The organism is Streptomyces sp. NPDC014733 (assembly GCF_043083385.1).
Taxonomy (GTDB): domain Bacteria; phylum Actinomycetota; class Actinomycetes; order Streptomycetales; family Streptomycetaceae; genus Streptomyces.
In genome coordinates, this window is the sequence record NZ_JBIBYO010000013.1 from 1 (window position 1) to 112,524 (window position 112,524).

108 protein-coding genes, 1 tRNA gene and 2 pseudogenes (1 of these 111 only partly in view) are annotated in these 112,524 nt (G+C 73.2%); 35 read left to right on the forward strand and 76 right to left on the reverse strand.

From position 1 onward, the window contains the following. A pseudogene (locus tag ACF1BH_RS24810) lies at positions 1-548 on the forward strand (ABC transporter ATP-binding protein); the annotation flags it as partial. A gap of 145 nt (positions 549-693) precedes the next feature. Here the strand turns inward: ACF1BH_RS24810 and ACF1BH_RS24815 are convergent. The 6 genes from ACF1BH_RS24815 to ACF1BH_RS24840 form a co-directional block, all read right to left on the reverse strand. Then, positions 694-1,188, reverse strand: coding sequence for a DUF3180 domain-containing protein (locus ACF1BH_RS24815; RefSeq protein ID WP_391645724.1), 495 nt, complete (start codon positions 1,186-1,188; stop codon positions 694-696). A gap of 171 nt (positions 1,189-1,359) precedes the next feature. Beyond that, complete coding sequence (gene folK / locus ACF1BH_RS24820) at positions 1,360-1,956, reverse strand: 2-amino-4-hydroxy-6-hydroxymethyldihydropteridine diphosphokinase (RefSeq protein WP_391645726.1); 597 nt, start codon at positions 1,954-1,956, stop codon at positions 1,360-1,362. After that, positions 1,953-2,312 carry a dihydroneopterin aldolase gene (gene folB / locus ACF1BH_RS24825; RefSeq protein WP_391645728.1) on the reverse strand — a complete coding sequence of 120 codons (360 nt, stop codon included), beginning with the start codon at positions 2,310-2,312 and terminating at the stop codon, positions 1,953-1,955. Before folB ends, folK begins: the two co-directional genes overlap by 4 nt. A 377-nt stretch (positions 2,313-2,689) precedes the next feature. Next, a complete protein-coding gene (locus ACF1BH_RS24830) occupies positions 2,690-3,166 on the reverse strand; it encodes a nuclear transport factor 2 family protein (RefSeq protein ID WP_391646052.1) in 477 nt (158 codons plus the stop codon). A gap of 5 nt (positions 3,167-3,171) precedes the next feature. After that, positions 3,172-4,074 (reverse strand): dihydropteroate synthase, encoded by a 903-nt coding sequence (gene folP / locus ACF1BH_RS24835; RefSeq protein ID WP_391645730.1) that lies wholly within the window; start codon positions 4,072-4,074, stop codon positions 3,172-3,174. 98 nt (positions 4,075-4,172) lie between these two features. Beyond that, complete coding sequence (locus ACF1BH_RS24840) at positions 4,173-6,020, reverse strand: phosphatidylglycerol lysyltransferase domain-containing protein (RefSeq protein ID WP_391645732.1); 1,848 nt, start codon at positions 6,018-6,020, stop codon at positions 4,173-4,175. A 139-nt stretch (positions 6,021-6,159) separates the two neighbouring features. Here ACF1BH_RS24840 and ACF1BH_RS24845 point away from each other — a divergent pair, with 139 nt between their 5' ends. Continuing rightward, on the forward strand, positions 6,160-7,275 hold the full coding sequence (locus ACF1BH_RS24845; protein ID WP_391645734.1) for an alpha/beta hydrolase: 1,116 nt from the start codon (positions 6,160-6,162) through the stop codon (positions 7,273-7,275). A 72-nt stretch (positions 7,276-7,347) separates the two neighbouring features. On the opposite strand, the gene folE is transcribed toward ACF1BH_RS24845, so the two are convergent. The 6 genes from folE to dacB form a co-directional block, all read right to left on the reverse strand. Then, positions 7,348-7,953 carry a GTP cyclohydrolase I FolE gene (gene folE, locus ACF1BH_RS24850; RefSeq protein ID WP_391645736.1) on the reverse strand — a complete coding sequence of 202 codons (606 nt, stop codon included), beginning with the start codon at positions 7,951-7,953 and terminating at the stop codon, positions 7,348-7,350. 105 nt (positions 7,954-8,058) lie between these two features. Further along, positions 8,059-10,080, reverse strand: coding sequence for an ATP-dependent zinc metalloprotease FtsH (gene ftsH / locus ACF1BH_RS24855; protein WP_391645738.1), 2,022 nt, complete (start codon positions 10,078-10,080; stop codon positions 8,059-8,061). A 291-nt stretch (positions 10,081-10,371) separates the two neighbouring features. Further along, positions 10,372-10,911, reverse strand: coding sequence for a hypoxanthine phosphoribosyltransferase (hpt, locus tag ACF1BH_RS24860; protein ID WP_030288495.1), 540 nt, complete (start codon positions 10,909-10,911; stop codon positions 10,372-10,374). Between the two features lie 87 nt (positions 10,912-10,998). Further along, entirely contained in the window at positions 10,999-12,006 is a 1,008-nt protein-coding gene (gene tilS / locus ACF1BH_RS24865; RefSeq protein ID WP_391645740.1) for a tRNA lysidine(34) synthetase TilS, read from the reverse strand. A 192-nt stretch (positions 12,007-12,198) separates the two neighbouring features. Further along, on the reverse strand, positions 12,199-13,368 hold the full coding sequence (locus ACF1BH_RS24870; RefSeq protein ID WP_391645742.1) for a zinc-dependent metalloprotease: 1,170 nt from the start codon (positions 13,366-13,368) through the stop codon (positions 12,199-12,201). 96 nt (positions 13,369-13,464) lie between these two features. After that, positions 13,465-15,186: a D-alanyl-D-alanine carboxypeptidase/D-alanyl-D-alanine-endopeptidase gene (dacB, locus tag ACF1BH_RS24875; protein WP_391645744.1), complete on the reverse strand. Its 1,722-nt coding sequence runs from the start codon at positions 15,184-15,186 to the stop codon at positions 13,465-13,467. Positions 15,187-15,272: 86 nt separating this feature from the next. Between dacB and ACF1BH_RS24880 the strand changes: the two genes are divergently transcribed. Next, positions 15,273-15,767, forward strand: coding sequence for an inorganic diphosphatase (locus ACF1BH_RS24880; RefSeq protein WP_003968257.1), 495 nt, complete (start codon positions 15,273-15,275; stop codon positions 15,765-15,767). Positions 15,768-15,894: 127 nt separating this feature from the next. On the opposite strand, the gene ACF1BH_RS24885 is transcribed toward ACF1BH_RS24880, so the two are convergent. After that, positions 15,895-17,649 carry a threonine/serine exporter family protein gene (locus ACF1BH_RS24885; protein WP_391645746.1) on the reverse strand — a complete coding sequence of 585 codons (1,755 nt, stop codon included), beginning with the start codon at positions 17,647-17,649 and terminating at the stop codon, positions 15,895-15,897. A gap of 355 nt (positions 17,650-18,004) precedes the next feature. Continuing rightward, positions 18,005-18,709, reverse strand: a complete 705-nt coding sequence (locus ACF1BH_RS24890) for a DedA family protein (protein WP_391645748.1) — start codon at positions 18,707-18,709, stop codon at positions 18,005-18,007. 312 nt (positions 18,710-19,021) lie between these two features. Between ACF1BH_RS24890 and ACF1BH_RS24895 the strand changes: the two genes are divergently transcribed. The 3 genes from ACF1BH_RS24895 to ACF1BH_RS24905 all read left to right on the forward strand — a co-directional run bounded on the left by ACF1BH_RS24895 (position 19,022) and on the right by ACF1BH_RS24905 (position 21,909). Beyond that, positions 19,022-19,390, forward strand: a complete 369-nt coding sequence (locus ACF1BH_RS24895) for a YbjQ family protein (protein WP_030288486.1) — start codon at positions 19,022-19,024, stop codon at positions 19,388-19,390. A gap of 259 nt (positions 19,391-19,649) precedes the next feature. Beyond that, positions 19,650-20,369: a leucine efflux protein LeuE gene (leuE, locus tag ACF1BH_RS24900; RefSeq protein WP_391645750.1), complete on the forward strand. Its 720-nt coding sequence runs from the start codon at positions 19,650-19,652 to the stop codon at positions 20,367-20,369. A 145-nt stretch (positions 20,370-20,514) separates the two neighbouring features. Then, positions 20,515-21,909 carry a glutamate decarboxylase gene (locus ACF1BH_RS24905; protein WP_391645752.1) on the forward strand — a complete coding sequence of 465 codons (1,395 nt, stop codon included), beginning with the start codon at positions 20,515-20,517 and terminating at the stop codon, positions 21,907-21,909. A gap of 32 nt (positions 21,910-21,941) precedes the next feature. Here the strand turns inward: ACF1BH_RS24905 and ACF1BH_RS24910 are convergent, their stop codons facing one another. From ACF1BH_RS24910 to ACF1BH_RS24920, 3 genes are all read right to left on the reverse strand, one after another. Further along, entirely contained in the window at positions 21,942-22,580 is a 639-nt protein-coding gene (locus ACF1BH_RS24910) for a PadR family transcriptional regulator (RefSeq protein WP_391645754.1), read from the reverse strand. 104 nt (positions 22,581-22,684) lie between these two features. Beyond that, the gene (locus tag ACF1BH_RS24915) at positions 22,685-24,142 is read right to left on the reverse strand and encodes an aldehyde dehydrogenase family protein (protein ID WP_391645756.1); all 1,458 of its coding nucleotides are present in this window, start codon (positions 24,140-24,142) and stop codon (positions 22,685-22,687) included. Positions 24,143-24,226: 84 nt separating this feature from the next. After that, positions 24,227-25,090 carry a helix-turn-helix domain-containing protein gene (locus ACF1BH_RS24920; protein ID WP_391645758.1) on the reverse strand — a complete coding sequence of 288 codons (864 nt, stop codon included), beginning with the start codon at positions 25,088-25,090 and terminating at the stop codon, positions 24,227-24,229. A gap of 314 nt (positions 25,091-25,404) precedes the next feature. On the opposite strand from ACF1BH_RS24920, the gene ACF1BH_RS24925 reads away from it, so the two are divergent. Beyond that, the gene (locus tag ACF1BH_RS24925; RefSeq protein WP_391645760.1) at positions 25,405-25,887 is read left to right on the forward strand and encodes an ATP-binding protein; all 483 of its coding nucleotides are present in this window, start codon (positions 25,405-25,407) and stop codon (positions 25,885-25,887) included. A 259-nt stretch (positions 25,888-26,146) separates the two neighbouring features. Here ACF1BH_RS24925 and ACF1BH_RS24930 read toward each other — a convergent pair whose 3' ends face one another. Next, positions 26,147-26,386 (reverse strand): DUF397 domain-containing protein, encoded by a 240-nt coding sequence (locus ACF1BH_RS24930; protein WP_030288466.1) that lies wholly within the window; start codon positions 26,384-26,386, stop codon positions 26,147-26,149. A gap of 316 nt (positions 26,387-26,702) precedes the next feature. On the opposite strand from ACF1BH_RS24930, the gene ACF1BH_RS24935 reads away from it, so the two are divergent. Both ACF1BH_RS24935 and tatA read left to right on the forward strand, forming a co-directional pair. After that, positions 26,703-26,846 (forward strand): hypothetical protein, encoded by a 144-nt coding sequence (locus ACF1BH_RS24935; protein WP_391645762.1) that lies wholly within the window; start codon positions 26,703-26,705, stop codon positions 26,844-26,846. A 126-nt stretch (positions 26,847-26,972) separates the two neighbouring features. Continuing rightward, on the forward strand, positions 26,973-27,179 hold the full coding sequence (gene tatA / locus ACF1BH_RS24940) for a Sec-independent protein translocase subunit TatA (protein ID WP_391645764.1): 207 nt from the start codon (positions 26,973-26,975) through the stop codon (positions 27,177-27,179). 57 nt (positions 27,180-27,236) lie between these two features. On the opposite strand, the gene ACF1BH_RS24945 is transcribed toward tatA, so the two are convergent. From ACF1BH_RS24945 to ACF1BH_RS24975, 7 genes are all read right to left on the reverse strand, one after another. Next, a complete protein-coding gene (locus ACF1BH_RS24945) occupies positions 27,237-28,082 on the reverse strand; it encodes a nitrilase-related carbon-nitrogen hydrolase (RefSeq protein WP_391645766.1) in 846 nt (281 codons plus the stop codon). 579 nt (positions 28,083-28,661) lie between these two features. Continuing rightward, positions 28,662-29,072, reverse strand: a complete 411-nt coding sequence (locus tag ACF1BH_RS24950) for a rodlin (protein WP_391645768.1) — start codon at positions 29,070-29,072, stop codon at positions 28,662-28,664. 868 nt (positions 29,073-29,940) lie between these two features. Beyond that, positions 29,941-30,351, reverse strand: coding sequence for a rodlin (locus ACF1BH_RS24955; RefSeq protein ID WP_391645770.1), 411 nt, complete (start codon positions 30,349-30,351; stop codon positions 29,941-29,943). Positions 30,352-30,582: 231 nt separating this feature from the next. Continuing rightward, positions 30,583-30,873 carry a hypothetical protein gene (locus ACF1BH_RS24960; protein ID WP_391645772.1) on the reverse strand — a complete coding sequence of 97 codons (291 nt, stop codon included), beginning with the start codon at positions 30,871-30,873 and terminating at the stop codon, positions 30,583-30,585. Positions 30,874-31,145: 272 nt separating this feature from the next. Next, positions 31,146-31,379, reverse strand: coding sequence for a chaplin (locus ACF1BH_RS24965; protein ID WP_391645774.1), 234 nt, complete (start codon positions 31,377-31,379; stop codon positions 31,146-31,148). A gap of 363 nt (positions 31,380-31,742) precedes the next feature. After that, the gene (locus ACF1BH_RS24970; RefSeq protein ID WP_391646054.1) at positions 31,743-32,150 is read right to left on the reverse strand and encodes a rodlin; all 408 of its coding nucleotides are present in this window, start codon (positions 32,148-32,150) and stop codon (positions 31,743-31,745) included. 243 nt (positions 32,151-32,393) lie between these two features. Then, entirely contained in the window at positions 32,394-32,636 is a 243-nt protein-coding gene (locus ACF1BH_RS24975; protein ID WP_391645776.1) for a chaplin, read from the reverse strand. Positions 32,637-32,984: 348 nt separating this feature from the next. Between ACF1BH_RS24975 and ACF1BH_RS24980 the strand changes: the two genes are divergently transcribed. Further along, a complete protein-coding gene (locus ACF1BH_RS24980; protein ID WP_391645778.1) occupies positions 32,985-34,664 on the forward strand; it encodes a bifunctional 3'-5' exonuclease/DNA polymerase in 1,680 nt (559 codons plus the stop codon). A gap of 180 nt (positions 34,665-34,844) precedes the next feature. Next, the gene (locus tag ACF1BH_RS24985) at positions 34,845-35,906 is read left to right on the forward strand and encodes a DeoR family transcriptional regulator (protein WP_391645780.1); all 1,062 of its coding nucleotides are present in this window, start codon (positions 34,845-34,847) and stop codon (positions 35,904-35,906) included. A gap of 82 nt (positions 35,907-35,988) precedes the next feature. Here ACF1BH_RS24985 and ACF1BH_RS24990 read toward each other — a convergent pair whose 3' ends face one another. The 9 genes from ACF1BH_RS24990 to ACF1BH_RS25030 all read right to left on the reverse strand — a co-directional run bounded on the left by ACF1BH_RS24990 (position 35,989) and on the right by ACF1BH_RS25030 (position 45,422). Next, positions 35,989-37,167, reverse strand: a complete 1,179-nt coding sequence (locus ACF1BH_RS24990) for an acyltransferase family protein (protein WP_391645782.1) — start codon at positions 37,165-37,167, stop codon at positions 35,989-35,991. A gap of 212 nt (positions 37,168-37,379) precedes the next feature. Next, a complete protein-coding gene (locus tag ACF1BH_RS24995; protein ID WP_391645784.1) occupies positions 37,380-38,291 on the reverse strand; it encodes a glycerophosphodiester phosphodiesterase in 912 nt (303 codons plus the stop codon). Between the two features lie 393 nt (positions 38,292-38,684). Further along, positions 38,685-39,959: a carboxylesterase family protein gene (locus ACF1BH_RS25000; RefSeq protein ID WP_391645786.1), complete on the reverse strand. Its 1,275-nt coding sequence runs from the start codon at positions 39,957-39,959 to the stop codon at positions 38,685-38,687. Between the two features lie 205 nt (positions 39,960-40,164). Continuing rightward, positions 40,165-41,202 (reverse strand): amidohydrolase family protein, encoded by a 1,038-nt coding sequence (locus tag ACF1BH_RS25005; protein ID WP_391645788.1) that lies wholly within the window; start codon positions 41,200-41,202, stop codon positions 40,165-40,167. Beyond that, positions 41,199-41,732 (reverse strand): 3-hydroxyanthranilate 3,4-dioxygenase, encoded by a 534-nt coding sequence (locus ACF1BH_RS25010; RefSeq protein WP_391645790.1) that lies wholly within the window; start codon positions 41,730-41,732, stop codon positions 41,199-41,201. The genes ACF1BH_RS25005 and ACF1BH_RS25010 overlap by 4 nt, the downstream gene beginning before the upstream one ends. Before the next feature lie 43 nt (positions 41,733-41,775). After that, complete coding sequence (locus ACF1BH_RS25015) at positions 41,776-42,195, reverse strand: RidA family protein (RefSeq protein WP_391645792.1); 420 nt, start codon at positions 42,193-42,195, stop codon at positions 41,776-41,778. Beyond that, positions 42,192-43,037: a 2-keto-4-pentenoate hydratase gene (locus ACF1BH_RS25020; RefSeq protein ID WP_391645794.1), complete on the reverse strand. Its 846-nt coding sequence runs from the start codon at positions 43,035-43,037 to the stop codon at positions 42,192-42,194. Before ACF1BH_RS25020 ends, ACF1BH_RS25015 begins: the two co-directional genes overlap by 4 nt. Positions 43,038-43,071: 34 nt before the next feature. After that, positions 43,072-43,902, reverse strand: a complete 831-nt coding sequence (locus tag ACF1BH_RS25025) for a 2-keto-4-pentenoate hydratase (RefSeq protein ID WP_391645796.1) — start codon at positions 43,900-43,902, stop codon at positions 43,072-43,074. 41 nt (positions 43,903-43,943) lie between these two features. Continuing rightward, positions 43,944-45,422 (reverse strand): 2-hydroxymuconic semialdehyde dehydrogenase, encoded by a 1,479-nt coding sequence (locus ACF1BH_RS25030; RefSeq protein ID WP_391645798.1) that lies wholly within the window; start codon positions 45,420-45,422, stop codon positions 43,944-43,946. Between the two features lie 85 nt (positions 45,423-45,507). Here ACF1BH_RS25030 and ACF1BH_RS25035 point away from each other — a divergent pair, with 85 nt between their 5' ends. After that, on the forward strand, positions 45,508-46,440 hold the full coding sequence (locus ACF1BH_RS25035; protein WP_391645800.1) for a LysR substrate-binding domain-containing protein: 933 nt from the start codon (positions 45,508-45,510) through the stop codon (positions 46,438-46,440). Between the two features lie 144 nt (positions 46,441-46,584). Continuing rightward, entirely contained in the window at positions 46,585-47,025 is a 441-nt protein-coding gene (locus ACF1BH_RS25040; RefSeq protein ID WP_391645802.1) for a VOC family protein, read from the forward strand. Positions 47,026-47,089: 64 nt separating this feature from the next. On the opposite strand, the gene ACF1BH_RS25045 is transcribed toward ACF1BH_RS25040, so the two are convergent. The 7 genes from ACF1BH_RS25045 to ACF1BH_RS25075 all read right to left on the reverse strand — a co-directional run bounded on the left by ACF1BH_RS25045 (position 47,090) and on the right by ACF1BH_RS25075 (position 50,790). Continuing rightward, the gene (locus ACF1BH_RS25045; RefSeq protein WP_391645804.1) at positions 47,090-47,344 is read right to left on the reverse strand and encodes a hypothetical protein; all 255 of its coding nucleotides are present in this window, start codon (positions 47,342-47,344) and stop codon (positions 47,090-47,092) included. 275 nt (positions 47,345-47,619) lie between these two features. Next, a complete protein-coding gene (locus ACF1BH_RS25050; RefSeq protein WP_391645806.1) occupies positions 47,620-48,306 on the reverse strand; it encodes an MOSC domain-containing protein in 687 nt (228 codons plus the stop codon). An 84-nt stretch (positions 48,307-48,390) separates the two neighbouring features. Continuing rightward, positions 48,391-49,161 (reverse strand): DUF899 family protein, encoded by a 771-nt coding sequence (locus ACF1BH_RS25055; protein WP_391645808.1) that lies wholly within the window; start codon positions 49,159-49,161, stop codon positions 48,391-48,393. A gap of 40 nt (positions 49,162-49,201) precedes the next feature. After that, complete coding sequence (locus tag ACF1BH_RS25060; RefSeq protein WP_391645810.1) at positions 49,202-49,543, reverse strand: ArsR/SmtB family transcription factor; 342 nt, start codon at positions 49,541-49,543, stop codon at positions 49,202-49,204. After that, positions 49,540-50,049, reverse strand: coding sequence for an ATPase (locus ACF1BH_RS25065; RefSeq protein WP_391645812.1), 510 nt, complete (start codon positions 50,047-50,049; stop codon positions 49,540-49,542). Before ACF1BH_RS25065 ends, ACF1BH_RS25060 begins: the two co-directional genes overlap by 4 nt. A gap of 121 nt (positions 50,050-50,170) precedes the next feature. Next, the gene (locus ACF1BH_RS25070) at positions 50,171-50,446 is read right to left on the reverse strand and encodes a hypothetical protein (protein ID WP_391645814.1); all 276 of its coding nucleotides are present in this window, start codon (positions 50,444-50,446) and stop codon (positions 50,171-50,173) included. Next, positions 50,443-50,790 (reverse strand): hypothetical protein, encoded by a 348-nt coding sequence (locus ACF1BH_RS25075; RefSeq protein WP_391645816.1) that lies wholly within the window; start codon positions 50,788-50,790, stop codon positions 50,443-50,445. Before ACF1BH_RS25075 ends, ACF1BH_RS25070 begins: the two co-directional genes overlap by 4 nt. A 178-nt stretch (positions 50,791-50,968) precedes the next feature. Here ACF1BH_RS25075 and ACF1BH_RS25080 point away from each other — a divergent pair, with 178 nt between their 5' ends. Both ACF1BH_RS25080 and ACF1BH_RS25085 read left to right on the forward strand, forming a co-directional pair. Then, positions 50,969-51,763, forward strand: a complete 795-nt coding sequence (locus tag ACF1BH_RS25080; RefSeq protein ID WP_391645818.1) for a Scr1 family TA system antitoxin-like transcriptional regulator — start codon at positions 50,969-50,971, stop codon at positions 51,761-51,763. Next, positions 51,756-51,977: a DUF397 domain-containing protein gene (locus tag ACF1BH_RS25085; RefSeq protein WP_391645820.1), complete on the forward strand. Its 222-nt coding sequence runs from the start codon at positions 51,756-51,758 to the stop codon at positions 51,975-51,977. Before ACF1BH_RS25080 ends, ACF1BH_RS25085 begins: the two co-directional genes overlap by 8 nt. A 148-nt stretch (positions 51,978-52,125) precedes the next feature. Here ACF1BH_RS25085 and ACF1BH_RS25090 read toward each other — a convergent pair whose 3' ends face one another. The 5 genes from ACF1BH_RS25090 to ACF1BH_RS25110 form a co-directional block, all read right to left on the reverse strand. Beyond that, positions 52,126-53,127 (reverse strand): D-alanyl-D-alanine carboxypeptidase family protein, encoded by a 1,002-nt coding sequence (locus ACF1BH_RS25090; protein ID WP_391645822.1) that lies wholly within the window; start codon positions 53,125-53,127, stop codon positions 52,126-52,128. An 845-nt stretch (positions 53,128-53,972) separates the two neighbouring features. Then, positions 53,973-54,704 carry a hypothetical protein gene (locus ACF1BH_RS25095; RefSeq protein ID WP_391645824.1) on the reverse strand — a complete coding sequence of 244 codons (732 nt, stop codon included), beginning with the start codon at positions 54,702-54,704 and terminating at the stop codon, positions 53,973-53,975. A gap of 118 nt (positions 54,705-54,822) precedes the next feature. After that, complete coding sequence (locus ACF1BH_RS25100) at positions 54,823-55,833, reverse strand: LysR family transcriptional regulator (protein ID WP_391645826.1); 1,011 nt, start codon at positions 55,831-55,833, stop codon at positions 54,823-54,825. A 136-nt stretch (positions 55,834-55,969) separates the two neighbouring features. After that, entirely contained in the window at positions 55,970-57,247 is a 1,278-nt protein-coding gene (locus tag ACF1BH_RS25105; protein WP_391645828.1) for a multidrug effflux MFS transporter, read from the reverse strand. Positions 57,248-57,438: 191 nt separating this feature from the next. Then, positions 57,439-57,792, reverse strand: a complete 354-nt coding sequence (locus ACF1BH_RS25110) for a 4-oxalocrotonate tautomerase family protein (protein WP_391645830.1) — start codon at positions 57,790-57,792, stop codon at positions 57,439-57,441. A 153-nt stretch (positions 57,793-57,945) separates the two neighbouring features. On the opposite strand from ACF1BH_RS25110, the gene ACF1BH_RS25115 reads away from it, so the two are divergent. Further along, positions 57,946-58,992, forward strand: coding sequence for a S66 peptidase family protein (locus tag ACF1BH_RS25115; protein WP_391645832.1), 1,047 nt, complete (start codon positions 57,946-57,948; stop codon positions 58,990-58,992). Positions 58,993-59,059: 67 nt separating this feature from the next. Here ACF1BH_RS25115 and ACF1BH_RS25120 read toward each other — a convergent pair whose 3' ends face one another. Next, the gene (locus ACF1BH_RS25120) at positions 59,060-59,830 is read right to left on the reverse strand and encodes an rRNA methyltransferase (protein WP_391645834.1); all 771 of its coding nucleotides are present in this window, start codon (positions 59,828-59,830) and stop codon (positions 59,060-59,062) included. Positions 59,831-60,027: 197 nt separating this feature from the next. Here ACF1BH_RS25120 and ACF1BH_RS25125 point away from each other — a divergent pair, with 197 nt between their 5' ends. After that, positions 60,028-61,107 (forward strand): methyltransferase domain-containing protein, encoded by a 1,080-nt coding sequence (locus ACF1BH_RS25125; RefSeq protein WP_391645836.1) that lies wholly within the window; start codon positions 60,028-60,030, stop codon positions 61,105-61,107. A gap of 65 nt (positions 61,108-61,172) precedes the next feature. Further along, positions 61,173-62,480: an HNH endonuclease signature motif containing protein gene (locus tag ACF1BH_RS25130; protein ID WP_391645838.1), complete on the forward strand. Its 1,308-nt coding sequence runs from the start codon at positions 61,173-61,175 to the stop codon at positions 62,478-62,480. Between the two features lie 7 nt (positions 62,481-62,487). On the opposite strand, the gene ACF1BH_RS25135 is transcribed toward ACF1BH_RS25130, so the two are convergent. The 8 genes from ACF1BH_RS25135 to ACF1BH_RS25170 all read right to left on the reverse strand — a co-directional run bounded on the left by ACF1BH_RS25135 (position 62,488) and on the right by ACF1BH_RS25170 (position 69,731). Then, the gene (locus tag ACF1BH_RS25135; protein WP_391645840.1) at positions 62,488-63,351 is read right to left on the reverse strand and encodes an STM4011 family radical SAM protein; all 864 of its coding nucleotides are present in this window, start codon (positions 63,349-63,351) and stop codon (positions 62,488-62,490) included. Between the two features lie 10 nt (positions 63,352-63,361). Then, the gene (locus ACF1BH_RS25140) at positions 63,362-64,858 is read right to left on the reverse strand and encodes an STM4012 family radical SAM protein (RefSeq protein ID WP_391645842.1); all 1,497 of its coding nucleotides are present in this window, start codon (positions 64,856-64,858) and stop codon (positions 63,362-63,364) included. Then, complete coding sequence (locus tag ACF1BH_RS25145) at positions 64,855-65,664, reverse strand: STM4013/SEN3800 family hydrolase (RefSeq protein ID WP_391646056.1); 810 nt, start codon at positions 65,662-65,664, stop codon at positions 64,855-64,857. The genes ACF1BH_RS25140 and ACF1BH_RS25145 overlap by 4 nt, the downstream gene beginning before the upstream one ends. Positions 65,665-65,761: 97 nt before the next feature. Then, complete coding sequence (locus tag ACF1BH_RS25150; RefSeq protein WP_391645844.1) at positions 65,762-66,919, reverse strand: STM4014 family protein; 1,158 nt, start codon at positions 66,917-66,919, stop codon at positions 65,762-65,764. A gap of 35 nt (positions 66,920-66,954) precedes the next feature. Beyond that, a complete protein-coding gene (locus tag ACF1BH_RS25155) occupies positions 66,955-67,896 on the reverse strand; it encodes an STM4015 family protein (RefSeq protein ID WP_391645846.1) in 942 nt (313 codons plus the stop codon). Positions 67,897-68,102: 206 nt separating this feature from the next. Next, positions 68,103-68,336 carry a hypothetical protein gene (locus ACF1BH_RS25160; RefSeq protein WP_391645848.1) on the reverse strand — a complete coding sequence of 78 codons (234 nt, stop codon included), beginning with the start codon at positions 68,334-68,336 and terminating at the stop codon, positions 68,103-68,105. A gap of 21 nt (positions 68,337-68,357) precedes the next feature. Next, the gene (locus ACF1BH_RS25165; protein ID WP_391645850.1) at positions 68,358-68,717 is read right to left on the reverse strand and encodes an ArsR/SmtB family transcription factor; all 360 of its coding nucleotides are present in this window, start codon (positions 68,715-68,717) and stop codon (positions 68,358-68,360) included. 339 nt (positions 68,718-69,056) lie between these two features. Next, positions 69,057-69,731: a histone deacetylase gene (locus ACF1BH_RS25170; RefSeq protein WP_391645852.1), complete on the reverse strand. Its 675-nt coding sequence runs from the start codon at positions 69,729-69,731 to the stop codon at positions 69,057-69,059. Between the two features lie 99 nt (positions 69,732-69,830). On the opposite strand from ACF1BH_RS25170, the gene ACF1BH_RS25175 reads away from it, so the two are divergent. The 3 genes from ACF1BH_RS25175 (at position 69,831) to ACF1BH_RS25185 (ending at position 72,245) form a co-directional block, all read left to right on the forward strand. After that, positions 69,831-70,499, forward strand: coding sequence for a response regulator (locus tag ACF1BH_RS25175; protein WP_391645854.1), 669 nt, complete (start codon positions 69,831-69,833; stop codon positions 70,497-70,499). Positions 70,500-70,557: 58 nt separating this feature from the next. Next, complete coding sequence (locus ACF1BH_RS25180; RefSeq protein WP_391645856.1) at positions 70,558-71,733, forward strand: sensor histidine kinase; 1,176 nt, start codon at positions 70,558-70,560, stop codon at positions 71,731-71,733. A gap of 113 nt (positions 71,734-71,846) precedes the next feature. Then, on the forward strand, positions 71,847-72,245 hold the full coding sequence (locus ACF1BH_RS25185; protein WP_391645858.1) for a hypothetical protein: 399 nt from the start codon (positions 71,847-71,849) through the stop codon (positions 72,243-72,245). A 15-nt stretch (positions 72,246-72,260) separates the two neighbouring features. Here the strand turns inward: ACF1BH_RS25185 and ACF1BH_RS25190 are convergent, their stop codons facing one another. After that, positions 72,261-73,247 (reverse strand): LuxR C-terminal-related transcriptional regulator, encoded by a 987-nt coding sequence (locus ACF1BH_RS25190; protein ID WP_391645860.1) that lies wholly within the window; start codon positions 73,245-73,247, stop codon positions 72,261-72,263. A 415-nt stretch (positions 73,248-73,662) separates the two neighbouring features. Here ACF1BH_RS25190 and ACF1BH_RS25195 point away from each other — a divergent pair, with 415 nt between their 5' ends. From ACF1BH_RS25195 to ACF1BH_RS25225, 7 genes are all read left to right on the forward strand, one after another. Next, positions 73,663-73,818, forward strand: a complete 156-nt coding sequence (locus ACF1BH_RS25195) for a hypothetical protein (RefSeq protein WP_391645862.1) — start codon at positions 73,663-73,665, stop codon at positions 73,816-73,818. Between the two features lie 7 nt (positions 73,819-73,825). After that, on the forward strand, positions 73,826-74,104 hold the full coding sequence (locus ACF1BH_RS25200) for a hypothetical protein (protein ID WP_391645864.1): 279 nt from the start codon (positions 73,826-73,828) through the stop codon (positions 74,102-74,104). A 31-nt stretch (positions 74,105-74,135) separates the two neighbouring features. Further along, a complete protein-coding gene (locus ACF1BH_RS25205; protein WP_391645866.1) occupies positions 74,136-74,405 on the forward strand; it encodes a response regulator transcription factor in 270 nt (89 codons plus the stop codon). Positions 74,406-74,551: 146 nt separating this feature from the next. After that, on the forward strand, positions 74,552-74,674 hold the full coding sequence (locus tag ACF1BH_RS25210) for a hypothetical protein (RefSeq protein WP_391645868.1): 123 nt from the start codon (positions 74,552-74,554) through the stop codon (positions 74,672-74,674). 85 nt (positions 74,675-74,759) lie between these two features. Beyond that, positions 74,760-76,064 carry a cytochrome P450 gene (locus ACF1BH_RS25215; protein WP_391645870.1) on the forward strand — a complete coding sequence of 435 codons (1,305 nt, stop codon included), beginning with the start codon at positions 74,760-74,762 and terminating at the stop codon, positions 76,062-76,064. Positions 76,065-76,151: 87 nt separating this feature from the next. Then, entirely contained in the window at positions 76,152-76,943 is a 792-nt protein-coding gene (locus ACF1BH_RS25220; RefSeq protein ID WP_391645872.1) for a class I SAM-dependent methyltransferase, read from the forward strand. After that, positions 76,943-78,268, forward strand: a complete 1,326-nt coding sequence (locus ACF1BH_RS25225; protein ID WP_391645874.1) for an MFS transporter — start codon at positions 76,943-76,945, stop codon at positions 78,266-78,268. Before ACF1BH_RS25220 ends, ACF1BH_RS25225 begins: the two co-directional genes overlap by 1 nt. On the opposite strand, the gene ACF1BH_RS25230 is transcribed toward ACF1BH_RS25225, so the two are convergent. After that, positions 78,175-78,624 carry a MerR family transcriptional regulator gene (locus ACF1BH_RS25230; RefSeq protein ID WP_391645876.1) on the reverse strand — a complete coding sequence of 150 codons (450 nt, stop codon included), beginning with the start codon at positions 78,622-78,624 and terminating at the stop codon, positions 78,175-78,177. The two genes, ACF1BH_RS25225 and ACF1BH_RS25230, sit on opposite strands and share 94 nt — an antisense overlap. Positions 78,625-78,679: 55 nt before the next feature. On the opposite strand from ACF1BH_RS25230, the gene ACF1BH_RS25235 reads away from it, so the two are divergent. After that, positions 78,680-79,645 carry an SDR family NAD(P)-dependent oxidoreductase gene (locus ACF1BH_RS25235; protein ID WP_391645878.1) on the forward strand — a complete coding sequence of 322 codons (966 nt, stop codon included), beginning with the start codon at positions 78,680-78,682 and terminating at the stop codon, positions 79,643-79,645. A 70-nt stretch (positions 79,646-79,715) separates the two neighbouring features. On the opposite strand, the gene ACF1BH_RS25240 is transcribed toward ACF1BH_RS25235, so the two are convergent. The 5 genes from ACF1BH_RS25240 to topA form a co-directional block, all read right to left on the reverse strand. Then, a tRNA-Thr gene (locus ACF1BH_RS25240) sits at positions 79,716-79,789 on the reverse strand. A gap of 81 nt (positions 79,790-79,870) precedes the next feature. After that, positions 79,871-81,466, reverse strand: coding sequence for an alpha/beta hydrolase (locus ACF1BH_RS25245; protein WP_391645880.1), 1,596 nt, complete (start codon positions 81,464-81,466; stop codon positions 79,871-79,873). Positions 81,467-81,898: 432 nt separating this feature from the next. Beyond that, positions 81,899-83,140 carry a DNA polymerase III subunit delta' gene (locus ACF1BH_RS25250; protein WP_391645882.1) on the reverse strand — a complete coding sequence of 414 codons (1,242 nt, stop codon included), beginning with the start codon at positions 83,138-83,140 and terminating at the stop codon, positions 81,899-81,901. A 245-nt stretch (positions 83,141-83,385) separates the two neighbouring features. After that, a complete protein-coding gene (gene tmk / locus ACF1BH_RS25255; RefSeq protein WP_391645884.1) occupies positions 83,386-86,643 on the reverse strand; it encodes a dTMP kinase in 3,258 nt (1,085 codons plus the stop codon). 187 nt (positions 86,644-86,830) lie between these two features. Next, the gene (gene topA / locus ACF1BH_RS25260) at positions 86,831-89,695 is read right to left on the reverse strand and encodes a type I DNA topoisomerase (RefSeq protein WP_391645886.1); all 2,865 of its coding nucleotides are present in this window, start codon (positions 89,693-89,695) and stop codon (positions 86,831-86,833) included. A gap of 472 nt (positions 89,696-90,167) precedes the next feature. Between topA and ACF1BH_RS25265 the strand changes: the two genes are divergently transcribed. Both ACF1BH_RS25265 and ACF1BH_RS25270 read left to right on the forward strand, forming a co-directional pair. Then, a complete protein-coding gene (locus tag ACF1BH_RS25265; protein ID WP_391646058.1) occupies positions 90,168-90,836 on the forward strand; it encodes a hypothetical protein in 669 nt (222 codons plus the stop codon). A gap of 61 nt (positions 90,837-90,897) precedes the next feature. After that, complete coding sequence (locus tag ACF1BH_RS25270; RefSeq protein WP_391645888.1) at positions 90,898-91,344, forward strand: DUF2752 domain-containing protein; 447 nt, start codon at positions 90,898-90,900, stop codon at positions 91,342-91,344. Positions 91,345-91,496: 152 nt separating this feature from the next. Here ACF1BH_RS25270 and ACF1BH_RS25275 read toward each other — a convergent pair whose 3' ends face one another. From ACF1BH_RS25275 to bldG, 6 genes are all read right to left on the reverse strand, one after another. Continuing rightward, on the reverse strand, positions 91,497-91,901 hold the full coding sequence (locus ACF1BH_RS25275; RefSeq protein ID WP_391645890.1) for a hypothetical protein: 405 nt from the start codon (positions 91,899-91,901) through the stop codon (positions 91,497-91,499). 388 nt (positions 91,902-92,289) lie between these two features. After that, the gene (locus ACF1BH_RS25280) at positions 92,290-93,828 is read right to left on the reverse strand and encodes a methyltransferase (RefSeq protein WP_391645892.1); all 1,539 of its coding nucleotides are present in this window, start codon (positions 93,826-93,828) and stop codon (positions 92,290-92,292) included. A 106-nt stretch (positions 93,829-93,934) separates the two neighbouring features. Continuing rightward, complete coding sequence (locus ACF1BH_RS25285; RefSeq protein WP_391645894.1) at positions 93,935-94,519, reverse strand: small secreted protein; 585 nt, start codon at positions 94,517-94,519, stop codon at positions 93,935-93,937. 208 nt (positions 94,520-94,727) lie between these two features. Next, positions 94,728-97,142 (reverse strand): sodium-translocating pyrophosphatase, encoded by a 2,415-nt coding sequence (locus ACF1BH_RS25290; RefSeq protein ID WP_391645896.1) that lies wholly within the window; start codon positions 97,140-97,142, stop codon positions 94,728-94,730. Between the two features lie 622 nt (positions 97,143-97,764). Then, positions 97,765-98,184: an ATP-binding protein gene (locus tag ACF1BH_RS25295; protein ID WP_391645898.1), complete on the reverse strand. Its 420-nt coding sequence runs from the start codon at positions 98,182-98,184 to the stop codon at positions 97,765-97,767. 109 nt (positions 98,185-98,293) lie between these two features. Then, positions 98,294-98,635, reverse strand: a complete 342-nt coding sequence (gene bldG / locus ACF1BH_RS25300) for an anti-sigma factor antagonist BldG (RefSeq protein WP_004571875.1) — start codon at positions 98,633-98,635, stop codon at positions 98,294-98,296. Between the two features lie 81 nt (positions 98,636-98,716). Between bldG and ACF1BH_RS25305 the strand changes: the two genes are divergently transcribed. Continuing rightward, positions 98,717-101,233 (forward strand): DEAD/DEAH box helicase, encoded by a 2,517-nt coding sequence (locus ACF1BH_RS25305; RefSeq protein ID WP_391645901.1) that lies wholly within the window; start codon positions 98,717-98,719, stop codon positions 101,231-101,233. A 278-nt stretch (positions 101,234-101,511) separates the two neighbouring features. Here ACF1BH_RS25305 and ACF1BH_RS25310 read toward each other — a convergent pair. The 7 genes and pseudogenes from ACF1BH_RS25310 to ssd form a co-directional block, all read right to left on the reverse strand. Continuing rightward, a pseudogene (locus ACF1BH_RS25310) lies at positions 101,512-101,802 on the reverse strand (Rv3654c family TadE-like protein); the annotation flags it as partial. Next, a complete protein-coding gene (locus tag ACF1BH_RS25315; RefSeq protein ID WP_391646060.1) occupies positions 101,762-102,136 on the reverse strand; it encodes a TadE family type IV pilus minor pilin in 375 nt (124 codons plus the stop codon). The pseudogene ACF1BH_RS25310 and the gene ACF1BH_RS25315, both read right to left, overlap by 41 nt. Positions 102,137-102,683: 547 nt before the next feature. After that, positions 102,684-102,869, reverse strand: coding sequence for a DUF4244 domain-containing protein (locus tag ACF1BH_RS25320; protein WP_391645903.1), 186 nt, complete (start codon positions 102,867-102,869; stop codon positions 102,684-102,686). Positions 102,870-103,051: 182 nt separating this feature from the next. Further along, positions 103,052-103,636 (reverse strand): type II secretion system F family protein, encoded by a 585-nt coding sequence (locus ACF1BH_RS25325; protein WP_391645905.1) that lies wholly within the window; start codon positions 103,634-103,636, stop codon positions 103,052-103,054. 215 nt (positions 103,637-103,851) lie between these two features. Next, positions 103,852-104,943, reverse strand: coding sequence for a type II secretion system F family protein (locus ACF1BH_RS25330; protein ID WP_391645907.1), 1,092 nt, complete (start codon positions 104,941-104,943; stop codon positions 103,852-103,854). Further along, complete coding sequence (locus tag ACF1BH_RS25335) at positions 104,940-106,163, reverse strand: TadA family conjugal transfer-associated ATPase (RefSeq protein WP_391645909.1); 1,224 nt, start codon at positions 106,161-106,163, stop codon at positions 104,940-104,942. The genes ACF1BH_RS25330 and ACF1BH_RS25335 overlap by 4 nt, the downstream gene beginning before the upstream one ends. Continuing rightward, positions 106,156-107,301 carry a septum site-determining protein Ssd gene (gene ssd, locus ACF1BH_RS25340; RefSeq protein ID WP_391645911.1) on the reverse strand — a complete coding sequence of 382 codons (1,146 nt, stop codon included), beginning with the start codon at positions 107,299-107,301 and terminating at the stop codon, positions 106,156-106,158. The genes ACF1BH_RS25335 and ssd overlap by 8 nt, the downstream gene beginning before the upstream one ends. A 471-nt stretch (positions 107,302-107,772) precedes the next feature. Between ssd and ACF1BH_RS25345 the strand changes: the two genes are divergently transcribed. After that, entirely contained in the window at positions 107,773-108,627 is an 855-nt protein-coding gene (locus ACF1BH_RS25345) for an HAD family hydrolase (RefSeq protein WP_391645913.1), read from the forward strand. 542 nt (positions 108,628-109,169) lie between these two features. Here ACF1BH_RS25345 and ACF1BH_RS25350 read toward each other — a convergent pair. Further along, positions 109,170-110,027: an oxidoreductase gene (locus ACF1BH_RS25350; protein WP_391645915.1), complete on the reverse strand. Its 858-nt coding sequence runs from the start codon at positions 110,025-110,027 to the stop codon at positions 109,170-109,172. A 101-nt stretch (positions 110,028-110,128) separates the two neighbouring features. Here ACF1BH_RS25350 and ACF1BH_RS25355 point away from each other — a divergent pair, with 101 nt between their 5' ends. After that, positions 110,129-111,115, forward strand: coding sequence for an ATP-binding protein (locus tag ACF1BH_RS25355; protein WP_391645917.1), 987 nt, complete (start codon positions 110,129-110,131; stop codon positions 111,113-111,115). 611 nt (positions 111,116-111,726) lie between these two features. After that, a protein-coding gene (acs, locus tag ACF1BH_RS25360) for an acetate--CoA ligase (RefSeq protein WP_391645919.1) crosses the window boundary here: on the forward strand, positions 111,727-112,524 show its start. The gene runs 1,170 nt beyond the window's last position; the window shows 798 of its 1,968 coding nt (coding positions 1-798); it begins with the start codon at positions 111,727-111,729; the stop codon falls past the right edge of the window.

Genomic DNA, 112,524 nt, shown 5'->3' on the forward strand with positions numbered 1-112,524 from the left:
TCGCCGTCTACGGACAGGGCCGCATCGAGCAGTTCGACACCCCCGCAGCCGTCCTCGGCACACCCGCCACCCCCTACGTCGCCGAATTCGTCGGCGCGGACCGCGGCATCAAGCGCCTCTCGGTCACCCCCGTCGAACCCGGTGACCTGGAGGAACGCCCGGTCGTCCGGCTCGACGACCCGGCCGGTCGCGCCGCCGAGGCGCTCGCCGCCGACGACGCGTCCTGGGCGGTCGTCCTGGACGGCGAGGCGGCGCCGTACGGCTGGGTGCCCGCCGACGCGCTCACCGGCGACGGCCCGGACGGCGCCACCGTCCGCGACCACGCCCGCCCGATGGACGCCACACTGCCGGTGGGCGCGCCGCTGCGGGAGGCGTTCGGGGCGCTGCTGGGCCACGACGCCGGGTGGATAGCCGTCCTCGACGAGGGGCGCTACGCGGGCGTCCTCACCCCCGGCGGCCTGCACGCCGCCCTGCGCCGTGCCACCACCGCCGACGCCTCCCGGACCACCCGCGAGGCGGTCACCCTGGACACCGTCCCGGGCGCCTGATCAGCGGCGCCGGGTCGTACGGCCCGGTCGTCCCGCTCGGTCATCCGGGCCGGGCCGTACGGGCCCGACATGCGGAAGGCCCGCGCGCCGGACGGCCGCGGGCCCGGGGCACCGACGGAAGCCGCGCGAGCGGCCGCCCCCGTGCTCACACCGATGTGGAGCCCGGCCCCGGCCCGTCCAGGTCGTCGTCCTCCGGCAGCTTGCAGACCCGCTCCAGGAAGAGGGCCGCAGCGACCACGGCGGCGCCCGCCAGGACGGAGAGTCCGGCGTAGATCGTCTGGTCGCGGCGCGGTCCGGAGTCGAGGCCGGTGGTCAGCAGGAAGACGCCGACGCCGCCGTAGAGCCCGGCGACCAGCGCCGCGACCAGGGCGCTGGCCTGCCCGAAGATCAGCACGCGGGCGGCGAGCAGCGGCTCCACGCCCTTGGCGTCGGGGCGCCGCTCACGCTGGGCACGCAGCCGCGCGCGGAACGAGAAGGCCGCCGAGCCCAGCAGCGCGGCGATCAGCGCCAGCACGATCGGCGCGGCCACCGGGACGCTCGGCAGGCTCCCGAAGCTGTCCCACAGCCGGGCGCCGGCCCACGCCAGCACGCCGGCCACCACGAACAGCCCGACCAGCACCTTGATACGTAGCTGCTTCACCGGGCATTCGCTCCTTGCACCGTCATGGCCGTACCGCTCGATCCGTCCCGCCGCGCCGCGGCGCTCACGTCCTACGCAACCACGACGGCGGCGGAATCGCCGTCCACGACGTACGCGACCGGCCGGAGCGTCGGCGTCCGCGCGGGCCGCGCGGACCCGCAAGCCTAACGATTACTCGGGCAGCCGCAGTTCCAGGTCGGTGCGGAGCGTGACGCCCTCGCTGCCGATGCCGGCCAGCAGCTCGGCGACCGGGCCGCGCCCGGGGACCTCGGCGGACGGATCGACGTCGTGCCACGGCACCAGCACGAAGGCCCGCTCATGGGCGCGCGGGTGCGGCAGGGTCAGCCGCGGGTCGTCGGAGACGACGTCCTGGTAGGCGAGGATGTCGACGTCGATGGTGCGCGGGGCCCAGCGCTCGTCCCGCACCCGCTCGAAGGCCTCCTCGATGGCGTGGCCGCGCTCCAGCAGGGACTCCGGGGGCAGCGTCGTCTTGATCAGCACGACGGCGTTGAAGTACGAGGGCTGCGAGCCGGGCTCGACGCCCCACGGCTCGGTCTCGTAGACCGGCGAGACGGCCTTGACCCGCAGGCCGGGCGTGTCCTCCAGCGCGTCGATCGCGCCCTGGAGGGTCTCCAGGCGGTTGCCGAGATTGCTGCCGAGGGAGATGACGGCGCGTTTGGGGTTGGAGAGCGTCACATCGGCCGCGTCCACCTGCTCGACGACGGAGGTGGGCACCGGCTGGACGGTCGGGTCGCTGCTGGTCTTCATACTCGGCTCCGGGTGATGGTGATGGTCACGTCGTCGAAGGGGACGGTGATCGGGGCGTCCGGCTTGTGCACCACGACCTCCACCTCCTGCACCCCCTCGTGCTTCAGGCACTGGGTGGCGATCCGCTCCGCGAGGGTCTCGATGAGGTCGACCGGATCGCCCTCGACGATCGCCACCACCTCCTCGGCCACCACGCCGTAATGGACGGTCTTGGCGAGATCGTCGGCCGCCGCCGCCGGACGGGTGTCCAGACCCAGCACCAGATCCACGAGGAAGGTCTGGCCCTCCTCGCGTTCGCGGGGGAACACCCCGTGGTGCCCACGGGCCTTCAGCCCACGCAGCGCGACACGATCCACGCGAATCACTCCCACCGGTCCGGCACCTGGCGGCGCCCCTGCTCGTCGGATTCCGGACCCGCGCCGAACGCCTCCGGCACATCGCCCGTTGTCGAATCTACCTGCGAGCACCGACAACGCTTGCCCATGGGGGCTATGGACAAGGGCCGTCGCTGCTGCTAAGAACCGGCCCTGCGAAGCGGGCCCGGGGCGGCCGTGCAACCGCCCGCGCGGCCTCTTACCCCTGACCGCACACCCCACCCCTACCCGCCCCGCACTTGGCTCGAACGGGTGCCCGCCGTCTGCCCTGCTGACCCCGGCCGCTGACGCCGTCCCCCGGATGCCGTAACCCGGCCGCCCCCTCCGGGCCTCTCCCCCGCGCCGGGCAACCGCCCTGGTCAGACGCCGCCCGCGACCTCGCCGGGACCGGCCGGGCCGTCGCCGTCCTCGTCGTCCTCGCCGTCCGTCAGCACCGGCGACCCGTGGTGCGACCACACCCGCCAGCCCTCCTCCGTACGCCGGAAGACATTGGTCGCCACGACCAGCTGGCCGATCAGCGGCCCCACCGAGCCGTCGTCCTCCGCCGGGCCGCCGCTGAGGATGTTCTCGGTGCAGGTGACCAGCGCGGTGTCTCCCATCACATCGATCTCGACGTCGGTGAGGAAGAACTGGATGTACTCGGTGTTCGCCATGATCAGCGCGTACGAGCGGAGCACCTCACCCCGGCCGCGCAACACCGGCCAGCCCGGGTGCACCACGCTGACCTGCCCGTCCAGCCAGAGCGCGGTCAGCGCCTCCTGGTCGCCGCGCTCCACGGCCTCGTACAGCTCCGTGTTCGCCTGCTCGACCAGCTCGATGTCGGTCCGTGGGCCCAACCCGCTCACGCCGCTCCCGTCACGTCGTCCTGTGTGCCGTCCGCGGAGTCGTCCGCCGCGGTCTCCAGTGCGCGGGCGACCCGTACAGCGTCCGCGCTCGCCCGTACCTCGTGCACCCGCACCGCCCAGGCGCCCTCCCGCGCCACCAGCGCCGATACCGCGGCCGTCGCCGCGTCCCGCTCCCGGGCCGGCGGCGGGGCCGCGCCCTCGCCGCCCGCCAGCACCCTGCCCAGGAACCGTTTGCGGGATGCGGCCACCAGCAGCGGACGGCCCAGCGCCCGCAGCCGGGGAAGGTGGGCGACCAGCGCCAGGTCGTGCGCCGCCTCCTTGGCGAAGCCCAGGCCCGGGTCGATGACGATGCGCTCGGGGGCGATACCGCCGGCCACCGCGCGCTCCATGGCGCGGGACAGTTCGTCGACGACCTCGCCGACGACGTCCGCGTAGAGCGCGCGGTTGTTCATGTCGATGGACTGACCGCGCCAGTGCATCACCACGAACGGCGCCCCGGCCGCGGCCACCGCCGGGATCATCGCCGGGTCGGCGGCGCCCGCGGAGACGTCGTTGACCAGCCGCGCCCCGGCCGCCACCGCCTGCTCCGCGACGCTGGCGCGCATGGTGTCCACGGAGATCACCGCGCCCGCCGCGGCCAGCTCCCGGACCACGGGTATGACGCGGCGCAGCTCCTCGGCCTCGTCGACGCGCGCGGCGCCCGGCCGGGTCGACTCGCCGCCGACATCGATCAGATCGGCCCCCTGCGCCACCAGGTCCAGGCCGTGTTTGACGGCCAGCTCGGGGTCGAACCACGCACCGCCGTCGGAGAACGAATCGGGCGTGACGTTGACCACGCCCATCACCGCGCAGCGATCCCACTCCGGCAGTCCGGCCACCCGGTCACGCAAGGTATTCATGTCCCCAGCGTAGGCGGTGTTCCGGCCACCCGAACGGCGGCCACCGATGCCCGGAGCGGAGCCTTCCGCGCCGCGCCCGGCGCCGGTCCGCGCCGCGCTCAGGCGGCCCGCTCGACCGTGTCCCGGGCGGGCCGCGGCATCGGCACATGGGCGCACGGCCGGGGCTCGTCGGGGGTGCGCCGGCGCAGGGCGCGCGGCAGGCCCAGTTCCAGGTAGCCCTCGGCCTGGAGCGCGGCCAGCCCGATGCGCGGGATGTCACGGCTGTTGCGGAAGACCACGAAACGGGGCTCCCAGCGCGGCTGGAACTTGTCGTTGAACTTGTACAGCGACTCGATCTGGTACCACCGCGACAGGAAGATCAACATCCCGCGCCAGACCCGGATGACCGGCCCGGCGCCCAGCTTCTCGCCACGCTCCAGGGACGAGCGGAAGACCGCGAAGTTCAGCGACACCCGCGCGATCTTCAGCTCCGGCGCCGCCTGGAGCGCCGCGACGATCAGCAGCTCGTTCATCCCCGGGTCGGCCGCGCGGTCGCGGCGCATCAGCTCCAGCGAGATACCGTCCCGGCCCCACGGCACGTAGTGCTGCATCGCCTTGAGATCGCCGAACGGACCGGGCTCCGCGCCCTCCTCCGGCGCCTGGTGCGCGGTGGCGATCACCGCGTCGCCGTCGGCGACCGCGTCGATCCTGCCCAGCGCCATGGAGAAGCCGCGCTCGGTGTCGGTGTCCCGCCAGGCGTCGGCCGCCCGCTGGATCCGCGCCAGCTCCTCCGGCTCCAGGTCCCGCACCCGCCGCACCCGGGTCTCGTAGCCGTTGCGCTCGATGCGCTTGACCATCTGGCGGACGTTGCGCATCGCCCGGCCGCCGAGCGTGAAACCGGCCACGTCGACGATCGCCTCGTCGCCCAGCTCCAGCGCGTCCATCCCGGTCTCGCGGGTCCACACCTGGCCGCCGGTCTCGCTGCAACCGGTCACCGCGGGCGTCCAGGAGTGCGCCCGGGCCACCTCCATGAACCGCTCGATCGCGCCGGGCCACGCCTCGACGTCGCCGATCGGGTCGCCGCTGGCGAGCATCACCCCGGAGATCACCCGGTAGCAGACGGCCGCCTTGCCGGTCGGCGAGAAGACGGCGCCCTTGTCGCGGCGGAGCGCGAAGTAGCCGAGCGAGTCCCGCCCGCCGTGCCGCTCCAGCAGCTCCCGCAGCCGCAGCTCGTCCTCCTCGGTGAGCCGCGCCGCCGGATGCTCGGGCCGGAAGGCCAGGTAGGCGGTGGTCGCGGCGGTCAGCAGCCCGAGCGCGCCGAGCGAGTAGCCGACGGTGTAGTCGACGTGGTGGGTGTACGCGATGGGGCCCTCGAAGCCGCAGAGTCCCCACAGGACGTGCTGGACGCGCTCCCACACGGTCGGCGAGCCGACGACACGCCCCGGGTGCGAGCTGACGATCACCATGCCGATGCCGAAACTCGCGCCGCCCAGCACCACCGCGTTGGCCAGCGCCTTCCAACGGCTGCGCGGATCGGGCAGCGCCGCGAACTCCTTGCGGTGCCACACCAGGAAGCCGAGCAGCAGCAGCGAGAGGGCCGCGCCGAACACCGAGTGGCGGTAGACCAGCTGGGCGATCGCGCCGATCGGCAGCAGCGCCACCGCCGCCGTCCACGCCCGGCGCTTGCGCCGTTTGAGGCCGTGCGCCAGGAGGAGCAGCAGGATGCCGACGACGAGGGAGGCGGCGGCCGCCAGCGGGCTGACCGCGCCCGGCAGCACCTCGGCCAGCGCATGCATCCGGCTGTGCCGGAAGCGCGGGAAGACGCCGGAGACGATGTCGAGGAGGCCGACGACGACGCCGGCGCTGCCGATGAGCGGCGGCACCGACGCGGGCCGCGGGCCCCGGAGCCAGCGTGGCCGACGCCACGCAACCGTCCCGGACTTTTCGCCATCTAGCCTGTCAGACATCACTTTCCCGTCGCCCCGGTCGAGAGAACGTGCGAACCTGGTCGCAGCTTCCGGACTTTTGCGCCCTGTATGACGGCGTTTCAGGGCTCGGGGTTCCAACAGCGGACCGGCGGGCCGGCCGCCCGGGAGAAAGCACCACATGGGTCTCACCAGCAAAAAGCTGCTGATACTGGCCGTCGTCCTCGCCGTGGCCTTCTTCGTGCTCACGGTCTGGCTGTGGCCGCGGTTGTCGGGCCGCAGCTGGCGCCCGGTCCTCGGGCGGGTCGGCGTCCTGCTCCTCACGCAGATATCGCTGTTCGCCGCCGTCGGTCTCGCCGCCAACAACTCGTTCGGCTTCTACGCGTCCTGGGCCGACCTCTTCGGGCAGGAGCAGGAGCCCGGCGTCGTCACGAACTACACGAGCGGCCCCGACGGCACCCGGCTGACGAAGCTCGGCGCCGAGCGGTTCAACGTCGACGGCAGCTCCCGGCCGAAGGTCGCCGGGCGCATCGAGAAGGTGATGCTGCACGGTGAGAAGTCCGGCATCAGCAGCCCCGCCTTCGTCTATCTGCCGCCGCAGTACTTCCAGCGCGCCCACGCCCACAAGGTCTTCCCGGCGGCGCTGGTCCTCACCGGCTACCCCGGCACCGCCCAGGCGCTCTACAAGAAGCTGCACTTCCCGCAGACCCAGCACGCGCTGCACGGCAAGGGCAAGATGCAGCCGATGGTCCTGGTGATGATGCGGCCGACCGTCGCACCGCCCCGCGACACCGAGTGCGTGGACGTGCCCGGCGGCCCGCAGACCGAGACGTTCTTCACCGAGGACCTGCGCCGCGACATCGCCGGCCACTTCCGCGTCGGCAAGGACGCCAAGAGCTGGGGCGTGATCGGCGACTCCACCGGCGGCTACTGCGCGCTCAAGATGACGATGCGCCACCCGGAGTCGTTCTCCACCGCCGTCGCCCTCTCCGGCAGCTACAAGGCGCCGCTGGACGCCACCACCGGCGACCTCTTCGGCGGCGACCCGCAGCTGGAGCGGGAGAACAACCTCCTCTGGCGCCAGCGCCACCTGCCCGCGCCGCCGGTGAACCTGCTGGTCACCAGCAGCAAGCAGGGCGAGGGCAACTTCAAGGAGACGGTGCGGTTCATCAAGCAGACGAAGTCGCCGTCCACGATCTCGTCGATCATCCTCGACAGCGGCGGCCACAACTTCAACACCTGGCGCCGCGAGATCCCCGCCGCCATGGAGTGGCTGGGCAGCCGGCTGAAGGTGTGAGGACGCGGCCCGGCGTACGGACAGCGAGAAGGGGCGGGCGCCCGTGAGCGCCCGCCCCTTCGTCGTACCGCCTTATCGCGCGAGTATCAGGCTCATCGCCTCGGCGCGGGTCGCCGGGTCGCGGAGCTGACCGCGGACCGCGGAGGTGGTGGTCTTCGCACCGGGCTTACGGACCCCGCGCATCGTCATGCACATGTGCTCGCACTCGATGACGACGATGACGCCGCGCGGCTCCAGGATCTCCATCAGGGAGTCGGCGATCTGCGTCGTCAGCCGCTCCTGGACCTGCGGGCGGCGGGCGAAGACGTCCACCAGCCGGGCCAGCTTCGACAGCCCGGTGATCTTCCCGTCGGCGGACGGTATGTACCCGACGTGCGCCACCCCGACGAACGGCACCAGGTGGTGCTCGCAGCTGGAGGTCACCTCGATGTCCTTGACCAGCACCATCTCGTCGTGACCGATGTCGAACGTCGTGGTCAGGACGTCCTCGGGCTTCTGCCACAGCCCGGCGAAGATCTCCTTGTACGCACGCGCCACCCGCGCCGGGGTCTCCAGCAGGCCCTCGCGGTCCGGGTCCTCGCCGACCGCGATCAGCAACTCCCGCACGGCGTTCTCGGCGCGCTTCTCGTCGAACACGCCGATCGCGGCGTCGCCGTCCAGCGTCACAGGGTCGGTCATGTGGTGCCTCGTTCCTTCTGCGCCCGCTCCGGATGCGGAAATGCCGCGCCTCCCAGGCTAGAACCTGGGAGACGCGGCGGACATTCCGGGGCGGTGTGATCCCCGTCAGCTTTCGCGGGTGTCCTCCGGGGACTCCGGCTCCGTCACCGACTTGTCCATCGAGACGGTGCCGTTGCCCGGGACCGTGCCGTTGGCCGGGGACAGCTCCCGCGGGGAGAGCACCGGCGGGCGGGACGACGGGGTGCGCCGCGAGGAGCCGGTCCACGCCGGGCGGGCCGGGCGCTTCACGATGTGCTTGAAGACCTCGGCGATCTCCTCCTTGCCCAGGGTCTCCTTCTCCAGGAGCTCCAGGACGAGGTTGTCGAGAACGTCGCGGTTCTCGACGAGGATCTCCCACGCCTCGTTGTGCGCGGTCTCGATGAGCTTCTTGACCTCCTCGTCGACCAGCGCGGCGACCTCCTCGGAGTAGTCGCGCTGGTGACCCATCTCGCGGCCCAGGAACGGCTCGGAGTTGTCGGTGCCGAACTTGATGGCACCGAGGCGCTCGGTCATGCCGTACTGGGTGACCATCGCCCGGGCGGTGGCGGTGGCCTTCTCGATGTCGTTGGCCGCGCCGGTCGTCGGGTCGTGGAAGACCAGCTCCTCCGCCGCGCGCCCGCCCAGCATGTACGCCAGCTGGTCGAGCATTTCGTTGCGGGTGGTGGAGTACTTGTCCTCGTCGGGCAGGACCATGGTGTAGCCCAGGGCCCGGCCGCGGGACAGGATCGTGATCTTGTGGACCGGGTCGGAGTTCGGGGAAGCCGCCGCGACCAGGGCGTGTCCGCCCTCGTGGTACGCGGTGATCTTCTTCTCCTTGTCCGACATGATCCGGGTCCGCTTCTGCGGACCGGCCACCACGCGGTCGATCGCCTCGTCCAGGAAGTGGTTGTCGATCAGCTTCTTGTCGCTCCGGGCCGTCAGCAGCGCGGCCTCGTTGAGGACGTTGGAGAGATCGGCACCGGTGAAGCCGGGGGTCCGCTTGGCGACGGCCGTGAGGTCGACGTCCGGCGCGACCGGCTTGCCCTTCTGGTGGACCTTCAGGATCTCCAGCCGGCCCTGCATGTCCGGACGGTCGACGGCGATCTGCCGGTCGAAACGGCCGGGACGCAGCAGCGCCGGGTCGAGGATGTCCGGGCGGTTGGTGGCGGCGATCAGGATGACGCCGCCCTTGACGTCGAAGCCGTCCATCTCGACGAGCAGCTGGTTGAGCGTCTGCTCGCGCTCGTCGTGACCGCCGCCGAGACCGGCGCCGCGGTGGCGGCCCACCGCGTCGATCTCGTCGACGAAGACGATCGCCGGGGCGTTCGCCTTGGCCTGCTCGAAGAGGTCACGCACCCGGGAGGCACCGACACCGACGAACATCTCGACGAAGTCGGAGCCGGAGATCGAGTAGAACGGCACGCCGGCCTCGCCCGCGACGGCGCGCGCCAGCAGCGTCTTGCCCGTTCCGGGCGGGCCGTACAGCAGGACACCCTTGGGGATCTTGGCGCCGACGGCCTGGAACTTCGCCGGCTCCTGGAGGAACTCCTTGATCTCGTGGAGCTCCTCGACCGCCTCGTCCGACCCGGCGACGTCCGCGAAGGTCGTCTTGGGCGTGTCCTTGGTGATCAGCTTCGCCTTGGACTTCCCGAAGTTCATCACCCGGGAGCCACCGCCCTGCGCCTGGTTCATCAGGAACAGGAAGATGATCGGGATGAGGATGAAGGGAAGCAGCGTGATCAGCAGTCCGACGAACGGGTTCTGCTTCGACGGGGCGACCGTGTAGCCGTCCTTGATCTCGCCGGTCTGGTACTTGGCCTGCAGGTTCTTCGCGATGTCGACGCCCTGGTCGCCGATGTAGCTCGCCTGCAGCTTGTTGGAACCCTCGATCTTGTTGTCGCCCGACAACTCGATCTTGATCTTGTTCTCGTCGCCGGTCGTCAGCTCGGCGGATTTCACCTTGTTGTCAGTGATCGCCTTGACGACCTGACCGGTGTCCACCGTCTTGTAGCCGCCGGATTCCCCGACGACCTGCATCAACACGACCACGGCGAGGACGGCCAGCACGATCCACATGACCGGCCCACGGAAGTATCGCTTCACGTCCATCCATACGGAGCCGACACGGCCCCGTCCCTCCTGCCACAGTGAGGCACAACAGCCCTGCGGAGGGCTGGTCGTGCGTACGGTGTATTACTGGCCCGAAAAATTGAGTGCCTTCGGACGGTACCCCAGCATTGTCACCCGTCGGCGACGCCGACAGCGAACAATGTGTACGCGGATTCCGTTCTCTGCTTCAACGGCGGGCGGCCCCGGCGGGTTCCCACCGCCGCGCGGCCGCCACGCCGTGGCCGTTCCGGGCCCTCGCCGATCCGTACGACCGGCGAGCGGATGCCGTCCTCAGCCGCCGTACACGTGCGGTGCGAGGGTGCCGACGAACGGCAGGTTGCGGTATTTCTCGGCGAAGTCGAGGCCGTAGCCGACGACGAATTCATTGGGAATGTCGAAGCCGATCCACTTCACGTCGATATCGACCTTGGCGGCCTCGGGCTTGCGCAGCAGCGTGCAGACCTCCAGCGAGGCGGGCTCGCGCGAACCGAGGTTGGACAGCAGCCACGACAGCGTGAGGCCGGAGTCGATGATGTCCTCGACGATCAGGACGTCCCGGCCCTTGATGTCGGTGTCGAGGTCCTTGAGGATCCGCACCACACCGGAGGACTTGGTGCCCACGCCGTACGAGGACACCGCCATCCAGTCCATCGTGACGGGGGTGGACAGCGCCCGCGCCAGGTCCGCCATCACCATCACGGCGCCCTTCAGGACGCCGACGATGAGCAGGTCCTTGCCCGCGTACTCCGCGTCGATCTTCGCGGCCAGCTCAGCCAGCTTCGCGTCGATCTCTTCCTTGCTGATGAGTACCGACTCAAGGTCGGAGCCCATGTCCTTGTCGTCCACCCGTGCCACTCTCGCTCGGTTCGGTGTCGTGTCCGTCGCCGGACTGATCAGGCGGGGCAGCGGTCCTGCGGCTCAGCCCTGCCGAATGACAAGTCTGCCACCCTGCCGTCGAACACCGACGCGCCCGGGGAGATTGAGGCCGCCCTGACCCCGCCAGGCCGTGATCAGCCGGTCCACTTCCTCGATGTGCCGGGCGAAGAGCGAACCGGCCGGTGCGCCCGCGTCGATGACGGCCCGGCGCAGCACCCGGCGGCGCACCGCCGGCGGCAGCGCGTACAGCCCGGCGACGTCGAGCGTGCCCTCCGCGCCGCGGACCGTGCGTTCGGCGTCGGCGGCCCAGGAGTCGAGGGCGTCGGCGTCGTCCCGGGAGAGCTGTGCCGTACGGGCGAGGGCTTCGACGACGCCCTTGCCGAGCGCCTTCTCCAGGGCGGGCAGCCCTTCGTGGCGCAGTCGGGAGCGGGTGTAGGAGGGGTCGGTGTTGTGGGGGTCGTCCCAGACCGGGAGGGACTGGATGAGGCAGGCGGTGCGGGCGGTCTGGCGGTCGACGCCGAGGAACGGGCGGCGGTAGCGGCCCAGGTGGCCGGTGGTCGCGGCCATGCCGGAGAGGGAGCGGGTGCCGGAGCCGCGGGCGAGGCCGAGCAGCACGGTCTCGGCCTGGTCGTCGCGGGTGTGGCCGAGGAGGACGGCGGCGGCGCCGTGGCGTTCGGCGGCGGCGTCGAGGGCGGCGTACCGGGCGTCGCGGGCGGCGGCTTCGGGGCCGCCCGCCTTGCCGACGCGGACGGTGACCGCCTCGGCCGGGTCGAGGTGGAGGGAGCGCAGCCGCAGGACGACCTCGGCGGCGCGGAGATCCGAGCCGGCCTGGAGGCCGTGGTCGACGGTGACGCCGCCCGCGCGCACGCCGAGCCGGGGGGCCTCGAAGGCGAGGGCGGAGGCGAGCGCCATGGAGTCGGCGCCGCCTGAGCAGGCGACCAGGACGAGCGGGGGCTCGGTCCTGGCCTGGGCGCAGTGCCGGTTGAGTACGTCGTGGAGTACGCGGCGGACCGCCAGGCGTATCGCGGCGACCGCTGGATGGGGACCCATGTCCGTTTCCAATCGTTCAGCTGGGGAGCCTTGGTCCGTGGACGACACATTCGTCACACAGAGTGCCTAGATGGTGACAGAGGCGAGCAGTTCCCCGAGCATTGCACGCCTATCCCCTGGTAACGGTCCCTCAGAAGGGTGATTACGGGGGCGCACATCTGCCGTCCGGCGTGCGCGCGGCGCGTCTCTGTCCTACGGTGCTCCATCCTCCGCACCCGGTGCTCCGTCTCCTGCTCCCTTCACCCGTGCGATCCAGTCGGCGGGCGCGGCGATCTCCTGCTTGGTGGGGAGCGTGTTGGGTGACGTCCAGACGCGGTTGAAGCCGTCCATGCCGAGCTCGTCGACGACCGCGCGGACGAAGCGTTCGCCGTCGCGGTACTGGCGCAGCTTGGCGTCGAGGCCGAGGAGCTTGCGCAGCGCGAGGTCGAGGCGCCCGGCGCCGCTGGCCCGGCGCTGCTGGAACTTCTCGCGGATCTCGGCGACGGAGGGCACCACCTCGGGCCCGACGCCGTCCATGACGTAGTCGGCGTGGCCCTCCAGGAGGGACATCACGGCGGTCAGGCGGCCGAGGATCTCGCGCTGGGCCGGGGTCTGGACGAGGTCGACGAGGGAGCGGGACTCCTCCTCGCCGGATTCGCCCTCGGGCCGGGCGCCGGTGAGCGCCTGGGCGGCCTCGCGGAGCCGTTCCACCAGGGCGCCCGGGTCGATGTCGGTCTCGGCCAGGAACGCCTGGACCTCGCCCTCGATGTGATCGCGCAGCCAGGGCACGGCGGTGAACTGGGTGCGGTGGGTCTCCTCGTGCAGGCAGACCCAGAGGCGGAAGTCGTGCGGGTCGACCGCCAGCTCCCGTTCGACGTGGACGATGTTGGGCGCGACGAGCAGCAGCCGGCCGCCGCGGGCGCCGGCGGGCAGGTCCCGCGTGGCCGGGGCGAACGTCTCGTACTGGCCGAGGACGCGGGAGGCGAGGAACGACAGGAGCATGCCCAGCTCGACGCCGGTGACCTTGCCGCCGACGGCGCCGAGCACCGCGCCGCCGGGGCCGCCGGGGCGGCGCTCGGCCATCTTGTTCAGCAGGGGTTTGAGCACCGCGCGGAACCCGGCGACGTTCGCCTTGATCCAGCCGGGGCGGTCCACCACGAGGACGGGCGTGTCGTGCGGCGCGGCGGCGCCCCCGGCCCCGGGCTGCGCCATGCGGGTGAAGGCGCGGACGTGTTCCTCGGAGGACCGGGCGTGCGCGCGCAGCTCGGCGACGATCGCCCGCGCCTCGTCGCGGCTGACCTCCGGACCGGGCCGCACGAACCGCGTCGCCGTCGCCGCCGCGAGGTTCCAGTCGACCATCTCGACTCCACCGATGCTCGTCATGCGTTTCACGGTACGTGGGCACATCGCTCGGGGGTAGCCGAAGGTCGCCCCGCGGGGCGGTGGGCTTCGGTGGATCTTCGGCGGATCAGCTGCGGATCAGCGGCAGCCGCAGTTGGCGACCGCCGAGGCGAGCGTGTCGAGGGCCTTCTGGGCGCCCTGGGCGTCGCTGGTGCCGTTGGTCATGAACGCGAAGACCAGCAGCCGTCCGTCGGCGTCGACGACGGTCCCGGCGAGGGTGTTCACACCGGTCAGGGTGCCGGTCTTGGCGCGTACCGCACCGGCGCCCGCGGTGTCGGCGTAGCGGCTGCCGAGGGTGCCGGTGAAGGCGGCGACCGGCAGTCCGGTGACGATCGGGCGGAGCTCCGGGTGGTCGGGCGCCGAGGCGTGCAGCAGCAGACGGGCGAGGAGTTCGGCGCTGACCTTGTCGTCACGGTCCAGCCCGCTGCCGTCGTCGAAACGGGCGCCGGCGAGCGGCAGGTGCTGGGCGGCGAGCGCCGTGCGGACGGCTGTCCCGGCGCCGGAGAAGCTGGCGGGCCGGTGGGCGCCGAGGGCGGTCTGCCGGGCCAGCGCCTCGGCGATGTCGTTGTCGCTGTTGGTCAGCATCCTCTCGACGAGGGCGCCGAGCGGCTGGGAGCGGACGGTGGCCAGGCGGGTGGCGTCCTTCGGCGCGCGGGCGGACACCGGGCTGCCGTCGACGGCGATGCCGCGCTCCTTGAGGCGGGCGGCGAAGGCGCGGGCGGCGTCGGCCGACGGGTCGCCGGCGCGGGGCGCCGGGCCGTTGTCGCTGTCGTCGAGGCGGCCCTCGTCGGCCATGAGCGGGGTGACGCGGGCGAGGTTCTCGTTGGGGCCGATGGGGTGGACGGCGGGGCCGGAGTAGAGCGAGGTGTCGTAGGCGAGAGAAACCTTCTTGCGGCCGCTCCGGGCGAGGGCGCGGGCGGTGTCGTCGGCGAGGTCCCGCAGGCTGGCGGGCCCGTCGGCGCCCTCGCCCGCCCGCGCGGTGAGCGTCGGGTCCCCGCCGCCGACCAGCACGATCCGCGGCGTCGCGGGCTTGCCGCCCTTGCCGCCCTTGCCGTCGTCCCCGGAGCCCTTGGCGTCCTTGGCACCCTTGCCGTCCTTGGCGTCTTCGGGGTGCTTGTCCCGCGCGCCGTTCCTGCCGTCGTCCGCCGCCTCCGCCGCGGTCACCACCGTCGTCTCGATGCGGTGGTCGGCGCCCAGGGTGGTGAGGGCGGCGACGGCGGTGGCGAGCTTCACGGTGGAGGCGGGCACCGCCGCCGCGGTGGGCTTGGCGGCGAACACCTGGTGCCCGGTGGCGACGTCGATGACCGACGCGGTCCGCAGCGGGCCCAGCGCCTTGTCCTTGAGCAGCGGCGAGAGCGCGTCGGCGAGCCCGGCGCCGGTGGGCTGCGGGGCCGCGCCGCGCCCGCCGGCACCGGCCGCCGGGAGGCCGAGCGCCGGGAGGACCTGCGGAAGCGCGGGGCCGCCACCCGCGCTCCCCGGCGCGCCGCCGCGGCCGGGCGCCCCGCCGTGATGTACGCCACCCGTACCGTTCGGGGCCCCCGCGAGCGCCCGCTCGGCCGTACGCTGACCCGAGTCCCAGGGCCCGGCCACCGCCACCGCGGCCGTCGCGGTCGCCAGGCCCGCGGCGGTGGCCACCGCCGTCAGGCGCCAGGTGCTCCGCGTACGCGGCGGTGCGGCGCGCCAGGTACGGCGGACCTCGTGGCCGGCCCGCTGTGCCGTACGGGCCGCGGTACGGGCGCACGCCCGGGCCGACCGTCCCGCCGTCTCCCACTTGACCTGCCACGATCCGGTCTCCGGCACCTTGGACCAGCCCCTTTCGCCAGCACCCACCTGCGTGGGGGACACTTAATCACCAGACCTATGTGTTGATCATGGAGGAGCCACCCGTGGAGTTCGACGTCACCATCGAGATCCCGAAGGGTTCGCGGAACAAGTACGAGGTGGACCACGAGACCGGTCGGATCCGCCTGGACCGTCGACTCTTCACCTCGACCAGCTACCCGGCGGACTACGGCTTCGTCGAGAACACCCTCGGCGAGGACGGCGACCCGCTGGACGCGCTGGTCATCCTGGACGAGCCGACCTTCCCCGGTTGCCTCATCAAGTGCCGCGCCATCGGCATGTTCCGGATGACCGACGAGGCCGGCGGCGACGACAAGCTGCTGTGCGTCCCGGCGTCCGACCCGCGCGTCGAGCACCTGCGGGACATCCACCACGTCTCGGAGTTCGACCGCCTGGAGATCCAGCACTTCTTCGAGGTCTACAAGGACCTGGAGCCGGGCAAGTCCGTCGAGGGCGCCGACTGGGTCGGCCGCGCCGAGGCCGAGGCCGAGATCGAGGCCTCCTACAAGCGCCTGGAGGCGCAGGGCGGCGCCCACTGACACCGGGCTCCCCGGAGGCCGTCGCAGGCCCCCGGACCCGGCGCACGGCGCGCTGATTTCCGTAACGCAACGGGCGGCACCCACTCGGGGTGCCGCCCGTTCGCGTACGGCGCAGTCCGGCCGATGGTCAGAAGCCGCGGGTGCGCTTGGCCGCGCGGCGGCCGGCGCCGGGCATCTCCGGCCCGGGGGCGCGCAGGAAGAGCCGGGCGACCTCGCTGCCGAGGTTCACGCCGACGGCGATGGCGAGCGCCAGCGATGCCGCCTTGATCAGCGAGGCGATGCCGTCGAGGAGGTTGCCCTGGGCGAAGTTGAGCAGCCCGAAGTACGTGGCGCTACCGGGCAGCAGCGGGCCGATGGCCGCGGTGACGTACGGCAGCGCCGAGGCGTAGCGGTAACGGGACAACAGCTGGCCGAAAAGGCCGACGAGACCGGCCGAGATGGCCGTGGACGGCACCGCGTTGAGCCCGGCGACGTTGGCGAGGGCGCCGTAGACGACCCAGGCCACCCCGCCGTTGATGGTCGCGAACGCCACCGTGTGCCGCTCCTGCTGGAGCAGGACGCAGAAGGCGAGCGCCAGCAGCATGGACGCGCCGGTCTGCACCAGCGGCTCGTTGTAGACGTGCAGCGCCTGTTCGGGGTTGAGCCGCTTGAGCCCGGGGTCGAGCTGGAGGCCGATGTAGAGGATGCCGAGCACGCCGACGACGATGCCGACGATGAGGTAGACGACCTCCAGGAGGCGGGCTGCGGCGGTGATGTAATAACCGGTCAGCCCGTCCTGGACGCCCGCGACGAGGGCCCGCCCCGGGATCAGGGCGAAGAGCCCACCGGTGATGACCGCGGACGCCTGGACGTTGGCGTGCGCCAGGCCGAAGCCGACACCTATGGCGGCGGGCGGCATCGCGGCCACCACGAACTGGTAGAACTCCGGCAGCCCGCGCCCGGACGCCAGCCAGGCCAGCCGGTCGCCGAGCATCGAGCCGACCGCGGCGGCCACGAAGACCAGCAGACCACCGCCGACCAGTATCGAGGCGCCGCCGGAGAGCAGCCCGGAGGCGAGCGTCAGCGCCCAGGTGGGGAACGGGTGGCGGTTACGGCGGATCTCGGCGAGCCCGCGGTACGCCTCCTCCAGGGTGATGCCCTCGGAGGTGATGTCGTCGACCAGCCGGAAGACCGCCGACAGCCGGGTGTAGTCGACGCCGCGGCGCCGCACGGTACGGCTGGCGGTGACCGGGTCGTCGACCAGCGACGGCTGGTACGAGATGGACAGCAGGGTGAAGGTGACGGTCGGCTCGACGCGCTCCAGCCCGTAGGCGTGCGCGACGCCGAACATCGCCGCCTCGACGTCCTCGGCGCCCTCACCGCCGGCGAGCAGGATCTCGCCGATACGCAGGGTGAGGTCGAGGACGCGGGGCACCGCGGGCCCGGTCTCGTCGTCGGCGCGCTCCGTGCGCTCCGGGGTGGGACGCTCGTGGATCGGCATCCGCAGCATGGTCCGCATGCGGTCCTGCCACGGCGCCTCCTTGGTGAGGCTGAGCACCGGAATGCCGTGCGGCGGGGTGAAGGCGGGGAAGCCGCCGGTGGGCGCGCCGCCCGGCGGGGCGAAGGCTGAACCTTCCTGCTCCGCGGGGGCCTCCGGCCTCAGCCCCTCGGGCAGCGCGAATTCGGAGGTGGTGCTGGACTCGTCCTCGGGCAGCGGGGGCTGGGGGACGCCCAGCGGTGGCGTGAAGGCGCTGCGCCCCTCGTCCGACGTCGGCTTTCTGTCCTCGTCGGGCGGCTCGGCCGGGCTGTTGCCGCTGTTGCTGTTCCGCCCGCGGTGGTAGCCGTTCTGGGGGTGTGGTGTGCCGTTGGTGGAGCGCTGGCCGCGCTGTGGGTCCGACGCCACGTTTCTTCGCTCCTCGTACGCCTCCTGCGACCGTCAAGGACACGATGCCTGATGACGCTTCCGGGCGCGCGGGGCGGGGGTTGACCGGTTCCGACAAAGGAGTCGGACAGGATGAACTGCACATTCCCGACGGCGCCGGGGGTCATGCCCCGAAGGGCGCGACCGAGGGGAGAGTACGGGAGTGCGGCGGGATGGTGTGGAGGCGCATCCCGTACCGGGAGCACGCCCGCGCGCCCCACGGCGAACCGCCCGCCCCCGGGCGTGGGGACGGGCGGTCGAGGGGCGTACGGAAGGCCCGGCGCGGGGTCGGCTCCGGACAGCGGCGGGGGAATTCCGGCGCCGCCGTCCGGCCTCCTCAGCGCTTGGCGTGGCGGCCTCGGCGGGCGTCGCCCGGCGCGCCGCCGGCCAGCGCCTGCTCGGCCCCCGCCGCCTCCGCCTTCTTGGCCTTGCCGCGGGCCCGCAGGTACTCGATGGCGATCGGCACGACGGAGATCAGCACGATCAGGACCAGCATGGCCTCGATGTTCTTGTGCACGAACTCGACGTTGCCCAGCGCGGCGCCGAGCAGGGTGACCCCGGCGCCCCACAGGGAGCCGCCGATGACGTTGAAGGTGAGGAACGAGCGGTAGTTCATCCGGCTCACGCCCGCGATGATCGGCGTGAACGTCCGCACGATCGGCACGAAGCGGGCCAGGACCAGCGACTTCGGTCCGTACTTCTCGAAGAACTCGTGGGCCTTCTCGACGTTCTCCTGCTTGAAGAGCTTGGAGTCGGGCCGCTTGAAGAGCGACGGGCCGACCTTCCGGCCGAAGAGATATCCGGCCTGGTCACCGAGGACCGCGGCCAGCACCACCAGCGCACACACCAGCCACAGCGGCTTGTCCATCTTGCCGGTGGTCACCAGCAGACCGGTGGTGAACAGCAGGGAGTCGCCCGGCAGGAAGAACCCGATCAGCAGGCCGGACTCCGCGAAGACGATGACCAGGACGCCGATCAGACCGAAGGTGCCGATCAGGAAATCCGGGTCCAGCCACTGAGGGCCGAGCGCGAGAGTGTTCACGGGGTGAAGGCTCCTGTGTCGAGGGCGCCGGATCTGCGGTGCGACGGAGGAAGCGGCGGGGATCGGGCGCGTGTGCGGGCCCAAAGCTATCAACGCCGACCGGTCGGACACGGTTCCCGCCACCCGCCCGCCCGGGACCGGCCGGGCCGCCGCACTCCGGGCACAGTGCTCCGGCCGACCGGTAGGAGGGGATCTCCGCCGCAGGTCGGAGGGGGTGCCGGCGGTCGCTCGTCCCGGCGGAGGATGCCCGGCCGCGGGATGCGGGCGATGCTTGCGTCACAGGCGCCACACAGTGAAGGAAGTGCGAGACGTATGGGCATCGAGGAATTCGGCGGCGGACAGCAGGCCCAGTCCGACGTGCTGGTGGTGACGACGAACGACGTCCCCGGCTTCACCGTGCAGCAGGTCATCGGCGAGGTCTTCGGACTGACCGTCCGCTCGCGCCATCTGGGCAGCCAGATCGGCGCCGGACTGAAGTCGATGATCGGCGGCGAGCTGAAGGGCCTGACCAAGACGCTGGTCGAGACCCGTAACCAGGCCATGGAGCGGCTGATCGAGCAGGCCCGCTCGCGCGGCGCCAACGCGGTCCTGATGTTCCGCTTCGACGTCACCGAGGCGGCCGACGTCGGCACCGAGGTCTGCGCCTACGGCACCGCCGTGGTCCTCGCCCCGAAGAGCTGACCCGCACGGGCCGGGGCGCCCTCCGCGACAACCCGCCCCGGCCCGCGCACCGCCCGGCCGGAGCGCCCCCGGACGAGGGGCGCGCGGCACACCTGCACCCGGCCCGGCCGGGCCCCCCGCGCCCGTCCGCCCCGCCGCCGGGCCCCCGCGCCCGTCCGCCCCGCCGCCGGGCTCCCGCCCCGGACGCCCTCGTGGTCCGGGGCGTCCGCATGCTGAAAGACCTGTGGCGCGCCGGGCCCCGGGTGAGATTCTGCGGCCCATGTTCGGGATAACTGACCTCTCCACCTATTTGGCGGGCCTCGCTCTGATCATCCTGCTGCCGGGGCCGAATTCGCTCTACGTCGTCTCGGTGGCGGCCCGGCTCGGCCCCCGCGTCGCCTACCGCGCCGCCGCCGGGGTGGTCTGCGGGGACACGGTGCTGATGGCCCTGTCGGCGGGCGGCGTCGCCTCACTCCTCAAGGCCAGCCCGGTACTGTTCGCGATCGTGAAGTTCGCCGGTGCCGGCTATCTGACCTGGCTGGCCGTCGGGATGCTGCGTGGCGCGGTGGCCCTGTGGCGCGGCCGGGCGGCCCGTACGTCCGGCGGGACGGCGGCCGGCACCGGGCCGACCGCCGCGACCGCGATGGCCGAGGCGGCCGCCGCCGAGGCCCCGGCCGGCGACGGCAAGGAGCCGGTGGAGCGCCCGTACCGCCGGGCCCTGGTGGTGAGCCTGCTCAACCCGAAGGCGATCTTGTTCTTCATCTCCTTCTTCGTGCAGTTCGTCGACCCGTCCTACGCGCACCCGGTGCTGTCCTTCCTGGCCCTGGGCGCCTGGGCGCAGCTGTTCAGCCTCACCTACCTGTCGGTCCTGATCTTCAGCGGTACGTATCTGGCCGCGACGTTCCGGCGCCGCCGGAAGCTGACCGCGGGCCTCTCCGCGGGCGCCGGCGCCGCCTTCCTGGGCTTCGCCGCCAAGCTCTCCCTCGCCGGGACGGGCTGACCCGGCCCTCGCAGCGCCCGGGCCCCGCCGCCCGGGCGCCCCGACCGCGGGTACGCGCCCGGGCCGCGCGCCCCTCGCTCCCCCGGCCCCGCCCCGCGGGCCGCCCGCCCTCCACCGCCCTAGGGTCGGCCGAGGAGGTGCGGCCATGACCCTGCACAAAGGCGCGTCGGCGCGGCCCGGCCACCCGGTCAACCCCTTCTACGGCGAGGCCGACCCGATCGGCGGCATGGACGAGACGCCGCCCCGGCACACGCTCCCGGACGGCCCGCTCGCCCCGCACACCGCCTATCAGTACGTGCACGACGAGCTGATGCTCGACGGCAACGCCCGGCTCAACCTCGCGACGTTCGTCACCACCTGGATGGAGCCGCAGGCCACCGCGCTGATGACCGAGTGCCGGGACAAGAACATGATCGACAAGGACGAGTACCCGCGCACCGCCGAACTGGAGCGGCGCTGTGTGGCGATGCTCGCCGACCTGTGGCACGCCCCCGACCCGGCCGCCGCCGTCGGCTGCTCGACCACCGGTTCCAGCGAGGCGTGCATGCTCGCCGGCATGGCCTTCAAGCGCCGCTGGAGCCTGGCGAAGGACCGCGCGGGCGCCCGCCCCAACCTCGTCATGGGCACCAACGTCCAGGTCTGCTGGGAGAAGTTCTGCACCTTCTGGGAGGTCGAAGCGCGCCAGGTCCCCATGGAGGGCGACCGCTTCCACCTCGACCCGCGGGCCGCCGCGGACCTCTGCGACGAGAACACCATCGGCGTCGTCGCCGTCCTCGGCTCCACCTTCGACGGCTCCTACGAACCGGTCGCCGAGGTCTGCGCGGCGCTCGACGCCCTCCAGGAGCGCACCGGCCTCGACATCCCCGTCCATGTCGACGGCGCCTCCGGCGGTATGGTCGCGCCCTTCCTCGACCCGGACCTGACCTGGGACTTCCGCCTCCCCCGGGTCTCCTCGATCAACACCTCGGGCCACAAGTACGGCCTGGTCTACCCCGGTGTCGGCTGGGCCCTGTGGCGCGACGCGGCGATGCTCCCGGAGGAGCTGGTGTTCCGCGTCAACTACCTCGGCGGCGACCTGCCGACCTTCGCGCTGAACTTCTCCCGGCCCGGCGCCCAGGTCGTGGCGCAGTACTACACGTTCCTGCGGCTGGGCCGCGAGGGCTACCGCGCCGTCCAGCAGGCCACCCGGGACGTCGCGACGTCACTGGCCTCCCGCATCGCCGCGCTCGGCGACTTCACCCTGCTCACCCACGGCGACGAGCTCCCGGTCTTCGCCTTCACCACCGCCCCCGGCACCACCGCCTTCGACGTGTTCGACGTCTCCCGGCGGCTGAAGGAACGCGGCTGGCTGGTGCCCGCGTACACCTTCCCGGCCAACCGCGAGGACCTTTCCGTCCTCCGGGTGGTCTGCCGCAACGGCTTCTCCCACGACCTGTCCGACCTGTTCCTCGGCGACCTGTCGCAGCTCCTGCCGGAACTCCGCGCTCAGCCCTGCCCTTTGCAACGTCCCGTCCGCAAAGCCACCGCGTTCCACCACTGACACCGGAGCGGCCGGGCGCTCCGCCGGCAGCCCTACGCCTCGTCCCCGGGATGGACCTCACCCGTCGCGTACGGGTTCTCCGCGCCCGCCGCCAGCACCCCGACGAACGGCTCGCCCTCCCCCGCGAAGACATACGCCCCGCCCTCGATCCGCGCGATCAGCCCGCGGGTCCACGCCGCACCGTGATCGGCGGCGTCCACCCACATCCGCATGATCTCGCCGATGTGCCCGAGCGCACCGGGCCCCTCGGGCGCGTACTCCTCGGTCGCCGTGGCCCGCCACTCCTCCAGGGCCCGCACCCGCTCCCGCAGCAGCGCCACCGCCTCCGCCCGCTCCAGCTCCACCAGGAAACCGAGCCCGGCGCTGAGCACGTCGTTGCGCTGACCGGGCCGCGCCAGCGCATCCCGCAGCAGCGCGAAGAACTCGGCCTCACCGGCGTCCGTCATCTCGTACTCGGTACGCGGCGGACCGCCGTCCGGACTCGGCGCGGCGTCATGGGCGCGCAGCAGTCCCTGCTTCGCCATCTGCTTGAGCGCGTGGTAGATCGACCCGGGCTTGGCCTGCGCCCACTCGTGTGCGCCCCAGTACTCCAGATCGCCCCGCACCTGATAGCCGTGGGCCCGCCCGTGCTGCCGGACGGCGCCCAGGACCAGCAACCGCATCGCCGACATCGCCCCTCCGTCCGCCGCACCCGGATCGCGCTGACCGGCGCTCCCGGTGCCACCAGCCTAGGGGCCGCCCCGGGAGCAGCGCCCCGGGGCGTACGCCGCCGCCGTCAGAACGGGAAGCGGGAGCGGCCGTGCTGGATGGAGATCCACTTGGTGGTGGTGAACGCCTCCACCATCGCCTCGCCGTTGAGGCGGCCCACGCCGGAGCTCTTCTCCCCGCCGAACGGCACGATCGGCTCGTCGTGCACCGTGCCGTCGTTGATGTGGATCATGCCGGTCTCGATGCGCTTGGCGAACCGGACGCCCCGCTCGATGTCGGCGGTGTGCACCGCGCCGCTCAGCCCGTACGGCGTCGCGTTGGCCAGCCGCACCGCGTCGTCGTCCCCGTCGAACGGCACCAGCACCACCACCGGACCGAAGATCTCCTGGCCCAGCAGCCACGAGTCCTCCGCCACCCCGCCGAGCACGCTGGGCCCGACGAGCGTGCCGTCGCTCTTGCCGTGCAGCAGCGCGGTGGCGCCCTCGCCGACCGCGCGCCCGACCAGCGAGGTGATCGCCTCGGCCTGGCCCTCGTTGATCAGCGGCCCGATGTGGGTCGCCGGATCGGCCGGGTCGCCCACCTTGAGGGACGCGACCTTCGCCACGAACTTCTCGGTGAACTCCTGCTCCACCGACCGGTCGATCAGCACCCGGTTGGCCGCCATACAGACCTGGCCCTGGTGGATGAAGCGGCTGAAGACCGCGGCGTCCACGGCGTAGTCGATGTCCGCGTCGTCGAGGACGACCAGCGCGCTGTTGCCGCCCAGTTCCAGCACGGCGTGCTTGAAGTGCCCGGCGGCGACCGTCGCGACGTGCCGGCCGACCTTCTCGGAGCCGGTGAACGAGATGACCTTGGGGACCGGGTGCGCGATCAGCGCGTCACCGATCTCGGCGATGTCGGTGACCACGACGTTCAGCAGCCCGGCCGGCAGCCCGGCCTCCTCGAAGATCCGCGCGACCAGACCGCCGCCGCAGATCGGGGTGTTCTGGTGCGGCTTGAGGACGACGGCGTTGCCGAGCGCCAGCGCCGGGGCGACCGACTTCATCGACAGCAGCAGCGGGAAGTTGAACGGGCTGATCACCCCGACGACGCCGACCGGCAGCCGGTAGAGGCGGTTCTCCTTGCCGTCGATCGGCGACGGCAGGATGCGGCCCTCGGCCCGCAGCGCCAGCTGCATCGCCTCGCGCAGGAACTCCCGGACCAGATACAGCTCGAACCCGACCTTGGCGTGGGTGCCGCCGACCTCCGCGGAGATCGCCGCGGCCAGCTCCGCCTCCCGGTCGTCGATGATCCGCAGCGCCCGCTCGAAGACCAGCCGCCGGGTGTACGGGTTGGTGTCGGCCCACGCCTGCTGCGCGCGCTCCGCGGCACGGTACGCCTCGTCGATCTCCGCCGCCGTGGCGACGGGTATGGAGGCCAGCTTCTCCCCGTTGTAGGGATTGAAATCGACGATGTCCCACGAGCCGCTGCCGGAGCGCCACTCGCCGTCGATGAACTGGTACGCCAAGTCGTCGAAGTAGGACATGCCATCCCGATCTGGAGAACTGGGCGCGCGCGGCGCCCAGTTGTGGGGTATTGCCTCCTGATGGCAAGTCATCCTACCCACGCGTCACATCAATTGGAGTAGACCACGCAAAAGGTCCCGGCTCTCCGCGGGGCTCGGCCCCTCCTCCTGCAACCGCCCCATCACCCGTGCGTACTGGGCGACTTCCTCGGGCTTGTCCACGTAGAGCGCACTGGTGAGCTGCTCCAGATAGACGATGTCCGGCAGTCCGTCCTCCTGGAAACCCAGCATCGTGAACGCGCCGCTCTCCCCGGAGTGGCCGCCCATCTGGAAGGGCATCACCTGAAGGCGCACATTCGGCCGTTCCGACACCTCTATGAGATGTCTCAACTGCTCGCGCATCACCTGTCTCTCACCGTACGGGCGACGCAGCGCGGCCTCGTCGAGTACGCAGTGGAACTCCGTCGGGCGCTCGGCGACCAGCAGCTTCTGCCGCTCCAGCCGGAGCGCGACCCGGCGCTCGATCTCCTCCGGCGTGGCGTCCGGCATCCCACGCCGCACCACCGCGTCGGCGTACTCCTCCGTCTGCAACAGGCCATGGATGAACTGCACTTCATAGGTGCGCAGCAGCGAGGTGGCACCTTCCAGGCCGATATATGTCTGGAACCAGCCGGGGAGCACATCGGAGTAACTGTGCCACCAGCCCGCGACGTTGGCCTCGCGCGCCAGGGACTGCAGTGCGGCACGTTCCTGCTCGTCGCTCACGCCGTACAGCGCCAACAGGTCTTCCACATCGCGGGACTTGAAGCTGACCCTCCCCAGCTCCATGCGGCTGATCTTGGACTCGGAGGCCCGGATCGAGTAACCCGCCGCCTCGCGCGTAATGCCGCGCGACTCCCGCAGTCGGCGCAGCTGCGATCCCAGCAGGATCCTCCGCACCACCGACCCGTTCGACTCACTTGCCGACACCGTTTCGCCTCTCCCCTGGCCCCGACCCGCCCAACATAGCCCGGCAGTCTGCCACGTTCCTGCGTCGTTGAGTGCTCAGCCGGTTACTGATATGTGAGGTCCGCCCATGCTCTCCACACCCTGCACAGGAGAAGAATTCACCGCGAACCGGAATCCATCCTCGCAACCCCGGCACGTGCACGTGCATCTGCCCTTGCATCTGGCGTACGCATTCGGAACCATGGGCGTCGCACGCATGCACGCTCGTGAAAGATCCGCCAGACCCCGCTAGACCGGCCGGGTCATGACGTCCGCGAACGCCAGGAGTGCCTCGCATGGGGACCAAGGTTTTGACCAGGCTCGATCCATTAGGACAGAGCGTCTTTCCCGTCGACCCCTGGACAGTCTCCGGCTCCGCCTCCTGCTCGCTGCCACCGCGCTACGAATCGGTGGGCGGCGCACGGAAGTTCACCCGCGACACGCTCCGCGACTGGGGCCTGGAAGGGCTCTTCGACGGCGTCGAACTGGTCGTCTCCGAGCTGGTCACCAACGCCCTGCGCCATGCGGTCCTCGCCGCCCCGCAGCTGACGGACGACACCCCGCCGGCCCGGCTGCACCTGATGCACTGGTCCTCGCGGCTGGTGTGCGCGGTGCGCGACCCCAGCGACGATTCGCCGGTCGCCGGCGAGGCGGACTTCGGCGCGGAGGGCGGCCGCGGGCTGTATCTCGTGGAGTCGTTCAGCGACAGCTGGGGCTGGCAGCCGCTCTCCGGCGCCCCGCACGGCAAGATCGTCTGGGCCCTCTTCCGGGTTCCGTAACCCCCCGCCCGGGGGCCCGCGCGGCTCCCGGGCCGGACCGTCACGGACGCAGCGCACGCCGGGGCCACCACCACAGGGCCCCGGCGCCCGCCTGCCCCCGGACGCGGCGACGGGCACCCGCAAAGGCGTACGCACCCGACGGCGGCGGCGCGAGCAGGACCGGCATCCACGCACCCCAAGGCGCGGACCATCTCCGGCCCGCGCCTCCGTAAAACACCTCTGACCTGCGGCGATACGCCTCGACCGCGCTCCTCCGCGGTCAGTCGCGAATCAGGTGGTCGAACTCGCCGTCCTTGACGCCGAGCAGCATCGCCTCGACCTCGGCGGGCGTGTAGATCAGCGCCGGCCCCTCGGGGAAACGCGAATTCCGTACCGCGATCTCCCCGCCGGGAAGCTTGGCGAACTCCACGCAGGACCCCTGCGAGTTGCTGTGGCGGCTCTTCTGCCAGGCGGCGCCGGGGAGATCGGTCGCGGCCATCCCGTTGTATGCGTGCGGCACAGGGGCTCCCCCGGATCATGACTGACGTTCAACTACGTGGCAGCATAACCAGGTTCACATGCAGATGCATGTACAGATGCACGTGCACGACGGGCGGTGCCGACGCCGTTACCGCACGTCAAACACGGAAAGCCCACCCGAGCCCCGTCGCCCCCACCCACCCCGCTCGCCCCACCGGTCGCCGCTGGGACGCACACCGGCGCCAACGGGTTCCCTCCGGCCCCCGATGCCCGCCTCCGCCCCGATCGACACAAACCCCTCACGTCGCCGCACCGCCCGCGAGCACCTCCCCGCACCGTCGGGCTACCATCGCCACATGGTTACCATTTTCAATAAGCTTCCCGAGGTCGCCACCGCCGCCCGCTACGCCGTCCGCCGCGCGGCGCACCGCGCCGTCACGCTCTCCGCACACGCCCCGCGCGAGGAACGACGCCCCGACGGCCGAGCAGCCCCCTGGTGAACACCGAGGGACACCCTTCCCCCGGATGCCCCCCTCCGCCGGACGCCGGGACCGTTCCGGTCATACTGGGCAGAACGTCCGCAGGCACCCCCGACGAAAGCGAGCGCCCCCATGCTCCGGAACGCCTTGGAACCCTGGCACCTGATCCTGATCATCGTTGCCTGTGTGCTGCTCTTCGGCTCGAAGAAGCTGCCGGACATGGCCCGCGGCCTCGGCCGCTCGATGCGCATCCTGAAGTCGGAGGCGAAGGCCCTCAAGGACGACCGCGCCGGCGACACCCCTGAGCAGCCCGCCGCCGCTCCCCGCGCGGAGGCGACGACCGCCGGACGCTGACCCGGCCCGCGGGCCGACAGCCCCGCAGCGACCGGCCCGGCGGCCCCGCGGGGCCGCTCAGTGGTCCCCGCCCTCGTCGATCAGCCGCCGCACCTCGCGGTCCACGAGCCCGAGCCGGGCCTCGGCGACCAGCGGCACGGCGCGGCGCTGCCGGCGCGCCTCGGACGGGTCGACGTCGACGGCGACGAGCGCGGGCTCCCACTTGGGCTCCTGCGCCACCACCGCGCCCCGGGGATCCACCACCCGTGAGCCGCCCCAGAAGGTCGCGCCGTGCTCACTGCCGACCCGGTTGACGAAGACCACCCAGCACTGGAGCATCCTCGCGGTGTACGAGAGCAGGGTGTCCCAGTAGAGGCCGGTGTCCATCGCCTCCGGGTCCAGGCTCGCCGCGCTGTTCGTCGGCACGAACAGCACCTCCGCGCCGTCCTGCACCGCCAGCCACGGCAGCACCGGCTGCCAGGCGTCGTTGCACACCAGCGTCGCCGCCCGTCCGCCGCCCGACCGCTCGCCCAGGTCGTACGCGCGCATCGACTGCCCGGGGCTGACATGCTTGCGCTCCTCCCAGGCCAGATAGTTCGGCAGGTAGAGCTTGCGGTGCGCGTGCTTCAGCTCGCCCGCCGCGTAGTACGCCGAGGTGTTGTACGCGCGCAGGCCGGTGTGCTCGTGGAACCCGATCACGATGTCCGGGCCGAGCGTGCTCAGCTCCAGCAGCCGCGGGTCCCGCACCTCCACGGAGACGTCCCGTTCCAAGGCGCCCAAGTGGTAGCCGTGCAGGCTCAGTTCGGGGAAGACCACCAGATCCGAGCCCTCCGCCCCGGCCCGCTCGATCTGCTCCCGGGCGACCGCGAGGTTCCCTTCCACGTCCCCCAGCAGGCAGTCGGTCTGCGCCAGCGCTATTCGCATGCCACACTCCCCCTTTTTCGTCGCTTTTGAGCGGTTTGTCCTGCCATTTTCGCAGAGGACACCGGCTTCGGCCCCGGCGTGCGCCGCCTCCCGCACCCGCCCCCGGCGCACGCGGCGGGGAACGGCGCGTCCCGCCGCTCCGTTCGAGCCGCTTCAAACCCCCTGGGTGCCCGGTCCCACCAATGAGGGAAAGAACGATCCTTCCCGTACCGGAGAAGGCCCCTGGCGCGTTGATCCGCACAGCCGTCGTCCGCGCCGGGTGGCTTCCAGCCGCAGCGCCACCGGGCCCGCAGGACGACGGCGCTGCGGTCGAGTCGTCCGGCGATGCCGACGGTCGCCTCGACCGGGCGGCCCAGGCCGAGCGGCCCGCCGGATCCGCTCGGCCGGCCGCCGAGCATTTCCCCCACCGCGGGCCCGCCACTCACGGCAAGCCCCTCGCCCCCTTCCCCGCCCACCCCGGGGCCCGGAACGCGGCGACCTCACCACGCCACGCTCCGGGCCCGAGGCGAACGACGGCCCGGCTCCGTATCCGTACGCCCCGGTGACCGGGGCGTACGCGGCAGCCGGGCCGCCGGGCCGTCAGTGGTTGCCCGCGCCGTTCGCGGACAGCACCGGGATGTCGTCCAGGACGTGCGAGATCGGCTCGTCGCCCTTGGCCTGGGTGGAGTTCTCGGCACACTGCTGGTTCTGCGGGTTGGACAGGACGTTGACGTCCTGGACCGCGACCGGCACCAGCAGGCCGATCAGCGAGCCGACGTTCGCCTTGACCGGCACACCGAGGCACAGGTCGTTCAGCGAGCTCTGGACCAGGCCGGCCGAGGGGCTGAGCTTGCCGTGCGTGGTGGAGTTGCCGTAGGCGGTCTCGGCGCCGTTGCCGTTGACGGTGGTCGTCCCGTGGTCGTTGCCGGTCGCCATCGCCTGCGGGGCCGCCGCGGCGGTGAGGCCGAGCACCGACGCCGCGACAGCGGCGCCGGCCATGATCTTCTTCATCGTGCAAACCCTTCGGTACACGGACTTCCGGTACAGAAGCCCTGTTTCAACAACCCGCCACACCGCCCCTGGTTCCGGCCCGTCACCCGAACAGATGGCGATCCGGCGGGCGCCCGGCCGTCACCCTTCGCTCACACGCACCCTCTCCCCCGCCCGTCGCCTCCCTTGGCCGCGACGCCCCGCGCCGGCCGGCGCCACCGGGAAGTACGAGGTCAGCGGGGCGGCGGGAGGGCACGTCGGCGCACCGCCGGTGGTCCGCCGTGGCGGCGCCGCTGCCGGACGCGTCGGCGCCGCTGGATCACGCGGCCGCGCTCACGGGGCAGACCGCCCTCCTGACGCCGGCGACGGAGCCGCCGAACGCCGTTCCGGGCGCCGGCGGCGGCAAGCTCCCCGCCGGCCGGCACAGAGGAAGGAAACCGCCGACCGGGCCGTCGCCGCCGCGCAGCAGTCCCGGCGTACAGGTCCGGACACACACGAGGCCCGCGCCGCCGATTCCTCGGCGACACGGGCCCGGTGCCGCTTCCGGCGGCATGCCCACACGTCCGCAACCCCATCAATCCCGCGAACGCATGGGCATGCGTCCCTCCACACACCATGACCAACGAATGACCCGGGCCTGTAATGGTCACGTACCGGTAACAATGCCGGGCATTCCGTCCCGACTTTTTCCGGCACCCTTTCCGTCACCCGGATTTCCCCTCCCCGCATTCCTCGCGCACGCATTTCCGTAACCCGTACACGCACCCCTTCGATATCCGTACGCATCACCACACCGGATCCCGTTCGAAGGGGAAACGGAAGGGGGCAAAGGGAAACCCGGGCCGCCCGGAAGAAGGAGGGCCGGGCGGCCCGGGTCAGCGGGTGCCGGTCAGTGGTTGCCGGCGCCGTTGCCCGAGAGCAGCGGGATGTCGTCCAGAATGTGCGACAGCGCCTCGTCACCCTTGGCCTGGGTGGAGTTCTCGGTGCACTGCTGGTTCTGCGGCGAGGACAGCACGTTGATGTCCTGGAGCGAGATCGGCACGAGACCGATCAGCGAGCCGATGTTCGCCTTGGCGGGCAGACCGATGCAGGGCTTGTTGAGCGAGCCCTGGATGAGACCGATCTGCGGGCTCATGGAGCCGTACGTCGAGGAGTTGCCGTACGCCTGCATGGCGCCGTTGCCGTTGACGGAACTCGTGCCGTGGTCGTTGCCGATCGCCATCGCCTGCGGGGCGGCAGCGGCGGCGATACCAACGATGGACGCAGCCGCGGCTGCGGTCGCCAGAGCCTTCTTGATCATTGATTGTCCTTCGTTTTCCGGGTTGCCCGGGGCCGGGCAACATGCCCAACTTCGACCGTCCGGCCGAGTTGCGCTGATTCACTCAAATGAGCTGGCGTCCCCGATCTGTCAATTACCTGATCGGAATCGCCTGGGAAGCGATCACAGGAACACGGGGCATCCGGCGCCGCGGACGGAGAATTCTCCGGTGCTGAGCTTTCCCGCACCCGTCGCCGCGCTCCGCGTACGGAATTACTTCCCGAGCGGCAGGCCGCCGAGCAGCTTTCCGCCCTGGGTCGCCCCCGTGGCGCCACCCAGGATCTTCTTCGGACCGGACTTCGCCGTCTTCGCCACGCCCGTGACGGTGTCGACCAGCGGCCGGATCTGGTGACCGTCGAGCTGCTCACTGTGGAGCGCGTCGTTGAGACCGCCGTTGAGGCTCATGCTCGGCGACGTCGGCTGCTCGTTCGCAAAAGCGGGAACAGCCGCGCCGAGAGCCATGACGGAACCGGCCAGAACGGCGGCTGACTTCGCGTACTTCACTGTGAACTGTCCCTTCTCGGGCGGTGTTCGACGGGGCGCGACATCCCGGCCACGTGAGCATTCACTTCGCTGCTCGGATCACCGCATTCCCTCTGCCCAACGAGTCCCTGCGCGCGGAGAAACCCCCGAACATGCGTGTTGCCCGGAACGGGTACCGAAAAGGCGCGCGGCTTTCCAGGGGCGCAGCGAATTCGGGGCGGGCACCGGTCGGCCCCGGTACACGGAATGTGCACCGGGGCCGATCGGGACAACGCAATCCGAAAAGCTTCGGATCAGTCGGCGACGCAGGTGTTGCCGAAGGCCGGGTTGAGCAGGCCGATGATGTCGATGGTGTTGCCGCACACCTCGACCGGCAGGTGGATCGGCACCTCGATGTTGTCACCGGAGAGGACGCCGGGAGAGTTCGCGGCGACACCCGAGGCGCCCGCGTCGGCAAACGCGGGGGAGGCGGCACCGACGGCCATCAGGGCACCGGCGGCAACAGCGGCGATCTTGGTGTACTTCACTTTGAGCCCTTTCCTGCAGCGGATCGGTAGCGCACACGTCCTTCGTGCCGCACGGGCGCAAACGCCGCCCGTCACTCCGCTGCCGATATTGGTAACGATGTCCCCTCGCCAACGAAACTCCCGCGGCGAAGTTTTCGGAAAAATCGTCCGAACGGCCTGGACCCGTCCGGCGATTGCCGCCACATAAAAGCGCGGCGGCACCGTCGACATCACGCGGGACACACGTACGAGGGATTCGCCGAATACGAATTCCTACCGAGAGGGGTGGTGCTGCCCCGCCTGGTGTACGCGGGGCGGGTGCCGCCGGTCCGGTCCGTCCGGGAGGAGAGAACCGGGGGACCGGACCGGCGGCCGACGGCGGTGTCAGCCGTTGCCGACGCCGTTCCCGGACAGCGCCGAGATGTCGTCCAGGAGGTGCGACAGCGGCTCGTCGCCCTTGGCCTGGGTGGAGTTCTCGGTGCACTGCTGGTTCTGCGGGTTGGACAGGACGTTGACGTCCTGAACGGCGATCGGGACGAGACCGATGAGGGAGCCGACGTTCGCCTTGAGCGGCAGGCCGACGCAGAGCTTGTTCAGGGAGCCCTGGACCAGCTCCAGCTGCGGGCTCATCTCGCCCTTGGTGGTGGAGTTGCCGAACGCGGTCTTGGCACCGTTGCCGTTGACCGTGGAGGTGCCGTTGTCGTTGCCGATCGCCATCGCCTGGGGGGCGACGGTCGCCGAGATGCCGACGAGGGACGCGGCTACGGCCGTCGTGGCCAGGACCTTCTTGATCACGATTTACCCTTTCGAAGCGGAGTGCCCGTATCCGGAGCGTCCTGGACAACTCACTTCGCAGGGCACGGTTTCGCGGGTTCACCCGAATGACGCGAATCCGTAGGCAGATATCACCGCATCCGGGTGGCGTGGTACCGCGGACCGTGTCCCGGGAACGGCGAAGGCCGGCCGGGGACCGTGGGTCCCGGGCCGGCCTTCGGGGCGGGCGTCCGTGGCGTACGGGCGCCTGCCGGGGAGGCGTCAGCCGTTGACGCAGGTGTTGCCGAACGCGGGGTTGAGCAGCCCGACGACGTTGATGGTGTTGCCGCAGACGTTGATGGGGACGTCGACCGGGACCTGGATGTTGTTGCCCGAGATGACGCCGGGGGAGTTGACGGCGGCACCCTCGGCGCCGGCACCGTGGGCGGAGGCGACACCGGCACCGCCGATGACGGCGATACCCGCGGCGACGGACAGAACGGCGGCCTTGGAGACAAACTTCACGGCGAACCTCTTCACTGAAGCAGCTTTCGGGACATGTGCGTACGCATACGCGACGCACAGCCGCGCGGGGCGACAAGCTGTTCAACGCATGAACCACCAACGGGTGACGCCACTTTCGGGTGAATCCGGGGCAGGAGTGTTCGTAGCGGCCCGCGGTGGATGACCTGCGCGGGCGTGCGGGCTGCGCGGGCCGGTCGCCCGCACGCCTCGCCCGGACGGCCGCCGCCCACCCGGCCGGACGCCCCCGCGCCCGGTCCGGCCGGCCGGCCGCCCCCGGCGCAAGCGTCGATCGCCGCCGCGAAACGGCTGGTCAGAGCGATTGTCAGACCCTGCTGCAAGACTCCTGGCATGAGATGGGCGGTGGCGGAGACGGGCGACGGGGGTGTGCGTCTCTGCCCGCTCACTCCGGACGGCAGACCGGCGGGGCCGGTGGTGCGGGAGCCCTCGCTCGCGGCGGCGGTGCGGGCCCGGCCCGAGGTGGAGCGGTGGGTGTGGCGCTCCACGCCCGGGCTGTACCGCGAACTGCTGGCGGCGGGGCTGCGGGTGGAGCGGTGTTACGACGTCGAGGCGGCGGAGGCGCTGCTGATCGGGCACGAGGAGGGGCAGCGGGGGCAGCCGCGGTCGCTGGCGGCGGCGTGGGCGCGGCTGCGGGGGCTGCCGGTGCCGCCGGATGCGCCGGTGCGGGCGGCCGACACCCAGCCGTCGCTGTTCGAGCCGGGCCCGGTGCCGCTGCCGCCGGGGACGGACGAGCTGACGGCGCTGCTGGAGGTCTACGCGGGCCAGGTGGCGCGCACGGAGCGGGCGGAGCGGCCGGAGCGGATGCGGTTGCTGCTGGCGTCGGAGTCGGCGGGGATGCTGGTCGCGGCGGAGATGACGTGGGCCGGGGTGCCGTGGCGGGCCGATGTGCACCGGGCGTTGCTGGACGAGCTGTTGGGTGAGCGGTTCCCCGGCGGGCTGGAGCCGCGGCGGATGGCGGAGCTGGCCGAGGAGGTGTCGCGGGCGTTCGGCGGGGCGCGGGTGCGGCCGGATCTGCCGCAGGACATCGTCCGGGCGTTCGCGGGCGCGGGCATCGCGCTGAGCTCGACGCGTAAGTGGGAGCTGCAGCGGATCGACCATCCGGCGGTGGCGCCGCTGCTGGCGTACAAGGCGCTGTACCGGCTGCACACGGCGCACGGCTGGTCGTGGTTGCAGCAGTGGGTGCACGAGGGGCGGTTCCGGCCCGCGTATCTGCCGGGCGGGACGGTCTCCGGCCGCTGGACGACGAACGGCGGCGGCGCGCTCCAGGTGCCGAAGGTGGTACGGCGGGCGGTGCGGGCCGATCCGGGGTGGCGGCTGGTGGTGGCCGACGCCGACCAGATGGAGCCGCGGGTGCTGGCGGCGGTGTCGCGGGACCGCGGGTTGATGGAGGTCGCGGGCACCGGCCGTGATCTGTACGCGGACCTCGCCGCGCGGGCCTTCGGGGGCGACCGGGACCGCGCCAAGCTGGCGCTGCTGGGCGCGATCTACGGGCAGACGTCCGGGGACGGGCTGAAGCATCTGGCCGATCTGCGGCGGCGTTATCCCGCGGCGGTGGCGTACGTCGACGAGGCGGCGCGGGCCGGTGAGGAGGGGCGGCTGGTGCGGACGTGGTGGGGGCGTACCTGCCCGCCCGCGTCGGTGGCGCCGCCGGAGGAGGCCGGGCTGCCGCAGGAGGAGGAAACGGAGGGCTCCGGGTACGGCGGGGGCGCGGCGGCGCGGGCGCGCGGCCGGTTCACCCGGAATTTCGTGGTGCAGGGCAGCGCCGCCGACTGGGCGCTGCTGGTCCTGGCCGGGCTGCGGCGCACCTTGCACGAGGCGGGCCTGCGGGCGGAGTTGGTGTTCTTCCAGCACGACGAGGTGATCGTGCACTGCCCCGCCGAGGAGGCGGAGACGGTCGCGGCGGCCGTCGCGTCGGCGGCGGACGCGGCGGGGCGTCTGGCGTTCGGCCCGACCCCGGTGCGGTTCCCGTTCACGACGGCGGTGGTGGACTGCTACGGGGACGCGAAGTGAGGGCCGGCGGCGGGGGCGGCCGGGTGGTGGTTCGGGCGTCGGTCCACAGCCCGCACGCCGATTCGAGGGCACGACCTAAAATCCCGGGTAAGGGCTGTCCCGTCGGGGATGGCGGGGAGCCCTCAGGGAGGCCGGCCGGGCTGAGGGCGGCCGACATCCGATCCGCGAAGGGACGACGCGTTGACCGACAGCGAAGGCAATCGGGCCTCGGTCACGGACGGGGGCCCGCACGGCCGGGCCCCGGAGACCGAGCGGTCGGGCCCGGCGGCGGGTCGGCGGAGCCCGGGGACGGACCGGCCGGATCCGGAGGCGGAACGCCCGGCAGCGGCCGGCCCGCGCACCCCGGAAGCGGCCCCGCGGACCGCCGGGCCCGCGGCCGATCGCCCGCAGGCCGCCCCGGAGCAGGCCACCTCGGAGCGGGCGGCCGCAGGTCAGGCGGACGTGGCCGAACCGCCCGCCAAGCTGAGCCCGCGGGAGCGTCGTAAGCGGATCGCGGACCGGGTGCTGGCCGAGGGGCAGGTGACGATCGAGGAGTTGGTGCAGGAGCTGGGCGTCAGCCAGATGACCGTGCACCGGGATCTGGACACGCTGGAGCACCAGGGGTGGCTGCGGAAGGTGCGGGGCGGGGCGACGGCCGCGCCGAACGCGCTCTTCGAGTCCAATGCCAGGTGGCGGGGGAATGAGCAGGTCGCGGCGAAGGAGGCGATCTGCGCGGCGGCGCTGGCCATCGCCGAGCCGGGGCAGGCCGTGATCATCGACGACTCCAGTACGGCGCTGCCGCTGGCCCGGGCGCTCTCCTCGCGCGGTGCGTACACCGTCATCACCAACTCCCTCCAGGTGATCAACGAGTTGGCGGAGGAGCCCGACATCCGGGTGATCGCGCTGGGCGGGGAGTACCACGCGGCGTTCAACGCCTTCCTCGGCATGTCCACCGCCGACAGCGCCCGCAGCTTCCGCGCCGATGTCGCGTTCCTGTCCACCTCAGCCGTCGACAACGGCCACTGCTACCACCAGGCGCAGGAAAACGTCCTGGTCAAGCGGGCGTTGATGGCCGCGGCGCGGCGGAAGGTGCTGCTCGTCGACCATTCGAAGTTCGGCCGTCAGGCGCTCTACGAGCTGGCGCCGCTCGCCGATTTCGACCTCGTCATCTCCGATACGGAGCTGCCGCAGGAGGAGCAGGAGGCGCTGCACTCGCTGGGTGTGCGCTACGAGTTGGTGTCCGAGGAGACGCACCGGGCGTGACGTCCGCCGGGCCGTGGCGGACGGCAGGGCGCCCGCCTCCGGAGTCTTCCGGTGGCGGGCGCCCTGTCTGCTCGGGGGAAGGTCAGCCGCGGTGGCGGGCGGCGCCCACCGGGTCCTTCCGGAACGCCCAGTCCATCTTGGGTTCCATCGCGAAGCGGAAGACGCGTTGGACGGGCGGGGTGCACAGCAGCGTGATGACGGTGCCCGCGATGAGGGTCAGCACGATCGCGCCCCACGGGGTGTGCACCCAGGAGACGTCGTACCAGCCCCAGAAGCGGGAGCCCTTGGCGAGGAAGCCGTGCAGCAGATAGCCGTAGAGGGTGCCGGCGCCGAGGGCGGTGCACCACATCGTGCGGCCCGGGATCCAGGCGAGGAAGCAGGCGACGAGGACGAGCGAGCAGCCGAACATGGCGAGCGTCATGACGGCGCCGCTCCACCAGGGGGCGTGGAGTTCCTGCGCGGCCGAGCGGTGGTAGAACCACGCGGCGTTCATCCGCGGCGCGGCCCAGTACGCGAAGAGCAGCGCACCGGCCATGATCGGCACAGCGGCGATACGGGCCCGGCGGTTGCGGACGAGCTGGAAGTGCTCGGCCTTGAGGTTCAGTCCGAGGACGAAGAACGGCAGGAACTGCAGGACCCGCTGGAGGTCGAGGTCGTCACCGATCTCCGGGGAGAGGGAGGCGGCGACGGCGATGGCGAGCGTGAGCGGGACCGGCCAGCGGACGATCTTCCACAGCGGGGTGGTCAGCCGCCAGATGAAGAGCGCGATCAGGAACCAGGTGAGGTACCAGGGGTCCAGGAGGCTGATGGGGTATCCGGGGTCGTCGTCCGCCCACCGCTTGAAGAAGGTGTAGGCCGTCTCGAAGAGGATGTACGGCACGGCGACGCCGGTGATCAGGCGCTGCAGCCGGTCCTTGCGCATGTCGAAACTGCGCGAGAAATAGCCGGAGATGATGATGAACGCCGGCATGTGGAACGCGTAGACGGTCATGTAGAGAGCGGCCGCGGCACGGCTGCCGTCCCGGAGCGGTTCCCAGGCGTGGCCCATCGCCACCAGCACGATGGCGAGGTATTTCGCGTTGTCGAAGAACGCGTCGCGCTGCTTCTTCGGCGCGGGCGCCGCGTCCTGGCGCGGCGTCGGGGACTGCCGCGGTACGGCTGCGGCGGGCGGGGCGAGGGCGGTGGCGGTGGCGCCGCCGGCGATGGCCTGCGGGGGCATCGGGACGCGGCGGTCGCCGTGGTCGGGTATGTCGTTCGTCAAGGGCCCTCCCGGTACGAGCCCAGAGGAGGGGCGGGACGAGCAATCGCGCCGGGTGCCACGAAGGAACCCATCGGCCGGATTCTGCGTCTCCATACGTATGCGGGGGGCGTGGCGGCGTCGAACATCTCAGGCACCTTAGCTCTGCCGCGCGAATCCCGTAAATCCCCGCCCTGACCGGGCCGGACAAGGGCCGGATCCCGTCCCTGGGCACGTTATGCGACAACTCCGTCGATTCCTCGCGCCGCCGCGGCGGGGGCGTCGGGCGTCGCGCCGGGGCCCCATCCGTAGATGCGCAGCGGGTCGCCGTGCGGGCCGCGCAGCCGGTGGACGGCGGCGGCCCAGCGCGGGGTGAGCTGGTCCAGCGGCGGGTTGATGCCGTCGGCGAAGCGGGCGTAGCGGGCGGCGTCGCGGAGGGCGGGTGCGCCGAGGACGGCGGTGCGCAGGCGCGGGTCGAGGCGGTGGACGGTGCGGACGGAGCGGGCGCTGAAGCTCTGGATGACGAGCCGTCCGCGGTGGGTGCGGTCGAGCCAGCCCTCGGCGCGCAGCAGGCGGAGGGCCTGGGACTCGATGCCGGGGTAGCGGTCGGGGTTCTTCAACTCCAGCAGCAGTGACTGGTGGTGGCGGTCCAGGCGGCGCAGATAGCGGGTGAGGGTCGGCACCCGCTCCCCCGTGAACCGTGCAGCGAACCAGCTCCCGGCGTCGAGCCGGGCGATCTCGGCGGCGGTGAGATCGGCCACCCGCCAGGGGGCGCGGCCGGGCAGGGCGCGCGCGGCGTCGGTGGTGCGGCGCAGCGTCGTGTCGTGGACGACGACGAGCTGTCCGTCCTTGGTGCGCTGGACGTCGTTCTCGATCCAGGTGAACCCGGCGCGGTGGGCCGCGTCGACGGCGGCGAGGGTGTTCTCCGGCGCCCGGCGGGCCGCGCCGCGGTGCGCGATGACCAGCGGGGAGGCGACGGCGGGGGCGGTCGGCGGACCGAGGTCGCCGGATGCGCCACGGGGATACGCGGCCGGGGCGACCGCGGACCGGGGCCCGGGCCGGGCGGCCGGTGCGGTGAGGGCGGTGCCGGTGGCGAGGGCGGCGAGCAGGGTGACGGCGGCGGCGCGCCGTCGGGGTATGTGCGGCACGGTGCCTCCAGGTCGCTCGCCCGCCGGACGGCACCGCGGCGGCCCCGCCCCGTGCCGCACCGCCGGGAGCCCGCACGGTCCCGGCGGACGGCACTCCTCGACGGTCGCCCGGCGCCGGGCCCGCGGCGAATCGGGCGCGGCTGTCCGGGGGCGGGGGACCCCGGGTGGCGGAACGCGGGGCGCTCCCCGCGCGGAGCGGGCGGCGGTCCCGCGCGCCGGTGGCCCGCCGGGCCGGACGGCGCCCCCGGCATCCGTGGCCCGGGCGTGCCCGTCCGGTCCGGGCACCGCGCGCGGCCCCGCACGGTCGGGGGCCGTGCGGGGCCGCGGGGCGTACGGCGTGACCGTACGGGCCCGCCGGGTGCGGCGGGCGGCCGGTGGACTCGCGGAGACGCCTTACGAGTTCGGGCTGTCCGGCGGGGTCTGCGGGCCCAGGCCCCAGCTCACCGGGTGGCCCTCCGTGGCCGCCGGGTCGACCTCCCCGGTGCGGGCGAAGGCCGCCCACTCGCCCCGCAGCACGCGGCCGAACTCGTCCACGTCGGACCACGGGACGTCGCCGAGCATCGGCGCGTCCCGCCACGCCGCCTCGTCGCCGAGCAGCAGCGGCAACTCCAGGCAGTGGACCGCGCCGAACGGTGAGCCCGCCGGCTCCCAGTCGAGGCGGTAGGTGGTGACCCGGGCGCCCGCGGAGGTGGCCCAGGCGCCGAACTCCGCGATCGGGGCGGCGAAGGTGGGGCCCTCGGCGGCGCGGGCGTCGGCGCGGGTCAGGCCGAAGGCGGTCAGCTCCTCGCGGGTCCAGCCGATGAGCAGGTCGATGCCGTCGAGGCCGGTGGCGGGCGGGGTGGCGGGGACCGGGTCGGCGCCGACGACCGGGGAGAACGGCGGGGTGACCCGGCTGCCGGTGCGCTCCACGGCGTGTGCGGCGGCGGCCGCGCGGGCGGTGAGCAGCGCGTCGGCCGGGGCGGTGAACGGGTCGCCGCCCAGCGCCGCGAGGAAGGCCGCGCCGTCCGCGTCGGCCTCGGCGAGGTCGGTCTGGGCGGGGCCGAGGACCGGGCTCTGGAGGATGGCGCGGCGCAGCAGCCGCGGGGTGTCCGGGTGGCGCAGCAGCAGGGCCAGGGAGATCGCCCCGGCGGACTGTCCCGCGACGGTGACCTGCGCCGGGTCGCCGCCGTGCCGGGCGATGTTCTCGGCCACCCAGCGCAGTGCGGCCAGTTGGTCGAGGAGACCGAGGTTGCCGGGGGTGACATCCGGGTGGCGGAGGAAACCGAGCGGGCCGAGGCGGTAGTTGACGGAGACGACGACGAGATCGCCCTCGGCGCTCAGCCGGGCGCCGTCGTACCAGTCGAGCAGGCCGGAGCCGCTGGAGAAGCCGCCGCCGTGCAGGAAGACGAGGACGGGCCGGTGCGCGGCGGGCGCCGCCGGGGCGGTGATGCTCAGGTGCAGGCAGTCCTCGTCCTGCGGCAGGCTCCGGGAGGGTCCCATCACGGCTTCGAGCCGGGACGGCGGCTGCGGGCACATCGCGCCGGCCACCGGGACGTCGGCGCCCGCGGGGACGGGGACCGGCGGCCGGAAGCGGGCGGCGGTGGCGTAGCGGAGCGGTCCGGTGCGGCGGACCGGCACGCTCCCCCGGTCGGTGGGGACGTCGACGACATGTCCCGGTGCGCTGTTCACAGGCGGGTCTCCTTCGGTACGGGGCGGGGCGGGCGGCGGTACGGCCCGGTGGCCGCCGCCCGGTACAACGTACGGATCCCGGCGGCCGGTCCGTCCGGGGAGGCGGAACGGGCACGGCCGCCGGGAGACTGCGGGGCGGCGGGGGCCGACGCGGCAGGCGGTTCCGGGCGGCGGGCGCGGGCGGTCCGCACGCGGGGGGCCGCGCTCAGAGCGGCGGCAGCCCCAGGAACCGCCGGGCGTTGCCGCCGAGGATCGCCGCGCGCTCGGTCTCGTCCAGGAAGCCGGAGCGGTGGACGACGGCGCCGACCGGCCGCTCGCCCAGCGGGTACGGGTAGTCGCTGCCGACCATCACCTGGCTCGCGCCGAGGGTGTCGACGAGGGTGCGCAGTGCGGTGGGTTCGAAGACGACCGAGTCGACGGAGAAGCGGTCGGTGTAGTGGGAGGGCGGCAGCGCGGAGGTGGCGACGGCGTCGGAGCGGCGGTGCCAGGCGTTCTCCAGGCGGCCCAGCCAGAACGCGAACGAGCCGCCGCCGTGCGCGAAGCAGATCCGCAGGGTGTCGGGGACCCGGTCGAAGACGCCGCCGAGGACGAGGGCGAGCACCGACAGATGGGTTTCGGCGGGCATCCCGGTCAGCCACTGGGCCATCCACCGGTCCAGCCGCGGGGAGGCCGGCATGTCCCAGGGGTGGACGAAGACGGGGGCGCCGCGGTCGGCGCAGTGCTGGAGGAAGGTGACGATGCCCTCGTCGTCGAGGTCGCGGTCGCCGACGTGGTTGCCGATCTCCACGCCGTGGTGGCCGTTGGCGAGGCAGCGGTCGAGTTCGCGGCAGGCGGCGTCCGGGTCCTGCAGCGGCACCTGCGCGAACGGCAGCAGCCGTCCGGGGGCGGGGGCGCAGATCTCCAGGGCGAGGTCGTTGAAGATCTGTGCGACCTTGACCGCCTGGTCGGCGGGGCGGGCGTAGTTGAAGAAGACCGGTGTGGGCGACACGACCTGGGCGTCGATGCCGTCGGCCGCCATGTCGGCGAGGCGGGTGCCGGCGTCCCAGCAGTCGGCGCCGATCCGGCGGAACTCCCGGGAGCCGACCATGATCATGGCTTCGCGTTCGGAGGTGACGCGCAGCCAGGGCCAGTCGGCCGCGGGCCCGGCGGCGCTCGCCAGATCGGGCCAGCCCAGCGGCACGTAGTGGGTGTGGACATCGATGCGGGAGGCTTCCACGAGGGGGGCCGGGGTGGGTCTGTTCACGGTGCGGTTCCGCTCTTGCCGGGGTGCAGGGTGCCGCAGGCGCGGCAGGTTCGGGCCCGGACGTCGCCGTGGAAGGCGGCGAAGACCGGGGGGAGGTCGCGGACGATGTCGCGGACCTGGAGTTCCACGTCGTGGACGAGGGTGTGGCAGCCGGGGCAGTACCACTGGAAGCGCTCCAGGGTGCCCTCATCCCGGACGCGTTCGACGACCAGGCCGACGGAGCCCGCCTCGGGCCGCTGCGGGGAATGCGGGACGCCGCCGGGCAGCAGGAACATCTCACCCTCGCGGACATCGATCCGCCGGGGCCGTCCGTCGACCATGACGTTGACGTGCATGGCGCCCTTGACCTGGTAGAACCACTCCTCGTACGGCTCCAGGTGGTAGTCGGTGCGGGCGTTGGGGCCGCCGACGACCTGGACGATGAAGTCGCTGGTGCCGTCCCAGATCTGCCGGTTGTTCACGGGCGGCTTGAGGTCGTCGGCGTGGTCGCGTACCCACTGGGCGAAGTTGATGACCGGAGGCAGGTCCATCGTGCTCCTCGGGTTGGCGGTACGGAGGGGGCGGGCGGGCTGCTCAGGGGGCGGGCCGGTGGGCGATGCCCTGGATCTCGATGAGCAGATGCGGATGGGGCAGTTGGTGGACGGCGACGGTGGTGCGGGTGGGTCCGCGCTCGTCGAAGTGTTCGGCCCAGACGGCGTTGTAGCCCGCGAAGTCGTTCATGTTCACCAAGTAGGCGGTGACCTGGACGAGATCGTCCAGGGTGGCTCCGGCGGCGGCCAGCACCTCGCGGACGTTGGCGAGGACCGCGCGGGTCTGCTCCCGGATGTCGAGGGTGGTGGCGCCCATGTCGTCGGCTTCGGCACCGGCGATGGTGTTGTCCGGCCTGCGGCTGCTGGTCCCGGAGAAGAACACCAGGTCACCGGCGGTTTTCACATGCGGGAACCGACCGCGCGGGGTGGCCTTCCCGGGGACGACGATGCCGTCATTGCTCATGAAGGGTTCCTGATCGTTACGGCGGGCCCGGCCGGCTCGTCACCGGCAGCGCCCGCCACCGTGAAGGCGGCGCGGCCGAGTCCGGTGACGGTGGCCTCGATGTGGCTGCCCGGGGTGAGGGCGGCAGCGGGCGTGGCGGCGCCGGCCAGCAGGACGTCCCCGGCGCGCAGCGGGTGGCCGAGCTCCCGGGCGCGGCGCAGCGCGGCGTGGACGGCGCGCAGCGGGTGGCCGAGGATCGCGGCGGTGGAGCCGGTCTCGGCGGTGCGTCCGTCGATCTCCAGCCGGACGCCGCGGTTGGCGAGGTCCCCGGCGCCGGCGAGCGCGGTCCAGGGCCCGAGGACGTATCCGGCGGCGGAGGTGTTGTCGGCGACGACGTCCTCCAGGGTGAAGCGGAAGTCGCGGTACCGGCTGTCGATGATCTCCAGCGCCGGGGCGACGGCGTCGATGGCCGTCTCCGGGTCGACGGTGTCCCCGGGCCGCACGTCGGCCGCGAGCCGGAAGGCGACCTCGGGTTCGACGCGCGGATGGACGTAGTCGTCCAGGGAGATGCGGGCGCCGTCGGGCAGCCGCATGGCGTCGGTGAGGCGGCCGAAGATGACGTCGAAGACGCCCATCTGCGCCGCCTTGGTGCGGCTGGTGAAGCCGAGCTTGACGCCGCTGGGCCGCTCACCGCGGGCGGTACGCCGTTCGATCAGCAGCCGCTGGACCTCGTACGCCGCGTCGAGCCCGAGTGGCGCGGCGGCGGTGAGCTGGGCGACCGGGGCGGCGCCGGTGGCCGCGGCGTCCAGCACCGCGGCGGCCTCGGCGAGGTCCCACGTCGCTTCGGTGGCAGGGGGGTTCATACCGGATCTTCTTCCTTCTGGGCGGCAGGGGCGGTCAGGGTGTGCCGCTCTCGGCGGCCGGGGCGTCCCCCCGTACGAAGTCCGCGTGGACCTCCCCGAGCCCGTCCAGCCGGGCGCGGAACACGCCCGGCCCGGTGACCGGCACCATCGGGCCGAGCGCCCCGGAGAGGACGAGGTCGCCGGCGCGCAGCGGGTCGCCGCGGCGGGCCGCCTCGCGGGCGAGCCAGGCGACGGCGGCCACCGGGGTGCCCAGGCAGGCGGCGCCGGAGCCGGTCGAGAGGGTTTCGCCGCGGTGGTCGAGGGCCATGCCGAGGCCCGGCAGGTCGACCGCGGCGAGCGGACGCGGGGTGGTGCCGAGGACGACGGCACCGCTGGAGGCGTTGTCGGCGACGGTGTCGGTGATCCGGATGTCCCAGCCGGCGATCCGCGAGTCGGCGATCTCCAGCGCGGGCAGCAGGAAGTCGGTCGCCGCGATCACCTCCGCCGCCGTCACCGACGGCCCGTCCAGGTCCTTCCCGAGGACGAACGCGACCTCCGCCTCGATCCGCGGCTGGAGGAAACGTCCCAGGTCGAGCGGTTCCCGGTCGGTGTGGACCATCGAGTCGAGGAGCACCCCGTAGTCCGGTGCGTAGACCCCGAACTGCCGCTGGACGGCCGGGGAGGTCAGCCCGATCTTGTGGCCGGCCCGCCGCGCCCCGTCCGCGAGCCGCCCGTCGAGCACCGCCCGCTGCACCGCGTACGCCGCGTCCTGGTCCCACCCGCCGATCAGCTTCCGTACGGGGGCGCAGGGCACCCCGCTCGCGGCGGCCTGCCGCAGCCGCGCGGCGGCCTCCGCGATCTGGGCCTCCGTGGCGCGTGCAGCCATCAGCTCACTGCAGAAGACACTCTGTTGGGGATGTCCACCGCTCACAGCTGCACGCACACGTTCGTCGGCTCGGTGTAGAAGTGGAGGGAGTGGGTCCCGCCCTCGCGTCCGATGCCGGAGAGGCCGGTGCCGCCGAACGGCGAGCGCAGATCGCGCAGGTACCAGGTGTTGACCCAGGCCATCCCGGTCCGCATCCGCTGCGCGACGCGGTGGCCGCGCTCCAGGTCCCGGGTCCAGACGCAGGACGCCAGCCCGTACGGTGTGTCGTTCGCCAGCCGGACGGCCTCCTCCTCGGTGTCGAACGGGATGAGCCCGGCGACCGGGCCGAAGATCTCCTCCCGCATGGTGCGGGCGGTGTGTTCAAGCCCCGTCCACAGCGTCGGTTCGATCCACGCACCGCCGTCCAGATCCGCGCCCATCTCGGGGACGCCGCCGCCCGCCAGCACCTCGGCGCCCTCGCTGCGGGCGAGTTCGAGGTAGCCGAGGACCTTCTTGCGGTGCGCCTGCGAGATCAGCGGTCCGGTGGTGGTCGCCGGGTCCTCGGGGCGGCCGGGGCGCAGCTCACGGGCGCGCTGCGCGAGACCCGCGGCGATCTCGTCGAAGAGCGGCCGCTGCACGTAGACGCGCTCGGTGCACAGGCAGACCTGCCCGGTGTTGGTGAACACCGACCGGGCCAGCCCGTCCACCGTCCGCGCCACATCCGCGTCGTCGAAGACCAGCGCGGCGTTCTTGCCGCCCAGTTCGAACGAGACGGGCCGCACGCCGGGCGCCGCCGCCCGCATGATCGCCGTGCCGGTGGCGGACTCGCCGGTGAACGTCACCCCGTCCACGTCCGGGTGGCCGGCGAGGAAGGCGCCCGCGGAGTCCGGGCCGAAACCGTGCACGACATTGCAGACGCCGTCCGGCAGCCCGGCCTCCTTGAGGATCTCCGCCAGCAGCGTCGCGGAGGAGGGCGTCAGCTCCGACGGCTTCACGACCACGGCGTTACCGCAGGCCAGGGCCGGTGCGAGCTTCCAGGTGAGGAGGAGCAGCGGGAGGTTCCACGGCACGATGACGGCGACCACGCCGAGCGGTCGGCGCACCGCGTAGTTCAGCGCCGTGCGTCCGCCGGGCAGTTCGGTGAGGAAGGAGTCGAGGCCCGCGGCGGCGATGGTGTCGGCGAACGACCGGAAATTCGCGGCGGCGCGGGCCACGTCCAGGTCCCGGGCCATCGCCAGGGGCTTGCCGGTGTCGGCGACCTCGGCGGCGACCAGTTCGTCGGCGCGCCGGTCGATGACGTCGGCGATCCGCCGCATCAGCTCGGCGCGCTGGGGGACGGTGGTGTCGCCCCAGGGGCCGGTGAGGGCGCGGCGGGCGGCTCGGACGGCGACGTCGACGAGGACCTCGTCCGCCTCGTGCACCCTGCCGACGAGTGCGCCGTCCACCGGGCTGAACCGGTCGAAGGAGCGCACGCCGTCCACGAGGGCGCCGTCCACGAAATTGCGGATCTCCCGCACGGGGAGCGAAGTGCTGCGGCTCATGACGCCGAGGCTAGGGAGAGCCAGCCATGCCTGAATAATGCTCTTTGCGTTCCCCGCGATGCCTCTACGGGCATACCGTGACCCCATGGAGAGCGAGAGGCTGCTCGACGGCCGTCTGAAACTGCGCCACCTCACCCTCGTCACCGCCATCGCCGACCAGGGCAGCGTCATCCGTGCCGCCCAGGAACTGCACATCACCCAGCCCGTCGTCACCCGCGCCCTGCACGAGCTGGAGACGATCCTCGGGGTCCCGCTGTTCGAACGGCATCACCGCGGGGTGACGCCGACGCTGTACGGCGAGTCGTTCGTCGGCCACGCCCGCGCGGTCCTGGCCCAGCTGCGGCAGGCCGGCGCGGAGCTGGGCCACCTCGCCGCCGGCCATCTCGGCTCGGTCACCGTCGGCGTCCATCTCGCCGGGTCCAACCTGCTGCTGCCGCGGGCGATGGCGGCGCTGAAGCGGGCGCATCCGGCGGTCACCGTCGTCGTCCGCGAGGCCACCCCGGACACGCTGCGCGCCGGGGTCCTCTCCGGGGAGATCGACCTGATCGTCGGCCGCCTCTCGGGGCAGCCGCCGCGCCGCCTCACCCAGGAGCAGCTGTACCGCGAGCCGGTCCGCCTCACCGCCCGCACCGACCACCCCGTGCACCAGCTGCGCCATCCGTCCCTCGCCGAGCTGCGCCGCTACCCGTGGGTTCTCCCCGTCGACCGGACCGCGCTCCGCGCCGAGCTGGAGGAGCTGTTCACCCATGCCGACCTGGAACTCCCCGACGACCGCGTCGAGTGCACCTCCATGCCCACCCTGCGGCACTTCCTCCTCGCCACCGACGCCCTCGCCGTCCTCCCCCTCCTCCTCGCCACCCAGGACCCGGACCTCCGCCTGATCGACACCCCCCTGAAATCCATCAGCCAGGCCGTCGGCCTCACCCGGCCCGCGGACCGGCCGCTGTCCCCCGCGGCGGACACGCTGCGGACATATCTGCGGCAGGAGGCGCGGGGGCTGGCACGGCTGGTGGAGTGAGCGACGCTCGCGGGGGCGGGGCCGGGCGGGACGGCTCGCCGGGCGGGCTCCCTCGCGGCCCTGCTCGGCTGCGGCCCGGCCCGGCCCTCACCCGTACGCCGCCGGAGCGGGCCGACTGTCAGTGGCCCGCCCTACGATCCGTGCATGGCGATTCAGCGGATGGACAACGTCGGCATCGTCGTCGACGACATGGAGGCCGCCAAGGCGTTCTTCATCGAACTCGGCCTGGAGCTGGAGGGCACGGCCCCGATCGAGGGCCCCTGGGTGGACCGCATCCTCGGCCTCCCCGATGTCCGCACCGACATCGCGATGCTGCGCACCCCGGACGGCCACTCCCGCCTCGAACTGACCACCTTCCACAACCCGCCGCCCCTCACCCCCGTCCCGTCGCCCCCTCCGCCCCACACCCTGGGCTTCTGCCGCCTGATGTTCGCGGTCGACGACATCAAGGACACGGTGGCCCGCCTGCACACCCATGACGGTGAACTCCTCGGTGAGATCACCCAGTTCGAGGAGGCGTATCTGCTGTGCTATCTGCGGGGCCCCGGAGGCGTGATCATCGCGCTGGCGGAGGCGCTGGGGTGAGGCCCGGGGGCCGTCCGGGACAGTGCGAGTCAGGCCGCCGGGCGACCTGACTCACGGCCTCGGGTCAGCCCGTACGCGTGCCGCGGTAGCCCACCGGGCCCTCACCGGGGAACTGAGCGGTGCCCTGGAAGTTGCTGCCACCGTCGAAGAACGTCACCGAGCCCTTCCCTGCGTCACCGCTCCAGGTGACCGTGGTTCCCGTCGCGGGAGCGCCGCTCTCGGGGACGACCTGGTTGCGGTTGACGATGCTGAGCTTGAGCGGCGCATCCGGCTGCCAGCCGCCGCCCCCCGTTGAGATCTCCGTGTTGTACGTGGCCATGAGCTCCTCCTGGCTCCGTGGACGATCGGGCGTCTGCCACGCCCCCTCACCATGACGTTCACCGCCCTCCAACCCCCGTAACCTCAGGGCGATTGATTGCCATGGCAAACCACACCCCGGAGGGATTCGCACCACACACCCGAAGAGGCAGGCTGACGAACGTCTCACCTCGCGCATCCATCAAATTCCGAACGCAAAGCTCCATCAGCCCAGGAAGGGTGCTCCTGCCACAGGCACATGACCCGAACGCCACACCCCGGCAGCCCGCCGCAGCCTCAGCCGTCCGCCCCCGTCCCTCGCCGCCCATCAAGCCGCTCCCGCACGAAATCCCGCACAAAACCGGGCAGTTCAGCAACCTCCAGCAACGGCGGCAACAGCTCCGCCTCCGTCGTCACCGCGCGGAACGTGTATGCCACGCTCACCCCGTGCGCGGGCCGGTCCACCACCGCCACCGGATCACCGGCCCGGATCTCCCCAGGCGTGATCACCCGCAGATACGCCCCCGGCAACCCGGCCCGCGTGAACCGCCGGTTCCAGCCCGGCAGCCCCATCCATCCCCGGAACGTCCCGCACGGAATCCGCGGACACGACACCTCCAGCACCACCTCCGCCCCGACCCGCCACCGCTCCCCGATCACGGCACCGTTGACGTCGACCCCGGCGGTGGTGAGGTTCTCCCCGAACACCCCGTTGGCCAGCGTCCGGTCCAGCTCCCGCTGCCAGCCGTCCAGATCCTCCCGCGCATACGCGTACACGGCCTGCTCGGCGCCCCCGTGGTTCCCCACGTCGTACACCCGGTCCCCGGCCAGTCCGACCTCCCCCGTCCCCTCCGAAACGGGCGCGGCCACCGCCACCACCCCCACCACCGGCCGCTTGTCGATGCCCGTCCAGCCGCCCGCCTCCCGCCTGCTCTTCCACGGATTGGGGCGGGGCCTGCCGACGTTGACGGAGAGCAGCTTCATGGGGCCGACGGTAGGGCGGGGCCCCGGCGCGAACCAGCGAATTCCCAGGACCCCGCCCCGCCGCTCACCGCGGCGCGGTGGACGTCACGGACCCGGCGTGAGGTCGCCGGAGCGCCCGGCCGCGATACGGGACCACTGGGGGATGGGGCGGCCGTCGCTCCGCAGGCCCATGTGGCCGGCGAGTGTTCCCTGGGCACCCGGCCACCCGGAGGGTGGGTCCTCCCACGGCTCCTGGCGTCCGTACGCGGTGAGGTCCATGAGCGCGTAGCTGTAGTCCATCGCCTCCACCCCGCGCAGCGTCGTCCAGTACGTCTCGTGGACGCGGTTGCCGTCGCGCAGGTAGCAGACCAGGTGCATCATGCCGACGCGGCGTCCCACCAGGAGTGCGTCCTGCGAAGGGAGGGCCGAGTACCACGGCACGTCCCAGCCCATGAAGTCCCGGTAGCGGCGGCTCTGCTCGTACGGGCCCTGGCAGAAGACCGCGTAGGTGATGTCGCGGGAGTGCAGGTAGGAGAGCTCCTGCACCTGGGTGGCCACCCAGGTGCAGCCCTCGCACTGCCCTGCCGCGTCGTGGCCGTCATGCCACATGAAGTAGTAGGCGATGAGCTGCCGGCGCCCTTCGAACGCGTCGAGCAGGGTGACCGGCCCGTCGGGACCGGTCAGTTCCAGGTCGGCGGCCACCTCCACCATGGGCAGCCGGCGCCGGGCTGCGGCGATCGCGTCGCCCTCCCGGGTGTGCGCCTTCTCGCGGACCCGCAGCTTCTCCAGTTCGGCCTGGAAGGCGGCCCGGTCGGCCACCGGCGGCAGCGCCGGAGCGCGGTCGGGGTTCGCTGCCCTGCTGTCTCGTCCGGTCATGATGACCTTCCCCTCGTCGTGGGCCTCCGGCCGGCTTCGGTCAGCCGGAGGCTCCTCGGGTGTGCGGGCCGGGACGCTCCGCCATCTCCTTGACCCGCAGCAGGCGGGTCTCCCAGGAGCGGCCGATCCGGTCCAGTTCCCCGGCCAGCGCACCGAGCCGGGCGCCGACGGCCAGGTGGACGACCTCGCGCCCGCGCTGCTCGGACTCGACCAGACCCACCTCGCGCAGCACCTCCAGGTGCTTGCCGATCGCCTGACGGCTTATCGGCAGCACTCTGGCCAGCGCGGACGCCGACATGGGGCCCTCGCCGAGGCGGGTGAGAATCTCCCAACGCGTCGGGTCGCCGAGCGCGGCGCATATGGCGGGGAGGGCGGCGGTCACCGGCGCGCCCCCGGGGCCGACGCGGGCTTCTCGGCGAACGCCTTCGCGGCCGCCAGCTCGGTGAGCCACCCCTTGTCGTTGCCCTCGCGCTCCTTCAGCCAGGCGGCCGGGTCGTCGGCGAGGCCGGAGAACCCGCTCTCGACGACGCGCAGCGTCACCCCGCCGCCGTCCCGCTCGTCGATCCAGAACTCGACGAGGGTCGAGGCCGTCGACGCGTCTCGGAACGGGGTGCCGATCCAGCGGAACGCCGCGTAGCGCGGCTTGTCCAGCTGCACCGTCCGGAACCGGAACTCGCCCAGCGCGGGGTGGCACACGACGGTCACGTCGCCTTCGTGGCGCAGGTCCGAGGTGTCCTCGACGGCACCGTCGTTGATGTACCAGCCAGGGCGCGCGACCAGCTCCCAGACCCGCTCCGCCGGGGCGTCGATGTCGATCTGCCGGGCGATCCGGTCCAGCTCGGCAAGCTCGGCGTCAGTGGTGCCGGCCGTGTCAGCGATCTCGTCCATGACGTCCTCCTCAGAGATGCCTCCCCCGGATCTATCTGCAACTCAACGATTGCACACCAGGATCCCACCTGCAACCTGTCAGTTGCGGCAATATCGCGCCGCCGAGCCGCCGAGCCGCGCCCTACGCCGCCCCCCGGCTCACCGCGATCCGGTGCACCTCTCGCAGCGACTCAGCGAGGCGGGCGACCGCGTACCGCAGCTGCTCGGACGTGGTCCGCCGCTCGGCCGCCAGCCGATCGACGTGCTCCAGCAGGTCAACGGCCATCTCCAGCTGTACGGTCTCCATCTCGTCGGCCAGCTGCGCGACGAACCCGGCACCGTCCCCGACCAGGTAACAGGGCTTGCCCCCGTCCCCCGTCCACGGCAGCAGCCGCGGCGCCCCCGCCTTGCCCCTCACGCCGTCACCCGCCGGGCCCGCGCCACACCCACCCCGAAGCCACGCCCGAGCGGGGCGTACACCAGCACCCGCCTGCCCGCACCGTGCAGCCTCGGATCGGCCGCCAGCTTCCGCTCGTACGCCACGAGCTCCGGCGTCAGCCCCTCGCCGGGCGCCAGGCGACGGGACCGCGGCGGCTGGATCGGCCGGATCAGGAACGCCGCGGGATCGACCGCCCCCACCCCGCCGCCCGCCCGGCGCCACCCCTTCGGCGGCCACCACATCACGACGGCGAGCGGCATCAAGGGGGCGAGCGGTGCCCACGGCAGTACGCGCTCGTACACCTGGACAAGGGTTTCCAACACGTCATCAACTCCTGATCGTTGAGGGCCACGCCACCGGGCCTCACCGTACGGCCGCGCGGCCGCGGAGCCCCCGAAAGCGTTCCACTGAGTAGCGATTCCCTCACAGAGTGAGACCGCGAGGGCTACGCTGCCCAGGGGTTGCGAGGTGACTTCCCCTGCGTCACATGGGAGTTGACGAATGAGCAACATCTACGGCGACTGGCTCCGCGCCCAACGCGAAGCGGCCCGCATGACCCAACAGGAACTGGCAGACACCGCGATCATGACCCGTTCCCACATCGCCCACATCGAGGCGGGCCGCCGCATCCCGTCCAAGGAGGACGCCCGGCGGTTGGATCGGGCGCTGAACACGGGGGATGTACTCAGCAGCTTTCTACCGGGAAACGACAGCACGATCACCGACTATTTCGAACCCGCCCGCCACCTGGAACAACAGGCGGTGGAAATTCGTGAGTTCGCCGTATCCCACGTGCCGGGGATCCTTCAGACCGAGCACTACGCACGAGCGGTGATGCGTACCGTGTACCCCCCTAGGAGTGACAAGGAGCGTGACAAGCACGTCGTCACACGCCTGGAACGCGCCAAGGTGCTCGACGACCCAGTCACACCTGTGGTGTGGGCACTACTGGACGAGTCCGTTCTGCGGCGCCCGGTCGGCGGCCCCTCCGTCATGGCCGAGCAACTCACCCATGTGATCGGCCTGGCTGAGCGTGAGCGCATTCGCGTACACGTGATGCCCACGAGCCTCGGTGCGTACCACCTGATGCAGGGGATGCTGTCGCTGATGTGGTTCGACGACCAGCCCCCGATCGCCTACACGGAGGGCCTGTCCGTAGGCAAAGTGCACGACTCTCCGCACATTGTTCAGCAACTTCAGGGCGCCTACCATCTCGCACTGAGCGACGCACTGCCGCTGAAGGATTCCCTGTTCCTCTTGAAAACAGCAGCTAAGGAATACGAAGGCCATGCCTGAGCGCCACATCCGGGACGCCGCCACACTGCGTGGGTGGCGTAAGTCGACGTACAGCGGTGCCGAGTCGGGTAGTTGCGTCGAAATCTACGACGGCCACCCCACCGCCGTCCCCGTCCGCGACTCCAAGAACCCGCACGGGCCCGCGCTTCTCATACCGGCAGACGGCTGGACCGCGTTCATCGCAGGCGTCAAGGGCGAAGCCTTCGCTTCCTGAGCGCTGAGCCACAGCCCTCGGCCACCGTGTGGCATGGGCCCTCTGCCGGGCCCGCGGACACCGAGGCCCCCGCCCATCCGCCGTGGGGGCGGGGACGAGGCAGGGGCCTGGACGGGCGGCCGCCGGGGGCGCTACCGCTCGATCGGGGTCAGTGCGCGAAGCCCCAGTCGAGGATCTTCTTCGCGTCGTCGAAGCGGCCGGCGTCGTCCTTCAGGATGGCGCCGACGAGGGTGCGGTTGTCTCGCTTGGCGGCGAAGACGAGGGCGTAGCCGCTCTCGGGGCCGCTGCCGGTCTTGATGCCGAGGGCGCCGTCGTAGGTGGACAGCAGCTGGTCGGTGTTGTTCCAGGTGTAGTACCGGGTGTGGCCGTTGGCCGCCGGGGCCTCGGTCTTGAACTGCTGGTTCTTGACGACCTCGGCGAACACGGGCTGAAGCATCGCACGCTGGCCGAGCTTGGCCATGTCGCGGGCGGTGCTGTGGTTGTTGCCGTTCGAGATGCCGTCGTACGTGTCGAAGTGCGTGCCCTTCAGACCGAGCTGCTGCGCCTCGTCGTTCATCTGGCGGACGAAGTCGGCGATCCGCTCGTCCGTGGTGGCGCCCTGGCCGTAGTGGTCGGCGAGGGCGCGCGCGGCGTCCGCGCCGGACGGGATCAGCATGGCGTGCAGCAGCTGGCGGACGGTGAGCGTGTCGCCGGTCTGAAGGTCGGCGGTGCTGGCGCCGACCTTCTGGACGTAGTCCCGGTACTCCTGCTTGATCTGGATGCCGTGCTCAAGCCACTCGGGGTGCTTGAGCACCACGAGCGCCGTCATGATCTTGGTGGTGCTGGCCATCGAGACGCTCTCGTCGGCCTTGGCACCGGCCCACATCTCGCGCTCCTGGCTGCCGTCGCGGGCATCGAGGAGGAAGGCGTGGTCGGCCTTGACCTGGGGCGCGTCCTGGGACTTGACGTCCTGGGCGGCGTCGGCGGCAGGCTGCTCGACGGCCTGCTGACGGTGCGCGTCCTGCTGGTCGTCGGCGGAGTGCGTGGCACCGGGGGTGGCGGCCTGGGCGAGGCCGGTTGCGGTGATCGGCAGGGCGGCGCCGACCATCGCGACCATCGCGATCCGGACCCCGGTGCGGTGTATCCGGTTCGGGCGGGCGTGGGAACCCATGGGTATCCCTTTCTCCCGGCGGGGGAACGCCGGTAGGTGAGGCAACTTGGTTTATATCGAACCTACTTGTGTGTGGACACCAACCGTCAAGCCCGGTATGTCATAGCCCCGTAACGAGCTGAGGCGGAGTGGAGAAGTTGTGTGCGTGACGGGTGGGGCCTGTGGGGTTGCTCGCGGGGAGTGAACGGATGATCTCTCGCGGGCATCAGAGGTTCACCGGAGCTTTTACCCGAGGGAAGCCACCACACTGCGCCTGACCTGCCGGTTCTGGTGGTCGTCGGGCCCGTAGGGGCGGCGCATGGGCCCGCTTCTGCCCGTTTGGCAGGAACGGGTTCGCTCTCGTCCGGTGACGTTCCGTGAGGCGTCAATCGGGTTGTGCGGATGGGTGGTTGCCCTGTCCGGAGGTGCTGGGGGAGGCGGTCAGGGGCGCCCTCCGCGCCGGAAACGGCAGCGGGCCCGGGGGCGTAGCCTGCCCCCGGGCCCCGTGGTGCCGCCCTATACGGTCGCCGGCGCGGTGAAGAGCGCGGGTCATGCTGAAGTCGTCGTGTTCTGCCTTTGAACTACCGCGCATCGGAGAAGTGGCTGCACGGGCCGGACTTGAACCGGCATCCGACGACGCGGGCCCGGCCCGGTCGTTCCGGCGAACGGCGGCGCATACTGAATCTGGAGCAAGAGTCTGAGATTGATCGCGGTGTGCCTCTCCCTGTTGGGCCACCGCGGCCCGAAGTGCCGCGGGGAGGACTCGAACCTCCACTGACCACCGCGTTCGTCACGACAAGCCTCAGTTTCAGCTTGCGCTCCTCGCGCACCCCGGACGCGTTGATGCGCCCGGGGAGTTGTCGGGGCTACCCGAAGAGGTAGCCGAAGACGGCGTCACCCACCCTCTGGTCGGTCACCTCCGCGCCGTTCGCCTCCTCGCGGGCGAACTTCACGGCGGTACCCAACTTCTCGACACGGTCGAGAAGTTCGTTGACCCGGCGGGCGGGGAGCGCGCCGGAGAACTTCACGGTCGTCCAGTATCCGACCGGTATGTCCTCGTAGTAGACGTCGACCTGCGCCGGGTGCTTCTCCGTCGCCTCGGCCTTGACGTGGTTGCGGGGGACCTTCTTCGTACGGACGGTGCGGACCGGCTCGGTCTTCCAGGCGTCGGTGGACGGGTCCTGCACCCAGGACTCCGACGCGTCGAGCACCGGCAGCTTACGGAGGAAGGCGGCGAGGTCGCCGAGCTGCTTCTCCAGGAAGAGCAGGTACGACACCGGCACCTGGGAGAGGAGCGCGCGGCCGTCGACCGTCACATCGGCGCGGGCGGTGCAGTTGGCCCAGTCCTTGGTGGCGGTCACATCGAACAGCCTGGTCAGGGTGGTGGCCGTCGCGCGCAGGACGTCCTCGGCCTTGACCTGCACCCGAGTGGACTCGGGCGGCAGCTGCTCGCCCTCCTCGTCCTTGGGCTGGTACGTCCGCGCGATGCCGGAGAGCAACGCCGGCTTCTGGAGGCCGTGCTGGGCGGCCGTCAGGTCCTGCTGGGACTTGGACTTGACGCCCTTCTCGACTGCGATGATCTGGTTGAGTTTCGCCACGTCCCCCACAGAACCATGCCGTCGCGCCGATGCCGAATGATTTTTCGAGCGGGGGACGCGGAGGAGCCGTGCGCGTCACGGGGACCGGGCTTCCGGGTTCCGCGGGAGGCCGGGCCGCTCACCCGGCTCGTGTCCGCAGTCGGGTGCTCGCGGCGGTCAGCACGGCGAGGCGTTCCGGGGCGGTGGCGGCGCGGACCGCCAGGTACATGCGCAGGGTGAGCGGATCGCCGTCCAGCGGGCGCAGGGTGACGCGGCGGGAGGCCACCCCGTCCGCCGCCGTCGGGTACAGCGGGGTCCAGCCCGGCTCGCCCGCCCCGATGTCGGCCAGGGTGTCCTGGAGGCGGGCCGACGGCGGCCCCATGACGGGGGCGAACCCGGCGGCGCGGCAGGCGGTGTGGACGGCGTCGAAGAGCACCGGGTTCGTCTCGCGCGGGGCGATGCGCAGGGGCAGGGCGGCGAGGTCGGACAGCCTGAGCGGTTCGCGTCCTGCCAAGGGGTGCGCGGTGGGGAGGGCGATCCGCAGCGGGTCGTCCCAGAGGGGGAGGAAGCGCAGGTCGGGGTGGGCTTCCTCCCGGTCAGGGGGCGTTCCGTGGCCGGGGTGCGGCTCGCCGCCCGGGTACGTGGCCCTGCCCGGGTACGTACCCCCGTCCGGGTGCGGCCCGCCCCCGGGGAGGGGGCCGGACCGCGCCGCCCGGAGGAACGCCGCGTCCAGCCGTCCCGCGCGGACCTCCGCCAGACGGCGCGGCGCCTCCAGGGTGCGGAACACGAAGCGGGTCCCGGCGCCCTGGCCGGGGAGCGCGTCCAGGAAGTCGTCGAGGCGGCGCCCCAGGCCCGTACCGATGCCGACATGGAGGACGGCCTCCTCGCGGGCGGCCAGGCGGCGCGCACCGGCGGTGAACGCGTCCTGGGCGGCGAGGAGCCGGCGGGCCTCCGGAAGCAGCTCCCGCCCGGCGGGGGTGAGGGTCACGGTGCGGCCCGAGCGGTCGAAGAGGGCGAGGTCCAGCTCCCGTTCCAGGCGGCGTATCTGCTGGCTGACCGCGGGCTGGCCGATGTGCAGCCGGGCGGCCGCCCGCCCGAAGTGCAGCTCCTCGGCGACCGCGACGAAGTACTGGATCTGCCGCAGCTCCACGCCGTCCCGCCCCTCCGCCGGGCGCACCGTGGGCGGTGGCCGCGCCCGTACGCCGGTCCGTGTGCCGCGCCTCCCGGACGGGCGCGGACCCGGAAGAGCGTCGCACAGCGGCTCGGGGCACCGTCCGCGGGGCCGGTCAGCGGGTGGCGGGGGCACCCCGGCGCGCCGCCCTCAGGAAGACCGCGAAGGCGAGGGCGCCGATGCCTGCCGCGCCCGTCACGAACCAGCCCAGCGCGCCGAGATCACCCGCGGGGATCCTGCTGGTGACGTAGATCCCCAGGGAAGCGCCGAGCAGTTGGACCGCGCCCATCAGGCCGGACGCCGAACCGGCCGTCTCACGGAACGACGTCACGCCCGCGCTCGTCGACAGCGGCAGCAGGAACCCGTTGCCGAACGTCATCACCGGCATGAACACCAGCACCAGCAGCCCCCAGGGCGCACCCGCGCCGCTCAGCCCGAGGCCCAGCATCAGCAGCGCACCGCCGCAGAAGAAGGCGTGCCCGCACCACAGCAGCCGGTCCACCGGGCGCCGGCGGACCAGGGCGCGCGAGGTGAGGTTCCCGGCGACGTAGGCGAGCGAGACGGTGAGATAGCAGTAGCTGGTGGCCTCGGTGGCCAGTCCGAGGCGGGCGAAGACCAGCGGGGAGGCGGCGAGATAGCCGAAGTAACCGCCGTACGCCACCGCGAGGTTGAGGGTGTACGCCCAGAACCGCGGCCGGGTCAGCAGCAGCGGGTAGCCGCGCAGCGTGGCGCCGAGGTGGCGGCTGCGCCGCTCCGGCGGCAGGCTCTCGGGGATCGCGGTGACCATCACCACGAGCGTGCCGAGCCCGAGGGCCGCGGTCACCGCGAACGGCGCGCGCCACGAGACGTACGTGGTCAGATAGCCGCCGATCAGCGGGGCGACGGACGGTGAGACGCCCACGACCGGCATCACCGTCGCGAACATCCGGGCCGCGTCCGTCGCCTCGTGGAGGTCGCTGATCACCGCCCGTCCGAGCACCATCCCGGCGCCCGCGCCCAGCGCCTGGAGCAGCCGTCCCGCGCCGAACACCTCGACGGTGGGCGCCACCGCGCACCCCACGGAGGCGACGGTGAACACCCCGAGCCCGAAGACGATGACCGGCTTGCGCCCGTACGCGTCGGAGAGCGGTCCGTACACCGCCTGCGAAACGGCGATGCCGATCATGAACGCGCTGAACGTCGACTGCACGGACGCGACCGGCGTGTGGAACGCCGCCGCGGTGGCCGGTACGCCCGGCAGGTTGATGTCGGAGGCGAACAGGCCACCCGCGTTCAACGCGCAGAGGACGGTGAGGAGGAGGGCGCGGGAGGTGCGGTGGGGCGCCGGGTCCGGCGTGGGGTGCGGTCGGACGGCGGGGGCGGGATCGGGTGCCGTGCGGGCGGCGGGGGGCATGGGGCCTTCCGGGGTGGGAGGGGCGGCGTCCCTGGGGCGGTGCGGCGGGGGGCGCGCCCCAGGGGCGGTCGGGCGGGCGGGGCGCCCCGGGGGCGGCGGGCCCGGTGGGCGGGTCCGGGCGTTCCCCTGTGCCGCCCGGGGCCCGCCGGATGCCGGGCGGCGGGGGCCGGGCGGGGCCGGCCGCGCCGCCGTCAGCGGGCGGCCGCCCGTGCCGCCAGCGTCTCCCCGGCGACGGACCAGCTGTCGGCGGGGATCTCCTGCACCGTGACCCAGACGCTCTCCCGCCTGCCGCCGGTGGCGGCCACATACGCGTCGGTCAGCGCGCGGACCAGCTCGGCCTTCTGCTCGGCGGTCTTCCCGGGGGTCTGCTGCACCTGGATGAGCGGCATGACGTCTCCTGCTCGAACGGATCGGATGGATGAGGGAGCGCGGGGAAGGCGGGACACACGCGGGAACGGGCCCCGACGGGCCGGGTCCGTCCGGCACTTCCGCCGTCCGTTCCAGTCCAGCACCGGGCCCGGTGCCGTCCAAGGCGCAATCCGCACCGGCAGCGATCAGCGATCGTGATGAGTCGAGGTCAGGGGCTTCCGAGAGCGGCGCGAGCGGCGCCCGGAGGGGGCGCGTGGGGCCACTCGGGCACCGCGCGGCGCCGGGAATCCCGTGTACGGCGCCGCGCCCCCCATGCCACGATCCGCCCCATGCCGACGCCTCCCCCACCCCCGCTCCGCTACCCGGCCCCGCTGCGCCCCGGCGACCGCATCGGCGTCACCGCCCCGTCGAGCGGCGTACCGGCCCGGCTGCGCGCCCGGCTCGACGTGGCGCTCGACGACGTACGGGCCCGTGGTTACGAAGTCGTCGTGGGCGCCTGTATGGACGGCACCGGGCACGTCAGCGCCCCGGCGGCGGAGCGGGCCGCCGAGCTGACGGCGATGCTGTGCGACCCCGCGATCCGTGCGGTGGTGCCGCCGTGGGGCGGGGAGACGGCGATCGACCTGCTGCCGCGGCTGGACTGGGAACGGCTGCGGGCCGCCGAACCGACCTGGCTCGTCGGCTTCTCCGACCTGTCGACGCTCCTCACCCCGCTGACCCTGCTCACCGGCGTCGCCACGCTGCACGGCAACAACCTGATGGACACCCCGTACGCGGTGCCGGACGGGCTGCTGTCGTGGCTCGATGTCGTCGCCGCGCCCCGGGGCCACCGGTTCATGCAGGTACCCCCGGGGCGCCACCGCTCCACCGGGTGGGACGACTACGCGGCCGACCCCGGTGTCCGCACCTGCGCCCTGGACGCCCCCGGGCGGTGGACCCGGCTGGACGGCACCGGGCACGTCATGGCCTCCGGGCGGCTGATCGGCGGCTGCGTCGAGATGCTGTGCAACCTCACCGGCACGCCCTATCTGGACACCGCCGCGTTCGCCCGGCGCACGGCCCCGGACGGGCTGCTCGTCTACGTCGAGGCGTGCGGCGACGACGCCTTCACCATCTGCCGGAATCTGCACGGAATGCGGCTCGCGGGCTTCTTCGACCACGCCGCCGCGGTGCTCATCGGCCGCACCGCGGCGCCCGACGCGCCCTCCCTCAGCCAGCACGAGGCCGTCCTGGACGCGCTCGCCCCGCTCGGCGTCCCGCTCCTCGCCGACGTCGAGTGCGGCCACGTCCCGCCGTTCCTCCCGCTCGTCAACGGCGCCCGCGCCCATGTCGTCCACACCACGGAACACAGCGCGCTGACCCAGATGCTGGAGTGACGCGGAAGCGGAACGGTCAGGAACCCCGCCGGATCAATCCGCCACAACCATCAGGCACCGTGCCGGATCAATCCGCCGGCCCGGCTGCCCCCGCGGCCCCGGCCGCCCGCACATCCGCCACCCGGAACAGCCCCATCGACCGCGTCCCCACCCGGAACTTCCGGGCCGGAACCCCGGGTACCGGCGGGAACTTCCGGCCCCGGACGCCGATCGCGATGACGCCGCGCTCCGGCAACACCCGGGCCAGGCTCGTCAGCATGCCGGGCAGCCCGGTGCCGCTCGCGCCCTGCCACTGGACGCGTTCGCCGTAGGGGACGTCGGTGACGACGACGTCGGGGGCGAACCCGGCGGCGGCCCGTTCCAGGGCCGACGGGTCGAAGACGTCGGCGTGGGCCACGGTGTGCGGGAGGTCGCCGCCGTCCGCGGCGAGGCGGGCCGCGAGGCGGTCGGCGGCGGCCGCGGCGTCGGCGTAGCCGGGCTTGGCGAAGCGGGCGGCCTTCTCGCGCTGTTCGGCGGCGCGGGCGGCCAGTCCCCGCGCGGTCAGCAGGGCGAGGTTGGCGCGGGCGATCTCCAGGGAGGCGTCGTCGATGTCGGACGCCACCACGGCCGCGATCCGGTCGCGGTGGACCAGGCCCAGCACCGTCGAGAGATACCCCTTGCCGCAGCACGGGTCCCACAGGACGGCCGGTTCGTCGCCGCCGCGCAGCGCCAGCGCGCGCTGGAACGTCTCCGAGGCCAGCCGCACCGGGAAGGCCGTGAAGCCGGGCGCGGAACGCAGCACGAAGCCGCTGGCGAGGTCGGAATGGTCGACGCGCTCCGTCGCGTAGCGGTAAGCCACCGGTCGTCTCCTCCACTCGCGTCCGGGCCGCCGTGCTCCCGCACCGGGTCCGTCCTGCTCTCTCGCCTCCGTCACGATATCCGCCCTCGTCACAGGCCCGGGGCCGTCCGGCGGCGGCCCGGGAGGGGCCCGGCGCTGCCGTAGACTCCCGGGGAGTTTCGGGGCAGGACAGGACACAGAGGGCGGAGGGCTCGCGCGTGGGCGTGCGGCTGCTGGCACGGACCCTGCGGGGCGTCGAAGAGGTCTGCGCGCAGGAGATCGCTGCCCGCGGTCTGGGCACCGTGGAGCGCCTGCGCCACCGCGAGGTGTGGTTCACCGCCGAGGAGCCGGACGCCCGGCTGCTGGACCTGCGCACCGCCGACGACGTCTTCCTGGTGGCCGCGGTGATCCGCGGCGTCGGCCACACCAAGGCCGACCTCGCCCGCTTCACCCAGCCGTCGCGCACCGCGCCGTGGCGCCGCCTGCTGCGGCTGCGCGGCCGGTGCGGCGGGCCCGGCTCGGCGGACCGTATCGACGTCGTCGCCTCGTACGTCGGCAAGCGCAACTACAACCGCTACGACATCGAGGACACCGTGGGGGAGCAGGCCGCGGCCGCTCTCGGGCTGCCGCACCACTCGCGGCGCGACGGCGCGGTGCCCGACGGCGGGCAGCCGTTCCCGGTCCGCGTGACCGTCGAAGGCACCGAGGCGATGCTCGCGGTGCGGCTCACCGGGCGTCCGCTGCACCGCCGTGCGTACAAGCAGGAGTCCGTACCCGGCACGCTGCACCCGCCGCTCGCCGCCGCGATGGCGCTGCTCGCCGGCCTCTCCCCCGGCGACCGGGTCCTCGACCCGTCCTGTGGCACCGGCACCCTGCTCATCGAGGCCCGGCTGACCGTCGACGGCCTGCGCACCCTCGGCACCGACCACAACCCGGCGACGCTCGCCGCGGCCGTGGCCAACGCCTCCGCCGCCGGGCCGTCCGGCGGGGGCCACGCGGCCTGGGCGGTCGCCGACGCCGGGCGGCTGCCGGTCGCCGACGGGCAGGCCGACCGCGTCCTGAGCAACCCGCCGTGGGGCCTCCAGGTCGCCCCGGGCGGCACGCTCACCACCCGGCCCGCCGCGTACTACGAGGAGATCCGCCGCGTACTGAAGCCGGGCACGGGCCGCGCCGTCCTGCTCCTCCACGAACCGGACACCCACCTCCCCCTCGCCCGCGAGGCCGGGCTGCGGGTGCACGACAGCCGGCCGGTGAGCCTGTTCGGGAGCCACCCGGCGGTGGTGACGCTCGGCCGGTGACTGCCGGCCTGCGGCTGCGCCGCTGGTCACCGGGTGTTGTCAGTGCCCTCGCCTACTGTTCCGGCATGGCGTTGGCAGACCTCACTCCCACGGCGGTGCTCCGGGCGATCGAGGAGTACGACCGCCTCGGTCAGGACGCGTTCCTGCGCAGATACGGATTCCCGCGCGCCCTGCGCTACGTCCTCGTCCACGACGGCCGGCGGTACGACTCCAAGGCGATAGCCGGCGCCGCGCACGGCCATCTCGACGGCCGCGCCCCGCTGCGGCCGGGGGACTTCTCCGGCAGCGCCTCCCACGCCGCCGGGCTGCTGCGCGGCCTCGGCTTCAAGGTCGTCGACGCCGCCGCGACCGACGCCGCACTGGGCCAGCTCCTCGACCGTCTGGGCACGTTACGGGTGAGCCGCGCCGCCGGACGTCCGGCGCTCCACCAGCCGATCGCGCTGCTGTGGGCCGTCGGGCGGGCCGCCCGCGGCGAACGGCGGATCCTGCCCTGGGTCGAGACGGAGCGGGACCTCGGCGCCCTGCTGCTCCGCCACGGCCCGCATCGCGCGCGCCCGCGCCCCGACTATCCGGTCGCCGCCCTGCACCGCGCCGGCCTGTGGGAGCTGACCGGCCACACGGAGCCGGTGCCCCCTGCCCACGGTGACGCCGCGCTGCGCGGCTGGTTCCGGCGGCAGCGGCCCGACGGCGGCCTCGACGCCGAGGTGTACGCCCTCCTCGGCCGGTCGGCCGGGGCCCGGAACGCCGTCGTCGAGACCTTGCTGAGCACGTACTTCGTGGATATGGACCCGGGGGCGCTGTTGGGCGCGGTGGGGTTGGCGGAACTCGCGTGCGGTGAGCGGGGCGTGGGCCCGGCGCCCGGCACAGGGCCGGGCGAGGCGGCGGCCGGGGCCGGCCCCCGCCGCTCGGCTCCGCGCCCGGACGGCCCCGGCCCGGACGGCCCGCACGACGCCGCTCCGCACGACACCGCGCTGCACGGCGCCGCGCTGGCCGCCGAGTACGACCGGCTCTCCCGGATGGCCGAGGCGCAGCAGCCGGCGAACCGCGGGCGCCGTACGCCCCGTTCCGCCGCGCCGGTGCGGTCGGCGGAGGCGCGGCGGGCGGTGCTGCTGCGCAGCGGACGGCGGTGCGAGAACCCGCGGTGCACGGGCGCGCCCGACGACGTCACGGTCGCCGGTGAGCCGATATTGGAGGTCGATCACGTCCTCGATCTCGCCGGGGGCGGGCCCGATCTCCCGGACCACATGGTGGCGCTCTGCCCCAACTGCCACGCCGTCAAGACGCGGGGCCGTAGCGGCGAGGAGCTCCGGGCGGTCCTCCTCGACGTGGCCCGCAGCCGCCATGCCTGGCTGCTGCGGGGCACGGACGGCTGACGCGCGCTCAGCCCGCGGCCCCGTACCCCGCCGGAATCCGCTCCAGCACACCCCCGGCGAAGACGTCGTACAGCGGCAGCGTCTCCAGGTGGACGTAGCCGATGTGGCAGTCGCAGCTGGTCAGCGGGCAGGGGCGGGGGCGGAGGGCGGGGCGGAAGGTGTCGTCGTAGAGGTTGCCCAGCTCGGTGGGGACGAAGTGGCAGCGGCGGACGGTGCCGTCGCCGTCGACGGAGAGGACCGACTCACCGGTGCGGCAGGGCAGCCCGGCGCTGCGGTGCGGGTGGCGACTGTACGGGAAGAGGGGGTCGAGCGCGGTCCAGGCGGCGGCCTCCGCGTCGGTGTAGGTGTGGCCCTCGGCGGCGTTGATCCAGAGGTAGACCTCGGCGGGCAGCTCGCGGCGGAGGCGGGCGGCGAGGTCGTGGTGGTCGGGGAGACCGACGACGCCGACGCTGAAGCGGATGCCGAGCGCGGCCAGTTCGCGGGTCCTGCCGAGAAAGCGGTCGTACGGGGTCTGGCCCGGGTGGAAGGTGCACCACAGGGCGAGGGTGTCGGGGTCGGCGGCGGCCAGCCAGTCGGTGCGGCAGCTGAGGTTGGTCTGGATGGCGACGCGGCGGATGTGCGGCAGCCGGGACAGCTCGGTCAGCGCCCGCCGGTACCAGGAGCGGACCAGGCCCTCGCCCCACGGTGTGAAGAGGACGGACAGCCGGTCGCCGGCCGGCTGCTGCGCCGCCGCCCAGCCGGTGAAGCGCTCCAGCGCGGCGCGGTCGGCGCGCAGTTGCTCACGGCTGTCGCGGCGCTTGGCGAACGGGCAGTACGGACAGTCGTAGTCGCAGGAGGCGAGCGGGCCGCGGTAGAGGAGGGTCAGATCCATCGGGGGCGGCTCACTTCAGCTCGTAGGCGGCCATCGCGGCGCGCACCGCGGGCGAGAACAGCTCCGGGCCCAGCGCATCGGAGTGGGCCAGCCCCTCGGGCGTCAGCCGCAGCAGGCCGTCGCGCTCGGTCAGCCAGCCGCGGGCGGTGAACGCGGCCAGCTCGGCGGGGAAGTCGTCGGCCGGGTGGGTGCCGAAGCGGACGCGGTAGCCGTCGAGCTCCAAGCCGACGGCCTGGAGCACCGACTGGAGGAGGTGCCGGCGGCGGGCCTCGTCGCCCTCGACGTACCGGCCGACCTCGGCGCGGGTGAAGTCCTCGGTGGCGGTGTACGCGTCGATGATGCCGCGGACCTCGCGCATCCCGACGGCGTAGTCGAAGGAGTAGTGCAGCCGGGAGGTGTACGAGCGCGCGCCGCAGCCCAGGCCGATCATGCCGTCGGTCTGGCAGGCGTGGTCGTCGGGGCCCTGCGCGGGGGCGCCGGGGCGGCGGAACATCCGCATCGACACCTGCTCGTAGCCGTGCGCCAGCAGGTGGTCGCGGCCCTGGCGGTAGAGAGCCAGGCGCTGGGCGTCCCAGGCGGCATCTCCGACCGTCCCGTCGGTGGTGTCCGGGCCCCGGCCCGGTGCGCCGAGGGCGGTGAGGGGGCGGACGTACAGCGGGTAGAGGTACAGCTCCTCGGGCTGCCAGGCGAGGGCGGCGTCCAGGGAGGTGCGCCAGGTGGCCGCGGTCTGGCCGTCGATGCCGTAGATGAGGTCGATGTTGAGGACCGGTATCCGGGCGTCGCGGATACGGCCGAGGGCGGCCTCGACGTCGGCCCGGCGCTGCGGGCGGACGGCGGACCGGGCCTCGGCGTCGACGAAGCTCTGTACGCCGATGCTCACGCGGGTGGCGCCGCGCTCGGCGAGGACGGCCAGCCGGTCGGCGGTCGCGGTGCCCGGGGAGGTCTCGACGGAGAGGGGGACGGCGCGCAGGTCGGCGCCCATCCGCCGCTCCGCGATGTCGCAGAGCCGGGTCAGTTCTTCGGCGTCGAGGTAGGTGGGCGTCCCGCCGCCGAACGCCGCCGCGGCGAACCGCACCGGCGCGTCGTCGCCGAGCGCCTCCCGGACGGCCGTGGCCTGGCGGTCGAGCGCGTCGAGATAGCGGGTGGCGAGGTCGCCCGGGGCGCCGATGCGGGTGAAGAGGTTGCAGAAGCCGCAGCGCACCTCGCAGAACGGGATGTGGAGGTAGAGCGACAGGGCGTCCTTGGGCTCGCCCGCCCACAGCTCCCGCAGCGCGGGCCGGGGCGCCAGCGGCCGGTACGCCGTCTTGTGCGGGTAGGCGTAGACGTAACTGCCGTACGGGCGCGGGGCGGTGGGCCGCTCCTCCGTGGGCGCCGCCGGGGTGCCGGCTTCCGGCGCGGCGGGAGCCGGGGCCGGGGCGACGGCTTCCGGCCCGCCCGTGGCCGGTCCGGGGGCGGCGGCCTGCGGGGCAGTGGTCTGCGGAGCGGCGGGCGGTGGTGCGGCGGTCATCGTGCGGCCTCGTCGAGGAAGAAGTGGGCGTACGGGACGGTCCAGACGGCCTCGTGGCCGAGGCGGTGGCCGGTGTAGCCGTCGTCGCCGTAGGTGGTGCCGTGGTCGGAGCAGACGACGGCGAAGCAGCGGCGGCGGCTGCTCATCGCGGCGAAGAGGCGGCCGATGTGGCGGTCGACGTACTCCAGCGCCGCGGCGTGGCTCGCGCGGGTGTCGCCCGCCTCGCGGGTGGCGCCGGGCAGATGGTGCCAGTTGGGCTGGTGGAGCGCGGAGACGTTGACGAAGAGGAAGAGGCGGCGCGCGGGGTCCAGGGCGGCGACGACCTCCTCGGCGCGGGTGACCTGCGCCGCGAAGGAGTCCGGCGCGGTCACCGAGAACTCCGGCTCCCAGTGGCTCTCCTGGAACAGCGACGGCAGCACGGAGCCGAGCGCCGCCTGTTTGTTGAAGAAGCCGACGCCGCCGATGCAGACCGTGCGGTACCCGGCGGCGGCCAACCCGCCGACCAGGTCGGGGGTGTCGAACACCCAGGTGCGCCCGGCGGTGGTCTCGCTGCCCGCGAAGCGTGCGGCGAAGAGCCGGGGGTGCGGGCCGGGCGCCGCCGGGGTCGGCAGGAAACCGGCGAACATCGCCTGGTGGGAGGCGTAGGTGAAGCTCCCCGGGGCGTGCCGCCGCTCCCAGACGCCGCCCGGCAGATGGCGCGCGAGGTGCGGGATGCGGCCCGCGGCGGCCAGCTCGGCGGCGACGTCGTACCGCAGCGTGTCGAGCGTGACGAACAGCAGGTCGTCCCGGCCGACGACGGCGTTCATGTCGGGGTCCGGGACGGAAGGCGCGGCCTCGCCGGCGGACGGCTCCGGCACGCCGGCCGGCCCGGACTCCCCCGTCCGCTCGGCGTCTTCGGCGGGCTCAGGCAGCCGCATGGGGTATCCCGTCCGTTCTCTTCGCCACGGCGGCGATCTGCGCCGCGTAGGTGTCCAGGCCCTCGGCGCCGCTGCCGGGCAGACCGGTCAGGCGCGGGAGGAGGTCGCCGAAGGCATTGACCTCGCCGACGGCGAAGCGGCGCCAGCCCGCGCCGGGCAGCAGATCGACGCCGACGCAGTGGGTGCGGGGGAAGCAGGCGGCGGCGCGTTCGCACAGCTCCAGCGCCTCGGCCCAGCGGCGCGGTCCGGCCGCCTCCCGCGCATCGGCCCACGCGCCCCGGGCACCGCCGAGATGGAGGTTGGTCATCGGCGCCCGGCCGGTGCGCACCACCGCGTGGGTGGCGCGGCCGCCGGTCACCACGACCCGCAGATCGGCGACGCGGCCGTCGAGGGACGCCTTGGGCAGCCAGCGTTCGAGGTGCAGACCGTCGGGGGCGAGGGCGTCGACGATCCCGGCGATCTCGCGTTCGTCGGTGTAGGTGCGCACCCGGAGGGAGTTGACGAGGGTACCGTCCGCGGCCCGGGCGACCGAGGTGGTGGCGCGGACGCGGCCGGGACCGGCGGTCTCCAGGGCCAGGACGCCGGAGGCGGACGAGCCGTGCGCGGGCTTGACGAAGACCCGCGGCAGCCCGTGCTCCCGCATCAGCGCGCGCACCTGTGCCCAGCTCCGCGCCCGGTCGGTGACGCCGGAGGTCGGCGACGCCGGGACCCGTACGCCCGCGCCGTCCAGCACGCCGTGGCAGCGCCGCTTGTCGAAGAGGACCGCCAGCTCCTCGGGGTCGTCGAGGCGGCGGCCGCCGGAGAGGGTGCGGACGGCGGCGAGCAGCCCGGCGTACCAGCGGGCGGTGCCGGCGACACGGGCCGGATCGCCGGGGCCGCGCAGCACGGCGTCGACCTCGGCGTTCTCCCCGGGGGAGTCGATCCGTACGGTCTCGTGGGCGGCGAAGCGGGCGCCGCCGTCCCGCAGGACGGTGTGCCAGGGCACCACGCGCGGCGCGGGCAGCCCGGCCGCCCGCACGGCCGCGGCGAAGAGCGTGACGCGGCGGTTCTCCGGATTCCCGACGACCGCGAAGCGGGGGCCGGGGCCACCGGACGCCGCGGGCCCGGGCACGGACCCGGCTGCCGTGGCACCGGGCTCGGTCACCGGCCCGGCCGCCCCGGGCGCAGCCGCAGCCGGGCTCACTCCGCGACCGCCACGTACCGGTCGCCGTCGCCGTCGGCGGTCTCCGGCTCGCCGAGGTCGACCTCGACCCCGGCGGGCGTCAGAGCGGTGCGCACCCGCTCCTGCATCGCCTCGGTGAGGTAGTGGTGGTGCAGGTCGAGCCGGGTGAGGTGGGTGAGCGGCTGCCCCGCCAGCAGCGCCGCGGCGCCCGCGTCGCTCAGGGTGCCCATCGACAGGTCCAGGGTGTGCAGCCGTGCGACGACGGGGGCGGTGGCCAGGGCGGCGGCGATGTCGTCCTGGATCTCGCTGTTGTGCAGCGCCAGATGGGTCAGCCGGGGCCAGCGGGTGCCGTCCAGGAACGGTGCGAGGTCGTCGACGGTGGTGTTGGCGCCGTACCACGACGAGCCGAGCCAGAGGTCGAGGCGCTCCAGGGCGGGCAGGTCGCAGGCGGCGACGCCGCGCACCACGGCAACGTCCACCCCGCCGGTCTCGATCGTCAGCCGCCGCAGCGCCGGGTGGGCGACGGCGGGGAACTCCAGGGACGTGCCGCCGCGGACGCCGAACTCCTCCAGGGCGGGGAACGCCGTCAGCAGCGGCGTGGCGTCCTCCTGGACGATCCAGGAGATCTCGCACTCCTCGAAGGTGATGTCGCCCAGGAACAGCGCCCGCAGTCCGCTCAGCCGCTCCCGCTCCGCCAGCAGCGCCTCACGGACCGGTCCGGGGCCGTTCTCGAACGACTCGCCCCAGGTGCCGACGATCAGCGCGCGTACCCGGGGCAGGTCGACCGTCGCGGCGAAGCGGGCGAACAGCTGCGGCCAGCTCTCCTCCGCGTCCCACTCCTCGACGGCGAGCCGCCACGCCACCGCCGCCGCGTCCGGCAGCTCCGGCCCCTCGCCGGGCTCCCCGAAATCGTGCACGGGCAGACCGTGGAAGTGCTCCAGGTGCCGCGAAATCGTCATGTTCCCCACCCCTGACATCGAGACGGCGACCGTCGGAGCCGGCCGCGCGGTGTTCGATGCCCGTTCTACCAAGCACCACTGACAACGGCGGGCGGACCCGCCGCCGCACCGGCCGGTGCACCGGTCCGGAGCCCCGTACGCACGGACGCCGTCGGCCCGTCACCCCGAAGAGGGCGGGCCGACGGCGTCCGCGCGCCGGAACGTGCTCAGTCGACGCTGCGCAACAGCGTCTCCACGCCCTTGAGCCGGGCCTCCAGCTCGGCCAACTGGCCCCGCAGCGACTCCTGTTGGGCGACCGACTCCTCGGCGAGCCTGCGGTACTCGGCCAGCGCCGGGGCGTCGGCGCGGTGACGCTGGAGCCGGAAGTAGGCGATCACGCTCCCGGTGATGCCGCCGACGACGATCAGAACGACGGCGATGGCGATGACGGCCCCGGTCATGTGCGTTTCCCCTCCACGTCTTCAGGCCCCGTCGGTCGGCCGGGGGGCCTCCCCACCCGCCCGCTCCGACGGCGCCGCGTCGTCCACCGCCCCGTCGGCCCGCACGGCCGCGAGGATCGTATCGATATTCACGCGCAGGTCGAACGGCGCCAGTTCGAAGTACTTCAGCGCCTTGCCGTCGTCGGAAAGCTCCAGATTCCCGGTCACCAGACCGGCCTTCTCCAGGCGTTCCAGGTGCATGTAGAGGAGCGGCCGGGAGATGCCCAGCCGGCGCGCCAGCTCGCTCACGTACAGCCGGCCGCCGGACAGTTCCGTGAGGATGCGCAGCCGCTGCGCGTGGCCCACCGCGGCGAGTACAGCCAGCAGTTCTTCGCTGGTCACGGCCCACCTCTGACATCCGGCTGCATGGTGCCACGAGAATTTCCCACCTCCGCGCACCTGTCAAACGATGCGCCGCGGGGCCCCGTGGCCCGTCGGCCGCCGCCCGCCCGACCCGTGGCCGCACGGGGAGAGGACCCGATCATGCCCCCCGTGTCGTCCTCCTCGGCGCCACCGGCTACACCGGCGCACCCGTCCTCGACGCCCTGCTGGAGCGCGGCCTCACCCCGCTGCCGGCCGGGCGGAACCCCGCCGCCGTGGCCGCCCTCGCCGCCCGCCACGGCGGTCTCTCGCACCCTGCGGGAGGGCTGCGCCGGGATCGGGCTCACCACCGTGTGCCCCCTACGGAACCGCCGGGCCGGCCATCGCCTCCCGTACGTCCTGCGGGCTCCAGTGCCCCGACGCCCCCGGGCGCGCCGCGACGTACGCCGCCACCGTCGCGGCGTCCCACGCCCCGGCCGCCAGCAGCCCGGTGCCCACACAGCGCACATAGGCGGCGGTCGGCACCGTCCACGCCACGTCCCGCATCCGCCAGGGCGCCGTGATGGTGAGCACGGGCGCGCCGTCCAGCCGTCCCGCGCAGACCAGCGTCTCGTACCGGCCGGGGCCCAGCGACGCCCGGCCGTGGGTGAGCACCTCGCTCAGGTCGAGGTCGCCGCCGGGCGCCCGGCCCATCTCCTGGGCCGCGATGTCGGCGAACTGCCCGGCCGTCAGCAGATGGGCCCGCGCCAGGACCCGCCCCGCGGCCTGCTGATCGTAGAAGGCGGAGCCGCCACCCCACACCGGTGACCGGGTCGCGAGGTACATCTCCCCGGGCAGCCGCACGGCGGCCGACTCCGCGGGCGGCCGCCGGTCGCGGCAGCCCGGATACGTCCACGCCGCGCCGGCGGGACGGCCGCCCCGGAGGTAGCAGGCCAGCCGCTCCCGCTGCATGTTCGACCCGTAGGCGGCGTACCAGACCCGCCCCGGGGCGTCGTGCCCCGTGCCCGCCGTCTCCGGAACCCGTACCACGTCCATGGGACCAGTCTCCCCGAGCGGCCCGGTGTGTGCCCAGAGGCGTACCGGGCCGCGCCGTCCGCGCCCGGAGCCGCCCCGCCGTACGGCACAATCCCGCTCGTGACCATCCGTCTACTGATCGCCGACGACCAGGAAATGGTCCGCCGCGCCATGCGCCGCATCGTGGAGAGCCGGCCCGGCATGGAGGTGGTCGGGGAGGCGGCGAACGGCATCGACGCCGTGGAGCTGGCGCGGACCCTCGCGCCCGATGTCGCGCTGGTCGACATCCGGATGCCGGGGCTGGACGGCCTGGAGGTGACCCGCCGCCTCACCGACCCCGCCACCGGTTCACCGGTGCGCGTCGTCGTGGTGACCACCTTCGACCTCGACGAGTACGTCTACCCGGCGCTGCGCTTCGGCGCCTCGGGGTTCCTGCTCAAGCGCTCCGGGCCGGCGCTGCTGATCGAGGCGGTCCGGGCGGCGATGGCGGGCGACAGCCTGATCAGCCCGTCGGTCACGGTGCGGCTGCTGGAACACGTCACCGGCCCGCCGGGCGGCCGCCGCCCGCGGCGCCGCGATCCGCTGCTGACGGAGCGCGAGGCGGAGATCGCCGGCAAGGTCGCCGAGGGCCGGACCAACGCCGACATCGCCCGCGAACTGTTCATCTCCGCGGGCACCGTCAAGACCCATGTCGCCAGCATCCAGCGGAAACTCCAGGTGCGGAACCGCGTGGGCATCGCGGTACGCGCCTGGGAACTGGGCTACGCCACGGGGCGCACACCGGGCTGACGCGCGCCCCGGGCGCAAACCGGCTCCCCCGCCCGTGAAAGCTCCGTAGCCTCCCCCCATGGATCACGGCATCTCTCCCCGGCAGCGGCGGCGCCGGTGGTGGTGGGCGGGGGCCGCCGCGGCGCCGATGCTCGTCCCCGCCGTTGCGGACCCGGCGGGCGCGGCCCCCTTCGCGGTGATGGCCGCGCTGGCACTGGCGGCGGCGGTCGCGGCCCGGCCCCACAGGCGGATCTCGCCGGCGCGGGCCGCCGGGGCCGTGGCGGTGCTCTCCCTCGTCACGGACGTGTGCGCCTTCGGCAAGCCGGGGCTGATGCTCCTGTGGTACCCGTTCGAGACGGTCGCCCTGCTGGTCCTGCTGGAGCGGGTGGTCCGCCGGGTGCCCGGTCCCCGGATGGTCCCGGTCGCCGCGGTGACCGGGACCGCCGCGGTGCTGCTGCCGCTGCGGTTCACCCTGCACGCGCCCACCACGGGCCCGGAGGATTCGGTGGTCGCCGCCGCGCTCGCCCTCTTCCCGGTGACCGTCGCGGCGGGCATCGGGCTCTATCTGCGCACGCTCGACCACCGCCGGGCGCACGCCGTGGAGCTGGCCCGCCGCGAACAACGCCTCGAAGTCGCCCGCGACCTCCACGACTTCGTCGCCCACGAGATCACCGGCATCGTGCTGGAGGCCCAGGCGGCGCAGTTCACCGCCGGCCCGGCCGACGAGGAGCACCATGCGCTGCTGGCCCGCGTGGAGGCGGCCGGAGTGCGGGCGCTGGACTCCATGGACCGTACGGTGACCGCGCTGCGCGGCGCCGGTCACCGCCCGTCGGAGCTACCGCCCACCCGGGTACACGGCCTGGCCGACCTGCCCGGACTCGTCGACCGCTTCGCCGCGATGTCCCCCGCCGACGTCACGCTGGCCCTCCCCGACGAGGCGCCGGACGCCCTCGCCCCGGAGACCGGGGACACCGCGTACCGGGTGGTGCTGGAGGCGCTGACGAACGTACGGCGGCATGCGCCGGGGGCCGGGCGGATCGCGATAGCCGTGGCCCGGACCGCGGGGCCGGCGGTGACGGTCTCCGTGGTGAACCACGCCTCCCCCGCGGCGCCCGCGACCGCCCGGCGCGGCGGCGGCACCGGTCTGGCGGGCCTGGACGCCCGGGTCACCGCGCTGGGCGGGACGCTGACGGCAGGCCCGTACGGTCCGGGCTGGCGGGTGCACTGTCTGCTGCCGGCGGCCATCGACGGCTGAGCGATATCTGCCGTTCGGCAGATGTGCCGGTGGGCCTCGTCCGGGACCGTCGGGGAACACACCAGACCGCCCGCCCCGCCGGGGGCGCGCCGCCCGTCTCCCAGGAGGAACCGATGTTCTCAGCCACCCCCGCGAAGCGGCCCGCCGCGCTCCTCGCCACCGCGGCGGTGGCCGTCACCGCCGTCCTCGGCCTGTCCGGCTGTTCGGTGGACGCCTCGAAGACGAAGCCCGCGTCGAAGACCTTCCCCTACCACGGCAGCACCCTGAAGCTCACCACCCATGAGGTCGCCACCCAGGTCGTCGCCACCGACCGCGCGGACATCAAGGTCACCCGCTGGTTCGACGCCGCCGCCGGCACCGAGCACCTGGTGTGGCGGCTGAAGGGCGACACCCTCGACATCGACTCCGGGTGCAGCGGCATCGCCTTCTGCGACGCGAAGTTCAGGGTCGAGGTCCCCAAGGGGGTGACGGTGACCAAGGACGGGGTCGAGGCGGTGGAAGGGCACCGCTGACCGGATACGGCCGCCTCACAGCCACCCCTGCTGGGCCGCCTTCAGCCCCGCCTCGAAGCGGCTGCGGGCCTCCAGGCGCTCCATGATCGCCGCCATCATGCGGCGGGCGGTACGCGGCGAGATGTGCAGCTTGCCCGCCGCGGCCTCGTCCGTGTGGCCCTGGCCGATGAGGTGGAGCAGATCGCGCTCGGCCTCGCTCAGCCCCGGCTCCGGCGCCGGATCGTCGGCGCCGAGCGGGGTGGACTGGTTCCACGCCTGGTCGAACAGGGCGGTCAGGGACGCGATGACCCCGGGGCCCGTCAGATAGAGCACGCCCTTACGGGTGTTGTCGGGGTCCAGCGGCACCAGGGCCGTGCGGCGGTCGGCGAGGATCATGCGCGGCGGTAACGAGGGCGCGGTGCGGAACTCGCCGCCCAGGCTGGTGAGCCAGCGGGCGTGCTCCAGGGTCGGCCCGTGGTCCCGGATGCAGTCCAGCCCGATGGTGCGGGTCGTCACGCCGCGGCCCAGCAGACGGGCGTCGTTGCGCCGCGCCGCCTCCAGCGAATCGGCGGCCTGCGCACCGCCCGACATGAAGGTGCAGATCTCCTCGGTGGCCTCTTCCGCCAGCCGCTCCAGGCGCCGCTGGATCGCGTCCATGCCGAGGATCTGCTCGCTGCCGTCGCTCTCCGCGGCGGTCACCGGCCGCGCCGCGAGGTGCGTGATCATGCGGGAGATGGACGCCTGCTGTTCCGCCATCTGTCTTTGCTGGCGCAGGAGTTCGTCGTGCTGGCGCTCCAGCAGCGTCCGCAGCCCCATCTCGGGCGCGACGGCGAGCAGCCGGTCGGCATGTTCGAACGAGCGGCGCACCAGGCGGAGTTCGAAGAGGTCGTCGAGGGCCGAGCGCACCTCGGACTCGGTCAGGTCCAGCCGGGCGACGAGCTCGTCCACGCCCCACGACGGGTTCCGGATCATGGCCTCGTAAACCGTCTCGTGCAACGCCTTCAGGCCCATCGCGGCAAGCATGGAGATCCCCTTTTTCCTCGGCGACCGGTCTCTCGCACCGGACCCCCCCGGCGTTTTGTGCATTATGCACGTGCGTTACCTCGCGCGGACGGAGCCTTTTTGGTCATCGCGGAACGGCTCCCGGACGGCGGACGGCGGCAAGGTGCGGGGACAGAAACCCACGTGGACGGCGGCTGCGGGGGCGCGCGCCGGGCCGGGCGGAGCCCCGTCCGCCGGATCGCCGCCGACCGGTTCCGCCCCCTCGTCCGGCCCGGCGCGCACCGGGAGTGCGGTGGCCCGAAGCGTCCTGGCCGGTTCCGCCGGGCCGTTTCCCCTTCCTCCCCACCTGCCACGCGCAGAACATGGTTTCACCGGGCCGACGCGGAACACCGAAGCCGGATCCGGAGAATCCACCCACTCACCCCAGGGGACTCCCATGTCTGTCAACGCCCGCATACTCGCCGCCGCCGCCACCCTCGCCCTCGCCGGGATCGCCTTCACCACCGCGGCCACCACCGCCGCCGGCGCCCCCGCGCACTCCCGCGTGGTGGCCACGGTGGACTCCACGGACGACAGCCTCATCTGGGGCTAACGGCCGTATGCGTCTGACCCTTTTCACACTGACCTCTCCCGGTCACCCCCACTCCCGCCTTTCCGCACCCGTGATCGTCGACGTGCTGTGGGCCGCCGCCGCCCCGGCCGACCGGATCGAGCACATCAGCGCCCGCTCCGCCCCCCGCCACATCGACATCGGCATCTACACCCGCCGGACGCCGCAGCAGGATCTGGATGCCCCTGCCGCCGAGGACGTCGTCCGCCGGGCCTTGGCATCGGCCCCGCTGCTCCGGGGCTGGACCCTCTCCACCGGTCAGGAATAGTCAGCAAACCCCGGAAAGGCGGGACGTTGTGGTGATCGACAGCAGACAGAGAGGCCTTTCCGCCCTCTCCGCCCTCTCCGACCGCGAACACGAAGTGCTCTGCCGGCTCGCCGAAGGACACACCTACGGGGCCATCGCCCGGGCCCTTGGCCTGAGCACCCACACCGTCGACACCTACGTACGGCGTATCCGCGCCAAGACCGGTGTGCACAACCGTATGCAGCTCGTTCTGCTCGCCCTCGGCGCCGAAGGACGTGTCCCGGTCAGCCGGTCCACGGACACCGGTACCGAGAACCCGTGACTTTTCCTTCTCCCTCCCGCCCGGCAGAGTTATCCCCGTGAACGAGGGAACGGCCCGAAAGAAAGAAAAGGGCCACCCCCCCGGCCACACCCCAGATTTCGGGAATTCCACCAGGGAATTCCCGGCAACCGGAAAGAGGGATGACAATGGCGAAGGTTCTGCGCGCGCTCGGTGCCAAGTCCAAGCTCGGCGGCCGCTACATCCACTTCGACGCGGCTGCTGCCCCGCAGTCCCGCATGGGCGGCCGGTACATCCACTTCGACGCCTGATCCAGCCGGTTCACGGGTGGGCCCGGAACAGCAGCTTCCGCAGGGCTGTTCCGGCCCCCCGGGCACCGCACCACAGCAAAGGGTGATGACAGTGACGATGGCCGAGGCGCGCCCGACACCGGCCGCGACGGAAATCCCCGGCCCCCGCGGCCGACCGCTGGTGGGCAATGTGCCCGCCTATGAGAAGGACCGCATCCGCTTCCTGGAGAAAAACCACGAGCGGTACGGCGACTTCTTCCGCTTCGATGCGGGATCGGTGGTCGTCCGGGACCCGGACGCCATTCACGACTGTCACGTACGCACCAATACGGATTTCGTCTCGGAAGAGGCGATCATTTCCGACGCCCCGCTCTCCAACGCCCAGACGGGCCCCTGGATGCAGGCGCGCCGACCGGCCTGGAAGGCCCTGCGGCCGCAGTCCTGTCTGCCCTACGGCGCCGAGATCACCGAGGCGTTCGCCACCACCGTCCACCGGACCGGCGGACGCCCCTTCGACCCGCTGCGGGTCTTCACCGACTACACCAGCGCCGTGCTCACCCGCATCTGCCTCGGTGAGGAGAGCCCCCGCGTCGTCGACGCCGTCGAGCAGCGGTTCCAGGCGTTCATGGTGCTGATGAACCGCTCGTGGCAGCGCCCGCGCTGGCTCCCCGACCGCGCCCTGAGCCGCGCCCGGGAGGCGGACCGCACCCTCAACACCCTGCTGCGCGAGCGGCTGGAGCGTGTCACCGAACCGGGGCCCGATCTGGCCTCGATGCTCATGACCGCCGACCTCGGCATGAAGACGGCCGGCGGCTTCCTGAAGGGCACGCTCCTCGCGGGCTACGGCGTCCCGGCGGTCTCCCTCACCTGGATCGCCCACGCCCTCGCCACCGACCCGCAACTCGCCGAGCGCGTCGCCACGGAGGCGCGGGCGGCGTCCGACCTCCCCGCGGCGTACGGCGCGGGGAGCCTGCCGCTGGCCGAGGCGGTGGTCAAGGAGGTGCTGCGGCTGTATCCGCCGACCTGGCTGATGGGCCGCCGCGTCCTGTGCCCCACCGAACTGGGCGGCCGGCGGCTGACGCCCGGCGAGACCGTGCTGTTCAGCCCGTATCTCGTCCAGCGCGATCCCCGCTGGTGGGGCGAGCGGGCCGACCGCCTCGACCCGGACCGGTGGCTCGCCGACACCAATGGCGGGGCCCTCCACCGGCACGCGTACATCCCCTACAGCGGCGGCACCCGGGTCTGCATCGGCAGCGCCCTGGGCAACGCCCTGCTCGTCCTGTGCACCGCGCACCTGGCCGCCCACCACCACGTGGCGCCGGACCCCGCGGCCGCCGTCCACCCGCACTTCGGCACCATGCTGACCCCGCGCGGCCTGCGCCTGAGCTGCCGTCCCCGCCGCTCCGCCTAGGGCGTGTCCTTCCGGTCTCCGTGGTGCCGTGACGCCCGAGGACCGGAGAGACACCCCCTGGCCCGAGGGCACCGAAAGGAGCCACCGGTGATCGACAACGAAGAGACCTACGGCACGCGCTGGGCCTCCACCTACGACACGATGATCGCCGAGACCATGGGCGACGCCCCGGCGCACGAGGCCGCCGACGCCCTGGCGGCCCTCGCCCGCGCCACCGGCGCCGCCGAGCCGACCGTGCTCGAACTCGGCGTCGGCACCGGCCGGGTGGCCGTCCCGCTCGCCGAGCGCGGTATCCGCGTCCACGGCGTCGACCTCGAACCCGCCATGCTGGAGATCCTCGCGGACAAGGCACAGCACGTCGGGGACCGCCTCACCCACGCCGTCGGTGACATGACCGTCGCCGCCGACCTCGTCGCGCCGGACGGCACCGCCGCGTACGACCTGGTGTACTGCGTCTTCAACACCCTCGGCTCGCTGGCGGACGGCGCGGCCCAGCGCGCCTGTCTGGCGGCCGCCGCGGCCGTCCTCGCCGAGCACGGCCGCTTCGTCATCGAGGCGCCCGTCCCCCGGCTCGACACGTTCTCCCGCTCCGGCCGCCGCACCGCCCACCTCGGGCGCCGCGGCGACGGCGTCTGGCTGGAGACCGCCCGGCACGACCCGGTCGACCAGGTGATCTCCCTGGAGTCGATCATCCTCTCCGAGAAGGACGGGGTACGGATCCAGCCCGTCCACTACCGCTACACCTGGCCCGCCGAGCTGGACCTGATGGCGGAACTCGGCGGACTTCGCAGGATCTCCCGCTGCGGCGGCTGGGCGGGCGAGAAGTTCACCGCCGCCACCGTCTCCTACGTCGCCCAGTACGAACGGATCCGCGGCTGATGGGCCGCACCTACCGCCTGCTCACGGCCGCCGCCGTGATCACCTCCCTGGGGAACTCCGGGGCGGTGGTCGCGGCGGCGTTCGCCGTGCTGCACGGCGGGGGCGACGGGACCGACGTGGGGCTCGTCGCCGCGGCCCGCACCGTGCCGCTCATCGCCTTTCTGCTGGTCGGCGGCGCCGTGGCGGACCGGCTGCCGCGCCACCGCGTCATGGTCGCGGCCAACTGCCTCAACTGCGCCTCCCAGGCCGCCTTCGCGGCCCTGGTGCTCACCGGTGCGCCGCCGGTGTGGCAACTGGCGCTGCTCGCCGCGCTCGGCGGCACCGGCCAGGCATTCTTCGCCCCCGCCGCCGAAGGCATGCTGCTCTCCTGCGTACCGGCCGCACACGCGGGCCGGGCCTTCGCGTTCTTCCGGATCGGCGTCAACGGCGCCGGGATCGGCGGCGCCGCACTCGGCGGCGCGCTCTGCGCCGCCGCCGGACCGGGCTGGGTACTGGCCGGCGACGCGGCGGCCTTCGCGCTCGCCGCCGCCCTCCGCGCCGCCCTGGACACCGGCGCGATCCCGCCACGCAAGCGGCGCAGCAGGCTGGGCCACGATCTGCGCGAGGGCTGGCGCGAGGTCGCCGGGCGGCGCTGGCTGTGGGTGGTCGTCGCCCAATTCGCGGTGGTCAACGCGGCGTTCGCGGCCACCCAGTCCGTCTACGGTCCGCTCGTCGCCCGGGACCGGCTGGGCGGCGCCGGCGCGTGGGGCGCCGCGCTCGCCGCGTTCGGGGCCGGCACGCTGCTCGGCGCGCTGGTGATGACGCGCTGGAAGCCGCGCCGGATGCTGCTCACCGGCGGCTGGGGCTCCCTGATGTGCGCGCTGTCCCCGGCGGCGCTGGCCGCCGGGCTGCCGCTGCCCGTGCTCGCCGCCACGATGGCCGGGTGCGGTATCGGCGTCGAGGTCTTCGCGGTCACCTGGATGACCGCGCTGCACCAGGAGATCCCCGCCGACAAGCTCTCCCGGGTGTCCTCCTACGACTGGCTGGGCTCGGTCGGCATGGTCCCGGTCGCCACCGCCCTCGCGGGCCCCGTCCAGGAGATGACCGGCCGCCCGGCCGCCCTGTGGGGCAGCGCCGCCCTCATCGCCCTCCTCACCCTGGCCGCCCTCTCGGTCCCGGACGTCCGCCGCCTCACCCGCGGAACGGCCGACGCCCCTCAGGAACGCGACGCCCCTCGGGGATGCCAAACTCCTCAGGAACGGCCGGCCACCGCGGCATCCCCGGCCGAGGGGACGTTCCCGGTCCAGGGATCACGGGCGGCGCCGCGCGCCACATGCTCCTCGTAAGCCGCGACCTTTCCGGTGATCAGGCCCAGGCAGTCGGTGAGTTCGGCGATCCGGGCGATGACCTGCTCCTGGTGCTCGCGGAGGAGCGCCAACCGGTCCGCCTCGTTGCCCGGACCGCTGCGGACGAGAGCGGCGAACCGCCGGATGGTGGCCAGCGGCATCCCGGACGCACGGAACTTCGTGCAGTTGAGCAGCCACTCCACCTCCCACTCGCGGTAGACGCGGCGCCCGCTCGCATCGCGCCGCACCGCGTCGACGAGCAGCCCCTCGCGCTCGTAGAGCCGCAGCGCGTCGACGCTCAGCCCGGTCCGCGCCGCGACCTGCCCGATGGTCAACTCCTGCGCTCTCTCCGCCATGCCGGGATCGTACGGCGTTGACCTGGACCGCGGTCCAGCTCCTAGCGTGCCCGCCATGGGAACACCTCAGCACACGATCGGATCGGGGTTCGGCGCCCGCAGCACGGCCGACGACGTCCTGCGCGGCATCGACCTCTCCGGGAAGCTCGCGCTCGTCACCGGTGGCTACTCGGGCCTGGGCCTGGCGGCGACCCGCGCACTCGCCCGCGCCGGCGCCCACGTCGTCGTCCCCGCCCGCCGCCGCGCCGTCGCCGAGCAGGCCGTCGCCGGTACCGACGGCACCGAGGTCGACGAACTGGACCTCGCCGACCAGGACGGCATCCGCCGCTTCGCCGACCGCTTCCTCGCCTCGGGCCGCCGCCTCGACCTCATCCTCGCCAACGCCGGGATCATGGCCTGCCCGGAAACCCGCGTCGGCCCCGGCTGGGAGGCGCAGTTCGCCGTCAACCACCTCGGCCACTACGCCCTCGTCAACCACCTGTGGCCCGCCCTCGCCCCGGGCGCCCGCGTGGTCGCGGTCTCCTCCGCGGGCCACCAGCTCTCCCCCGTCCGCTGGGACGACGTGCACTTCACCCGGGGCTACGACCGCTGGCAGGCGTACGGCCAGGCGAAAACCGCCAACGCCCTGTTCGCCACCCACCTTGACGCCCTGGGCCGCGACGCCGGCATCCACGCCTACTCCCTGCACCCCGGCGCCATCCTCACCCCGCTGCAACGCCACCTCTCCGGGCCCGACATGATCTCCAAGGGCTGGATCGACGCACACGGCACCGTGATCCACCCCGACTTCAAAACCCCCGAACAGGGCGCCGCCACCTCGATCTGGGCCGCGACCTCCCCCCTCCTCGCGGCCCACGGCGGCGCCTACTGCGAGGACTGCGACCTCGCAGCACCCACAACCAGCAACGAGGGCTGGTCAGGCGTCCGCGACTACGCCCTCGACCCCGACCAGGCAGCCCACCTGTGGACCCTGTCGGCGGAACTCACGGGGGTGAATGCGTTCGGGAGGACCCGGGTGTAGGGGGCGCCACTCCCCCCCAACACGAGAAAACCCCAGGTCACGAATTACATGACCTGGGGTTTCCCTTCTGAGCCGCCTAAGGGAATCGAACCCTTGACCTACGCATTACGAGTGCGTCGCTCTGGCCGACTGAGCTAAGGCGGCGTGGTGCGCGGCCCAGTCTACACATGCCGGAGGGGTGCTTCGTACTCGGTTGACGGGCTGGTCAGGGGGGTGGGGGCGGGGTCAGGTGCAGCGCTTGTTCTTCGGGGGGACGGTGCCGTCGAGGAGGTAGGTGTTGACGGCCTTGTCGATGCAGGTGCTGCCGCGGCCGTAGGCGGTGTGGCCGTCGCCCTCGTACGTCAGGAGGGTGGCGCTGGAGAGCTGGGCGGCGAGGCCCTTGGCCCAGGTGTACGGGGTGGCGGGGTCGCGGGTGGTGCCGACGACGACGATGGGCGCGGCGCCCTTGGCCTCGATGCGTTCGGGGGCGCCGGTGGGCTTGACCGGCCAGTACGCGCAGTTCAGGGAGGCCCAGGCGAATTCGTCGCCGAAGACCGGGGACGCCTTGCGGAAGCGCGGGAGGTCGGCGCGGACCTGGGCGGGTGAGGTGTACGCCGGGGGGAGGTCGAGGCAGTTCACGGCGGGGTTGGCGTACATCTGGTTGGCGTAGTGGCCGTCGGGGTCGCGCTCGTAGTAGCTGTCGGAGAGGGTCAGCAGGCCGCGGCCGTCGCCCTTCTCGGCCTGGGCCAGGTACTCGCGCAGGACCGGCCACGCCTTCTCGTCGTACATCGCGGCGATCACGCCCGTCGTGGCGAGCGATTCGGTGAGGCGGCGGTCCTCGCCGGTCTCCAGCGGATGCGCGTCGATCTTCTTGAACAGGGCGGAGAGCCGCTTGCCGGCGTCGTCGGCGCTCTTCGTGCCGAGCGGGCAGTCGCGGTGCTTGACGCAGTCCTCGGCGAAGGCGGTGAAGGCGGTGTTGAAGCCGGCGGTCTGTTCGATGTTGACCTGGCGGGGGCCGAGCGAGGGGTCCATCGCGCCGTCCAGCACCAGCCGGCCGACGTGGGAGGGGTACAGCCCGGCGTACGTCGCGCCGAGGAAGGTGCCGTACGAGGCGCCGACGTAGTACAGCTTCCGGTCGCCGAGGACGGCGCGCAGGACGTCCATGTCGCGGGCCGCCTCGACGGTGGAGACATGCGGCAGCAGCTTGCCCGAGCGGGCCTCGCAGCCCTTGGCGAAGGTGCGGTACGCGTTGCTGAGCGCGGTGATCTCGGCGGCGTCGTCGGGGGTCTGGTCGGTCTTGGTGAAGCGGTCCATCTCCTTGTCGGAGAGGCATTCCACCGGGGCACTGCGGGCCACACCGCGCGGGTCCATCGCCACCATGTCGTAGCGGGCGCGGACGGCGGCGGGCTCCGGTGCGTACTGCTGGAGGTAGTCGATGGCCGAGCCGCCCGGGCCGCCCGGGTTGACCATCAGGGAGCCGATGCGCTTCCCGGGGCCGGTGGCCTTCTTCCGGGCGACGGCGAGTTTGAGGTCGCCGCCCTCGCCGGGCCGCGCGTAGTCCAGCGGCGCCTTCATCGTGGCGCACTCGAAGCCGCTGACGCCGCACGCGTGCCAGCTGAGCTTCTGGTCGTAGTACGGCCGCAGGTCGGCGGGGACGGCGGTGGGCAGCGGGGCGAGGACGGACTTCGGGGCGCCGCCGGCCCCGGAGGCGTCGGCGTCCTCGCCCCGCCCCGGGCCGGCCGCGGCGGGGGTGGACGACGGTCCCGAGGAACAGCCGGAGATCAGCAGCGCGGTGGCCGCGACGAAGGCGGCGGAGGTACGGAACAGACGGCTGGTGGCCATGGGCGGTCCCTTGTCCCTGTGGGCCCTGTGGGCGTACGGCGTACGAAGTACTGGCGGTGCGGGGCGACGCCCGCCGGGTCGGTGGCCAGGAGTGGTGCCGGGTCGGTGGCCGGTGCGGGGGTATGGGCGCGGTGCCCGAAATCTTATGAACGGAGAGTAGCGGGGTGAGGGCTGTGTGTGCTGTACGTCGGGTGGAGTGGACGTGGCGGTCGTCCCCCGCAGCGCCGTCATGCGGGCCTGTTCGGGCCGTTCCGAGCGGAGTGGCACCCAGTCGGTCCGGAGCCGGGAGCGGGTCGACGCCGCAGGTCACAGGGCGACTGCACCCCGAGACCGGGTCGCGCCGGATGCACTACGGGCGCCCCGGGCCGCGTCGGCGCACGGGCCGCCCGCACCGGGACCGGCCCGGAGCCCGGCCGGAAACCGCCCCGGCCCTCACCCTGCCCGCAGCGCCGCCGTCATCGCCTCGACGGCCAGCAGCGGCGCGACATTGCGGTCCAGCGCCTCCCGGCACGCGATGATCGCCTCTATCCGGCGCAGGGTGCGGACCGGTGTCGAGGCGCGGGCGATGCGGTCGAGGCTGTCGCGGACCTCGTCGTTGGCGAGCGGGACGGGGGCGCCGAGCTGGAGGGTGAGGACGTCGCGGTAGAAGCCGGTGAGGTCGACCAGGGCGAGATCGAGGCTGTCGCGCTGGGTGCGGGTGGCGCGGCGCTTCTGGCGGTCCTGGAGCTCCTTCATCACGCCCGCGGTGCCGCGCGGCAGCCGGCCGCCGGTGCCCGCGGCGGCACCGAGGGCGGCCCGCAGCTCCTCGGTCTCCTTGGTGTCGACCTCCTCCGCGACCTGCTTGGCGTCTTCCCCGGCCGCGTCGATCAGCTCCTGGGCGGCCTTGAGGCAACCGCCGATGTCGTCGATGCGCAGCGGGAGCTTGAGGACCGCGGCCCGGCGGGCGCGGGCCCGCTCGTCGGTGGCGAGGCGGCGGGCCCGGCCGATGTGTCCCTGGGTGGCGCGGGCGGCGGCCGCCGCGGCCTCCGGCGCGATGCCGTCGCGGCGCACCAGCACATCGGCGACCGCGTCGACCGGCGGCGTCCGGAGCGAGAGGTGGCGGCAGCGGGAGCGGATGGTCGGCAGGACGTCCTCGATGGAGGGGGCGCAGAGCAGCCAGACGGTGCGGGGCGCGGGCTCCTCGACCGCCTTGAGCAGGACGTTTCCGGCGCCTTCGGTGAGGCGGTCGGCGTCCTCCAGGACGATCACCTGCCAGCGTCCGCCCGCCGGGGAGAGCGACGCCCGGCGCACCAGGTCGCGGGTCTCCTTCACACCGATGGAGAGCAGGTCCGTACGGACGATCTCGACATCGGCGTGGGTGCCGATGAGGGTGGTGTGGCAGCCGTCGCAGAAGCCGCAGCCGGGGGCGCCGCCCAGCGCGCGGTCCGGGGAGACGCATTGCAGCGCGGCGGCGAAGGCGCGGGCGGCGGTGGAGCGGCCCGAGCCGGGCGGGCCGGTGAAGAGCCAGGCGTGCGTCATCCGGGAGGCGCCGCCGGGCTCCCCGGACGCCGGCTCACCGGGCACGGCGGCGTCGGGGGCCCGGTCGGCGGAGACGAGGGCGTCCGCGTCCCGTGCGGCCGCGGCGAGTTCCTGCGTCACCCGCTCCTGGCCGACCACGTCGTCCCATACCGCCATCGCTGACCGCCGTCCCTCTCCCGCTCCGCGCCCGGGGCCGCCGGTCGCGGCCACCGTCCCTGCTGGTCGTGCGCCGCCAACGGCGGGGTGCGGTGTCACCGCACGCGCCGCCGCATCTCGCGCTCGTTCCATTGTGGTGCACCCCACCGACAATCCGGTCCGGGCCGCCGGCCGCCCGGTACGCGGAACGCCCGTGGCCCGCAGCGGAGCGGCTGCGGGCCACGGGCGTTCCGTACGGAGCCGGGTCAACCGCGGCGGCCCCGGCGGTCGTCGCCGTCCTCGGAGCGGCGGCCGAACAGCTCGTCGGAGAGGGTCGGCAGATCGTCCAGCGGGGTCTCCTCCGCCCACTCCGGGCGGCGGCGGGTGCGCTGCGGCGGCTCGGCCGGACGGCCGGTCTCCGGGTCCAGCTGCGGCAGCTCGCGGGTGCGCTCGGCGCCGGACTCGGCGGGCGCCGGGTGCGCGTGCGGGGCGGGGTGCGCCCCGCCCCGCTCCTCGTCGCGGAAGAGCCAGGACGGCACCCGGTCCTCGGGGGCCGCCTCGCGTTCCTCGGGCCGGACCGCCGGGAGCACGCTGGTCTCCTCGGCGTCCGGGTCGAACGTGGCGCGCGGCAGCACCGTCGTCTCGTCCGCCGCACCGGGCACCGGGCCCGGTCCGGGCAGCGGCAGGGCGGCGGTCCGCTCGTTGTCCGCGTCGGCGGCGGAGTCCGTGGCGGGGCCGCTGCCGGAGCCGGGACGCGCGTCCCGGTCCGGGCCGGAACCGGAGGCACCGCCGGACGGCTCGGCCGACGAGCCCGTCCGGGTACCGCCCTCGCGCGCGGTCTGCTTGCGCAGATCGGCGACGGGCGTCTCGGTCGTCGGCGCCTCGGCGGCCGTGGCCGCCGCCCGGGCCTCCTCGGCCGCCTTCGCCTCCGCCGCGGCAGCCGCCTCGGCCGCCGCGATCCGGGCCTGCTCGGCGCGGAGCAGCGCCTCCTCGGCCTTGCGCTGCTTCTCCTTGCGGCGCTCCTCCGCCTCGGCGCGCAGCCGCGCCTCCTCCGCGGCGCGCAGCCGCAGCCGCTCCTGCTCCTCGGCGCGGGCCCGCTCCTCGGCCTCGCGGCGCCTGCGCTCCGCCTCCGCCGCGAGCCGGGCCTCCTCGGCGCGCTGCCGGGCCTCCTCGGCCAGCCGGGCCTCCTCGCGGGCCTTGGCCTCCTCGGCCTCGCGGCGCTTGCGCTCCTCCTCCTCGGCGCGCAGCTTCGCCAGCTGCTCCTGGCGCTCGCGCTCCAGGCGCTCCTCCTCGGCCTTGCGCGCAGCCTCCTCCTCGGCCTTGCGCCGGGCCTCCTCCTCCGCCGCCTTACGCGCCTCCTCCTGCGCCTTGACCTCGGCCGCCGACAGCGGCAGCACCTGGTCGAGGCGGTGGCGGACGACGGTGGTGACGGCCTCCGGCTCCTGGCCGGCATCGACGACGAGGTAGCGGGCCGGGTCGGCGGCGGCCAGCGTCAGGAACCCGGCACGGACCCGCTCGTGGAACTCCGCGGGCTCCGACTCCATCCGGTCCGGCGCCTCGGTGAACCGTTCCCGCGCGGTCTGCGGGGTGACGTCCAGCAGCACCGTCAGATGCGGCACCAGGCCGTCGGTGGCCCAGCGGGAGATCCGGGCGATCTCGGTGGGCGCGAGGTTGCGGCCGGCGCCCTGGTAGGCGACCGACGAGTCGATGTAGCGGTCGGTGATGACGACGGCGCCGCGCTCCAGGGCGGGGCGGATGACGCTGTTGACGTGCTCGGCGCGGTCGGCGGCGAACATCAGCGCCTCGGCGCGGTCCGAAAGGCCGGAGGTGGAGACGTCCAGGATGATCGAGCGCAGCCGCTTGCCGATGGCGGTCGCGCCCGGCTCACGGGTCACCACGACCTCGTGCCCCTTGGCGCGGATCCACTCCGCGAGCGCCTCGACCTGCGTGGACTTGCCCGCGCCGTCGCCGCCCTCCAGGGCGATGAAGAATCCGGTGGGCGCGGGCGCCTGCTCCGGGTCGCCGCCGCGCAGCGCCTCCCGCAGATCGCGCCGCAGCGGCACCCCGTTGCGGTCGTCGACCTTGCCGAGCACCCAGGCGGCGACCGGCAGCAGCAACGCGCCGACCAGCATCAGCGCGAACGCGGCGCCGCCGTGGCCGAAGGCGAACGCGCCGCTCCCGACCCGGTGCGGGCCGATGACCGCGGCCAGCAGCGGCGCGACGATCGCGGCCACCGCGACCGCCAGGCGGACGACGGCGTGCAGCTGCCCGGTGATCCGGGCGTGGTCGGCCTCCTCGGCCTCGTGCTCCAGCAGGACGTGGCCGGTGTTGGCGGCGATCCCGGCGCCCACCCCGGCGAGCAGCGCCAGCAGCACCGCGGTCGTCGCGTCCGTCACCAGGCCCATGACCAGCAGCGCCAGGCCGGTCCCGGCGACCGCGAGGGCCAGCAGACGGCGGCGGGAGAGCGCGGGCAGCACCCGGCGGGCGCTGCGGATGCCGACGACCGGGCCGCCGGTCAGCACCAGCACCAGGAGCGCGAAGAGGACCGGGCCGCCGCCGAGGTCGGCGGAGTGCAGGACGGCGAGGGAGACCGCGGCGGCGACGGCCGCGGCAACCGAGGCGCAGGCGAGCACCAGCAGCGGGGCGGCGCCGGTACGGCCCTTGTCCGCGCCGGCGGCCTTCGGGCGGCGCAGCCCCTCCAGCGGGGAGCGCGGCCGCGGCGTGGCGCCGCCGGGCAGCTCGATGAAGTACAGGACCGACACGGACGCGGCGAACAGACCCGCCGCCACATAGGAGCCCAGGGCCGCCTGGTGGCTGTCGAACCACGCCACCCCGGCGCCCAGCAGCTTGCCGACGAGCGTGACGACGACGAGCGCGGCGGCGGCGAGCGGCAGTGAGACGAAGGTGGTGCGCAGCGAGAGGCGCCGCAGCGCCGCCAGGTTGTCCGGCAGCGGCCGGACGGTGGCGCCCTCGGGCGGCGGCGCGGGCAGCAGCCCCGGCGCCGCGCTCTCCCGCGCGACGGTCCAGAAGCGCTCGGCGACACCGGTCAGGAACGCCGTGACCAGCAGCCAGGCGAGTGCGTTCGCCCGCGTCCAGTCCAGCCAGAGCGGCGCGACGACCAGCAGGGCGACCCGGACGACATCGGCGACGATCATCGTCCAGCGGCGGTCGAGCGGCCCGGAGGGCGCCGTCAGCGCCGACAGCGGGCCCAGCAGGACCGCTCCGAAGAGCAGGGTCGCCAGCATCCTCGCCGCGAAGACCACGGTGACCGCGAGGGCCGCGCCCCGGTAGCCACCGCCGAAGACGGCCTGGCCGCCCAGGGGCACGTACAGCGCCGCCTGGAGGGTGAGGAGGACGAGGACCAGCATGGACAGGGCATCGCCGATGGCCCCGACGAACTGGGCGCTCCACAGTCGCTTCAGTGGGGGGAAGCGCAACAGGGCTCGTACGGCGCGCTCGCGGGAATCCGCGGCAAGGGCGCCTGAAGTGGGGGTCTGGGCCGTTGGCTGCTCGGCACGCGTCATCCGCCCAGCCTATCGGCAGGCCGCGTTCGCGCGGGCCCCGCCCGAACAAAGGGGCGGGCCCGACAGGCCACCGCCCGCCTTGCCCGCCCTTGTCCTCGTACGGCGTGGTGACCGCCCCGGGGCGCGCGGGATGCGGCCGCGCGCCGGGTACGGAGGAGGCGGCGGACCGTGCCCGCCGCCTGCCCGCTCACTCCTCGCCGGGCGCCTCCGCCACGGCGGACTTCTTCGCCGCGGTCGTCTTGGCGGCCGCCGTCTTCTTGGCGGTGGTCTTCTTCGCCGCGGTGGTCTTCTTGGCCGCGGTCTTCTTCGCCGCCGTCTTCTTCGCGGGCGCCTTCTTGGCCGCCTTCTTCGCCGGGGCCTTCTTGGCGGTCTTCTTCTTCGCCGGGCCCTTGGCACGCTTCTCGGCCAGCAGCTCGTAGCCGCGCTCCGCCGTGATCGTCTCGACGTCGTCGTCGCGGCGCAGCGTGGCGTTGGTCTCGCCGTCGGTGACGTACGCGCCGAACCGGCCGTCCTTGACCACCACCGGCTTGCCGCTGACCGGGTCGGTGCCCAGCTCCTTCAGCGGCGGCTTGGCGGCGGCCCGGCCACGCTGCTTGGGCTGGGCGTAGATCGCCAGCGCCTCCTCCAGCGTGATCGTGAACAGCTGCTCCTCGCTCTCCAGGGAGCGCGAGTCGGTGCCCTTCTTCAGATACGGGCCGTAGCGGCCGTTCTGCGCGGTGATCTCCACACCCTCGGCGTCCGCGCCGACGGTCCGCGGCAGCGACATCAGCTTGAGTGCGTCCGCGAGCGTGACCGTGTCCAGCGACATCGACTTGAAGAGCGACGCGGTCCGCGGCTTCACCGCGTTCTTGCCGGTCTTCGGGGTGCCCTCGGGCAGGATCTCGGTGACGTACGGGCCGTACCGGCCGTCCTTGGCGACGATCTGGTGACCGCTCTCGGGGTCGGTGCCCAGCTCGAAGTCGCCGCTGGGCTTGGCCAGCAGCTCCTCGGCCAGCTCCACGGTCAGCTCGTCCGGCGCGAGGTCGTCCGGCACATCGGCGCGCTGGTGGCCCTCGGCGTCCTTCTCCCCGCGCTCGACGTACGGGCCGTAGCGGCCGACCCGCAGCTTGATGTCGTCGCTGACCGGGAACGACGAGATCTCCCGGGCGTCGATCGCGCCGAGGTCGGTGACCAGCTCCTTCAGGCCACCGAGGTGGTCGCCGTCGCCGTTGCCGGCGTCCGAGGCGGCACCGGAGGCGCTGTCCTCGCCGCCCTCGCCGAAGTAGAAGCGCCGCAGCCACGGCACGGACTGGGCCTCACCGCGGGCGATGCGGTCGAGGTCGCCCTCCATCCGGGCGGTGAAGTCGTAGTCGACGAGCCGCCCGAAGTGCTTCTCCAGCAGGTTGACCACGGCGAAGGAGAGGAACGACGGGACGAGCGCGGTGCCCTTCTTGAAGACGTAGCCGCGGTCCAGGATCGTGCCGATGATCGACGCGTACGTCGACGGGCGGCCGATCTCCCGCTCCTCCAGCTCCTTGACCAGCGTCGCCTCGGTGTAGCGGGCCGGGGGCTTGGTGGCGTGGCCGTCGGCGGTGATCTCCCGGGCGCCCAGCGCGTCACCCTCGGCGACCTGCGGCAGCCGGCGCTCGCGGTCGTCCAGCTCGGCGTTGGGGTCGTCGGCGCCCTCGACGTACGCCTTGAGGAAGCCGTGGAAGGTGATGGTCTTGCCGGACGCGGTGAACTCGGCGTCCCGGCCGTCGGCGGCGCGGCCACCGATCTTGACGGTGACGGAGTTACCGGTCGCGTCCTTCATCTGGGAGGCGACGGTCCGCTTCCAGATCAGCTCGTACAGCCGGAACTGGTCGCCGGTCAGGCCCGTCTCGGCCGGGGTGCGGAAGCGGTCGCCCGAGGGGCGGATCGCCTCGTGCGCCTCCTGCGCGTTCTTGACCTTCCCGGCGTAGCTGCGCGGCTTCTCCGGCAGGTAGTCGGCGCCGTAGAGCTGCGTGACCTGTGCGCGGGCGGCGGAGATCGCGGTGTCGGAGAGCGTCGTGGAGTCCGTACGCATATAGGTGATGAAGCCGTTCTCGTACAGCTTCTGGGCCACCTGCATCGTCGCCTTGGCGCCGAACCCGAGCTTGCGGCTCGCCTCCTGCTGGAGGGTGGTCGTCCGGAACGGCGCGTACGGGGAGCGGCGGTACGGCTTGGACTCGACAGAGCGGACCGCGAAGGCCGTCTCCGCGAGGGCGGCGGCCAGCGCGCGGGCGTTCGCCTCGTCGAGGTGGAGGACCGCGTCGTTCTTGAGACGGCCGTCGGCACCGAAGTCACGGCCCTGGGCGATACGGCGGCCGTCGACGGTGGCGAGGCGGGCGGTCAGCGTCGACGGGTCGGAACTGTCCCCGGCCCGGCCGGTGGCGAAGGTGCCGGTCAGGTCCCAGTACTCGGCGGAGCGGAAGGCGATGCGCTCGCGCTCCCGCTCGACGACGAGACGGGTCGCGACGGACTGCACCCGGCCCGCCGACAGCCGCGGCATGACCTTCTTCCACAGGACCGGCGAGACCTCGTAGCCGTAGAGGCGGTCGAGGATACGGCGGGTCTCCTGGGCGTCGACGAGCTTCTTGTTCAGCTCGCGGGGGTGCGCCACGGCGTCGCGGATGGCGTCCTTGGTGATCTCGTGGAACACCATGCGGTGGACGGGGACCTTGGGCTTGAGGATCTCCTGGAGATGCCAGGCGATGGCCTCGCCCTCGCGGTCCTCATCGGTGGCGAGGAAGAGTTCGTCGGACTCGGCCAGCAGCTGCTTGAGCTTCTTGACCTGGTCCTTCTTGTCGCTGTTGACGACGTAGATGGGCTGGAAGTCGGCGTCGACGTTCACCCCGAGGCGGGCCCACGGCTCGCCCTTGTACTTCGTCGGCACCTCCGCCGCGCCGTTGGGGAGGTCACGGATGTGCCCGACACTGGCCTCGACCACGTATCCGGGGCCGAGATACCCCTTGATCGTCTTCGCCTTGGCGGGCGACTCGACGATGACGAGGCGGCGGCCGCCGCCCTCTGCGGTCTCGCTGGTCGGGGACAACTTGGCTCTTCTCTCCGGTCGACGCCTGGATACCTCCAGGCGATAGCGCTGGAGGCGGACACTGCGGTGTCGCTTGACGCTGCGGAGTGTGACGGTACCTCCCGCCCCCGTGTCAAACGGAAAATCCCCGCAACGCCACTCGAACGGTAACCCGACTACATGCCTTCCTGCCGCCCGGACCGTATCCGCCGGCGGCGCCGCCGCTGTTCGGTCACGATGTCCGCTCCCCGGTCTGCGTACGGCGGCCTACTGGCAGGATGGCCGGGTACGGCTCCTCTCACGGACCGCCCGCCGCCGCCAGCACGCACACTCGGGGGACAGATCACTCATGGCGCACCAGCATCCCGGCCCTCCCCAGGACGAACCCAACCCGTACGCCGCACCGACCCCGCCCGTGCCGCCGGTCCCGCCCACCGCACCGGCCGCGCCGGGCTCCTCGGCGAAACCGGATCCGTTGGCGAAGCCGGATCCGTTGGCGAAGCCGCAGGGGGATGCGGCGGGTGCGCCGGGGGCGGACGCGGGCCGGCCGGGGGCGGACCCGGGCGTTCCGCCGCAGCCCGGGACGCCGCCGCAGCCCGGCGCCGCGCCCGCCCCGCCGGCCGGTTCCCCGTACGGATATCCGCAGGGTGGCCTTCCCGGGCAGCCCGGTTACGGGTACCCGCAGGCCGCGCCGGAGTCCGGGTACGGCTACCCGGGCGGCGCCACGCCCCCGCCCGCCGCTCCGCCGCAGCCGCAGGGCGCGCCGGGCTTCCCGCCGCCCGGCGGTGGCTTCGCGCCGGGGCCGCAGCCGGGTGCCGCCGGGGTCGGCTTCTCGATCGGGGACATCGCGATCAGCGGCGACACGATCATGACGCCGTCCGGCCCGATGCCGCTGAAGGGCGCCGTCTGGACCGCCACGGACATGTCGCGCACCGAGGAGAAGATCCCCACGCACGCGATCGTCCTGGGCATCGTCTTCTTCTTTTTCTGCCTGCTCGGACTGCTCTTCCTGCTCATGAAGGAGCGGGTGACCACCGGCTTCGTGCAGGTCACGGTGGCCGGCGGCGGACGCCATCACGCGACGATGGTCCCCGTGCAGTCCCGGGAACAGGTCATGTACGTGCTCAACCAGGTCAACCACGCCCGGTCGCTGAGCCTGTGACGGGCCGGTCCGTGGCGGGTGCGCCGATGACCTGCGGGTCCGTGCCCTGCGAGCCGGCGGCGTGACCGCCACCGGTCCCGCGCCCCGTCCCGCCGGGCCGACCGGGCCGCCGGGCGGTCCCGGCATCCGCGCCACCACGCTGCGCCGGGCCGCCGTGGGCCTCGGCATCGGCGCGGCGGGGGCCGTCTATCTCTGGAACACCAATCCGCACGAGCCGGGCCATCTGCTCCCCGGCTGCCCGCTCCGGTGGGCGACCGGTCTGCTCTGCCCGCTGTGCGGCGGCACCCGCCTCGCGTACGACCTGCTGCACGCCGACGTCGTGGCGGCGTTCCACGACAACGCCGCCCTGCTCGTCCTGGGCGTACCGGCCGCCGCCTACGCCGTCGGACGCTGGCTGATCACCGGGCTGCGCGGCCGCTACTACCGCCTGCGCCTGTCGGGCCGCGCGGGCGCCGCGGTCCTGGGCGTCGCGATGGTGTGGATGCTCGCCCGCAACCTCGTGGGCTGACCCGCGCGGGCCGTCCGGCCGGGGTGCGCCGCGGCGGGCGGGGCGCGCGCCGTTTCCGGGTGCGCCCCGCCGGGCGCGGTACGGCCGCCGCCGCGGAGGCCGTGCCCGAGGGCGGGCCTCCGCGGCGGCGCCGTACGCGTACGGCGGGTGCGTCAGCGCACCGTGACCGTGACCTCGGGCGAGATGGTCTGGTTCACGGCCATCCGCAGGTGGTTGAGGCCCTTGATGCCGAGCTTCACCCGCACCGAGTAGGCGCCGGTGGAGCTGACCGGGGTCTGCGCGGGGAGCGAGACCCAGCGGGTGCCCTGCTTCTGCTGGACGGTGACCTTGGTGCCCGCCGCGATGCCGTGCGAGGTCCCCGTGATGCGGAACTCCTGCCACGCCCCGATCGAGGAGACGCTCGCCTTGGCGGTGAGCGACGCCGTGGCCGGTGCCGTCGCCGAGACGGGGGCGGGAGAGTGCAGCTGGGCGGGCGCGGCGAAGGCGGCGGCCCCTCCCCCGACGAGCAGGGAGGCGGTGATCACGCTGACGGCGGTCAAACGGAGTGCTCGGTTCATGACAGTCCTCACTGGCTGGGCTGATGGATCTGACAACCGGACTCACGGCGGAGGCCCGTCGCCTGCCCGGCGCCCCCGCCCGTCCTCATCCCCAGTGAGGGTCGGGAACGGCTGCCGGGTTCCGCCGACGCCTCCCGAATTCGGCGTCTCTTCCGATATGGCCGGATCCGGCCCCTGAGCGGACGGCGCCGGACGGCGGGGCGGCGGCACCGTCGGCCGCGACGGCGGGGCCGCCCCGGACGCCGGGCGCGCCTCACCGCGGGGCGCCGCTCATCTCGGGGTGCGCACCTCGCCGCCGGACTCGCCTCGTGGCGGGGCGCGCCTCATGGCGGGGCGCGCCTCGTGGTGGGGCGTGCCCCGAGCCCGTCCGCGTCGGCCCGGCTCCCCCTCAGCCCTCCGTTCCCACCGGCTCCAGGAAGCCCTGCTCCACCAGCATCCGGATCGCCGCCGGGGTCCGGTCGCGGAGCAACACCGGGTCCTCGCCCATGAGTTGGGCGATGGCGTCCAGGATCCGGCCCGCCGGGAGCGAGCCGTCGCAGACCCCGGCGAACCCGGCGCCGACCGTGTCCACCTTGGTGGCCCGGCGCATCCCGCGGTGCTGCCGCAGCACCACATGCTCCGGGTCCTCCGCGCCCGGCAGCCCGACCTGCTCCTGCACCACCTCACCGGCCAGCCGGAAGTGCCCGGCCAGCAGCGCCGCGTCGTCCGTCCGGCGCAGATAGTCCTGGCGCGCGAAGTGCCCGACGACGGTCTCGCCCAGCGGCTGCTCCACCGGGTGCGGCCACTCCTCGACGGTGATCGACGGCTCGTCCGCGCCGGACTTGCGCAACGTGATCCAGCCGAAGCCGACGGCCTTGGTGCCGCGCGCCTCGAACTCGTCCAGCCAGGCGTCGTACCGCGCGGCGTACTCCTCGGGGGAGGTCCGGTGATCGCCGGCGTCCCGCAGCCACAGCTCGGCGTACTGGGTGATGTCCTGCACCTCGCGCTGCACCACCCAGGCGTCGCAGCCGCGCGGCACCCACGAGCGCACGCGGTCGGTCCACTCCTCGCCCTCGACGTGCTGCCAGTTGGCCAGCAGCTGGCAGTACCCGCCGTCGTTGAGATGCGCCGCGGCCTGCTGCACCAGGGTGCGGCACAGGTCGTCGCCGCCCATCCCGCCGTCGCGGTACGTCAGCCGGGCGCCGGGCGAGATCACGAACGGCGGGTTGGAGACGATGAGGTCGTACGTCTCCTCCCCCACCGGCTCGAAGAGCGAGCCCTCGCGCAGCTCGGCGGGGGCCGCCCCGGAGAGCGCCAGCGTCAGCGCCGCGATCCGCAGCGCCCGGGGGTTGAGGTCCGTCGCCGTGACGTGGGTGGCGTGCCGGGAGGCGTGCAGCGCCTGGATGCCGGAGCCGGTGCCGAGGTCGAGCGCCCGGCCCGCGGGCGTGGGGACGGTGATCCCGGCGAGCGTCGTGGAGGCGCCGCCGACGCCGAGCACCAGCTCGGAGCGGTCCACCTGCCCGGCGCCGCGGATGCCGCCCGCGCCGCCGACCGCGCAGCCCAGGTCGGAGACGACCCACCAGTCCTGCCCCTCGGGGCCGCCGTACGGGCGGACGTCCACCCGGGCGCGCACCTCGGCGCCGTCCTCGGCGAGCCAGCCGTCGGCGAGACAGTCCGCCACCGGCAGCGCGGCCTCGGCGCGGGCGCGCGCCACCGGGCGCTGGAGGAGGAAGAGCCGCACCAGCGTCTCCAGCGGGCTCCCGCCCCGGGTGGCGCGCAGCGCGGGCACCGTCTCGCTGCGGGCCAGCGCGGCGTAGGCGGGCGCGCCCAGCAGCTCCAGCAGGCCGTCGGCGGTGAAGTCGGCGGCGAGCAGCGCGGCGCGCATCCGGTCGGTGCGGGCGCGGCTCGCGGGGTCGCGGACATCTGTGGTGGGGAGGTGCGTACTCACGCCGTCCATTGTCGGCCCCACCACCGACAATCGGCGACGGCCCGGCGCCGCGCGCCTCACGGGCGCGGCACCGGGCCGTGAACCGGTTCCGGCTGCGGGTCTCCGGTTACGGCTTCTTGGACTCCCCGCCCGAGGGGGAGGCGGGCGCGTTCTGGCTCTGGCAGCCCTTCTGACCGGCCATCGCCTTGCCGACGTCGCCGGACTCCAGCTTCTTGAAGGCGGCCTCGCTCTGCTTGTTGAGCTTGTTGATGCCGTTGGAGAGGTCGCGCAGCCCGTCGGCGAACTTCAGCTTGTCGCCGGTGTCCAGACCGTCGACCTGCTTCTTGAGGTCCGCGTAGCCCTTGGAGAGGGCGTTGAGTTCCTTGACCGCGTCCTTGTGGGCCGTCTCGCCGTTCTCGCTCGGCGGGGGGCCGGCCTTGTTCAGGGAGGAGGCGAGGGACTTGTAGGCGTCGGAGATCTTCTGGAAGGCCGCCGAGTCGGTCTGCTGGACCTTCTTGGAGTCCGTGGTGCCCTCATCGGCCGTCTGCATCGCGGCGTTGGCGTCCTGGATCTTCTTGAACTGTGCCTGCGCGGGGTCGCAGAACGTCTTGGCCCAGTCGTCGAGCTTCTTGCTGCTGTCGTCGCTGCACCCGGTCAGCGCGAGCATCAGTGCCGCACCGCCGGACAGCGCGGCCACAAGCTTCTTGTTCACCGGATCGGTCCCTTCCATGGCTCTCGGCCCCGGAACATACACGGCCAAAGGGCCTGGCCCACGAGCGGGCCTTCCGCTACGTACCGCAATGAAGCCATTTGCACCAAGGAAGGTGAGGTCTTCCGCACTCGGACGAGGACGGGTGGCGGGCGCCCGCCCCGAGCGCCCGCCACCCGTCTGTCACGTCGTCAAAGACGCCTTCCCGCCATCAGGACGCGGCGACCGTCTTCGCGGTCTCGGCGGCCTTCGCGGATTTCTGGGAGTTGTCTTCGTCACCCACGGCGATACCGCGCCGCTTGGAGAGGTACACCGCGCCGACGATGATCAGCAGGGCGAGCGCGGCGGCGCCGATGCGCACCCCGATGTTCTCGTCGGCGCCGAAGCTGAACTTCACGACCGCCGGGGCGATCAGCAGCGCCACCAGGTTCATCACCTTCAGCAGCGGGTTGATCGCCGGTCCCGCGGTGTCCTTGAAGGGGTCGCCCACGGTGTCGCCGATGACCGTCGCCTCGTGCGCCTCGCTGCCCTTGCCGCCGAAGTGCCCGTCCTCGACGAGCTTCTTGGCGTTGTCCCAGGCGCCGCCGGAGTTCGACAGGAACACCGCCATCAGCGTGCCGGTGCCGATCGCGCCGGCGAGGAACGAGCCGAGCGCACCGACCCCGAGGGCGAAGCCCACCGCGATCGGGGTGAGCACGGCGAGCAGCCCGGGGGTGGCCAGTTCGCGCAGGGCGTCCTTGGTGCAGATGTCGACGACGCGTCCGTACTCGGGCTGCTCGGAGTAATCCATGATCCCCGGGTGCTCGCGGAACTGCCGCCGCACCTCGAAGACGACCGCACCGGCCGACCGGGACACCGCGTTGATGGCCAGCCCGGAGAAGAGGAAGACCACGGAGGCGCCGAGGACCAGCCCGACCAGGTTGTTCGGCTGCGAGATGTCCAGGCTCAGCCCCATCCCGCTCGCCGCCTTGCCGACGGCCTGCTTCGCCGTCGCCAGGGCGTCGCGGTACGAACCGAACAGCGCGGCCGCGGCCAGCACCGCCGTCGCGATGGCGATGCCCTTGGTGATCGCCTTGGTGGTGTTGCCGACGGCGTCGAGATCGGTGAGGACCTGCGCGCCGTCGCCGGTGACATCGCCGGACATCTCGGCGATGCCCTGCGCGTTGTCCGACACCGGCCCGAACGTGTCCATGGCGACGATGACGCCGACGGTGGTGAGCAGCCCCGTACCGGCCAGCGCCACCGCGAACAGCGCCAGCATGATCGAGGCGCCGCCGAGCAGGAACGCCCCGTAGACCGCGAGGCCGATGAGCACCGCCGAGTAGACCGCCGACTCCAGGCCGATCGAGATGCCGGAGAGCACGACGGTCGCGGGGCCGGTCAGCGAGGTCTTGCCGATGTCCTGGACGGGGCGCCGTCCGGTCTCGGTGAAGTAGCCGGTGAGCTGCTGGATCAGCGCGGCGAGCACGATGCCGATGGCGACGGCGACCAGCGCGAGGATCCGCGGGTCACCGGGCCGGCCGAGGATCTCCGGGTCGGTGACGCCCGCCAGCCCCTGGTACGTCGACGGCAGGTAGGTGAACACCGCGGCCGCCACCAGGACCAGCGAGATCGTCGCGGAGATGAAGAAGCCGCGGTTGATGGCGGTCATCCCGCTGCGGTCCGCGCGGCGCGGCGCGACGACGAAGATGCCGATCATGGCGGTGACCACACCGATCGCCGGCACCACCAGCGGGAAGGCCAGCCCGGCGTCGCCGAACGCCGCCATGCCGAGGATGAGCGCGGCCACCAGCGTCACCGCGTACGACTCGAAGAGGTCGGCGGCCATCCCGGCGCAGTCGCCGACGTTGTCGCCCACGTTGTCGGCGATGGTCGCGGCGTTGCGCGGGTCGTCCTCCGGGATGCCCTGCTCGACCTTGCCGACGAGGTCCGCGCCGACGTCCGCGGCCTTGGTGAAGATGCCGCCGCCGACCCGCATGAACATCGCGATCAGCGCGGCGCCCAGACCGAAGCCCTCCAGCACCTTGGGCGCGTCGACCGCGTAGACCAGCACCACGCAGGACGCGCCGAGCAGGCCGAGGCCGACGGTGAACATGCCGACGACGCCGCCCGTACGGAAAGCGATCTTCATCGCCTTGTGCGAGACCGCCGTAAGATCCTTTTTTCCGATCCCGTCGTTCTCGCCCGCGGCCGGAGTGGCTTCCCGGGCCGCGGCCGCCACCCGCACATTGCTGCGTACGGCGAGCCACATGCCGATATAGCCGGTGGCCGCCGAGAATCCGGCACCGATCAAGAAAAACGCACTGCGGCCCGCCCGCTGCGTCCAATTGTCCGCGGGCAACAGCATGAGCAGGAAGAAGACCACCACGGCGAATACGCCGAGGGTGCGCAACTGCCGGGCCAGGTACGCTTTCGCGCCTTCCTGCACCGCGGCGGCGATCTTCTTCATACTGTCGGTTCCCTCGCCGGCTGCGAGCACCTGACGTACCAGCACCGCGGCGACGACCAGCGCCGCCAGTGCGATGACGGCGATCACCAGCACGATGCCGCGGTTGCCCGCCGTCAGCGATGGTCCGGCGAGAAGGGAGGGGGAGTTCAGCGACTGAGGGGTGTATGGCCCCGCCATTCGTCCTCCTTGACGTTTGGCACATGGGCGCGCGCGAGCACGCTCAGGCGAACTGAGCAAGATGTGGACGGATTGTAGGGAGCCGCACGGCATCAAAACAGTGCGCCGGAAACGCAATTCGGCCGCAGCCGGGAAGATCAAAAGGACCGCGCCCGCCGAATTAGCCCGGACGATGGAAAGCAGCTAATTGGCTGACCACTGAACGATGATCTCAGTTTCCTACTGATCACCGCTGCTCAAAGCCGCCACTTGCGCCCCGGAAGACGATTACGCCCCCATCGCGACAGACGTGAGGAACGTTTCTCCGGACGGAGATACAGGAGCCTCACACGGAGGAGAATCGCGCTGACGTCACGTCAGATTGCGGCTGGATCGGAACGCCGGGACCGAGGCGGGCCGCTCCGGGGCCTGGCGGCGCGGAAGGTGCGATGCACCGGACCGGCGCGACGACGCAGCTGAACGTACGACGAAGTCCGCGCCGGGCCTGATGGCGCGCGGAACGGGAGTACGGGAAGTACGGCGGTGCGCGGGCCGAGCCGCACTCAAGGCCCCGGTCGCGCTCAAGGCCCCGGTCGGGCGTCGGACACTCCCGAAGCGCCCGGCGAACGGCCCGGCGGGAACCCTACGAGGTGGCCGTGGCCGCGGCGGTCGGCCAGCTCATCCGGATGAGACCTCCGTCGGCCCCCGAGGTGACCTCGACATCGTCGACCAGCCCGCTGATGACCGCGAGGCCCATCTCGTCCTCGCCGTCCGCCTCGGAGTCGTCGTCGGACGCGTGCTCCCCGGGGCCGCTCGGCACGTCGTCGCCGACCTCGATCGCGAACTTCTTCTCGTCCTCGATCAGGGCGACGTGGACGGGCGCGTCGATACCGTGCGCCAGATGCAGGCCGACGGCCCGGCTGCACGCCTCTCCGACGGCGAGCCGCACCTCGTCCAGCACCGCCTCGTCCACCCCGGCGCGCCTCGCCACCGCGGCCGCGACCAGACGCGCGGTCCGGACGTGCTCGGGCAGGGCACTGAAGCGGAGTTCGACGGTGGCCATGCCATCCCCCTCGATTTGCGGACGTGCAACGCAGGGGGCCGGACGACTTCGCCCGGTACCCCCCACACTTCTTCCTCACCCGCACCTGCGCGCGGGCACCGCGGAGCCGTCAGTCGGTCGCTGCGACGGCCTCGTCGACCGAGGTGTGAATCGGGAACACCTTGGTCAGTCCGGTGATACGGAAGATCTTGAGAATGCGCTCCTGGTTGCAGACCAGGCGCAGCGAGCCCTCATGGGCACGCACACGCTTGAGCCCGCCCACCAGGACGCCGAGCCCGGTGGAGTCCAGGAAGTCGACACGCTCCATGTCCACCACAAGGTGGTAGCTGCCGTCGTTCACAAGCTCGACCAGCTGCTCCCGCAGCTTGGGCGCGGTGTATACATCAATCTCGCCACCGACCTCGACGACCGTACGGTCGCCAACGGTCCGGGTCGACAGGGACAGGTCCACGGATCCTCCAGCACCTTGCTATCGAGCGGTCGCCCCCCTGGGGCCTCCCCACCGAAGGTAGGGGACGGATCGGCAGCCGCGATGGCATTCAATCACTTACCAGCAGGCGTGCACGACGCCCTTTCAGCATTGTCCGTCACACCGGTGACAGACTCGGTGCCGATGGCCTCCAATCGACTCCCGACGGATGCGGGCGCAAACCCATCCCCCGGCATCATTCTCGACCGTCTCGCCAGGGGTGCGACCCGCGCTGCACGCATCACTCATACGGAGCACCTGCCCCCGCGTCCGGGCAGCCATGCCGACTGGCCGGAACGGATCAGGCCGGAAGTGATCGCCGCCCTCCGGGACGCCGGGATCGACCACCCCTGGACCCATCAGGCCGTCACCGCCGAGCACGCGCTGAACGGCACCTCCGTCGTCATCGCGACCGGCACCGCCTCGGGCAAGTCGCTCGCCTATCTGACGCCGGTGCTGTCCACCCTCCTGGACGGTGCCCGGCCCGCCGCCACGGGGCGGCTGCCGCGCGAGCGCGGGGCGCCACCGGTGGGCGGGCGCGGCGCCACGGCGCTCTATCTCGCCCCCACGAAGGCGCTCGCGGCCGATCAGCGGCGCGCCGTGCGGGAGCTGGCCGCCCCGCTCGGCGACGCGATCCGCCCGGCGGTCTACGACGGCGACACCCCCGTGGAGGAGCGCGAGTGGGTACGCCAGTACGCGAACTACGTGCTGACCAACCCGGACATGCTGCACCGCGGCATCCTCCCCGGGCACCCGCGCTGGGCCTCCTTCCTGCGCGCGCTGCGCTATGTCGTCATCGACGAGTGCCACACCTACCGCGGCGTGTTCGGCTCGCACGTCGCCCAGGTGATCCGGCGGCTGCGGCGGCTGTGCGCCCGCTACGGCTCCGCGCCGGTCTTCCTGCTCGCCTCCGCCACCGCCGCCGAACCCGCCGAGGCCGCCGGCCGGCTCACCGGGCTGCCCGTGGTGGAGATCACGGACGACTCCTCGCCGCGCGGTGAGACGGTCTTCGCGCTGTGGGAGCCGCCGCTGACCGAACTCCACGGCGAACAGGGCGCCCCCGTCCGCCGTACCGCCACCGCCGAGACCGCCGACCTCCTGACCGATCTGGCGGTCCAGGGCGTCCGGACCGTCGCCTTCGTACGGTCCCGGCGGGGCGCCGAGCTGATCGCTCTGATCGCGCAGGAACGGCTCGCCGAGGTGGACCGGACGCTGCCCGCCCGGATCGCGGCGTACCGCGGCGGATATCTGCCCGAGGAGCGGCGTGCCCTGGAGCGGGCGCTGCACGGCGGCGAACTGCTCGGGCTCGCCGCCACCACCGCGCTGGAGCTGGGTGTGGACGTCTCCGGTCTGGACGCCGTGCTGATCGCGGGCTATCCCGGCACCCGCGCCTCCCTGTGGCAGCAGGCGGGACGCGCCGGGCGGTCGGGGCAGGGGGCGCTGGTGGTGCTGGTGGCCCGCGACGACCCGCTGGACACCTATCTCGTCCACCACCCCGAGGCGCTGTTCGACCAGCCGGTCGAGTCGACGGTGCTGGACCCCGACAACCCGTACGTCCTCACCCCGCACCTGTGCGCCGCGGCGGCGGAAATCCCGCTCACCGAGGCGGATTTCGCGCTCTTCGGGCCCACGACGGCCGGTCTGATGCCCCAGCTGGAGGCGGCGAATCTGCTGCGGCGGCGCGCCCGGGCCTGGCACTGGACGCGCCGCGAGCGGGCCTGCGATCTGACCGACATCCGCGGGCAGGGCGGCTCCCCGGTGCAGATCGTCGAGACCGGCACGGGGCGCCTGCTGGGCACGGTGGACGCGGCCGCGGCCCATACGACGGTCCACGACGGCGCCGTCCACCTCCACCAGGGCCGTACGTACGTGGTCGAACACCTCGATCTGGCGGACGACGTCGCGCTGGTCTCGGAGGCCAATCCGCCGTACTCCACGACCGCGCGGGACACCACGGCCATCTCCGTCCTCGAAACGGAGACCGAAGTGCCCTGGGGCGCGGGCCGGTTGTGCTTCGGATCGGTCGAGGTCACCAACCAGGTGGTCTCCTTCCTGCGGCGCAAACTCGTCACCGGTGAGGTGCTGGGCGAGAGCAAACTGGACCTGCCGCCGCGGACGCTGCGGACCCGTGCGGTGTGGTGGACGGTGACCGAGGACCAGCTCGACGCCGCCCGCGTCAATCCCGAGCAGCTCGGAGGTGCGCTGCACGCCGCCGAGCACGCCTCGATCGGTCTGCTGCCGCTCTTCGCGACCTGCGACCGCTGGGACATCGGCGGCGTGTCCGTACCGCTGCATCCCGACACCCTCCTTCCCACGGTCTTCGTCTACGACGGCCATCCGGGCGGCGCCGGCTTCGCCGAACGCGCCTTCCACACGGCCGGCGACTGGCTCGCGGCCACCCGCGACGCCATCGCCGCCTGCGAATGCGAGGCCGGTTGCCCGTCCTGTATCCAGTCCCCCAAGTGCGGCAACGGCAACGAGCCGCTGCACAAGCGCGGGGCGATCCGCCTTCTGACGGAACTGCTGCGCGGGGCGCCGGAGGGGGCGGAGAGGACGGAGCGGGCGGAAGGCGGCGGGTAGCCGGCACGGCACCGTGGCGTTGCGAGGCGCTTGTGCTGCCGGGCCCGCGTCGCGGGGGTCGGCGCCGGGTCGCGGGGGATCGGCGCCGGGTCGCGGGGGATCGGCGCCGGGTCGCGGGGGATCGGCGCCGCTTCGGCCTTCGGCCGGCCGGCCTCGGACGGGTCGGCGCCGCGTAACCCTTCGTACGACCGGCCGTCCGTCGGCGTCCCGGCCTCCGGCGGCCCGGCCCGGGAGCGGACCCGGGCCGTGAAAGGGGCTTCCCCCGCCTCGGCCGACACGTCGGCGACGGCGGAGTTCAGCGCGCAGCGCACCAGGCGGGCGCGTTGCGCCACCGCCACCCGCCGGGCCTCGGCGCAGGCCGCCGCCGGGCCCTGACCGGCCCGGTCGGCCGCGGCCAGGGCCGCCAGATCCGCGGCGCCGCCCGCCCGGTGCCTGGCCACGACAGCCTGCCCCAGGGCGAGCAGGGCGGCGAACACCGCGCACAGCGCCGCCGCGGCGAAGACCGTCCACACCGTTGCCGAGCCCCGGTCATCGCACCGTGTCCTCCGCAAGGGCCACCGCCTCTCCACCGACGCGGACCGTGAGGCGCCCGAGGCCCGGTAACTCCGCCGCGACCCGCACCCGCACCAGATCGCCTTCGCGGGACACCACCACACGCGCATCCGACGGTGCGGCGCCGCGGGCCGCCCGGAGCACCGCACCGTGCGGCTCCGATCGCGCCGCCGCCCGCGCTCCGGCCCGCGCGGCATCCACGCACTCGATACGGGCGCAGGCCGCCATCAGCCCCCAGATGAGCGCCGCCACGACCACCACCAGCACCGGCATCACCAGCGCGGCCTCCGCCGTGACGAAACCCGCGTCCTTTCCCGTCGGGCGCCGGGGGCGTGACGACCGGGGCGGCACGAACGGGAGGGGCGGGGCATCCCGGGAGCTCGCCCGCCGGACGTACCACGTCCGCTCCGCGCCCGCGGCGTACCGGAGTTGCACGGTCTCCCCCGCCCCTGACCTGGCGTCGGCGTCCCGCTCACCGGAATCGCGCCGCACACCACCCGCCGATCTGGTCCCGGCCCTCCCAGCGGTCCCGCCCGCGTCCCCGAAGGCCGTACGACCAGGGGCGGCGTTTCCGGCACCGGGGCGACCGTCCGGTCCCGGCTCCCGAGCCCGCCGGGCGACGCCCCTCGGCGCGCCTGCCTCCGGGGCGGAGGCGCGGCCATCCGGCCCGGAGGCGTCGGCTGCCGCCCTTCGCGGCGGGCGCGTTCCGTTGCCCACCTGCCCGGTGGCGGTCGCCCGCCCTCGCCATCCCCGTCCCCGCTCTCCTCGGGCCGCCCGGTGGCGGCCCGGTGTACGTCGTCCGGCCGCCGTCACCCGGGGGCCGTTCGGCGCGCGCCGCGTTCCCTTCGCGGTGCGCCGCATTCCTGCCGCCGCGCGTCGCCGCGTACCCCGGCGCCCCTCAGAACTGGACATCGAGCGCCCTCTCGATCAACGACCGGAGCGCCGTCTGCACCGCCGCGCTGGTCACCACCTTGTAGAGCACCGCGGCCAGTGCACACGCGGCCAAGGTCCCCACCGCGTACTCGGCCGTGGTCATCCCCCGGTCGCGGCACCCACGCACCGCCGCTCGCCACCGTCGGAACATCTCCGTTTCCTCCTTGTGTCCATGTGTTGTGTCGAAAGAGCCAGTTGCCGAAGTGAGTGCTCGCCGAAGAGCGCAACTGATGAATGAGACAGAAGGGCGAACCCCGCGCGCCGGCACCGGCTCGCCGCCGCACGGACCGGTCACGCCGGTCCGCGCGGGCCCTCCCGGGCCCTCCCGGGGCCTCACCGATGCCCCAGCAGGCCCCCGGCGAGCCCCATCAGCACCGGTGCCACCCCGAGCGTCAGAAACGCCGGGAGGAAGCACGCGGCCAGGGGCAACGTCACCAGGACGCCCGCCCGCCGGACCCGTGCGGCCGTGGACCGGGCCGCGTCCGACCGCAGTTCGGCGGCGAGCCGGGCGACCGTGTCCACGGCGGGCGCCCCGGATATCCCGGCGCGCGCCATGCACCGCGCCAGCCCCTCGGCGCCGCGGAGTTCCGCCAACCGCTGCCATACGGCCGCCGGTTCGCCGCCCAGCCGCAGTTCGGCCGCGATGTTGCGCAACCGCTCCCCGACCGCGCCGTCCAGCGAGCGGCCGACCGCCTCCGCCGCCTCCCGTGGCCCCGCGCCCGCAGCGAGGCACGCGGCCAGCAGGTCCCCCGCCGGGGCCAGTTCGGCCCGCACCGCGTACCGGCTCGACCGATCGGCCTCCGTGGCACGTTGCCGCAGCCGCCAGCGGTGGGCGGCGTACCCGGCGACGACGCCCGCCACGGCTCCGGGCGCCCCGTCGACGAGCAGGAGCACGAGGCACGCCGCGCCCAACGGCACCGGCCACTCCCTGAGCCACCCGGCCCCCGGCGCCCACCGGCGACCGCGCCCCTCGGGCCTCCTCCCCTCGGGGAGCCGGTGCCCCAGGACACCTGCCCGTCTGCGTACGATCCGCCTCCGGCGGGTGTGCCGAAGGCAGGCCCACCACCGCTCCCCGGCGAGGAGCGTAAGCGCCACCGCACCGGCCATCCACACCCTGTGGACAACTTCCGCGCTCATACCGGAACCCCTTCCGTACACCGGGCCGACGGCGCCGCGCCTTCCGGCGGCAGGCCGTACCGGGCACCGGGCCTTCTTCCGGCGGGCCGGTCGGCCGGCACCGCGCCCCGCCGACCGCCCCGCCGACCACCCCGCTGCCGCGCCTCCGTGGGCGGCAGCGCTCCGGCGACGATGCGAGCAGTCCAGGCGACACCGGCCCACTCCAGGAGCCCGCCGACCACCAGGCACACCCAGCCGAACGGGGTGTGCAGCAGGACCCGCAGGGGATCGGCACCCAGGGCCGTGCCCATCAGCAGTCCGCAGGCGGGGAGCAGGGCGAGCATCAGCGCCGTGGCCCGCGGGCCCGCCAACTGGGCGTTCAGCTCGTCCCGTTGGTCACGTCCGGCCCGGAGAGCCGCAGCGATGCGTTCCAGACCCGCGGCCAGTCCGGCGCCGCCCTCGACCGCGACCCGCCAGCACGCCGCGACGCCGTTCAGCCCGTCGGCCCCCGGCAGGACCGCCGCCGCTCGGAGCGCCCGGGGCACATCGCCTCCGTACCGGGCGGCGGCCAGGATCGCGGAGCCCGCGTCGCCCAGGTCCGGCACACCGGCGGCGAGGAGCGCACGATGCGGTTGACGTCCGGCGCGCAGTTCGGTCGCCACGGTCGCGCAGAGCGTGATCACGGCCGCCGCGCGCCGGTCCCGCGCCCGTCCCGCCTGCCGCGCCGCCAGGACCCGGCGGACCACGAACACCGCCCCCAGGGAGGCGAGCACCGGCAGCACCGATCCCCCCACCACGCCGAGCAACAGCCCGCCGGGCAGACACCACAACTCCCGTCCCGCGCCCGGCCACGAGAGGTGTGGCCTCGCCCAGGGACCGCCGCTCCACCACTTGGCGTCCGTCTCCCACACGCGCCCGCGGCGGGGCCGCGCGCCCCCGAGCCCCCCACGGGCGACCGGCGGCGACGCGCCCGTTCCGGCTTCCGCAACCAGCCACCGGGCCCTGCGCCGCCACTCCCGCCACCGGGCCACCGCCGGCCACCCGGCCGTGCAGGCCCACCACACCACCGCTGCCACCACCACGGAAGCGAGCGCCACGTCCCCCGTCACCGTGCCACCTCCCGCACCGGCGCACCGTCCGCCGTACGCGCCCCCACCGGGCCCCCGGCCGGGCGGACGCGCGCTCCGCCCCGCTCGCAGAGCCGCATCAACCGGCCCCAGCCGTCCGCCGCCACGAAGCCGTCCGGGCTCCACACGGCGGCCGGTTCGGTCACCACGAAGCCGCCGCGGTCCCGCTCCAGGACGTGGATCTCGGCGATCCGCCGCCGCCCTTCCCGGTCCCGTACGAGGTGCAGCACCACTGACAACGCGGCCGCCAACTGGCTGTGGAGGGCGGCGCGGTCCAGCCCGGCGGTGGAGCCGAGCGCCTCCAGCCGGGCGGGGACGTCGCAGGCGGCGTTGGCGTGGATCGTGCACGAGCCGCCCTCGTGGCCGGTGTTGAGGGCCGCCAGCAGGTCGGTCACCTCGGCGCCGCGCACCTCCCCGACGACCAGCCTGTCCGGCCGCATCCGCAGCGCCTGGCGGACCAGGTCCCGCAGCGTCACCCGGCCGACGCCTTCCTGGTTGGCCGGGCGGGTCTCCAGCCGCACCACATGGGGGTGGACCGGCCGCAGCTCCGCGGAGTCCTCGGCCAGCACGATCCGCTCGGCAGGACCGACGAGCCCGAGCAGCGCACACAGCAATGTCGTCTTGCCACTGCCCGTACCGCCGCTGACCAGGAAGGACACCCGGGCCGCCAGTAACGCCCGCAGCAGCGCGTCGCCGCCCGGCGGCACCGTCCCGGCCGCCACCAGTTCCGCCAGGCCGAAGACCCGCGGCCGCAGGACCCGTAGCGACAGGCAGGTGCCCGCCACCGCCACCGGGGGCAGCACCGCGTGCAGCCGGGTGCCGTCCGGCAGCCGGGCATCCACCCAGGGCCGGGCGTCGTCGAGGCGCCGCCCGGCCACCGCCGCCAGCCGCTGCGCGAGCCGCCGCACCTCGGACGCGTCCCGGAAGCGCACCGGCGTCCGTTCCAATCCGCCGCCGCGGTCCACCCACACCTCGTCCGCGCCGGTGACCAGGACGTCCGTCACCTCGGGTTCGGCCAGCAGCGGCTCCAGCGGGCCGCTGCCCACCATCTCGGACCGCAGCGCCGCCACCACGCCCAGCACCTCGGCGTCCCCCAGGACCCGGCCCTCCTCCCGCAGAGCGAGCGCCACCCGTGCCGCCGTGGGCTCCGCTCCCGCCTCCGCGAGCCGCCGCCGCACCGCATCCAGCAGTACGTCACTCATCGCCGTCCCTCCCCGCATCCCGCACCTGCCCCGGCGCCCTGCCCGCCTCCGGCAACGCGCGCTCCCAGAACGCGGCGCAGAACCGGGCGAGCGGTCCGCGGGCGCGCGCCCCGGGCGGAACGCCCCTCGCCGTACCGTCAACGGGCTCGGGGTCCCACGGCAGTTCGCCCAGCAGCGGCAGGTCCACCAGGGCGGCGATCTCCTCGTCGCCCAGCGCCGGCGCCGCACCCGGTACGCCCCGGACGACGGCCCGCAGATCCCGCGGCACCCCGGCCGTCCCGGCCACCACCCGCCGGGCGGCGGCGACGGCGCGCAGCTCGGCGGGCACCACCAGCAGCCCCAGATCCACCTGGTCGAGCGCCTCCGCCACCGCCTCGTCGACCCGGCGTGGCAGGTCCACCACCACGACCCCACCGCGCCGGCGGGCCGCCGCCAGCACCGCCCGCATCGCCGCGGGCGGGATCGCCACCTCGGCGCCGCGGTCCCAGCTGAGCACCCGTAAGGAGTGCGCCCGGGGCAGCGAACCGGCCAACGCACCGGACGCGACCCGGCCCCGGGACTCGCGGAACGCCGGCCAGCGCAGCCCCTCCTCCCGTTCGCACCCGAGGAGTACGTCCAGCCCGCCGCCCAGCGGATCGGCGTCCACCAGCATCGTGCGCAGGCCCTTGCGCGCCGCCGTCACGGCGAGGGCGCAGGCCAGGGTGGATGCCCCGGCGCCGCCGCGACCGCCGAGGACGCCGATGGTGAGCGCGGCGGGCCCGGTGCCCTCGACCGCGTCGGCGATCCGGTCGGCGAGCCACCGCTCCCCCTCGGGCAGCGTGATCACCCGCTCCGCGCCCAGGTCCACGGCGAGCCGCCAGACCTCGGCCCGGTCCGCGTCCCGCGCGGCGAGGACGACGCCGTCGCGGCGTCCCGCCCCGCGCAGCCGCGCCGCGCAGTCCTCCCCGATGACCACCAGCGGTGCCTGCGGCCACGCCCCGCGCGGGGGCAGATCCGGCCGGGACTGCGGCACCACACCCGCCGCGGCGCAGAGCCGCACGAGGTCGTCCAGCAACTGCTCGTCCTCGGTGACGAGAAGCGGTCCCGGACGCTCCTCGTCCGTTACGCCTGCCTCGCCGGACACCATGGATCCAGGCATGTTCCATCCCCCTTGTCGCATCGCGTACCGCTCTTCCGCGCTGTCGCGGACTTTTAGCGTGGGGCGATCGGGAAATCCGCGGGGATCTTGGTCAAAACCTGTGGACAACTCCGTGTTGTGCATATTCCCGTCACCTATTCCGGCGACCGTGCGCATGCCGCGCGGCGGATTGGCGAGCATCCACAGAGCAGCTTGATGGATACGAAGAGTGACCGGAGAGGCGCCTCGGCCGCGAGGGCGCGGCAGCGCGAAGAAGAGGGGGAAAGGAGGGCGGCGCCCCGGCCGGGCGCCGAGAAATGCGTCCGGACATGCGACGACCCCCGCCGGGGGGGAGAGCGGGGGTCGTCTTCCTCGGCCGACTCGGGGGGGGGAGGAGCCGGACCGGGTTAGCACGGTCGCGAACGATCCGTGACTTCCATGGTGTACCCGAGAGCCTTCTCAAGCAAACCCACGCGCAGTCCTTACCCCCGAATGGAGGGAGCCTATGCTCGCCCTGTGGAAAACCCCTCCGTGCGCCACTCGATGCCCCGTACCGCTGCCTTCTTCGACCTCGACAAGACGGTCATTGCAAAGTCCAGCACGCTGACGTTCAGCAAGTCCTTCTACCGCGGTGGCCTGATCAATCGCCGGGCCGCGCTGCGTACCGCATATGCGCAGTTCCTGTTCCTCGCGGGCGGCGCGGACCACGACCAGATGGAGCGGCTGCGCGCCTATCTCTCGTCGCTGTGCCGCGGCTGGGACGTCGCACAGGTCCGCGAGATCGTCGCCGAGACGCTCCACGATCTGATCGACCCGATCATCTACGACGAGGCCGTCTCCCTGATCCAGGAGCACCATGCGGCCGGCCGGGACGTCGTGATCGTGTCCACCTCGGGCGCGGAGGTCGTCGAGCCGATCGGCGAACTCCTGGGCGCCGACCGGGTGGTGGCGACGCGGATGGCCGTCGGCGACGACGGCCGGTTCACCGGCGAGATCGACTACTACGCCTACGGGCCCACCAAGGCGGAGGCGGTGCGGGAGCTGGCCGCGACCGAGGGGTACGACCTCACGCGGTCGTTCGCGTACAGCGATTCGGCGACGGACGTCCCCATGCTGGAGGCCGTCGGCCGGCCCTTCGCCGTCAACCCGGACCGGGCGCTGCGCCGGGAGGCGGCCGCCCGGGAGTGGCCGGTGCTGTCGTTCAGCCGCCCGGTGCCGCTCACCCGGCCGCTGCCCGCGCTGCCCTCCCGGCCGGTGCTCGCCCTGGTCGCGGCAGTGGGTGCGGCGGCGGTCGGCGCGAGCCTGGTGCGGTACGCGGCGCGGCGGCGCCGGAGCTTCCTGGCCTGAGTGGCGGGACGCCGAGGAAGGAAACCCCGAGGCGCCCCTGCCCCGGCCCGGAATATCCCCTGACGCCTTCGCGGCCGAACCCCGGAGATCTCCCGGAAAGGCGGCGCCGGCCCGCGGGAATCCCCGATGGCGGGGCATCGCATATCTGACGGATCTCCATCCCCTTTACCCGTGTTGCCCGTTATTGAAGGCAAAAGTAAAGATCTGAGATGAAGGGTTCCCCTTGTCCCGGGGCTGGGGTACAAAGGAATCACGGCCCGCGAGACCAAGGACATCCGAGAGGATCACCTGAAACGCAGCAAGGCCCACGGACCGATGCATGAATGCCGCGCACCCACGCGACGCCGACCCGTCGATTACGGGCCAGCCGCACCAGGCGACGGACAGAGTTCTCCGGCCTGATGGGCAAAGAAAGTGCACGCATGGTCACGCGGCGGACATGCCAGCGGCGGTACGTATCAGCACCACGTACCGCCGCAACTCCTGTCCGGCCCCGGCCGCGCTGCCGGGATCCCCGGCAGTGGCAAGGCCGCCCGCGTCACTCAGGCGGCGCCGCGTTGCAGCGCCTCGCAGACCGCCGTGGACTCCCTGCCGCCCAGCTCCACCGCGCGCCCGCAGTGCGCGATCCAGGCGGCCACCCCGTCGGGCGTGCCGGAGACATACCCCTCCAACGCGGCCGCGTAGGCGGCCCGGCCCTGTTCCGCGTGGCCGACCTCGGCCGGGCAGATGGACTTGGGGTCGAGGCCGCTGCCGATCAGCACGATGCGCTCCGCGGCGCGCGCGACCAGACCGTTGTGCGAGCCGAAGGGGCGCAGCGCCAGCAGTTCGCCGTGGACCACGGCGGCGGTCACCAGCGCGGGCGCCTCACTGCCCGCGAGCAGCAGCCGCGCCAGGCCGTCCAGCCGTCCCGCCACCTCGTCCGCGCCGGGCAGCGGCAGTTCGATCAGCGGCTCGTCGACCCCTTCCCCCGCCAGTCGCGGCCGCCCGGCGGTGTCGTCCGCGCCGCCGCCACCGGCCGCCACCAGGTGCAGCCGCGCCAGCACCCGCAGCGGCGACTGCCGCCACACGCTGAGCAGTTGGCCCGCCTCGGCGGTCAGCCGCAGCGCCGCGCCGACCGTCGCCGGTTCACCGTCCGCACTGAAGTCGGTGCGCCGCCGGACCTCCTCCAGCGCCCAGTCGGCCCCCGCGAGCGCGGCGGAGCCACGCGATCCACGCAGCGCCGCCTCGGACGTGACCTCCACGCTGCGGCGGCGCATGATGCGGTGCCCGTAGAGCCGGTCCACGCCCTTGCGTACGGAGTCCACCGCGTCGACGACGCCCGGGAGCGATGCGAGAGCCGCCAGCGGATCGGCGCCCGCCTGCGGGGTTTTCGGGGCCGTGCCCCGGGTGTCTGCAGCCATGGGTACGACCCTACGCACCAGGTGGCCGCGCCCCCCGATGGAGTGGTCTTCTTCACGCGAGCTTCTCACTGAGCGCGATAAGCAGATTACTGTTGGTGAACATGAAGATCGCTTTCGTAGGAAAGGGCGGCAGCGGCAAGACCACCCTGTCCTCCCTGTTCATCCGCCATCTCGCGGCCGCCCACGTCCCCGTGATCGCGGTGGACGCCGACATCAACCAGCATCTGGGGGCCGCCCTGGGCCTGGACGACGCGGCCGCCGCCGCACTGCCCGCGATGGGCGCCCAGCTGCCGCTGATCAAGGAGTATCTGCGCGGCAGCAACCCGCGTATCGCCTCCGCCGAGACGATGATCAAGACGACGCCCCCCGGTGACGGCTCGCAGCTGCTGCGCGTCGGTGGCGACAACCCCGTCTACGACACCTGCGCCCGCACGGTGCCCCTCGACGACTCCTCGGTGCGGCTGATGGCCACCGGCCCGTTCACCGAGTCCGACCTGGGTGTCGCGTGTTACCACTCCAAGGTCGGCGCGGTCGAGCTGTGCCTGAACCACCTGGTGGACGGCCGGGAGGAGTACGTCGTCGTCGACATGACCGCCGGTTCGGACTCCTTCGCCTCCGGGATGTTCACCCGCTTCGACATGACGTTCCTGGTCGCCGAGCCGACCCGTAAGGGCATCGCCGTCTACCGCCAGTACAAGGAGTACGCGCGGGACTTCGACGTCAGCCTCAAGGTGGTGGGCAACAAGGTGCAGGGCCCCGACGACCTCGCGTTCCTGCGCGCGGAGGTCGGCGACGACCTGCTGGTGACGGTCGGCCACTCGGACTGGGTGCGCGCCATGGAGAAGGGCCGCCCGGCACCCTTCGCCGAGCTGGAGGGCGTCAACCGCCGCGCCCTGGAGACCCTGCACGGCGCCGCCGATGCCACGTACCCGCAGCGCGACTGGCAGCGCTACACCCGCCAGATGGTCCACTTCCATCTGCGGAACGCGGAGAGCTGGGGTAACGCGAAGACCGGTGCGGACCTCGCCGCGCAGGTCGATCCGGCATTCCTTCTCTCCGAGGGGGCGGCGACCCCGCAGCCGGCCTGATTCGCCGCCGGCGGTGGCCGGAGCGTCACCGCCGGCCGCGCCCGCGCCCGCCTTTCCCGCACCCCGGCCGTCCGCGCGGCTTTACCGGAAGAAACCCTTCAGAGCAGGAACCCACCGAAAAAGGTGAGCGAAAAGCAAGGCGACGCCCATTCCATTCACCCATTGGAGCGAATACATAGTTCGCTTGCACGAAAACACTTCTCTCGCTCTTTACGCGACATTACGATCCGTTTACTGAACACGGAGAGTGATCGAGCCCGCCCTACGCGAAGCTCCCCCGATCGGCTCGCGCCTCCACAGCGCCACCGCGGCCCGCGCGCCTCGCGCGAGCGCGCCGCTCCGGGCGTACCCGTGCGTGGCCCGCCGGGTGGCGGAGGGCTCGCTCACCCTTCACGGCATGTACTTCCATGTCGGCGAGGCCCAGATGTACGTCCTGGACGACGTCGGTGGGCGATTCTGCGCCGTACGCGCCGAAGCCGCGCCGATACCGGCCTGACCTGCGAGCTTTACAGGTCTACACCAATTTTTCCCGGCAACCCTTGTCAGGGCGTACCGCGGGCTGATGAGCTATGACCTGGGATACACCGGACGCCCTGGGAATGGGAGATGTCGTGAGCAACGAGAGCAGTCTGGCCAATCTTCTCAAGGAGGAACGGCGGTTCGCGCCGCCCGCCGAGCTGGCCGCGCACGCCAACGTCACGGCAGCGGCGTACGAGCAGGCGGCGTCGGACCGGCTGGCCTTCTGGGCGGAGCAGGCCAAGCGCCTGAGCTGGCAGACGCCGCCCACCCAGACGCTCGACTGGTCGAACGCGCCGTTCGCGAAGTGGTTCGCCGACGGCAAGCTCAACGTCGCGTACAACTGCGTGGACCGGCACGTGGAGAACGGTCTGGGCGACCGCGTCGCGCTGCACTTCGAGGGCGAGCCCGGCGACAGCCGCGCGATCACCTACGCCGAGCTCCAGCGCGAGGTCTCCAAGGCGGCCAACGCCCTGACCGAGCTGGGTGTCGAGGCCGGCGACCGGGTCGCGCTGTACATGCCGATGATCCCGGAGACGGTCATCGCGATGCTGGCCTGCGCCCGCCTGGGCGCCCCGCACTCCGTCGTCTTCGGTGGCTTCTCCGCGGACGCGCTGGCCACCCGCATCCAGGACGCCGACGCCCGCGTCGTGATCACCGCCGACGGCGGGTACCGCCGCGGCAAGCCGTCCGCCCTCAAGCCCGCCGTCGACGAGGCGCTGACCAAGCCCGGCACGGAGAACGTCCGCCACGTCCTCGTCGTCCGCCGCACCGGCCAGGACACCGCCTGGACCGAGGGGCGCGACCAGTGGTGGGACGAGACCGTCGGCCGCCAGAGCGACCAGCACACGCCCGAGGCGTTCGACGCCGAGCACCCGCTGTTCATCCTCTAC

Coding starts and splice junctions, on each gene's coding strand:
- folE (WP_391645736.1), bottom strand. CDS start 7,953: ATGACCGACCCTGTGACGCTGGACGGCGACGCCGCGATCGGCGTGTTC.
- ACF1BH_RS25085 (WP_391645820.1), top strand. CDS start 51,756: ATGCCTGAGCGCCACATCCGGGACGCCGCCACACTGCGTGGGTGGCGT.
- ACF1BH_RS25115 (WP_391645832.1), top strand. CDS start 57,946: ATGCCGACGCCTCCCCCACCCCCGCTCCGCTACCCGGCCCCGCTGCGC.
- ftsH (WP_391645738.1), bottom strand. CDS start 10,080: ATGGACGTGAAGCGATACTTCCGTGGGCCGGTCATGTGGATCGTGCTG.
- ACF1BH_RS25080 (WP_391645818.1), top strand. CDS start 50,969: ATGAGCAACATCTACGGCGACTGGCTCCGCGCCCAACGCGAAGCGGCC.
- ACF1BH_RS25200 (WP_391645864.1), top strand. CDS start 73,826: ATGCGTCTGACCCTTTTCACACTGACCTCTCCCGGTCACCCCCACTCC.
- ACF1BH_RS24925 (WP_391645760.1), top strand. CDS start 25,405: ATGGGGACCAAGGTTTTGACCAGGCTCGATCCATTAGGACAGAGCGTC.
- ACF1BH_RS24935 (WP_391645762.1), top strand. CDS start 26,703: ATGGTTACCATTTTCAATAAGCTTCCCGAGGTCGCCACCGCCGCCCGC.
- ACF1BH_RS25305 (WP_391645901.1), top strand. CDS start 98,717: ATGGCATTCAATCACTTACCAGCAGGCGTGCACGACGCCCTTTCAGCA.
- ACF1BH_RS25290 (WP_391645896.1), bottom strand. CDS start 97,142: ATGGCGGGGCCATACACCCCTCAGTCGCTGAACTCCCCCTCCCTTCTC.
- tmk (WP_391645884.1), bottom strand. CDS start 86,643: ATGACGCGTGCCGAGCAGCCAACGGCCCAGACCCCCACTTCAGGCGCC.
- ACF1BH_RS25235 (WP_391645878.1), top strand. CDS start 78,680: ATGGGAACACCTCAGCACACGATCGGATCGGGGTTCGGCGCCCGCAGC.
- ACF1BH_RS25295 (WP_391645898.1), bottom strand. CDS start 98,184: ATGGCCACCGTCGAACTCCGCTTCAGTGCCCTGCCCGAGCACGTCCGG.
- ACF1BH_RS25195 (WP_391645862.1), top strand. CDS start 73,663: ATGTCTGTCAACGCCCGCATACTCGCCGCCGCCGCCACCCTCGCCCTC.
- ACF1BH_RS25030 (WP_391645798.1), bottom strand. CDS start 45,422: ATGAGCCGCAGCACTTCGCTCCCCGTGCGGGAGATCCGCAATTTCGTG.
- ACF1BH_RS25040 (WP_391645802.1), top strand. CDS start 46,585: ATGGCGATTCAGCGGATGGACAACGTCGGCATCGTCGTCGACGACATG.
- ACF1BH_RS24870 (WP_391645742.1), bottom strand. CDS start 13,368: ATGACGAGCATCGGTGGAGTCGAGATGGTCGACTGGAACCTCGCGGCG.
- ACF1BH_RS24955 (WP_391645770.1), bottom strand. CDS start 30,351: ATGATCAAGAAGGCTCTGGCGACCGCAGCCGCGGCTGCGTCCATCGTT.
- leuE (WP_391645750.1), top strand. CDS start 19,650: ATGTTCGGGATAACTGACCTCTCCACCTATTTGGCGGGCCTCGCTCTG.
- ACF1BH_RS24950 (WP_391645768.1), bottom strand. CDS start 29,072: ATGAAGAAGATCATGGCCGGCGCCGCTGTCGCGGCGTCGGTGCTCGGC.
- ACF1BH_RS25050 (WP_391645806.1), bottom strand. CDS start 48,306: ATGAAGCTGCTCTCCGTCAACGTCGGCAGGCCCCGCCCCAATCCGTGG.
- ACF1BH_RS25230 (WP_391645876.1), bottom strand. CDS start 78,624: ATGGCGGAGAGAGCGCAGGAGTTGACCATCGGGCAGGTCGCGGCGCGG.
- ACF1BH_RS25350 (WP_391645915.1), bottom strand. CDS start 110,027: ATGGCTGCAGACACCCGGGGCACGGCCCCGAAAACCCCGCAGGCGGGC.
- ACF1BH_RS25210 (WP_391645868.1), top strand. CDS start 74,552: ATGGCGAAGGTTCTGCGCGCGCTCGGTGCCAAGTCCAAGCTCGGCGGC.
- ACF1BH_RS25145 (WP_391646056.1), bottom strand. CDS start 65,664: ATGAACGCCGTCGTCGGCCGGGACGACCTGCTGTTCGTCACGCTCGAC.
- ACF1BH_RS25245 (WP_391645880.1), bottom strand. CDS start 81,466: ATGGCCACCAGCCGTCTGTTCCGTACCTCCGCCGCCTTCGTCGCGGCC.
- ACF1BH_RS25355 (WP_391645917.1), top strand. CDS start 110,129: ATGAAGATCGCTTTCGTAGGAAAGGGCGGCAGCGGCAAGACCACCCTG.
- ACF1BH_RS25180 (WP_391645856.1), top strand. CDS start 70,558: ATGGATCACGGCATCTCTCCCCGGCAGCGGCGGCGCCGGTGGTGGTGG.
- folP (WP_391645730.1), bottom strand. CDS start 4,074: ATGAATACCTTGCGTGACCGGGTGGCCGGACTGCCGGAGTGGGATCGC.
- folK (WP_391645726.1), bottom strand. CDS start 1,956: ATGAAGACCAGCAGCGACCCGACCGTCCAGCCGGTGCCCACCTCCGTC.
- ACF1BH_RS25335 (WP_391645909.1), bottom strand. CDS start 106,163: ATGAGTGACGTACTGCTGGATGCGGTGCGGCGGCGGCTCGCGGAGGCG.
- ACF1BH_RS25090 (WP_391645822.1), bottom strand. CDS start 53,127: ATGGGTTCCCACGCCCGCCCGAACCGGATACACCGCACCGGGGTCCGG.
- hpt (WP_030288495.1), bottom strand. CDS start 10,911: ATGGGCTCCGACCTTGAGTCGGTACTCATCAGCAAGGAAGAGATCGAC.
- ACF1BH_RS25185 (WP_391645858.1), top strand. CDS start 71,847: ATGTTCTCAGCCACCCCCGCGAAGCGGCCCGCCGCGCTCCTCGCCACC.
- ACF1BH_RS24845 (WP_391645734.1), top strand. CDS start 6,160: ATGGGTCTCACCAGCAAAAAGCTGCTGATACTGGCCGTCGTCCTCGCC.
- ACF1BH_RS25105 (WP_391645828.1), bottom strand. CDS start 57,247: ATGCCCCCCGCCGCCCGCACGGCACCCGATCCCGCCCCCGCCGTCCGA.
- ACF1BH_RS25320 (WP_391645903.1), bottom strand. CDS start 102,869: ATGTTCCGACGGTGGCGAGCGGCGGTGCGTGGGTGCCGCGACCGGGGG.
- ACF1BH_RS25190 (WP_391645860.1), bottom strand. CDS start 73,247: ATGCTTGCCGCGATGGGCCTGAAGGCGTTGCACGAGACGGTTTACGAG.
- ACF1BH_RS25025 (WP_391645796.1), bottom strand. CDS start 43,902: ATGGCTGCACGCGCCACGGAGGCCCAGATCGCGGAGGCCGCCGCGCGG.
- ACF1BH_RS24905 (WP_391645752.1), top strand. CDS start 20,515: ATGACCCTGCACAAAGGCGCGTCGGCGCGGCCCGGCCACCCGGTCAAC.
- ACF1BH_RS25135 (WP_391645840.1), bottom strand. CDS start 63,351: ATGGATCTGACCCTCCTCTACCGCGGCCCGCTCGCCTCCTGCGACTAC.
- ACF1BH_RS25015 (WP_391645792.1), bottom strand. CDS start 42,195: ATGAGCAATGACGGCATCGTCGTCCCCGGGAAGGCCACCCCGCGCGGT.
- tilS (WP_391645740.1), bottom strand. CDS start 12,006: ATGGGTCCCCATCCAGCGGTCGCCGCGATACGCCTGGCGGTCCGCCGC.
- ACF1BH_RS25275 (WP_391645890.1), bottom strand. CDS start 91,901: ATGAACCGAGCACTCCGTTTGACCGCCGTCAGCGTGATCACCGCCTCC.
- ACF1BH_RS25010 (WP_391645790.1), bottom strand. CDS start 41,732: ATGGACCTGCCTCCGGTCATCAACTTCGCCCAGTGGGTACGCGACCAC.
- ACF1BH_RS24915 (WP_391645756.1), bottom strand. CDS start 24,142: ATGTCCTACTTCGACGACTTGGCGTACCAGTTCATCGACGGCGAGTGG.
- ACF1BH_RS25160 (WP_391645848.1), bottom strand. CDS start 68,336: ATGACCGGGGCCGTCATCGCCATCGCCGTCGTTCTGATCGTCGTCGGC.
- ACF1BH_RS25035 (WP_391645800.1), top strand. CDS start 45,508: ATGGAGAGCGAGAGGCTGCTCGACGGCCGTCTGAAACTGCGCCACCTC.
- ACF1BH_RS25250 (WP_391645882.1), bottom strand. CDS start 83,140: ATGGCGGTATGGGACGACGTGGTCGGCCAGGAGCGGGTGACGCAGGAA.
- ACF1BH_RS25130 (WP_391645838.1), top strand. CDS start 61,173: ATGGCGTTGGCAGACCTCACTCCCACGGCGGTGCTCCGGGCGATCGAG.
- ACF1BH_RS25170 (WP_391645852.1), bottom strand. CDS start 69,731: ATGGACGTGGTACGGGTTCCGGAGACGGCGGGCACGGGGCACGACGCC.
- ACF1BH_RS24945 (WP_391645766.1), bottom strand. CDS start 28,082: ATGCGAATAGCGCTGGCGCAGACCGACTGCCTGCTGGGGGACGTGGAA.
- ACF1BH_RS25225 (WP_391645874.1), top strand. CDS start 76,943: ATGGGCCGCACCTACCGCCTGCTCACGGCCGCCGCCGTGATCACCTCC.
- ACF1BH_RS24840 (WP_391645732.1), bottom strand. CDS start 6,020: ATGTCTGACAGGCTAGATGGCGAAAAGTCCGGGACGGTTGCGTGGCGT.
- ACF1BH_RS25045 (WP_391645804.1), bottom strand. CDS start 47,344: ATGGCCACGTACAACACGGAGATCTCAACGGGGGGCGGCGGCTGGCAG.
- ACF1BH_RS25065 (WP_391645812.1), bottom strand. CDS start 50,049: ATGGACGAGATCGCTGACACGGCCGGCACCACTGACGCCGAGCTTGCC.
- ACF1BH_RS25345 (WP_391645913.1), top strand. CDS start 107,773: ATGGAGGGAGCCTATGCTCGCCCTGTGGAAAACCCCTCCGTGCGCCAC.
- ACF1BH_RS25155 (WP_391645846.1), bottom strand. CDS start 67,896: ATGACGATTTCGCGGCACCTGGAGCACTTCCACGGTCTGCCCGTGCAC.
- ACF1BH_RS24980 (WP_391645778.1), top strand. CDS start 32,985: ATGAGATGGGCGGTGGCGGAGACGGGCGACGGGGGTGTGCGTCTCTGC.
- ssd (WP_391645911.1), bottom strand. CDS start 107,301: ATGCCTGGATCCATGGTGTCCGGCGAGGCAGGCGTAACGGACGAGGAG.
- ACF1BH_RS25055 (WP_391645808.1), bottom strand. CDS start 49,161: ATGACCGGACGAGACAGCAGGGCAGCGAACCCCGACCGCGCTCCGGCG.
- ACF1BH_RS24910 (WP_391645754.1), bottom strand. CDS start 22,580: ATGTCGGCGATGCGGTTGCTGGTCCTGGGCGCCGTCCGGCAGCACGGG.
- ACF1BH_RS24895 (WP_030288486.1), top strand. CDS start 19,022: ATGGGCATCGAGGAATTCGGCGGCGGACAGCAGGCCCAGTCCGACGTG.
- ACF1BH_RS25140 (WP_391645842.1), bottom strand. CDS start 64,858: ATGACCGCCGCACCACCGCCCGCCGCTCCGCAGACCACTGCCCCGCAG.
- ACF1BH_RS25020 (WP_391645794.1), bottom strand. CDS start 43,037: ATGAACCCCCCTGCCACCGAAGCGACGTGGGACCTCGCCGAGGCCGCC.
- ACF1BH_RS25215 (WP_391645870.1), top strand. CDS start 74,760: ATGACAGTGACGATGGCCGAGGCGCGCCCGACACCGGCCGCGACGGAA.